Below are 114,402 nucleotides of genomic sequence, written 5' to 3' on the forward strand. Positions count from 1 at the left end.
TCTCAAGGAACGGTCGCTTCCTTTGTACTCACCCTCTCGGGCTTTCCTCCGGGCGCTTCCCTTCGGTCTTGCGTTTCCGACTCTATCAGATCTTTCCGATCCGATTTCCTCGGTGCTTTCCAGGTTCCCGCTTGCGCGTTTCCCTTTCCGGCGGTTCCGACTTTATCAGAAGTTTCGGGGCGGATTAACCGGCCGCTCGTTTCCGATTCATCGGGGGAGGCTTCATTGAAATCAGCGTTTCAAGAAGCAGCTAGATGTTCACTGTGGCTGATCCGGGGCTAGAACCCACGTCCAGGCAACTGTGCAAATCTACCTCCCCACACTTGCCGTGTCAACAGCTCCTGTGGGGCGAAGAGGAGACTAGCAGCTGAACGGAGGTGGTCGCACATCCGGCGTTCGGCGGGACGATCAGGCGGCCGTGGGGACGGTCGCGCTGCGTTCCGCCGCCTCGACGTCGCCGGTCTCTCCCGCACGGGCGGCACGGCCGCCCAGGACGTAGACGTAGGCCAGGAAGGCGGCTTCGGCGGCCACCCCGATGGTGATGCGGGCCCAGGTGGGCAGGCCGGACGGGGTGACGAAGCCTTCGATGGCGCCGGAGACGAAGAGGACGAGGGCGAGGCCGATGGCCATGCCGATGGCGGCTCGGCCTTCCTCCGCGAGAGCCGTACGCCGCGTCCGGGGGCCGGGGTCGATGAGGGTCCAGCCCAGACGCAGGCCGGTGCCGGCTGCGACGAAGACGGCGGTCAGTTCGAGGAGGCCGTGCGGGAGGACCAGGCCGAGGAACGTGTCGAGGCGTCCGGCCGAGGACATCAGGCCTACGCCGACGCCGAGGTTCAGCATGTTCTGGAAGAGGATCCAGAGGACGGGGAGTCCCAGGAAGACCCCCAGGATGAGGCACAGGGCGGCGGCCCAGGCGTTGTTCGTCCAGACCTGGGCGGCGAAGCTCGCTGCCGGGTGGCTGGAGTAGTACGTCTCGTACTGGCCGCCGGGGCGGGTGAGCTCGCGGAGTTCGCCGGGGGCCGCGATGGAGGCCTGGACTTCGGGATGGGTGCCGATCCACCAGCCCAGGAGGGCCGCGACGGCCGTCGACAGGAGCGCGGTGGGTACCCACCAGTGGCGCGACTTGTAGACGGCGGCCGGGAAACCGTGGGCCAGGAATCGCGTGACATCGCGCCAGGAGGCGCGTCGGGTGCCTGTCACGGCGCCACGCGCGCGTGCCACGAGTTGGCTGAGCCGGCCGGTCAGCTGCGGGTCGGGGGCGCTGGACTGGATCAGGGAGAGGTGCGTGGCGGTGCGCTGGTAGAGGGTGACGAGTTCGTCGGCTTCGGCACCGTTGAGGCGGCGCTGGCGGCGGAGCAGGGCTTCGAGGCGGTCCCACTCCGCTCGGTGGGCGGAGACGAAGACGTCGAGGTCCATCGGGGTGCCTGCTCCTCGGCTGGTCGTCAGAGGCTCGTCGTGGATCAGCTTGTCGTACTACGGTGCGATGCGCCCTCAGCTTGGCAGACTGGCCCTGTCGGGGGCAGGGCAGGGAAGGGCGGCGGGCGTGAGTGAGCTGGTGACGGGCGAGGCTGTGGCGTTGGAGCTGCGCCCAGCGAGGCTGCCCAGCAGGGCGCTGGCCGTGCTGCTGGATCTGGTGGTGGCCCTGGCGGTCTACGTCGCCGTGACCATCGCAGTAGTGGTTTCCACTGCCTCGCTCGACGAGGCGGCGCAGACGGCGCTGTCGATCGCCACGTTCGTTCTGGTGCTGGTGGGCGGGCCGATCGCGGTGGAGACGCTCAGTCGCGGGCGGTCGCTCGGGAAGATGGCGTGCGGGCTGCGTGTGGTGCGGGACGACGGGGGCCCGATCCGTTTCCGGCATGCGCTGGTGAGGGGCTTGATCGGTGTGATCGAGATCCTCATGACCTTCGGGATCGTCGCCTGCATCGCCTCGTTCGTGTCGGCGCGTGGGCGGCGGCTGGGGGACGTGTTCGCGGGGACGCTCGTCGTCCGGGAGCGGATACCGGTCGCGCGGACCGGTTTTGTGCCGCCTCCTCCGCCGTGGCTGGCGGGGCGGTTCTCGGAGCTCGATCTGTCCGCGGTGCCCGACGGGCTGTGGCTCGCCGTCCGGCAGTACCTGACGCGCATGCGGCAGCTGGATCCGCAGGTGGGCTGGTCGATGGCGGCGCGGCTGGCGTCGGATCTGTCGGAGCGTACGGGCGCTCCGGTGCCGCAGGGGGTGCCGCCGGCGGCGTATCTGGCGGCGGTCGTGCAGGAACGGCAGGCGCGGGAGGCCCGGCGGGCCTTCGGAAGCGATGCGGGCCAAGGGGCCCCGTCCGCCGCAGTCCCGGTGACGCACGGTCCGGTGGCTACGGGCGCTGCACCGGCCGCGCCCCGGCCGGCGGCGCACGGGCAGTCGGAGTCCCGCCCGCAGGAGGCGGTGTCCGAGCCGTCCGGCGGGGAGCGTCCCGCTGGATCACCGGGGGTTCCGGCGGGCGAGCGGCCCGGCACCGGGTTCGTGCCGCCGGCGTAGGGGAGGGCGAGGCCGGCCGGGCGTGGCTACCTGCTCAGGTGAACGCCGACGGCGGTGATTCCAGGTCTTCGAGCTCGATGCCGGGGGCCGCGAGCACCACGTCTCCGGCGAGGTGCACGGTGTGCTGCTCGCCCGTGTCGAGGGCTGTGACCTGGTATTCGTCCACGGTCAGGGGGCCGTTGTCAGTGGCGTGTGCTTCGCTTTTCAGCAAGGCCCAGGACTGGTCCACGGTGCGCGGGGCGAGGACCGGGTCCGTGAAGGCGACGAGGCGTACGCGGGTAGCGGCTGCGGAGGGGGTGAGGCGCAGGAGGCGGGCGGTGGCGACGAGGAATGCCGGGGAGGTGCCGGTGAAGGCGTGGGCGCGCACATTGCCTTCGGTGGCCTCGGTCCCGGTGGGGTCGGTGCGGACCCAGGTCACACCGTCGAGGGCGGCGCCGCGGACCTGCCAGGCGGCGGCGTGGAGTTCGAGGCGGAGGGGGCGGCCCAGTTCGTCGAGGGTGAGGTCGACGGAGCCGTGGTGATTGCCTGCGGGGGAGGTCAGCTGGGAGACGTAGCGCCAGCCCGAGGGGCCGGGGGCGCACTGGAAGTGTTCTTCTGCGAGGGGGGTGTGATCGTGCGGATCGTGGAGCGAATAGCGGCCGCGGGGCATGGGGGTCCTGGGTCTTGACGGGCTGAGCCGGTCGCCGGTCCGTCAAACGGGGCAGGCCCCCGGCACGGGGGTGCGGGGGCCTGCCTCGGAGATCCGAACCGGCAGCGAACTGGCCGGCAGCGGTGCTGCTCGGGCTCAGTAGCGGTAGTGGTCCGGCTTGAACGGGCCCTCGACCTGCACGCCGATGTACTCGGCCTGCTCGGGGCGCAGCGTCGTCAGCTTCACGCCGAGCGCGTCGAGGTGGAGGCGGGCGACCTTCTCGTCGAGGTGCTTGGGCAGCACGTAGACGCCGGTCGGGTACTCGTCGGGCTTGGTGAACAGCTCGATCTGGGCCAGGGTCTGGTCCGCGAAGGAGTTGGACATCACGAACGACGGGTGGCCGGTGGCGTTGCCCAGGTTCAGCAGGCGGCCCTCGGACAGGACGATGATCACCTTGCCGTCGGGGAAGGTCCAGGTGTGGACCTGCGGCTTGACCTCGTCCTTGACGATGCCGGGGATCTTGGCGAGGCCGGCCATGTCGATCTCGTTGTCGAAGTGGCCGATGTTGCCGACGATGGCCTGGTGCTTCATCTTGGCCATGTCCGAGGCCATGATGATGTCCTTGTTGCCGGTCGTGGTGATAAAGATGTCGGCCGTCTCGACGACGTCGTCGAGAGTCGCGACCTGGTAGCCGTCCATCGCGGCCTGGAGGGCGCAGATCGGGTCGATCTCGGTGACGATCACTCGAGCGCCCTGTCCGCGCAGGGACTCCGCGCAGCCCTTGCCCACGTCGCCGTAGCCGAAGACGACCGCGGTCTTGCCGCCGATGAGGACGTCGGTGGCGCGGTTGATGCCGTCGATGAGCGAGTGGCGGCAGCCGTACTTGTTGTCGAACTTCGACTTGGTGACGGCGTCGTTGACGTTGATCGCCGGGAACAGGAGGTTGCCGTCGCGCTGCATCTCGTACAGGCGGTGGACGCCGGTCGTGGTCTCCTCGGTGACGCCGCGGATCTCGGAGGCCAGCTGGGTCCACTTCTGCGAGCCGTCCGTGATGGTGCGGTTCAGCAGTTCGAGAATGACGCGGTGCTCGTCGGACTCGGCGGTGTCGGGCGAGGGGACCTTGCCGTCCTTCTCGTACTCGACGCCCTTGTGGACGAGGAGGGTGGCGTCGCCGCCGTCGTCCAGGATCATGTTGGGGCCGCCGGTGGGGCTGTCCGGCCAGGTCAGCGCCTGCTCGGTGCACCACCAGTACTCGTCCAGGGTCTCGCCCTTCCAGGCGAAGACCGGGACGCCCTGGGGGTTGTCCACGGTGCCGTTCGGGCCGACGGCGATGGCGGCGGCCGCGTGGTCCTGGGTGGAGAAGATGTTGCAGGAGGCCCAGCGGACCTGCGCGCCGAGGGCGACCAGGGTCTCGATGAGCACGGCGGTCTGCACGGTCATGTGCAGGGAGCCGGTGACACGGGCGCCGGCCAGGGGCTGCGCCTCGGCGTACTCCTTGCGGATCGCCATCAGGCCCGGCATCTCGTGCTCGGCGAGGGTGATCTCCTTGCGGCCGAACTCGGCCAGGGAGAGGTCGGCGACCTTGAAGTCCTGTCGGTTGTCGACAGTCGTCATTGCGAGCTGCTCCTCGGAGTTGGGGCGAGGTGGGTACGGCTGGTCTGCGCGGCGGCGGACACAGGGTGCCCGAAAGAGGACACAGGCATGCCCGCGTACACGCAGCGCAGTCCGTCGGAGGCCCTCTCTCCCTCGGCCGGTCCGCATGGGGACCGCCCGACCGCCATCAGCAGCGACGTCTGGCTTCGTCCCAAGCTACACCGGGGGCGGGGGCGAACCCCAGCCCGCCCGTGAATCCCTCGAGGGGTCGTGCGGCGCACCCCGGGACGGCGACGGGGCCCGCCGGGTGGTCCGGCGGGCCCCGTGGGCGCAAGGAGAGGTCAGTGGGCCGCGGGGGCCGGGCCGCCGGGGGAGGCCTCGGGGTCGGGGCCCTTGGCCGCCTCGGTCTCGCTGTAGATGTCCGGCTCGAGGTAGATCACGCGGGCGATCGGGACGGCGTCGCGGATGCGGGCCTCGGCGGCGTCGATGGCGGCGGCGATCTCGGTCGCCGTGTCGTCGTGCCGGACGGCGATCTTGGCGGCGACGAGGAGCTCCTCGGGGCCGAGGTGGAGCGTGCGCATGTGGATGATGCGGGTGACCGTGTCGCCGTCGACGACGGCGGCCTCGATCTTTCGGGTCTCCTCGGTGCCGGCGGACTCACCGAGCAGCAGCGACTTGGTCTCCGCGGCGAGGACCAGGGCGATCAGGATGAGCAGGACGCCGATGCAGAGGGTGCCGATGCCGTCCCAGACGCTGTCGCCGGTGAGCACGGCGAGGCCGACGCCGCCGAGGGCGAGGATCAGGCCGACGAGGGCGCCGAGGTCCTCCAGGAGGACGACCGGGAGCTCGGGGGCCTTGGCGTGGCGGACGAACTCCTTCCAGGAGCGCTTGCCCCGCAGGACGTTGGACTCCTTGATGGCCGTGCGGAAGGAGAAGGCCTCGGCGATGATCGCGAAGACGAGGACGCCGACCGGCCAGTACCAGTTCGTCAGCTCGTGCGGGTGCTTGATCTTCTCGTAGCCCTCGTAGAGGGCGAACATGCCGCCGACCGAGAAGAGGACGATGGAGACGAGGAAGGCGTAGATGTAGCGCTCGCGGCCGTAGCCGAAGGGGTGCTCCGGGGTGGCTTCGCGCTTCGCCTTCTTGCCGCCCAGCAAGAGCAGCGCCTGGTTGCCGGAGTCGGCGAGCGAGTGCACGGACTCGGCGAGCATCGACGACGAGTTACTGAAGATGAACGCCACGAACTTCGCTACCGCGATCGCGAGGTTCGCGACCAGTGCCGCCACGATCGCCTTGGTGCCGCCTGACGCGCTCATATGTCCGCGTTGTCCCTTCGTACGCCGTTCCAGGGCCCGGGGCGCCGCGTTGGCGCGGCGCCCGTGACTTTGCCCGTGCTTGACGGTGGGCCATTGTTGCAGCCCGCTGCGGCTGCGGTGCTTCAGGTCACCGGCACGGGGGGTTCGAAACGGTCAGGCGACGACGGTGGCCCGGAAGAGCGTTCCCGTTCCGGACACTTCGGCCTTTTCGCCGGCCGGGACGAAGACGGACTCTCCGGGGGTCAGGCCGTGCTCGCCGGCCCGGACGGAACCGGCCGTGCAGAGCAGGATCTGCGGGGTCGGGCGGGTGAGGTCGTGGGCGGCGCCGGCTTCGGGGAGGACGTAACGGGAGAGGCGGAACTCGTCGATGGGGGTCTCGTAGACCTCCTCGCCGTCCGGGGAGGCCTCGGGGCGCAGGACGCCGGGGTCGCTGGGCAGGAAGCGGACGATGCGCAGGAGTTCGGGGACGTCGACGTGCTTGGGGGTCAGACCGCAGCGCAGGACGTTGTCGGAGTTGGCCATGATCTCCACGCCGAGGCCGTCGAGGTAGGCGTGCGGGACGCCGGCGCCGAGGTAGAGGGCCTCGCCGGGCTGGAGCCTGACGTGGTTGAGCAGCATCGCGGCGATGACGCCGGGGTCGCCCGGGTAGTGGTGGGCGATGTCGGCGTAGGGGGCGTAGGCGGCGCCGAGGCGGGTGCAGGCGGCCGCCGTCTCGGCGACCGTGCGGGACATCTCGTCGGGGTCGGCGGTGAGGATCGCCGTGAGGACCTCGCGCAGGGCGGCGTCCTCGGGGTGGGCGTGCAGCAGGTCGACGTAGGGCTTGAGGGAGTCGACTCCGAGGTCGTCGAGCAGGGCCGCCGCCTCCAGCGGGGCGCGGAAGCCGCACAGGCCGTCGAATTCGGTGAGCGCGCAGATCAGTTCGGGCTTGTGGTTGGCGTCCTTGTAGTTGCGGTGCGGGGCGTCCACCGGGATGCCGCGGCGTTCCTCGTCCGCGTAGCCCTCCTTCGCCTGCGCGAGGTCGGGGTGGACCTGGAGGGAGAGCGGGGCGCCCGCGGCGAGGATCTTGAGGAGGAAGGGCAGCCGGGGGCCGAACTTGGCGACGGCGGCGGTTCCGAGTTCCTTCTCGGGGTCGGCGTCGACGACCTCGACGAGCGTGCCCCGGCCGGTGCGCGAGGGTGCGCCGGGGTGGGCGCCCATCCACATCTCCGCCTGCGGCTCGCCGGTCGGTTCGGTGCCGAGCAGCTGCGGGATGGCGGTCGGGGAACCCCAGGCGTAGGGGCGGATGGTGTTGTCGAGGCGGTCCATGGGGTTCTCTCTGGGGGTGCGGGGTGCGGGCGCGTCAGGGTGTCCCGGGCAAGCTCAGGCCCTCGAAGCGAGCGCCAGGTAAACCGCGGCGAAATCCGTGACGGCGATCAGCTCAGCGAGGGTCTCCAGTTCGCCGCCGGCTTCCGGTTCCAGCTCACTGATCGGTGTGTCGTGGCTGAGGGCGAGGTCGCGGGCGCCGGGGGCGGCGGTGAGGCCGCCGATGGGACGGTCGCGCAGCAGCACCACGCGCGCGTGCAGCGCGGGTGGTTCCTCGACGCGGTCGCGGAAGAAGTCCTCGGGGTCGGCGCTGGCGGCCAGCGGGCCGGCGAGCAGGGCGCCGTGGGCGGCGAGGGCCTCGGGGAGTTCGGCGACGACCGCGGGGGTGCCGGACAGTTCGGCGAGGGCGGCGGCGAAGCGGCGGCCGGCCGGGCCGGCCGAGGTGCCCTCGGTCCAGACGACCGGGAGCGCGTCGGCGAGTTCGGCGGCCAGGGTCTTGGCGGCGTTGCTGTACGTGGCGATGGCCGGGCCGCAGCGTTCGGCGACGCGGTCGAGGCGGTCGGCGACCTTGCCGAGGGTGTCCGGCGGGGCGGCGAGTACGCCGGTGCGGTCCAGGAGCGCCAGCAGCGGGGTGAGCAGGGCCCACAGGACGCCGGGGGCGGACGCGGCCAGGGGCTCGTCCTGGTCGTACGGGGCGGTCGCCATGGGCACGAACATGCCGTGCGAGCCCTGGACGGCGTCGGCGAGCGGGGTGCCGGCGGGGGCTACGGCCACGACGGTGCAGCCCCGGCGGTAGGCCTGTTCGGCGAGGAGGGACAGGCCGGGTTCGGTGCCGTCCGGGGTGGTGATCAGCAGGAGGTCGACGGAGCCGACCCAGCCGGGCAGTTCCCAGCGCAGGGCGCCCGCGGCGGGAGCGACGCCGGTGGGGGCGAGGCGGGTGACCGGGCTGCCGGCGCCGGCGAGGGTGCCGATCAGGTCGGCGGCGTGGGTGGCGGCGGCACCCGGGCCGGCGATGAGGACCGCGCGGGGGCGGCCGTCCGGTTTGAGGTCGCCCACGCCCGCCTCGGCGGCATGGCGGGCGGCCGTGCGGACGCGGGCGCCTGCTTCTGCGGCGCCGCGGAGCAGTCCGCGGTGGTCGGCCTCGGCGAGGCCCTCCGGTGAGTCGAGCAGCGATTCGTCGAGCATGGGCGGCAGCTTCCCATCGCCGGGGTCCGTTATGAGGGTGTCCTGATCGTGCCCGCTGTGCCGGGGGCTATGTGCACCTTCAGTGACGCGCGGGTGCGTGTGCCCCCGTCGGTCACGCGGGGCGGCGGGCCTCGTCGACGAGCAGGACGGGGATGCCGTCGCGGACGGGGTAGGCCAGGCCGCAGCCGGTGTCGGTGCAGATCAGTTCGGTGTCCTGCTCGGTGAGGGGGGCGTGGCAGGCCGGGCAGGCGAGGATCTCGAGGAGGCCGGATTCGAGGGGCATAGGGGTTTCCTTCGAGGTGCGGGCGCTTGGGTCGTGCCTGGTCAGGTTACCGCCGGTGGGCGTGGGGCCTCAGCCTCTGATGATCCCCAGCACCTCGTCCCGCACCCTGGCCATCGTCTCGGCGTCCCTCGCCTCGGCGTTCAGGCGCAGCAGCGGCTCCGTGTTGGACGGGCGGACGTTGAACCACCAGTCGGCGGCGGAGACCGTGAGGCCGTCGAGCTCGTCGAGGGTGATGCCCTCGCGGGTCCCGTACGCGGAGCGGATCGCGGCGAGGCTGGCCTGCTGGTCGGCGACCGTGGAGTTGATCTCGCCGGAGCCGGCGTAGCGGTCGTACTGGGCGACGAGCGAGGACAGCGGGCCGTCCTGGCCGCCGAGGGCCGCCAGGACGTGGAGGGCGGCCAGCATGCCCGTGTCGGCGTTCCAGAAGTCGCGGAAGTAGTAGTGCGCGGAGTGCTCGCCGCCGAAGATCGCGCCCGTGCGGGCCATCTCGGCCTTGATGAAGGAGTGGCCCACGCGGGTGCGGACCGGGCTGCCGCCGTTCTCCTCGACGACCTCGGGGACCGACCAGGACGTGATCAGGTTGTGGATGATCATGCCCTTGCCGCCGTGCCGGGCCAGTTCGCGGGAGGCGACCAGGGCGGTGATCGCCGACGGGGAGACCGGCTCGCCGCGCTCGTCGACGACGAAGCAGCGGTCGGCGTCGCCGTCGAAGGCGAGGCCCAGGTCGGCGCCCTCCTCGCGGACCCGCTTCTGCAGGTCGACGAGGTTGGCCGGGTCGAGGGGGTTGGCCTCGTGGTTGGGGAAGGTGCCGTCGAGCTCGAAGTACATCGGGACCAGCGTCAGGGGCAGGCCGGCGAAGACCTCGGGGACCGTGTGCCCGCCCATGCCGTTGCCCGCGTCGACGACGACCTTCAGGGGGCGGATGGAGGTCAGGTCGACCAGGGAGCGCAGATGGGCCGCGTAGTCCGACAACGTGTCGCGGCCGGTGATCGTGCCCGCCTTCGCGGTCGGCTCCGGGGCGCCCGACTCACTCCACTCCTCGACCAGTTCGCGGATCTGAGCGAGGCCGGTGTCCTGCCCGACCGGGGCGGCGCCCGAGCGGCACATCTTGATGCCGTTGTACTGCGCGGGGTTGTGGGAGGCGGTGAACATGGCGCCCGGCAGGTTCAGCGCGCCCGAGGCGTAGTACAGCTGGTCCGTCGAGCAGAGGCCGATCTCCGTCACGTCCGCGCCCAGTGCGGCCGCCCCGCGCGCGAAGGCACGCGACAGGCCCGGTGAGGAGGGCCGCATGTCGTGCCCGGTGGTGATGGCGCTCGCGCCGGTGACCCGTACGAAGGCCGCTCCGAAGAGCTCGGCCAGGGACTCGTCCCACTGGTCGGGGACGACCCCGCGTACGTCGTACGCCTTCACGACCTGCGACAGATCAGCAGCCACGGCCAACCTTCCTGAAAAAGTACTGTCGGTCCGCCCAAACTACCCTCGCCCACCGACGGCGCGCCGGGCGGATGCCAAGAGGACCCCCAGCCGTAACCTCAGGTCAGGGCAGCATCCAGCCCAGGACCGGGGTGCTCTGGCCGACCACGATGAGGCACATCACCAGCAGCAGGCCCAGGCTCCACGGCAGCACCTTGCGCAGCAAGTCGCCCTCGCGGCCCGCGAGTCCGACGGCCGCGCAGGCGATGGTGAGGTTCTGCGGGGAGATCATCTTGCCGAGGACGCCGCCGGAGCTGTTGGCGGCGGCCAGGAGGTCGGGTGAGAGTCCGGACTCGCGGGCGGCGGTCACCTGGAGAGCGCCGAAGAGGGCGTTGGCGGAGGTGTCCGAGCCGGTCACGGCGACGCCGAACCAGCCGAGGACGGGTGACAGGAAGGCGAGTCCGGCTCCGGCCGCCGCCACGAAGTGGCCGATGGTCGCCGCCTGCCCGGAGAGGTTCATGACGTACGCGAGTGCGAGGACGGAGGTCACGGTCAGGATCGCGAAGCGCAGCTCACGGACGGTCGCGAGCCATTCCTCGGCCGCCACGCGCGCGTGCACCCCGATGATGACGGCCGTGCAGATCCCGGCGAGCAGGACGAGAGTGCCGCCGGTCGAGACGACGGGCCAGCTGAAGACGTTGCCGCCGACCGGTTCGCCGTCGGGCCCCGCGACGTTCAGGAAGGGCCAGTCGTAGGTCTGGGTGGTCTTGGCGAGCCGGTCCTTGACGGCCGGGATCTGCGCGACGGAGAAGATCAGGACGATCAGCGCGTAGGGGGCGTACGCGCGCAGGATCTCGCGGGGCGGGTCCTGCTCGTCCAGTTCCTCGCTGCGGGCGCCGGTCAGCACGGAGGCGCGTACGGACTCCGCGGCGGGCACGCGCGCGCGTGGTACGGCGGCCAGGGCGCCCGCACCCGCCAGGGCGGCGCCGATGTCGGCGAGTTGGGCTGACACATAGTTGGAGGCGGCGAACTGGGCGACGGCGAAGGCGACTCCGCACGCCAGGGCGGGCACCCAGGTCTCGCGCAGGCCGCGCCGGCCGTCCACGAGCCAGACCAGCACCAGGGGCACCACGAGGGCCAGCAGCGGTGTCTGACGGCCCACCACGGACGCCACGGAGTCCAGCGGCAGCCCGGTCACCTGGGCGAGTGTGACGACCGGTGTGCCCATCGCGCCGAAGGCCACGGGCGCGGTGTTCGCGACCAGGGCGACGACGGCGGCGCGCACCGGTTCGAAGCCGAGGGCGACCAGCATGACCGCGCTGATCGCGACGGGCGCCCCGAAGCCGGCGAGTGCCTCCAGCAGCGCCCCGAAGCAGAAGGCGATGACGAGGGCCTGGATGCGCGGGTCGTCGGAGAGCCTCCCGAAGGAGCGGCGCAGGATGCCGAAGTGCCGGGTGCGGACGGTCATCCGGTACACCCACAGGGCGTTGACGACGATCCACAGGATGGGGAAGAGGCCGAAGACGGCGCCCTGGACACCGCTGGAGAGCGTCTGGCCGAGCGGCATGCCGTAGGCGAGCCTGGCGACCAGGACGGCGGCGAGGAGGCCGGTCAGGCCCGCCAGGTGCGCCTTCATGCGGACGCCGCCGAGCAGGACCAGGACGATCACCAGGGGCAGGGCCGCCACCAGGGCGGACAGGCCGAGTGAGCCGGCGACGGGTTCCAGTTCCTGGACGTACACGGGCGCCTCCCCGGTTTCCGTCATGCGAAAGCGATTTCTCGCAGCCTCACAGCGGAATGGTCATGTCCGCGCCAAGCGCGCGTCAATGGTGCGCGTGTGGAGAAACCGGGGGTGGGGTCAGTTGTCGGGCGAGCGCAGGACCCGCAGGTGGCCGCGGCGCGCGACCTCTCTCGGGTCGGCCCCACGACCTCCGCCGCCGGCCCCGGCCGCCCGCTCCTGGGGGCGGGCCGCCTCACGCACGGCGTTCGCAAGCGCTTCCAGGTCATCGCCGCTGGGGCGGGCCGGGGCCGAAGCGTCGAGGAGCCGGACGACCTCCCAGCCGCGCGGGGCGGTGAGGCGCTCGGAGTGCTCGGCGCACAGGTCGTAGCAGTGGGGTTCGGCGTAGGTGGCGAGCGGGCCGAGGACCGCGGTCGAGTCGGCGTAGACGTACGTCAGCGTCGCGACGGCGGGACGGCCGCAGGCGGTGCGCGAACAGCGACGTACAGGGCTCACGACGTTGGACGGTACCGCACTCTTGAGCGGGCCGCGACGACTCTCCACCGGGTCACCCCACCGTGTCGTGCTGTGAAACGCCCCACACACCCCTTGGGGCACACCTTGCTGACCTGCCGGGACAGCGCCGTCCGGAGGGCCGGACGGTCCCGCAAGCGGTCGAGAGTCATCACAAAACCCTCAATTGCCGTGAGGTCGCCGGTCTCGGCGAGATACGGATTCGAGCCCAACCTTGGCTTGAATGGTCATGTAACGACATGCCGTGCGGTGCGGCCGGAAGCCGCCCGTGCCGCCGTGCGGTGCCGGGCACAGGGGCGCGGCGGGGACTACCCTTCACCAGTGATGGACAAGCCCGTAACGCCCCGTGCCGCCGCCCCCGGGCCCCGCCGTCGTGATCGCCACGGACGGGGCATGCGCGGCCCGATCGCACCGCCGCAGGTGCCGCTCGCCGCGAGCCGCGCGGAGGCGTTCGCGGATCTGGTGCAGGACTCCGTGGAGCGCCTGGAGCGGCGGTGGCCGCAGCTCGCCGACATCGACTTCCTCGTCCTGGAGGTGCCGCGGCTCGACGGCCCCGGCCAGGCCTGGAACGACGAGGCGGTTCCGCTCGGCGGCACGATCAGCGCGCGCGAGGACGGCCCCGCGCGTGTGGTCGTCTACCGGCGGCCGGTCGAGATCCGCACCAAGGGGCGCGACGAGCGGGCGGCGCTGGTGCACGAGGTCGTCGTCGAGCAGGTCGCCGAGCTTCTCGGGCTGACGCCGGAGACGGTTGATCCGCGGTACGGCGAGGACCAGGGCTGAGCCGGACGCCGTCCGGCAGACCTACTTCTGGAGCACCGACAGGTCCTCGTCCGCGTCCGGCACGGCCACCGTCCCCCGGTCGTCCGGCAGTGTCTGCACGGTGAAGGCGGGGACCCCGCCTTCACTCGCCGTCAGGGTGCGGGCCCCGTAGACCGGGCCGCCGGAGACCGGCTCGACCGTGAGCGCGTACGTGCCCTTCAGGCCGCCGGGGACCGGGGGCTCGATGTCCTGGGTCGTGCCGGCCTTGATCGTGTACGTCTTCGACATTGGTGTGCCGCCCTCGCTGCCGGCCGAGGCGGTGACCTTGACCGTGGCGGCGGCGCCGGGGGCCGTCAGGGACAGGGTGCTGCCCTTGCCGCTGTTGTCCGCGGACGTCGCGCGCGTGCCGACGGGGCGGGCGGCCGGGATGAACGCCGTCTCCTGCTTGCCGCCCTTGCCGCGGACGACCCGCAGGGCAGCCACGACCGGCACTGACCGGTCCGTCGGGGACAGCACCAGGGAGCCCGCCTCGCCGCGGGTGACGTCGCCCAGGTCGACGGCGGTCGTCATGCCGCCCTTGACGTGCACCGTCTCGTGACCGGCCGGGGTGATCAGACCGGAGGGGGAGGCGAGGCGCACCTTCAGGTCCGCGTCGGCGTCGCCGGGGGTGAAGGCGACCAGGCGCACGGAGGTGGCGTCCTTGGGGATGCCGGGCAGGACGAGGCTGCCGGACGGGTCCGTGGACGCGGCCAGCCAGTCGCCGCCGAGCTTGTCGTCCAGGGCCTGCACGGCGGCGCCGACGCGTCCGCTGCGGACGTTGACGTGCACGGTGAGGTCGGTCTGCCGCTCGTCGGTGAGGGTGGACAGCAGGACCGGCTCGCTGGAGTGCGGCTGGACCGTGATGCCCTCCCCCACCGCGGACTTCAGGGCGCCGTCCTTGCCGTAGAGCTCGATGTCGACCACGGCGGCCGAGTCGTCGGGGTTGGTCAGGTGGACGTAGTCGGTGCGGTCGGCGTCCGTGCTGACTCCGGGGAACCAGAAGTCGGTGTCCGGGGCGGTGCAGTTGACGCCCTGGAGGCCGCGTCCGGTCCCCGCGGCGACCTCGGTCGTCTCCTGGACGGTCCAGCCGGGCGCGAACCTGCCGTCGGCCGTCCCGACGAAGGCGGGCGCGTCGCCGCCGGAGCTGTCGCCGGTGACCGGCTTGCCGGGCTCCTCCGGAGTCAGCACGGGCTTGGCGGGCTTGTCCTTGCCGGACTTCCCGCCGTCCTTGCCGGTGCCCTCGTCCTTGCCGTCGGCCGAGGGGTCCGCCGACTCCCCGGTGGCCGCCCGGAGTTCGGCCTTGCCGCCGCTCCCGGTGCCCTTCGTGACCGGCGTGAAGGAGGTGTAGGACGTCTCGGCGAGGTCGGACGTGCTGGGCGCCGGGCACAGCAGGCTCGTGCGCTCCACGGGCAGTTGGGCGGCCGCCTTCGCGGCGGTGTCCGTGGACGGGGTGTCCGGCTGGGACAGTGCGGCGAAGCCGGAGACGGCGGCGAGCGCGGTCGTGCCGGCGATCAGGGACAGGGTGGTGCGGTTCACTGCTGGCTCCCGTCGGGACGCTCACTGCCCGTGCCGTGGGGGTGGTGCTGCTGCGCCGGGTCGTACGGCGTGCCGTAGCCCTGCTGGTAGGTCTGGTCGTAGCCCGTCTGGTCGTAGGACGGGGTCTGGGGCTCACCCTGGCCGCCGTAGGCGTACGGGTCGTACTGGCCGCCCTGGTAGGGGTCCGCCGGGTACTGCTGCCCGTAGGCGTCCGCCGGGTACGGGGCGTTCTGGTACTGGTCGCCGTAGCCGGCGTACTCGCCGCCCTGGTAGCCGGCGTTGTCCCACTGACCGTAGTTCTGCTGCTGCGGCACGGGAGCCGGCGGCTGCTCGGGCTGTAGGGGCGGGAACTCCTCGGGGGCGGCGGCCTCTTCCGTCCCGGCCTCGGCCTGGGCGCGCAGGCGGCGGGCGCGGCGGCCCTCGCCGGCGACGGGCTCGGCCACTACGGCCGGCTCGTCGGGGAGGTCGTCGTCGACGTCGCGGCGCCGGCCGGGCAGGGCCAGCACCACGAGGACGACGGCGAGGAGGCCCTGGGCCCACAGCCAGGCCGTGTGGCCGATCGGGTCGTCGTAGGTGACGTCCAGCCTGCCGCCGGCGGCGGGGAGTTCGAAGCCCTGGGCCCAGCCGTCGACCGTGGTACGGGTCAGCGGCTCGCCGTCGAGCGTGGCGGACCAGCCGTCGGAGGCGGAGTCGGCGAGGCGCAGCACGCGTCCGCCGGCGCCGGCCGGGACCGTGGTGTGGATGTCGACCGGCCCGGCGGCGACGGGCTGCGGAGTGCCGGATCCGGAGGCGGGGACGATGGTGGCGCGCGCGACCTCCCGGTTGACGCGCCACAGCGCGCCGCCGTCCTGCTGGCTCAGCCGGGTCAGACCGGGCGTGGCGTCCAGGACGCGGGTGACCTCGCGGGGCGCGCCCTGGTGGACGAGGACGTAGCGCACGGCGAAGCCGCCGAGCTGGTCGGCCTGGTCGGCGCCGGAGCCCGCGACCAGGTTGGCGACGACCTTGTCGAGCCTGCCGTTCTCGCCGTCGGCCGCGGCGATCTCGCCGTCACCGAGGCGGGCGCCCGAGCCACGGACCAGCATGTAGCCGACGCGGGCGCCGGAGTCGCTGTCGAGGACGAGGGTGCGGGCCTGGTCGCGGGTGCCGCTCTCCTCGGCGACGAACGCGGGGACCTGGGTGGCATCGCGCCGCTCCAGGGGGCCGTCGGCGCCGCGGATCATCCAGCCGGCGGCGATGAGCAGCGGGCCCGCGGCCGAGGCGAAGGCGATCAGCACGGCGACCGGCTGGCGCCAGCCGAAGCTCTGCTCGGCCACGCGCGCGCGTGCCCCGTCGGCGCCGAGCGCGGCGGCCGCCAGGAGGGCGATGCCGTAGACGAGGGTCGCCGGGCCGGCCCAGGTGGAGCTGTTGGACAGGACCGCGAAGACGAAGCCGACCAGGGCGACCGCCCAGGCCGTCCAGATGCCCGACTGGCGCTCCGAGCGCACCAGGGCGGCGAGTGCGGCCAGCACGATACCGATGAGCATGAGGCCGCTGACGGTGCCGGGGCCGCCCGGGCTGGCGCCGAGCAGGTCGAGGGCGGAGGCGGCCGAGGGGCCGTACTCGAGGCCTGCTTCCCGGAAGAAGCCGAACGGCAGCAGCGTCAGCGACCAGGGCGCGAGCAGCAGCAGGGGCGTGCCGAGCTGGGCGAGGAACCGCAGCCCGTAGGCCGTGATGTCGGTCCGGCGCAGCACCAGCAGTCCGACGCCGAGGAGCAGCGCGATGGGCCACACGATCGGCGTGAAGGCGGTGGTGATGGTCAGCAGCAGCGCGTACGCCCAGGTGGCGCGCCAGCTGCCGCGGGCTCCGGCGGCCTTCGTCAGGCCGCCGGCCGCGATGCCCGCGCGCGCGATGAGCGGCAGCAGCGCGGCCAGGACGGCGGTGCCGATGCGCCCGCCGGCGAGGGCGCCGGTGGCGGCGGGCAGGAAGGCGTAGACGACGGCCGCCCAGGCGCGCAGCAGCCGGGACTCGACGAGCGGCCGGGAGGCGAAGTAGGCGGTGACGCCGGCCAAGGGCACCGAGCCGACCAGCAGGAATGTGACGGCGAGGCCGGTCGAGCCGAACAGCAGGGAGGCCAGCATCGCCACGAGCGCGACGTACGGCGGCGCGGACGAGGTGCCTCCGGCGCCGACCGGGTGCCAGGCGTCGAGGTAGCGCGACCACAGCTCGGCGGAGTCGGCCGGGGCGGGCAGCAGGGCGCCGCCCGCGAGCGCGCCGCCGCCGAGGAGCTGGCGGCAGGCTGCCAGGGAGACGAGCAGCAGCACCAGGAAGAGCACCGGGCCGGGCTTGCGCGCGATGCGCTTGAGCCGGGCGAACTGCTCGATCTCCAGGAAGTCGGCGTCGTCGCCGCCGGGGCCCGACTCGACGGCGCTGCCGTGCCTGCCCGCGCCGGCGGCGACTTCCGGGTCGGAGCGGCCGACGAGGCTGCTCGCGACCTGCTCGACGGTGACGCGGACGGTCGCGCCGGGCGGCGGGAACAGCGCCCGCAGCTCGGTCTTGTCGATCCGGGGCGCGCCTCTGCCGCGCCGCCCGGCGAGGATCCGCTCCGGCCTGAGCAACGTGCCCATCAGGCCGCGGATCTCGTCGACGGCCTGTCCGGGGACCTTGCCCACGAGGTAGGCGACGGTCCGCACCAGGGTGCCGAGCACGATCCGCAGCATCACCCAGGGGAGTACGGCCGTACGCGAGTTGACGAGCAGGGTGTAGACGGCGCCGGCCTTGTCGACCTTGTGCGGGGAGGCCGCCGTACGGCCCATGCAGTCGACGGTGCGGCGCTCGCGGCTGGACGCCTCGGCGTGGCGGACGACCGCCTCGGGGGCGACCAGGACGCGGTAGCCGGCCGCGTGCGCGCGCCAGCACAGGTCGACGTCGTCGCGCATGAGGGGCAGGTGGCGGTCGAAGCCGCCGAGCTGCTCGAAGACGTCGCGGCGGACGAGCATGCCGGCGGTGGACACCGACAGCACGGTCCGGACGTGGTCGTGCTGGCCCTGGTCCTGCTCGCGGCGGTCCAGGCCGGTCCAGCGGCGGCCGGAGTTGGCGATGGAGACGCCGACCTCCAGCAGCTGCCGCCGGTCGTACCAGCCGCGGAGCTTGGGGCCCACGACGGCCACGTCCTCGCGGCCCAGCTCGTACTCGTTGTCCACGACCCGCAGCAGCTGGGCCAGGGCGTCCGGATCCGGGGCACAGTCGTCGTGCAGCAGCCACAGCCACTGCACCGGCTCGCCGTGCGGGAGCTCGGGCAGGTCGTAGGCGTCGTCGCGCCACGAGCGCGTGACCGGGTCCCAGCCGCTGGGGCGCTTCAGGTACGGCAGCTCGTCCGGGGTGAGGACCGGGGCGGTGCGGCCGCACTCCTCGACTGCCTGGCCGAAGCCGGTGCGGCGGGCGAGGTGCAGCACACGGTCGGCGCCGAGGGCGTCGGTGACCAGCTGGGCGGAGGCGTCCGCGCTGCCGGTGTCGGCACCCATCGCGTACTGGACGGGCCGCTCCTGGCCGAGCAGCCCGGCGAGCGCGTCGGGCAGCCAGCGGGCGCCGTCGTGGGAGACGAGGACCGCGGTCACCACATGACGCGGGAACTCAGGTGCGGCAGCGGTGTCGTGATGGGCTGCCGGGTGGCTGTGCACGGACATCGAGGTACGGGCCCCGGTTCGGTGGACTGCGGTGGACGCCTGCGCCCGGTGGGGGCGGCGGGGCGTCTCGGACGAGCGACCACACTATCGGCTGCGCAGCAAGGCGGCCCGCCGCCTGTGGATGACCCACGGGCGACGGGCCGTTCACGAAGAGGGGTGGGTCAGACGGCCGCCTTCTTCAGCCGGCGGCGCTCCCGCTCGGACAGGCCGCCCCAGATGCCGAATCGCTCGTCGTTGGCGAGGGCGTACTCGAGGCACTCGGAGCGGACCTCGCAGGCGAGGCAGACCTTCTTGGCCTCCCTGGTCGAGCCGCCCTTCTCGGGGAAGAAGGACTCGGGGTCGGTCTGGGCGCACAGCGCGCGCTCCTGCCAGCCGAGTTCTTCGTCCGCGTCGTCGACCAGCAGTTGCTGCACCGTCTCGGTCATGTGCGCCCCTCGTCTGTCTTCGCGTCCCCGTGATCTAGCCGTTACCGATTCCGGCTGAACGACACGAGTGAAATTACAAGTGTGCTGCTCCGGGCGAGTCAAGCCGAGATCTGCTATTGAGCCCCTTATTCACTCTGCGGAACCAAGCCCAAGCGGAAAGTGTTCAAATCACCTTAAAACCTGACACACGGGCGGAGCCCGCGAGGGCTCACACCTTCCGCCGGACCCCTCGCAGACCTCTGAGGAGGAGGACGCCCAGGAGTTCGATCTCGTTCCGGCACGCACGTCGAAGCGAAACGGATCACAGTCGGATCACGACTACGCAACGGGGTTTTGTGCACCCGGTTGGACGCCATGTGTCCCGGGCGGGCCAAGAACAAACCTTTCATCTGAGCGATCGACCGGATGAGGTGAACCACATCCCACATGCCGGGTGCCGAGTTGACAGTGAAGGTGTGAACCGGTGTCCTTGTGGGCATGCTCGCGAACTTGGCATCCACCTCGACCCGCACCGCCGGGTCCCACGGTGCTGCCCGCGCTCGCTGTAGCTGTTGCTGTCCCAGCTGTTGAGCCACACCCGCTCCAGCTGAAGGCCGAGCCACCCGAGTCTCGGCTCCCGTTCCCTCTGACCTTCTTTCACTGAGGAACCACACCCCATGAACAGCGACAGCGACCTTCAGATCGCCGGCGACATCCTCGAAGTCACGCACCTCCTCCAGACCCCGCGCGAGCACCCGGCCACCGTCGCCGAGTTCGTCGGGCTGGCCCGCTCCCTCGCCGAGGACCGCTCCCAGTGGGAGCACCTCGTGCGCTACGACACCGCCAGCCGCTGGTACCACCGGCTGCGCAGCGGCCCGGGCTACGAGGTGTGGCTGCTGTCCTGGGTGCCCGGGCAGGGCAGCGGGCTGCACGACCACGGCCGCTCCTCCGGTGTGCTGACCGTGCTGGACGGCACACTGACCGAGCGCACGGAGCGGGGCACACGCGCCTTGCGGGCGGGCGCGCAGCGCGTGTTCGCGCCGGGGTACGTGCACGAAGTCGTCAACGACGCGCTGGAGCCGGCGGTGAGCCTGCACGTGTACTACCCGGGCCTCACCGAGATGCCGATGCACACGGCCCCGCACTGCGAGGCCCGGGGCGTTCCCGGTGCCGTGACCGCCTGACCGGTTGCCGTAGCCGTTGAACGGTTGTCCGAGGCGCCTGCAAGACTGGCCCCCATGCGCATTGTGGTTCTGGCAGGCGGCATCGGCGGTGCCCGGTTCCTGCGTGGTCTGAAGCGGGCCGCGCCGGACGCGGACGTCACGGTCATCGGCAACACCGGGGACGACATCCACCTCTTCGGGCTGAAGGTCTGCCCCGACCTCGACACGGTGATGTACACGCTCGGCGGCGGCATCAACGAGGAGCAGGGCTGGGGTCGCGCCGACGAGACCTTCCACCTCAAGGAGGAGCTCGCGGCGTACGGCGTCGGGCCCGAATGGTTCGGCCTCGGCGACCGGGACTTCGCCACACACATCGTGCGGACGCAGATGATCGGCGCCGGGTACCCGCTGAGCGCGGTGACGGAGGCACTGTGCGACCGCTGGAAGCCGGGTGTGCGGCTGATCCCCATGTCCGACGACCGCATCGAGACGCATGTGGCCGTCGAGATCGACGGCGAGACCAAGGCGATCCACTTCCAGGAGTACTGGGTGCGGCTGCGCGCCTCGGTGCCCGCCCGGGCGATCGTGCCGGTGGGCGCCGACCAGGCGAAGCCCGCGCCGGGCGTCCTGGAGGCCATCGCCGAGGCTGACGTGATCCTCTTCCCGCCGTCCAACCCGGTCGTGTCGATCGGCACGATCCTCGCCGTGCCCGGCATCCGGGAGGCGATCGCCGACGCCGGGGTGCCGGTCGTCGGCCTCTCCCCCATCGTCGGTGACGCGCCCGTGCGGGGCATGGCCGACAAGGTGCTCGCAGCGGTGGGCGTCGAGTCGACCGCGACGGCGGTGGCCGAGCACTACGGCTCGGGCCTGCTGGACGGCTGGCTCGTGGACTCGGTGGACGCCGGCGCGGTGGAGCAGGTCGAGGCGGCCGGGATCCGCTGCCGGGCCGTGCCGCTGATGATGAGCGACACGGACGCGACCGCGCGGATGGCCCAGGAGGCACTGGCGCTGGCCGAGGAGGTGCGGGGGGCGTGAGCGGCGCGCGGCAGGGTGCCGCCGGGTACCGGGTGTGGGCCCCGGGCGGGCTGCCCGAGGTCACGGCCGGGGACGACCTGGCCAAGCTGATCGCGGCCGCCGAGCCCGGCCTGGCCGACGGGGACGTGCTGCTCGTCACCTCGAAGATCGTGTCCAAGGCGGAGGGCCGGCTCGTCCGCGCCGCCGACCGGGAGGCCGCGATCGACGCGGAGACGGTCCGGGTGGTGGCCCGGCGCGGTGCCCTGCGCATCGTCGAGAACCGGCAGGGCCTCGTCATGGCCGCGGCCGGGGTCGACGCGTCCAACACACCGTCCGGGACGGTGCTGTTGCTGCCCGAGGACCCGGACGCGTCCGCCCGCGCCATCCGCGACGGACTGCGCGACGCCCTCGGCGTCGACGTCGGGGTCGTGGTCACCGACACGTTCGGGCGGCCCTGGCGGGCCGGGCTCACGGACGTCGCCATCGGCGCCGCCGGAGTGCGCGTGCTCGACGATCTGCGCGGGGGCACCGATGCCCACGGCAATCCGCTCAGCGCCACCGTCGTCGCCACGGCCGACGAGCTGGCCGCCGCGGGCGACCTGGTCAAGGGCAAGGCCGAGGGGCTGCCCGTCGCCGTGGTGCGCGGGCTCCCGCACCTGGTGGCGGAGGGCGAGGACGGCGAGGGAGCGCGGGCCATGGTCCGCGGCGCGCGTGACGACATGTTCCGCCTCGGCACCTCGGAGGCGGTGCGGCTGGCCGTGACCCAGCGGCGTACGGTCCGGTCCTTCACGGACGAGCCCGTCGACGCGGGTGCCGTACGGCGCGCCGTCGCCGCGGCCGTGACGGCGCCGGCGCCGCACCACACGACGCCCTGGCGGTTCGTGCTGCTGGAGTCGGAGGAGTCGCGGACGCGGCTGCTCGACGCCATGCGGGACGCGTGGATCGCCGACCTGCGGCGGGACGGCAAGACGGAGGAGTCCATCGCCAAGCGGGTGCGGCGCGGGGACGTCCTGCGCAACGCGCCCTACCTCGTCGTCCCCTGCCTGGTCATGGACGGCTCGCACACCTACGGCGACATACGGCGGGACGGTGCCGAGCGGGAGATGTTCGTGGTCGCCGCCGGTGCCGGCGTGCAGAACTTCCTGGTCGCGCTGGCCGGGGAACGGCTGGGCTCGGCATGGGTGTCGTCGACGATGTTCTGCCGGGACGTGGTCCGCGAGGTGCTGGACCTGCCCGCGGACTGGGACCCGATGGGGGCGGTGGCGGTCGGGCATCCGGCGGAGGAACCGCGGGCGCGGCCCGAGCGGGACGCGGGGGCGTTCATCGAGGTGCGGTGACAGGTGCCGGGCGGCGCCTACGCTCGTAGGGCTGCTCCTTACGGATCCCAGGGACGTCATTCATGGCAGGACGGTTCGCTCCGCGACCCACGCTCCCCCACAGCCCGAAAGGCGTGGGAGGTACCCCCATGCCGGTGCGCGATGGGCAGGCCGCCGTGCCCTCGGGTGTGCCTCGGCAGGCGACGGGGCCGGGGCGGGTGCGCGCCTGGGTGCCGGACGGGCCGCTGGATCTCGGCCTGGTGCTCGGGCCGCTGCGGCGCGGGCCCGGCGATCCGACGTTCCGGGTGACGCCGGACGGGTCCGTGTGGCGGACCAGTCTCACGCCGGCCGGGCCCGGGACGCTACGGGTGTGCGCGTACGGCGGTGAGGTGCGCGGGGAGGCCTGGGGGCCCGGGGCCCAGTGGCTGCTGGAGCGGTTGCCGGAGTTGCTCGGGGCGGCGGACGATCCGTCGGCGTTCGTGCCGCGGCACCGGCTGCTGGCGTCGGCCCGGCATCGGCGGCCGGGGTTGCGGCTGACGCGGAGCGGGCTCGTGCTGGAGTCGCTGATCCCGTCGATCCTGGAGCAGAAGGTCACGACCGACGAGGCGTACCGGGCGTGGCGGCTGCTGGTGCGGAAGTTCGGGGAGCCGGCGCCGGGCCCCGCGCCCGCGCGGATGTACGTGATGCCGACGCCGCGGACGTGGGCGCTGATTCCGTCGTGGGAGTGGCATCGGGCCGGGGTCGACAACAAGCGGGCGTCGACGATTCTGCGTGCCGTGCGGGTCGCTGCGCGGCTGGAGCAGGCGGTGGGGATGGAGCCGGCGGCTGCTCGGGCTCGGCTCGAGCTCGTGCCCGGGGTCGGGCCCTGGACTTCCGCGGAGACGGTGCAGCGCAGTCATGGGGCGGCGGACGAGGTGACGGTGGGGGACCTGCATCTGCCCGGGATCGTGGGGTGGGCGCTGGCCGGGGACCGGGACGCGGATGATGCCGTGATGCTGGAGCTGCTGGAGCCGTATGCGGGGCAGCGGCATCGGGCGGCTCGGCTGATTCTGCTGAGCGGGAGGGTGCCGGCGCGGCGGGCGCCGAAGATGCCTCGCTGGGATATCGGGCAGTTGTGAACTGTCGGGTGTGAGGCGCTCGGCGTTGGTGCCGGGGGCGGGATGTCGCGCAGCCCGGTGTAACGGGGTGCGGCTGCGCCCACCCTCCCCCGAGCTCTCGGCTCCGCTCCAGCAGGGGGGACCCCCGTCGCCGTCAGCGGCACGCATGCCCGCAGTCGGGGCCACCCCCGCCACCGCGCGCGTTACTGGTCCGACGAGAAGCGGACCGCTCCTGCCGGGATGCGGGCGTCGCACCATATGCGGGCGCCCTCCAGGAGTTCGTTGTCGGGGCCGATCACCGCGCCGTCGCCTATGACCGTGCCGGTGAGGACCGAGCGCCGGCCCACGCGGGCCCGGGTGCCGATCAGGGAGTCGGTGATGACCGCACCCGGCTCGATGACCGCGCCCGGCAGGATCGTGCTGCCGAAGATCCGCGCGCCCTCCGCGACGAAGGCGCCCTCGCCCACCACCGTGCCCCCCGACAGCTTCGCGTCGGACGCGACCCGAGCCGTGGGCAGGACCAGGCGGTCGCCGCAGCGGCCGGGGACGGCGGGCGACGGGGCCCTGCCGAGGACCAGGTCGGCGGAGCCCCGGACGAAGGCGGCCGGTGTGCCCAGGTCGAGCCAGTACGTCGAGTCGACCATGCCCTGGAGGTGCGCGCCGGCCGAGAGGAGACCGGGGAAGGTCTCCCGTTCCACCGACACCGGCCTGTCCAGCGGGATCGAGTCGATGACCGAGCGGCGGAAGACGTACGCCCCCGCGTTGATCTGGTCGGTGACGATCTCCTCGGGGGTCTGCGGCTTCTCCAGGAACGCCAGGACCCTGCCCGTGGCGTCGGTGGGGACCAGGCCGTAGGCGCGCGGATCCGTGACCTTGGTGAGGTGCAGGGAGACGTCCGCGCCCGTCGTCTCGTGGGTGTCGACCAGGGCCCGGATGTCCAGGCCCGTCAGGATGTCGCCGTTGAAGATCAGGACCGGGTCGTCGGGACCGGAGTGCAGCCGGGAGGCCACGTTGCGGATGGCGCCGCCCGTACCGAGCGGCTCCTCCTCGGTGACGTACTCCAGGTGGAGTCCCAGCGCGGAGCCGTCACCGAAGTACGGCTCGAAGACCTCCGCCAGATAGGACGTGGCCAGGACGATGTGCTCGACACCCGCCGCTCTCGCTCTCGCCAGCTGGTGCGTGAGGAAGGGCACCCCGGCCGCCGGGACCATGGGCTTGGGCGTGTGCACCGTGAGCGGGCGCAGTCGGGTGCCCTTGCCGCCGACCAGGAGGATGGCTTCTGTCACGTGTCGTCTCTGCTTCCTGCCGGGACCGGCCGAACTGTCTTTCGGCCGGTCAGTGTATGCAGACCGTTCCGTGGCGCCTTCGTTGGCCGTGCGGCATTCCGCCCCTGCCCCCCGATGGCGGTGAACGTGTGCTCAGCGGCCCTGGTAGCGGGCCGCCTTGGAGCGGGCCGAGCCGAGCTTGCCGTAGAGCTTGCGTCCCGGGCACGCGGTCTTGAAGCCGTCCCGGTGCCCCGAGATCACGTTCAGTCGTACCTTCTTGCCTTTTCGGTAGAGATTGCCTCCGGCCGACTTCAGGTAGGTCTTTCCCTTCGGATTCATCCGGTACAGCCCCAGCTTCCACGCGCTCAGCCGGGCGATGGCCTTGACCGAGGCTTTCGACGGCTTCGTGGCGCCGTACGACCCGAGGACGGCGATCCCCATGCTGTTGCTGTTGAAACCAAGCGTGTGCGCGCCGAGGACCGGCTTCGCCACGCCCCCGGCGCGGCCCTCGTAGATCTTTCCGCACTTGTCGATGAGGAAGTTGTAGCCGATGTCCCGCCAGCCCATGCTCTTGACGTGGTAGCGGTAGATACTGCGGATGAGTGAGGGAACCTGTGAGCAGCGGTACCTGTTGCCGCTGGCCGTGTGGTGCACGAAAGCCGCCCGGACCTTCTTGGTGTACCGGAAGCCGCTCTCCCGCAACCCCTCGTTCGCGCCCCAGCCGCGCCGCGTGACGATAGCCGGGCGCGGGCCGACGTGCGGCTTCGCCTGCCGCTGCTGCTCCGTCAGCTCGCCGGCGTAGAGGGCGAGGGACTCCCGCTCGGTCTCCGCGCGGCTCAGTGCCGTGATCTCGGTGGCGCCGAGGGGGGCGAGGTCGGCGTTGGCGGCGGAGGCGTCCGTGAGAGCGGAGGTCTCGGAGTTCGAGCCACCGGTGCGGGGGACGTCAACGGCAGCGCCGGAGGGCGGGGCCTCGTCCTCGCCGGGGTCGATGAGTTCGAGGCGGAGGCCGGACGGCAGCGGGGGCACGGCGGCCAGTTTGCGGGCGCCCGAGGCGTTCTCGGCGGAGTGGGCCGCCGCACCGCCGGACTCGGAGCGGACCCTCAGTTCCACGCCGTCGGAGTCGCCCACCCACAGCGCGGCCGTGGCACCGCGGACGCGGCCCGAGGCTCTCTCGGGGGTGTCCGGGTCGGCGGCGTGTTCGCCGTTGTGGGTGTCCACGTCCTGCCAACCCGACCAGGTACCGGTGGCGGCGGCGCGGGTACGGACCCGGACGCGACCGTGCAGTTCGGCGTCGGGGTCGTCCCAGATGACGCCGAGGAGGGAGAAGTGGCGTACGGCCCGGCGGGGCAGGCCCAGCTCGGTGGAGGGGCCTGAGGGGGTGACGCGGTCGCGGGTGAGGGGTTCGAGGGAGAGGGACTGGGTGCTGCCGGCGGCGTACGGTTCGGCCGCGCGCCGGTCGGCCGTGGTCGTGGCCGGGGTCCCCGCGCGGAGCGCGGGTCTCGCCGGCGAGACGGCTTCGGTGGCCGGCACCGGTCCCGCCGTCGCCGCGAGGGCGGGTGGGGTGAGGGGAAGGGCCAGAGCGGCCGCACAGGTGACACCGATTGAGGAGGCAAGGAATCCACGCATGCTCCTGATCTTTGACATAGTCATACAAGTCTGTCCATTTGGGATTTGACGGGCCGTCGGCCGGGTTCGGCCGAACCGGTGGCGGATCAGCGGCGGGGCGGTGGCCGGGCCGTTGGGCGGAGGGTCGTGCGCCGCGTACGCTTGCGCGGGTGAACGCCACCGATCGCACCCCCGCCGACCTGCTGGGTTCCGCGCTCGCCGCGGATCCGGGACGCCCCCTGGTGACCTTCTACGACGACGCCACGGGTGAACGTGTCGAACTGTCCGTGGCCACCTTCGCCAATTGGGTGGCCAAGACCGCGAACCTCCTCCAGGACGAGCTGTCCGTCGAGCCCGGGGACCGGGTGGCGCTGCTGCTGCCCGCGCACTGGCAGACGGCGGTGTGGCTGCTGGCGTGTGCGTCGGTGGGAGTCGTCGCGGACGTGTCCGGGGATGCCCGGACGGCGGACGTCGTGGTGAGCGGACCGGACCGGCTGGAGGAGGCACGGGCCTGCTCCGGCGCTCGGATCGCGATGGCGCTGCGGCCGCTCGGCGGACGGTTTCCGCAGGTCCCCGAGGGGTTCACCGACTACGCGGTGGAAGTCCCGGGCCAGGGTGACCGGTTCGTGCCGTACGCACCCGTGGATCCGGAGGGGCCCGCGCTGATCGTGGCCGGGCGGGAGTTCAGCGGGGCCGAGGTGGTCGAGCGGGCCCGGGCCGAGGCGACGGCGCTGGGTCTGACCGGGCCGGGGTCGCGGATCCTGTCGGGGCTGCCGTACGACACGTGGGAAGGGCTGAACGCGGGGTTGTACGGGCCGCTGGCCACCGGGGGTTCCGTGGTGCTGTGCCGGCATCCGGAGCAGGCCGGGGACGGGGTGCTGGACAAGCGGGTGGAGAGCGAGCGGGTCACGACGATCGCCCACGGCACCGCGGGCCGGTAGCCGAGCCCCTCCCCCGTTCGGCCCATCCCCACCCACCCCCCACCCTTCATCCGCGCCATGGTCGTAGGAGCAGTGCGCGCGGGGCGTTCCTACGTCAGGAGGGGTGGTTGCTGCCGTGGGCTACAGGGTCGGTCCGGGCGCGGGGGCGTCCGCCAGCGGGCGGGGGCTCGTGCGGCGGCACCGGCGGCGGTGGGCGCGGATCACGGCGTTCGGGGTCACGGCTCTCCTCGTCGCGGCCGGCGGAATCGGCTGGGCCGTGTACGCGAAGCTCAGCGGGAACATCACACCCGACGAGGCGGCCGCCGCCGAACTCGCGCGGTACGAAAAGGAGCGGCCCACGTCCCTGGTCAAGGACGCGCGGAACATCCTGCTGATCGGGTCGGACTCGCGTGAGGGGAGCGACAACGCGCGCTACGGGCGGGACTCCGGCACCGAGCGATCCGACACCACGATCCTGCTGCACCTGTCCGCCGGCCGGGACAGCGCCACCGCCGTCTCCCTCCCCCGGGACCTGATGGTGGACCTGCCGGGCTGCCGGCGTCCGGACGGGTCCCGCAGCTCCCCCCGGTTCGCCATGTTCAACCAGGCCTTCCAGCTCGGCGGTTCGGCCTGCACCATCCGGACCGTGGAAAAGCTGACCGACATCCGCGTCGACCATCACGTCGTCGTCGACTTCCACGGCTTCAAGGCAATGGTCGACGCGGTCGACGGCGTCGAGGTGTGCCTGCGGGAGCCGATCGACGACCGGGCCGCCAAGCTGCGGCTGCCCGCCGGGCGCGTGACGCTCGACGGCGAGGAGGCCCTCGGTTACGTGCGCGCCCGCAAGACCCTCGGCGACGGCAGCGACACCGAGCGGATGGAGCGGCAGCAGCGTTTTCTCGGGGCACTGGTCAACGAGGTGCGCAGCAATGACGTCCTGCTGAACCCGGCGAAGTTGTATCCCGTGCTGGACGCCGCCACGTCGTCCCTCACCACCGACCCGGAACTGGCGAGCTTGCGTGGTTTGTACGAGCTCGTTCGCGGCCTGCGCGACATCCCCATGGAACAAGTGCAATTCCTGACCGTGCCCCGGGAGTCGTATGTGTACGACGCCAATCGCGACCAACTCGTGGAGCCCGCGGCGGAGCGGCTGTTCGAGCGGCTGCGTACGGACACACCGGTGGTCGTGGAGGGGAACGGCCCACTTCAGGGGTCGTACGGGGATTCGTATCCGGGACCTTATCGGGATCCCGCCGTCACCGTTTCTCCTCCACCGACGTTTCGGGGGAACACGGCAGCCGAGGACACCTGCGTGTAAAGCGGGCACCAAGGCCACTCCAAGGCAATGAACTCTTCACCCAGGAAATGGGCGAATTGCCCAGGTGTAGGGACGTGGAATGGGTCACCGTCGTCGCCCGGCGCCGAAAGGGGCGGTTAGTGTGAGCGATCCGGTGCGCCCGGCTCTGAGGGACGGTCCTGAGGTCGCGCACTGTGTGACCGAGACCCGAGCGCCTTGGAGGGGAAGGCGCCGCGTGCCCCGACGGAGGAATCAGGCAACCGTGGACGCGCAAGGCCGTGGGCGGGCGGACGACATCGATCCCGCAGATCAGTGGGTGCTCAACCCGGACACCGGCGAATACGAACTGCGCCTGGGGGCTTCCGCCCCACAGTCGGGCGTCCCCGGTCCTCGCAGGCCCCGGTCCTCGGAGGCGGCCCCGCCGCCGCGCGGCCGTACGGAGGCGCACGGCCGGTCGCGGCCCGAGACGCCCGGGCGTGCGGTGCCGCCGCGCAGGCGCCGCGGGGCGCCGGAGGAGCCGCTGCCCGGACGGCGCGGACGGCGCCCCGCCAAGAAGGCCTCCAAGAGCCGGAAGATCCTGCTGTGGACCGGCGGCACGATGGCGTTCGTGCTGGTCGCCGGCGCGGGTGCCGCGTACTTCTACATCGAGCACCTGAACAACAACATCGCGTCCGTCTCCGACGACGGCGCGAGCACCGGTGGCTTCCAGAAGGACAAGGCGATCAACATCCTGCTGATCGGCACCGACAAGCGCACCGGCAAGGGCAACGAGGACTACGGCGACGCGGGCAGTGTCGGGCACGCCGACACCACGATCCTGCTGCACGTCTCCAAGGACCGTACGAACGCGACCGCTCTCAGCATCCCGCGTGACCTGATCGTCGACGTGCCGGACTGCCCGACGACCCAGGAGGACGGCACCCAGAAGATCATCCCCGGCACGCAGCAGGCCCGTTTCAACACGAGCCTCGGCCAGGACGGCCGTACGCCCAGCTGCACGATGCGGACCGTGACCGAGCTGACCGGGGTCAAGCCGGACAACTTCATGGTCGCGGACTTCAACGCCGTGAAGACGCTGACCAGCGCGGTCGGCGGGGTCGAGGTCTGCGTGGGCAAGGACCTCGACGACCCGGACTCGCACCTCAAGCTGTCCAAGGGCACGCACACCATCGAGGGCGAGCAGGCGCTGGCGTTCGTGCGCACCCGGCATGCCGTCGGCTTCGGCGGGGACCTGAGCCGGATCGGGCTGCAACAGCAGTTCCTGAGCGCGTTGATGCGCAAGCTGAAGTCCAACGACACCCTCACCAGCCCGTCGAAGATGCTCGACCTGGCCGAGGCGGGCACCAAGGCGCTGACCGTCGACTCGCAGCTGGACAGCATCGGCAAGCTGAAGGACCTGGGTCTGGAGCTGGGCAAGCTCAACACCAAGAACCTGACGTTCACCACCATACCGGTCATCGACAACCCGGCCGAGAAGGTCAAGGCAACGGTCGTACTGAACGAGTCGACGGCCCCGCAGGTCTTCGAGATGATCAAGAACGATGTCTCCTTCACCGCCGTCAAGGAGCAGAAGAAAAAGGAGGCGGCCGCGGTCGCCGCCCGGCTGAAGGGCAGCAAGGCCCCGGCCTCCGAGGTGCGGGTGCGGATCCTCAACGGCGGTGCCGTCGCCGGCAGCGCGCAGGAGACGCTGAGCTGGCTGCAGAACGAGGAGGGCGTGACCAAGTCGGAGAACGCCGGCAACGCGCCCGCCCCGCTGGCGAAGACCACCCTCGAGTACGCCCCCGATCAGGCGGCCCAGGCGCGCCGCCTCGCCGGCATCATGGGCCTGCCGGGGGCCGCGATGAAGCCGGGCGAGAGCGTGACCAACTCCCAGGGGGTGCCCGCCATGACGCTGACCCTCGGCAAGGACTTCGAGGGGGCGGGGGTCTCCCTCACCGCGCCCTCAAAGGCACCGGAGGGGGTACAGAAGTCCACCGCCGACAAGGTGGAGTGCGCCAAGTGACGCGAATTTCCTTCGCGTTCGCCGAACTTCCTTCAAACAAATGGGCGGGATTGCCCAGTTGTGAGAGCGTGGAATTTGTCACCCACGTCGCTTGACGCCGAAGTGTGCGGATAGTGTGTGCGATCCAGTGCTCTCACCCATGAGGTCCGTCCTGGGGGCGTGCACTGCTTGACCAGCACCGTGCGCCTTCCGGGGGAGGGCGCCGCGTGGCCCGACGGAGGAATCAGGCAACCGTGGACGCGCAAGGCCGTGGGCGGGCGGACGACATCGATCCCGCAGACCAGTGGGTACTCAACCCGGACACCGGCGAATACGAACTGCGACTGGCCCCTTCCGCAGCGCAGTCGTCCGTTCCCGGGCAGCGCGGTTCCGGTAGCCGTGGCACGACCGGAACAGGCGGTGCGGCACGTGCCCGCAAGACCGCCCCCGCCCGTCGTTCGGGGGCGGCCGCACCCGGCGGCGAGGCTCCCTCCCCGCGCAGACGCACCGGTGTCCCGGCCGAGGCGGCCGCGGGACGGCGCGGGCGCCGTCCGGTGCAGAAGAAGGCGAAGGGCAAGAAGGTCCTGGTGTGGACCGGCGCCTCGCTGGCCTTCGTGCTGGTCGGCGCGAGCGGTGCCGCGTACCTCTACTACGAGCACCTCAACAGCAACATCACGTCCGTCTCCGACGACGGCGCCGGCACCGGCGGGTTCAGCAAGGACCGCGCGATCAACATCCTGCTGGTCGGCACCGACAAGCGCACCGGCAAGGGCAACGAGGGCTACGGCGACAGCGGCAGCTCCGGGCACGCGGACACCACGCTGGTGCTGCACGTCTCCAAGGACCGTACGAACGCGACGGTGCTGAGCATCCCGCGCGACCTGATCACCGACATCCCGGACTGTCCGACGACACAGGAGGACGGCTCGGAGAAGGTCATCCCGGGCAAGCAGCGCACCCGCTTCAACAACAGCCTCGGGCAGGAGGACCGGACGCCGAGCTGCACCATGCGCACGATCACCGAGCTCACCGGGCTGAAGATGGACCACTTCATGGTGGCCGACTTCAACGCGGTCAAGACGCTGACCAGCGCGGTGGGCGGGGTCGACGTCTGTCTGGCCAAGGACATCAAGGACCCCGACTCCAAGCTCGACCTGCCCAAGGGCGAGCACACCATCGAGGGCGAGGAGGCTCTGGCCTTCGTCCGCACACGGCACTCCGTGGGCTTCGGCGGTGACCTCAGCCGGATCGAGCTGCAACAGCAGTTCCTGGGCTCGATGATGCGCAAGCTGAAGTCCAACGACACCCTCACCAGCCCGTCGAAGATGATCAAGCTGGCGGAGGCGGGCACCAAGGCGCTGACCGTCGACTCCCAGATCAGCACGATCAAGAAGCTGGCCGATCTCGGGGCCGAGCTGGGCAAGTTCGACACCAAGAACCTCACGTTCGCCACCGTGCCCGTCGTCGACAACCCGGCGGAGAAGGTCAAGGCCACGGTGGTCCTGAAGGAGCCGCAGGCCCAGCAGCTGTTCGCGATGGTCCGGGAGGACGTGTCGCTGAGCGACGTGAAGCAGCAGAAGAAGAAGGAGAAGGCCGCCGAGGCCGCCCGGCTGAAGGGCACCAAGGCGCCGGCCTCCGAGGTCCGGGTGCGGATCCTCAACGGCGGTGCCGTCACCGGCAGCGCCCAGGAGACCCTCAGCTGGCTGCAGGTCCAGGAGGGTGTGACCAAGTCCGAGAACGCGGGCAACGCCGAGCAGCCGCTGGCGAAGACCACGCTGGAGTACGCGCCCGATCAGGCGGCCCAGGCGCGCCGGCTCGCCGGCATCATGGGCCTGTCGGGGGCCGCGATGAAGCCGGGCGAGAGCGTGACCAACTCCCAGGGGGTGCCCGCTATGACGCTGACCCTCGGCAAGGACTTCGAGCGGGCGGGGGTGCCCCTCACCACTCCGGAGAAGGTGCCGGACGACGTGCAGAAGGCCACGGCCGACAAGGTCGAGTGCGCGAAGTGACCTGACCGTCCCTTCCTGCGTCTAACAGGCGGACGGAGCATGCCCGGACGAATCGGCCGGGCGTACATCCGACCGGGTGTGTCAGTGGTCCAACCAGAAGCGGGGACGACCGTGCTCCGGTGGAGCAGCGGGGGAACCCGTGGTCCGGACGGACACGGGTCGCCCGCGATCCGAACACGACGCGGGGCGGACCCGTGGGTCGGCCGTAGGGGTGGGGAGGCAGGGGTATGGCGCAGAGTGACGTGCGCGGAGGCGGCACACGGCACGATTCGGGCGGCCTGGCCCAGGACGAGCGTCCGGGGACGGCGGCGCCCGCCACGGGCGGGGGCGAGGGGGGCAGAGGCGGCCACGGGCGGCGGCGCGGCCGGCGGCGCGGCGGCAGCCGCCGGATATTGCGCTGGTCCGCGATCGTGCTGTCGCTGCTGATACTCGGGACGGCCGGCGCCGGATACCTCTACTACCGCCATCTCAACGGCAACATCGACAAGGGCAAACGCAACAGCGGCGAGTCCGACGTCAAGAAGACCGGGCCCAACGCGGCGGGCCAGACCCCGCTCAACATCCTGCTGATCGGTTCCGACAGCCGGAACTCCGCGGAGAACGTCAAGCTCGGCGGCAGCAGGGACAACGTCGGCAGCAAACCCCTGGCGGATGTGCAGATGCTCCTGCACGTCTCGGCGGACCGCGAGAGCGCGTCCGTGGTGAGCATCCCGCGGGACACCCGGGTGGACATCCCGAAGTGCGTCGACCCCGACACCGGGGAGACCTACCCGGCCAAGAACACGATCATCAACGAGACGCTCCAGCGCGGCGGTCCCGGCTGCACCCTCGCCACCTGGCAGAACCTGACCGGCGTGTACATCGACCACTGGATGATGGTCGACTTCGCCGGAGTGGTGGACATGGCGGACGCCGTCGGCGGCGTCCCGGTCTGCGTCAACCAGAACGTGTGGGACCGGCCGCTGTCCGGCCAGCGCGGCGGCTCCGGACTGAAGCTGAAGGCCGGCACGCACAAGGTGCAGGGCAAGCAGGCGCTGCAGTGGCTGCGCACCCGCCATGCCTGGGGCAGTGACCCGCTGCGCGCCAAGGCGCAGCACATGTACATGAACGCGATGATCCGGACGCTGAAGCAGCAGAACGTCTTCACCGACACCGGCCGCCTGATGGGCCTGGCCGAGTCGGGCACGAAGGCGCTGAAGGTGTCCGAGGAGATCGGCACCGTCAAGGAGCTGTACGACGTGGGCATGCAGCTCAAGTCGGTCCCGACGAACCGCATCACGATGACGACGATGCCGTGGATCGAGGACCCACTGGACCGCAACCACCTCGTGCCCAAGCCCGAGGACGCCGACAAGATGTGGGCGATGCTCCGCGACGACGTCTCCTTCGACAAGTCCGGGAAAGCGCGGGCGGCCACGTCCTCGGGGCCGTCCCCGGCGTCGGTGAAGGCCACGGGGCCCGCCGCCGCGCCGGCCGCGGGGCTGTCGGTCTCCGTCGTCAACGGGACGGCGAGCGAGGAGCTGGCCGCCGTTCCCCGGCGGGCCGCCGCGATCGTGGCGGCGCTGCAGCAGGAGGGCTTCACCCGGGCCGTCGCCTCGGGCCGGCAGGATCCGCACGCCCGGACCCAGGTGACGTACCCGAAGAGCACGGGGGAGCAGGGCCGGGCCAACGCGCTGTCGGTGGCGAAGGCGGTCGGCATCCCGGCCGGCCAGGTACGGGCCACGGATGACGTCACCACCACGCTGACCATCGGCAGCGACTGGCGGGAGGGCACGGCCTACCCGAAGCAGAAGGCTCCCCAGGCGGGCGATCTGCCCGACTCCGCGGACGCGCTGACCGCGGACAAGAAGGAGTGCATGGACGTGTACAAGCCCTATCAGTGGTGAACACGTCCGCGGCATGAGAAAGCGGGGCCCGCCGCCGGGAGGACGGCGGGCCCCGCCGCTCTCACCGATTCGTGGAACGCTCAGCGGCGCAGGGCCTCCGCCGGCTGGATGCGGCTGGCACGCCAGGCCGGGTAGAGACCCGCGAGCACGCCGGTGGCCAGACCGGCCAGCGGGGCGGTCACGACCGTCGCCGGGTGGATGACGGGCGTCCACTCACGGTGGACGGCCATGGCGACGACGGTGACCGTGCCGAGGCTCGTGCCGACCAGACCGCCGAGGGCGCCGAGCGCGCCCGACTCGGCCAGGAACTGGACCGTGATGTGCCGGCCCCGGGCGCCGAGCGCGCGGCGCAGGCCGATCTCCCCGGTGCGTTCCAGCACGGCGACGAGCGTGGTGTTGGCGATGCCGACCGCTCCGATGACCAGGCAGATCCCGGCCAGCAGCATGAAGAGCTGGTTCAGGTCGGACGTGACGCTGCCGCGCAGGGTCTTCGGCTCGGGCGGCGGTACGACCTTGAAGTGCTCGGGGTGGGCCGGGTCGAGGGCGAGTGCCGCCTCGGAGGCGATCTGCCGGGCGGCGCCGAGCTCCGTGGAGATGAGCATCCTGGCCCGCTCGCCGCTCTGCGGTCCGCCCCAGATCTCCTCGGCGGTGGTGCGCGGCACCACGACCGAGAGCAGCAGGTCGGCCTTGCGCTCCACGTCCTCGACGATGCCGATGACGGTGAAGGCCCGGTCGCCGACGAACACCGCCGGGGCGGTCTCCAGGGTGGAGATGCCCAGCCGGGACGCGAGCCCCGAGCCGATCAGGGCGACGTTCTCCCCGTGCCGGTCGTGGTAGGTGTCGAAGGTCCGGCCCTGTGCCAGCCTCGGCTCGGCCGCCGCGAGGACTCCGGGCGAGGCGGCGACGACCTGCGCCTCCTCCCCCGTCGCGCCGGCGGTCGGGGGCGCGGCGCCGACGGTGGTGCCCGGCTCCAGCTGTACGGGCCAGTACACCCCGGCCTCGCGGACGCCGCCCAGCGCCTCGATGCGGCGGTCGGCGTCCGCCGGGAAGGCGTTGGCGAGGAACTCGGGCTGGTCACCGCCGGTGTCCTCGACGGTCACCTCGGTGGCGGTCAGTTCGTTGAAGCGGGAGTCGATCTGCGAGGACGTGGTCGCGGTCAGTCCGAGGACCGCGACGAACGTGCCGACGCCGAGCACCGTGCCGAGCGCCGTCAGCGCGGACCGGGCGGGCCGCTGGAGGATGCCGGCGACGGACTCCGCCAGCAGGTCCTGGGGGCTGAACCGGGAGCGCTCGCCCGCGGGTGAGCGCCGCGCGGCCTTGCCGAGGCCCGGCACCCGGAGGTTTCTGAGGCCCGGCATCAGACACTCACCTGCTCCGTCAGCACCCCGTCCCGGATGGCGACGGTCCGCCTGCCGCGGGCCGCGACGTCCGGGGCGTGCGTGATCACGACGAGGGTGATGCCGTCCGCGTGCAGTTCGTCGAGGAGGGCGAGGACCGACTCGGCCGTCTGCGTGTCGAGGTTGCCGGTCGGTTCGTCGCACAGCAGCAGGGACGGCCGGGCGACCAGGGCCCGGGCGATGGCGACGCGCTGGCGCTCACCGCCGGACAGCCGGGTGGGCAGCGCCTCGGTGCGGTGGCCGAGGCCCACCCGGCGCAGGGCCTCGCGGGCGCGTTCCCCGCGGCCGCGGCGGGCGCCGCCGTTGTAGACCATGGCCAGCTCGACGTTCTCCAGCGCGGAGCGGTGCGGCAGCAGATGGAAACTCTGGAACACGAACCCGATGCGCCGCCCGCGCAGTCCGGTGCGCTCGGCGTCGGCGAGGGGGCCGGTGTCGATGCCGTCGAGGAGGTAGCGGCCCTCGGTGGGCGCGTCGAGCAGCCCGGCGATGTTGAGGAACGTCGACTTGCCCGATCCGGACGGGCCCACGACCGTGACGTAGTCGCCCTGCCGCACCGTCAGGTCGCAGGGTTTGAGGGCCGGTACGGGCGGTGGCCCGGGATAGGTCAGCCCCACCCCGCGGAACTCGATGACCGGCGGCGTGCCGGCCGCGCTCACCTGGCGGTCCCGTCGCCCGCGGCGGGCCGGACACCCACGACGACCTTGTCGCCGGCCGCGAGCCGGGCGCCGCCCACCGGGGTCACCGCGGTGTAGCCGTCGCCGGAGGTGCCGGGCCGTACCTCCACGCGCCGCCGCTCGCCCGTGGCGTCCAGCACGGTGACGGTGGTGCGCGCGTCGGCGCCTGCGGACAGTGCGGAGACCGGGACGACGAGCACCTTGCCGTCGGAGGAGCCGGCCTCGACGGTGAGCCGTACGTCCTGGCCGGCCAGGCGGGCCGGGAGGGCCGAGTCGGGCTTGACGGTGATCGCGTAGCCCTGCCCCGCGGGTGCCGCGGCGGCCGCGGTGTCGTCGGCGTCCGCCTCGGGGACGGTGGGTGTGTCGGCGACCGTGCCGACGGTGCCGGTGAGTTCCTGGCCGTAGACCTCGGAGAGCACCTTGACCTTCTGGCCGGGGCGGACGAGGTCCTTCTCCTGGGCGCCGAGGAAGCCGGTGACGACGAGCCGGCCGGCGGAGACGGTGGCGAGTTTCTCGCCCGCGACCGTGCCGACCTTGGCCGTCATGCTGTCGACCCGGGCCGGGAAGCCGGAGAGGAAGACGACCTCGGAGGCGGGCACCATCGGGCCCGACACGGCTTCGGCCTCGGCCAGTGCGGCCTTCGCCTCGGTGAGGTCCTCGCGGGCGTAGCGGATCTCGTCGGCGTCGGCCTTGTCGCCGAGCAGTCCGTCGAGGACGCGCTGGGCGCTCTTCACCTCGTCGCGGGCGCTTTCCAGCGGGTCGGCGCCGTCCTTGCCGCCGCCCGCCGTGACGGGTTCGTAGCCGATGGCGGCGTACAGCGCGGCGACGGCCTGCTTGGTGCCGGGGCCGTAGGTGCCGGGGGTGTCGGCGCCGGTGCCGTGGCCGCGATCGCGCAGGGCCTTCTGCAGTTGCCGGACGTCGTCGCCCCGGGAGCCGGGCTTGAGGTCGCGGTACACGGGGAGTTCGCCGCGCAGGGCGAAGACCGGGCGGCCGGAGACCTCGACGAGGACGCGGCCGCCGCGGAAGGTCTGGCCGGAGCGCACCATGACCTTGGTGACGACGGGCCGGGCGACGTCCTCGGCGGCGGTGCCGGCGGGGGCGATGTCCACCGTCTGGGAGGCGGAGACCGTGCCCCGGGTGACGACGGTATCGGCGAGGACGCGGTGCTCGACGGGTGCGGTGAGGACGTCGGGGGCGGGCGGCCGGGCCTCGGCCGCGGCCTGCGCGGGCGACTTCACGTAGGCCGACGTCCACAGTGCGGCACCGACGAGCACGACCGATCCCACGGCCAGCGCGGTCAGCGACCACCTGCGCCGGGTCAGGCCGGAGCTCTCCCCCTGCTTGGACAACTGACACTCCCCCAACAGCGAACGACATGGGCCGGGTTGATGCCTTCACACGGCCCGACCAGCACCTTCACATCGTCATGGTCACGCGAGATGACCATTTTCGCTCGACAGAAGTCAAGTTACTTATTTCAAAAGTCACCTGCCGACCGAATATTTACGGCCGTGATGATCATTTTCAGGCCACAAGCGACACCTGCCTTTCACCTAGGTGCACAACTCATGCAAAGATCCTGCGCCGTTGGGCACACAACCCTCACAGGAAACGGGGAGAAACTGATGAGAGGTCGTTCCTGCTTCGCCGCGGCCGCGCTCGCACTCGGCACGCTCGCGCTGAGCACGGCCCCGGCCCAGGCCGGCTACAACGACGGCCGCTGCGACAGCGGCGAGCTGTGCATGTACTACCACTCGACCCAGTACGGCGCGTCGTCCTCCGTCGACTACTACGACGAGGAGCCGAGCCACCACGACGACGTGTTCCGCTCCAGCGGCGCCGGCAAGGGTCAGGTCGTGGGCAACAACGCGTCGTCCGCGAAGTGCGAGGGCACCCGCTACAACTACGCGATCTTCTTCAACTCCAACTTCAACGGGCAGCGGCACAACCACACCTGCGACGGTGTGCGCCGCAACACGCCGGGCTGGCTGCAGAACAACAACGCCTCCAGCTACGAGCCCTTCTAGGACGCGGACGATCCCATGCCGCGCAGTACCACCGCACGACGGCTCGGGGCGGCGCTGGTGTGCGCCGCCCTCGGGCTGACCGCCTGCTCCTCGGGCTCCGGGGACGACGGCACGCCGGGCTCCCGCTCCAGCGCGGCCCCGCCGGTCGACTTCAAGAACCCTCCGGAGGTCAGCGCCACGCCGAGCATGGCCGCCTCGGTCAACCTCGAACTGCCGCTGGAGGCGTACGCCTGGACCGACGCCGAGTTGCGCACCAGACGGCAGGGCGAGGACCTGCTCGCCGCCGCGTGCATGCGCAACTACGGCTTCGCCCTGGAACCCCGGCCGCCGTACCGGGGCGACAAGGCCCTGCGTGACGCCAACCGGTACGGGGCGTCCGACCCGGACAAGGCCTCCCGCTTCGGCTACCACCTGGACCCCGGCGCGCGCGGGCCCAAGCCGCCGAAGGAGAACTACTCCAGCGCCGAGTCGCTCGTGCTGTTCGGTCCGCGGGAGGGGCAGTCCGCCCGGGCGAAGCAGAACGGCAAGGCCGTCCCCAAGGGAGGTTGCTGGGGCAGATCCCTGCGCGACCTCGCGTCCAAGGGGCCCGAGGTCCACCCGGACCAGGAGGAGTTCGCCGACCAGCTCGCCGGCTTCACCTACCAGGAGTCCCAGAAGGACTCCCGGGTGAAGAAGGCGTTCACCGCCTGGTCCGCCTGTATGAAGGAGCGGGGCTACTCCTACTCCTCCCCCATGGCCGCCGTGGAGGACAAGCGGTTCACCAGGTCGGCCACCGCCTCGGCCGAGGAGATCCGCGTCGCCGAGGCCGATGTCGCCTGCAAACGCGAGAACAACGTGATCGGCGTCTGGTACGCCGTCGAGGTCGCGTACCAGGAGCGGGCCATCGAGAAGAACGAGCAGTTGCTGAACACGCTCAAGGAACGCAAGAGCTCCATCCTGAAGGCCGCGGCCGCCGCCGGCGCCCGCTGACCCGACGGTACCCCGCGAGTCCTGCGGCTCCGGCGGCCGCAGCGGCCCGGGCCGCTGACCACCGCAGACCGGCGCCCGCGCACACCAGGGGCCCCCTCCCCGGACGGGAAGGGGGCCCCTGGTCACATCAGGTCAGGTCAGCTCGCGGCGGCGTCCGCGCGCACCGCGGGGCGCCGGGAGGCGATGACCTTCTTCGCCAGCGCCCGCGGGCTGGTCAGGAAGCCCCAGCCCCACGACATGTGCATCGTGGCCAGCGCCACGGGGATCTGCAGCCGCGCCTTCAGCGGCAGCCCCTTGCCCGCCGGCACCGAGCCGAGCAGGATCGCCGCGAGGTAGCCGCCGGGCACCACGAAGCCCCAGGGCGTCAGCAGCGCGCCCACCACGGCACCTGCCGCGATCGCGCACACGGCGGTCGGCGGGGCGAGGTAGCGCAGGTTGATGGAGCCCTCGTGGTAGCGGGCGACCACATGCCGCCAGCGGCCGTAGTCCTTGTACTGCTTGGCGAGCGCCCTCACGCTCGGCCGCGGCCGGTACGACACCTTCAGCTCGGGTGAGAACCAGATCAGCCCGCCGGCCTCACGGATGCGGAAGTTCAGCTCCCAGTCCTGGGCGCGGATGAACTCCACGTTGTAGCCGCCCTGCTGCTCCAGCGCCTCGCGCCGGAACACCCCCAGATAGACGGTCTCGGCCGGGCCCGCCTGACCGCCGGTGTGGAACGCGGCGTTGCCGACCCCGATCTTCGAGGTCATCGCGGCGGCGACCGCGTGCTCCCAGTCGTTCTCGCCCTCGGCGTGCATGAGGCCGCCGACGTTCTGCGCGCCGGTCTCCTCCAGGAGCCGTACGGCGGTGGCGATGTAGTTCGGCGAGAGCATGCCGTGCCCGTCGACGCGGACGACGATCGGATGCCGGGAGGCGTTGATCGCCGCGTTCAGCGCCGCGGGCGTACGGCCGGTGGGGTTCGGGACGGTGTGAACACGCGCGTCTTCTGCCACGAGCTCGGCGGCGATCTCGTCCGTGCGGTCCGTGGACGGACCGAGGGCGATCACGACCTCCATCTCGCCGGCGTACTCCTGCGCGAGGATCGCTTGGACTGCTCCCCGCAGATGCCGCTCCTCGTTGAGGACGGGCATGATCACGGAAACGGCGGGGAGCCGCACGTCGGGATTGGCGTTCATAGGGGGCTCACGTTACCGCGAACGAGGGACACCGGTGCGCGCCGCCGGGGCGGTACCGCAGGCCGCAGATCGTATCGGCCTACGGTTTCACAGATCCCACGTACGGCCGTCGTCCGGAGGTGTCCCCATGCCCACGCCGCCGCGGTCCCCTCGGTCCACCGCCGCCCCCCGGCACCGCCCGCAGCCCCCCTCCCCCCGCCGCGCTCAGCGCAGGCCCGCACCGCCCGCGCGCAAGCCGCGCTGGGGCCTGCGGGCGATCACCACGCTGTCCGTGGTGGTCCTCGCCTCCGCCGGCATCGGGCATGCGGTGATGACCAGCCTGGACGCGGACATCGCCCGGGTCGACCCCTTCAAGGACATGAAGAACCGCCCGCAGGCGGGCCACGGCATGAACGTCCTGCTGGTCGGCACCGACGGCCGCGACAAGATCAGCGAGGAGGAGCGCCGCAAGTACCGGCTGGGCGGCGCCCCCTGCCACTGCACCGACACGATCATGATCGTGCACATCTCCGAGGACCGGGACCGGGCCAGCGTGGTGAGCCTGCCGCGCGATTCGTACGCGGTGACTCCGTCGCACGTCGACCGGGTGTCGGGCAAGCGGCACCAGGGGCACCCCGTCAAGCTGAACGCGGCGTACGCCGAGGGCGGGCCACAGCTGACCGTGCGCACCGTCGAGAACATGACGAAAGTGAAGATCGACCACTACCTGGAGGTCGACTTCACCAGCTTCATGAAGACGGTGGACGTGGTCGGGGGCGTGCAGATCTGCACTGCCGACCCCCTCAAGGACAACTACACCGGCCTCGACCTCCCGGCCGGGCGGCACACGCTCGGAGGCGGGCAGGCGCTGCAGTTCGTCCGCGCCCGCCACGTCGACGGGGCCTCCGACCTGGGCCGTATGAAGCGGCAGCAGCGCTTCATGGCGGCGCTCGTGGAACGGCTCACCTCGTCCGGGGTCCTCCTCAACCCCATGAAGTTCCGGGACGTGACGCGGGCGGTGCTCGGCTCGGTACGGGCCGACAAGGGCTTCGGCACGGACCAGATGCTGGACCTGGGCCGCGCCATGCGGAACTTCTCGCCCTCCTCCTCCGAGTTCACGACCGTCCCGATCGGGCGGATGGCGTACGCCGTGAAGGGCGTCGGCTCCACGCTGAAGTGGGACCCCGTGAAGGCGGAGCGCCTGTTCCACGCCCTGCGCCAGGACCAGCCGCTGTCGGCGCACCGGCCGGGCGGCGCGGCCCGGATCGTCCCGGTCGCCCCGCAGCAGATCCGCGTCCAGGTGGAGAACGGCACCCGCACGCCCGGCCTCGGCCGCCGCGTGGACGCGGCCCTGGCGTCGACGGGCTTCCGCACGACCAAGGCGCCGGTGAACGCCGCCGCCCGTGACGTCAAGCGCACGATCGTCGCTCACGACCCCCGCTGGGACCGCTCCGCCAAGTCCCTCGCGGCGGCCCTGCCGGGCAGCGAACTCCGGGCGGTCCAGGGCCTGGGCCCGACGCTGAAGGTGATCGCGGGCCCGGACTTCGAACGCGTCCGCAAGGTGCGGGCCGAGGACCCCGGTCAGGGCGAGTTCGGGGTGGTGCGGGGGGACGAGGCGGCGTGCACGTAGGAGTCCGGGCGGCCCGGGTCAGTCCTCGAACCCCTCGGCCGCCCGCTTCTCCCGCAGGTCCATGATCGCCCGGCGGCGGGCCAGGCGGTGGGTGCGGCGGATCTGGGCCTCCTGGTAGCGGCGCTTGTCGCGTTCGCTCTCCGGGAGGACCGGGGGGACCCGGCGGGGCTTGCCGTCGGCGTCGACCGCGGCGAAGACGAGGTAGGCGGAGCCGACCTGCGTGGGCGGGGCGGACTCGTTCCAGCGTTCGGCCAGGACCCGGACGCCGACCTCCATGGACGTCCGGCCGGTCCAGTTCACCTGGGCCTTGACGTGCACCAGGTCACCGACGCGGACCGGCTCCAGGAACGCCATCTCGTCCATGGACGCGGTGACCGCCGGTCCGCCGGAATGCCGCCCGGCCACGGCCCCCGCCGCGTCGTCGACCAGCTTCATGATCACCCCGCCGTGCACGGTCCCCAGAAGGTTCGTGTCGTTGTGGGTCATGATGTGGCTGAGGGTGGTGCGGGACGCCGAAGTCGGCTTGCCCGGGATATCCGGACCGCCGGAATCCGCAGCTGGGGCCTGGTCTGTCATGGCCCCTACCTTATGCCGAGGGCGCATGAGGGGGTTTTGTGTCAGCTTCGCCACAGCCGTGCTCTGATTTTCCGACGACTCTTGTATGGCGCACTACCCGGACCTGCACACTGGGGCGCATGAATGATTGGCCCGAGGGATTCTCCGCCGACAACCGCGGCAACCGCTACGGACGCGGCAGCTCGAGCTCACAGCCCGAGAGCGCCCGTGTCATGCGGCAGGTCCGCCGCGGTCCGGCGGCATCGCCCGGGCAGGCGGGATACGGCGGCGCCCCGCCGTACAGCGGCGGAGTGCCGCAGCAGCCGTCCTACGTCGACGGTGGTGGCCGCGGCCCCGGCGACAGTTACGACAGCGGCTACAACACCGGCCAGGTCTACGGCTCCCCCGGCGGCGGAGGCCCCGGCGGTCCGGGGGACGGCTTCTACGAGCCGCGCCCCGCGCCGAACTGGCGCCGCCGCATCAAGGTGACCGCCATCACCGTGGTGACGCTGTTGGTCGTGACGAGCGTCGGCACGTACTTCTGGGCCGACTCCAAGCTCAACCGCGACGTCGACCTGTCGAAGGTCATCGACCGTCCGGAGGCGGGCGAGGGCACGAACTACCTGATCGTCGGCTCCGACAGCCGCAAGGGCATGTCGGCCGAGGAGAAGAAGAAGCTGCACACCGGGTCCGCCGAGGGCAAGCGCACGGACTCGATGATGATCCTGCACACCGGCGGCGGCGCCCCGACACTGATCTCGCTGCCGCGTGACTCGAACGTCACGATCCCGTCCTTCAAGGGCTCCGACTCCGGCAAGCTCTACCCGGCCACGGGCCGCCAGACGAAGCTGAACGCGGCCTACGCCGAGGACGGCCCGGAGCTGCTGGTGCGCACCGTGGAGGCCAACACGGGCCTGCACATCGACCACTACGTGGAGATCGGCTTCGCCGGCTTCGCGAACATCGTGGACGCGGTCGGCGGCGTCGAGATGAACATCCCGCAGGACATCAAGGACACCAAGTCCGGCGCGGACCTGAAGAAGGGCACGCAGACCCTCAACGGCGAGCAGGCCCTCGCCTTCGTCCGTACCCGCTACGCCCTCAGGGGCTCCGACCTGGACCGCACGAAGAACCAGCAGAAGTTCCTGTCGGCCCTGGCCAACCAGGTCGCCACTCCGGGCACGGTCCTCAACCCCTTCAAGCTGTACCCGACCATGAGCGCCGGCCTGGACACCCTCGTGGTCGACAAGGACATGAGCCTGTTCGACCTGGCATCCATGTTCTGGGCGATGAAGGGCGTCAGCGGCGGCGAGGGCAAGTCGATGAACATGCCGATCGCGGGCAACAGCCCCAACGGCAACCTCCAGTGGAACACCGCGAAGGTGAAGACCCTGGTGAACGAGCTGAAGAACGACGACCCGGTCACCGTCTCGGGCAACTGAGCGGGCAGGCAGCGCGAAGGGGGCACCCGGGCGGGTGCCCCCTTCGTCATGAGGCGGTGCTCACATCGAGGCGGCCGACATCGAGCGGCACATCTCGGCGCAGCGGCGGCAGGCCTCGGCACAGCGCATCATCTGCGCGTCCTCCGGCATGGACATACACGCCTCGGCGCACATGTCACAGGCCCGGGCGCACATCGCGCACATCTCGGCCATGAGGGGCGAGCGGCGCATCATCATGTCGGCGCACATGCGCGTCATCTCGGCGCAGTCCATGACCGCGCGCATGATCTGCATCTGGGCGGGGCCGCCCATCTGCAGGCACGAGCTCATGGTCTCCTCGCACACGCTGTGGCAGGTCATGCAGGCCTGGACGCAGTCCTGCATCTCCTTGCTCAGCGGGGTGGTGGTGGCGGGCTGCTGGGTCATGACGTCCTCCCGGGGAGCGGCGGGAGCCGCGGATCGGCGCCCGCTCCTCTCGTCCTACGCCTTCGGCCCCATGAGCACCACAGGGCTGACCCGCCCGTGTGCGGTCCTCTCCGTTTGTGAGGCACGACTCGCCGGGCTCTGCGTGAAACCCCCGGCAGCGGCAAGGAGGGGTTGCAGGCGCCCGGGGGGCCGGTGTCGCACCGGCTGGGGCGGCGAGCAACCCGTGCAGGGGGGAGACCCACACATGACACAGCAGACCTATGACGAACGGCGGGCCGCGGAGCCGAGAGGGCCCGAGGCCCAGAAGCAGCGGCTGCGCAGGCGGCTGGAGCGGCTGATCGGCATCGCCGCGACCGAGGGCAACGAGCTCGTGCCGCTGCGCAACGGCGACGAGATCTTCCCCGCGATGCTGGCCGCCATCCGTGCCGCGGAGCACACCGTCGACATGATGACGTTCGTGTACTGGCGCGGCGAGATCGCCCACGAGTTCGCCGCCGCCCTGGCCGAGCGGGCCCGTGCGGGTGTCCGGGTGCGGCTGCTGCTGGACGGCTTCGGGGCCAAGGAGATAGAGCGGGGCCTGCTGGACGCCATGGACGAGGCCGGCGTCCAGGTGGCCTGGTTCCGCAGGCCCACACGCCTGTCGCCGATGCGGCAGAACCACCGCTGCCACCGCAAGGTGCTGGTCACCGACGAGCACACGGCCTTCACGGGAGGCGTGGGCATCGCGCAGGAGTGGTGCGGCGCCGCCCGGAACCCGGACGAGTGGCGCGACACCCATGTACAGGTCCGCGGCCCCGCCGTGGACGGCATCGCCGCGGCGTTCGCCCAGAACTGGGCCGAGTGTCACGACGACCTGTACGACGACCACGACCGTTTCTCCGCCCAGGAGCAGCCGGGCCGGGCCACGGTCCAGGTCGTGCGGGGTTCGGCCGCCTTCGGCTGGCAGGACATGCAGACGGTCCTGCGGGTCCTGATCACCTCGGCGCAGGAGCGCCTGCGGCTGGCCACGGCCTACTTCGCCCCCGACAGCTACTTCATCGACCTACTGGCCGCGGCGGCGCGCCGCGGGGTCCTGGTCGAGATCCTGCTGCCCGGCCCGTACACCGACCAGCGGGCGTGCCTGCTGGCCGGGCGGCAGCACTACCAGTCGCTCGTCGACGCCGGCGTGGACGTGCGGGAGTACCAGCCGACCATGCTCCACACCAAGATCATCACGGTGGACGGGGTCTGCTCCCTCATCGGCTCCACCAACTTCAACCGCCGCTCCATGGAGCACGACGAGGAGGTCGTCCTGGCCGTCCTGGACGAGGACTTCACCGCGGAGCTCGACGCCGACTTCGACGTCGACCGCGAGCGGAGCGAGCCGATCGACCCCTCCCGCTGGAAGCGGCGGCCCCTCCCCCTGCGCCTCGCCGAGGCAGCGGTGACCCCGATCCGGCGCTTCCTGTGAGACACGTCGGCCCCCGGCACGAGCCGGAGGCCGAGGTGTGTCCGCGAGGCAGGGCTACGGCAGGTTGCGCGCCATGACGATGCGCTGGACCTGGTTCGTGCCTTCGTAGATCTGGGTGATCTTGGCGTCGCGCATCATGCGCTCCACCGGGTAGTCGCGCGTGTAGCCGTACCCGCCGAGAAGCTGGACCGCGTCCGTCGTGACCTCCATCGCCACGTCCGAGGCGAAGCACTTGGCGGCGGCGCCGAGGTAGGTGAGGTCGGCGTCGACGCGCTGGGAGGCGGCGGCGGCCTGGTAGGTCAGGGCGCGGGCGGCCGAGATCTTCATGGACATGTCGGCGAGCATGAACTGGATGCCCTGGAAGTCGGCGATCGCCTTGCCGAACTGCTTGCGCTCCTGGACGTAGCCCTTGGCGTAGTCGAGGGCACCCTGGGCGATGCCGAGGGCCTGGGCGGCGATGGTGATGCGGGTGTGGTCGAGGGTCTTCATCGCCGTGGCGAAGCCGGTGCCCTCCTCGCCGATCATGCGGTCGGCGGGGATGCGGACGTTGTCGAGGTAGACCTCGCGGGTCGGGGAGCCCTTGATGCCGAGCTTCTTCTCGGGGGCGCCGAAGGAGACGCCCTCGTCCGACTTCTCGACGACGAACGCGGAGATGCCCTTGGAGCGCTTGGCCGGGTCGGTGACGGCCATCACCGTGTAGTACTCGGACTCGCCGGCGTTGGTGATCCAGCGCTTCACGCCGTTGAGGACGTAGTGGTCGCCGTCGCGGACGGCCTTGGTCTTCATGCCGGCGGCGTCGGAGCCGGCGTCCGGCTCGGAGAGGCAGTACGAGAACATGCCGTCGCCCTTGGCGAGCGGGGTCATGTACCGCTTCTTCAGGTCCTCGGAGCCGGAGAGGATCACCGGGAGCGAGCCCAGCTTGTTCACCGCGGGGATGAGGGAGGACGAGGCGCAGACGCGCGCGACCTCCTCGATCACTATGACGGTCGCCAGCGCGTCCGCGCCCGACCCGCCGTACTCCTCGGGTACGTGCACGGCGTGGAGGTCGTTGCCGACCAGCGCCTCGAGCGCCTCCTGCGGGAAGCGGGCCTCCTCGTCCACCGCGGCGGCGTGCGGCGCGATCTTCGCCTCGGCCAGGGAGCGGACGGCGTCACGGAGCATGTCGTGCTCCTCGGACGGGCGGTACAGGTCGAAGTCAGCCGATCCGGCCAAGGTCTCTCACGCTCCAAAACGCTGCGATGCTGACGCTAACTACCGTTAAGTAATCAAAAGTTTATGGGGTCGCCCACGGGAGTGATACGTGAGCTAGGCGACAGCGAAGAAGTTGCCCAGTGAAGCGCGCCGCCACGCCCCGGCTATGCTCGGGCGCGCACCACATGCCGTAGACCTCTGGAGCACCCATGGCCCTGAAGATCACCGTGATCGGCACCGGTTATCTCGGCGCGACACACGCGGCGGCCATGGCCGAGCTGGGCTTCGAGGTGCTCGCCCTCGACGTCGTGCCCGAGAAGATCGAGAAGCTGGAGCGCGCCGAGGCCCCGATGTACGAGCCGGGGCTGGAGGAGCTGCTGCGCAGGCACGTCGCCGGCATCGAAGGCTCCAGCGGCCGACTGCGCTTCACACAGGACTGGGCCGAGATCGGTGCCTTCGGCGATGTGCACTTCGTCTGTGTGAACACCCCGCAGCGGCACGGCGAGTACGCCTGCGACATGAGCTACGTCGACTCCGCGATCGCCTCGCTGGCCCCGCATCTGCACGGTCCGGCACTGGTGGTCGGCAAGTCGACCGTGCCGGTGGGGTCCGCGGACCGTCTCGCCGCCTACCTGGCCGCGCACGCGCCCGCCGGGGAGGATGCCGAGCTGGCGTGGAATCCGGAGTTCCTGCGCGAGGGCTTCGCCGTGGACGACACGCTGCATCCCGACCGTCTCGTGGTGGGTGTGCGCAGCGAGCGGGCCGAGAAGCTGCTGCGGGAGGTGTACGCGACACCGATCGCCGAGGGTTCGCCGTTCGTGGTCACCGACTTCCCGACCTCGGAGCTGGTGAAGACCTCCGCGAACTCCTTCCTCGCCACGAAGATCTCGTTCATCAACGCGATGGCGGAGGTGTGCGAGGCCGCGGGCGGGGACGTCGCCAAGCTGGCGGAGGCCATCGGGTACGACGACCGGATCGGGAAGAAGTTCCTGCGGGCCGGGATCGGCTTCGGCGGCGGGTGTCTGCCGAAGGACATCCGGGCGTTCATGGCGCGCGCCGGTGAACTGGGCGCGGACCAGGCGCTGACGTTCCTGCGGGAGATCGACTCGATCAACATGCGCCAGCGCGGGCAGATGGTGGAGCTGGCCCGGCAGGCGCTGGGCGGCGGGCCGTTCCTGGGCAAGCGGGTGGCGGTGCTGGGCGCGACCTTCAAGCCCGACTCCGACGACGTACGGGACTCCCCCGCGCTGAACGTCGCCGGGCAGATCCACCTCCAGGGCGGGCAGGTCACGGTCTACGACCCCAAGGGCATGGACAACGCCCGCCGTGTGTTCCCGACGCTCGGCTACGCCGACTCGGCACTGGACGCCGTACGCGGCGCCGACATCGTGCTGCATCTGACGGAGTGGCGGGAGTTCCGCGAGCTGGACGAGGGGGCTCTCGGCGAGGTCGCCGCGGCCCGGGTCATCCTGGACGGCCGCAACGCGCTCGACCCGGAGCGCTGGCGCAAGGCCGGCTGGACGTACCGGGCGATGGGCCGCCCGAAGGCCTGAGCGCGCGGCGCACGAGACAGGTGACGCCGGTTCGGCCGAGGCTCAGTCGGCCGAACCGGCGTCTTCGTGCATTCTGCACCAGCCGGCCCAGTGGCGGGTCCCCTACACCTCCTTGGCGCGGTAGCGGCGCATCTTCGCGCGGGCCCCGCAGACCTGCATGGAGCACCAGCGGCCGCGGCCGGCCGGGCTGCGGTCGTAGTAGGCCCAGTGGCAGTCGGCGGCCTCGCAGGCCTTGAGCCGGATCCAGGTGCCGGCGACCAGGGCCTCGGCGACTGCGGCCGCCACGCGTGCGTGCAGGGAGCGGCCGTCCGCGGGGGCGAGGGCGGCCGAGCCGTCCGCCGCGTCGACCGTGACGAGCAGCGGGGCTTCGGCCAGGAGTGCGCCGAGGGGGGCGACCTCGCGGTGCGGCGGGTGGCCCGCGTGGGCGAGGAGGGTCGCACGCAGGGACTCGCGCAGGGTGCGGGCCCGGTCCGTCTCGTCCGCGGCGATGCCGAGGCGCTCTCGGCCCTCGGGCGTGTCCAGCGCGTCGGCGCCGGACTCGATGTCCAGCGTGTTCACCAGGGCCTCGACCAGGGCCAGGCCGCCGGGCGCGGGCGATCTCTCCGTCATGGCTGGACCGTACCTCTCGCGATTCCCCTTGCGAGGTTACCGCCCATGCGGGAGCATGCAGTAACGGTTACTGGTTACCCGCCTCTGCAGGTAACGCCGACTTCGAGGAGGAAGTCATGGCTCTCGCCAAGCTGGGTGTCGTCGTCCTGGACTGTCCCGACCCGCGCGCCCTGGCCGGTTTCTACGCCGAGGTGCTGGGCGGCACGCCGACGGTGGAGACCGACGGGGAGGACGAGTGGGTCGACCTGAAGGTGCCGGACGGCACACCGCTCGCCTTCCAGGCATCCCCCGGGTACGTACCGCCGAAGTGGCCCTCGCCCGACGGCTCGCAGCAGTTCCACCTCGACCTCGTGGTGGACGACCTGGACGCGGCCGAGAAGGGCGTACTGGCGCTCGGGGCGAAGCCGCTGGACGCGGAGGACCGGGAGCGGACCTTCCGGGTTTACGCCGACCCGGCCGGGCACCCGTTCTGCCTCTGCGCCTGCTGACCCCCGGAGGCCTCATGTCCGCAGTGGCACGTTTTCGTTCCGTGGTCGTCGACTGCCCCGACCCCCGCGAGCTGGCCCGCTTCTATGCGCGGGTCGGCGGCGGAACACCGGAGGACGACGACCCCGACTGGGTGGTGCTGCGCGTCCCCGGCGGGCCCCGGCTCGCCTTCCAGCGCTCCCCCGGCCACACCCCGCCGGAGTGGCCGCGGGCCGACCGCAACGCCCAGCAGTTCCACCTGGACTTCGACGCCGGGTCGACCTGGGAGGAGATCGACGCGGCGGAGGAGCGGGTGCTGGCACTGGGCGCGCGGGTGCTGGACAAGGAGGACGACGTGAAGAAGGACTTCCGCGTCTACGCCGACCCGGCGGGGCATCCGTTCTGCCTGTGCCGGATCGAGTCCGGCTGATCCGGCCCGGCCGGCAGGCTAGGCGTCCAGTTCCGAGATCGTCGCCGTCGACGGTTCGCGGCGTTGCTGTGCGGCGCGGGCCGTGAAGTCGGCGCCGCGCAGGACGCGCTGGACGTTGCCCCAGGTCAGCAGGGCCACATCGGCCTCCGCCCAGCCGCGCCGCAGCAGCTCGGCGATCAGCCGCGGATAGCAGGAGGTGTCGCCGAGCTCCTGCGGGTGGGCGGCTCCGGAGTCGTACGTACCGGACAGTCCGACGCAGTGCGCTCCGGCCACGGCACGGATGTGGTCGAGATGGTCGGCGACATCGCGGACGGTCGGGCCGGTCTGCTCGGCGGTCAGCGGCACCAGGCACAGCCCCTTGGCCGCGCCCAGCTCCGCCAGCAGGTCGTCCGGGAGGTTGACCGGGTGGGGGCGCAGTGCCCGTGCAGCGGAACGGCTGCACAGCACGGGTGCCCGGGACAGGCTCAGGACACGGCGGACGGTCTGGGCGGAGGCACCGGAGAGGTCGGCGATCACACCGAGGCGATTCATCTCGCGTACGACCTCCTCGCCGAACCGGGTCAGCCCCGCGTCGCTGGCCCAGGACACCCCGGTCAGTGTGAGGACGCGCAGACCGAGCAGGTGCAGCTGGCGCAGGATGCCCAGCGAGTCGCCCAGGGCCGGTGCGCCGGCGGGGCCGAGGAGCACGGCGACGCGGCCGCAGTTGCGGGCGTCCGCGACCTGCCCGGCCGTGCAGGCCGGCCGCAGGCCCTGGTCGCAGGTCCGGACGACGGTCTTCGCCAGGTCCAGTTGCTCCAGGGTGGCACCGACGGCCCGGTCGCCGTCGAGGCCCTCGGGCAGGTGCAACGACCAGAACAGGGCGCCCACATGGCCGCTGCGCAGCCGGGGCACATCCGTGTCGACGGTGCTCTCTCCGTCCTCCAGGTCGTACCAGGACAGCCGCTTGAGCGCCCAGGGCAGCCCGTTGTAGCCGTCGGCGACGGGGTGAGCGGCGAGGATGGCGTGGGCCCTGGTCATGGGCGCGTCGTCCGGGTCGGAGACGGGCTCGTAGGGCTCCGCCGTGACGACGCCCTCGTCGGGGTACGGCTCGGCCAGCTCGTCGATCTCGCCGGAGGCCACGACGTTGGGGCGCAGGTCGTCCTGGAGGTCTGCCATGGCGGCTCCGTACGGTCGTTCGTGAGGTACGGTCACCGTCGCACGGAGAGGGGAGCGGTTCCTGATGGGCGGGGCGTTCGGAGTACGGCGCCCTCGCGGGTGCCCTCAGGGCAGCCGGGCCGCCTCGATCACCTCGTCCAGGGTGTCCCGGGAGCGGACCAGGTCGGCGATCATCCGGTCGATGCGGGCGCGCTCGGCGGACAGGTCGGCGACCAGCTTCGGCGTCGCCACGACGGAGGGGCCGCCGTCGGTGTCCCGCATGCAGGGCAGCAGCTGGACGATCTTCTCACTGCACAGCCCCGCCGCGAACAGCTCCTGGATCCGGATGACCCGGTCCACGGCGGCCTCCGGGTACTCCCGGTGCCCGCCCGGGGTCCGCTCGGCCAAGAGCATCCCCTGCTTCTCGTAGTAGCGCAGCGACCGCTCGCTCACGTTGGTACGCCGGGCCAGTTCACCGATCCGCACGTGCCACCCCCGGACTTGAATCTGACATGAGTGTCAGGTTCTAGCTTAAGGGCATGACGCAGCACACGACAGCACTCTTCGCACCGGCTCGTCTCCCCGGGCTGGAGCTGCCCAACCGTCTGGTGATGGCGCCCCTGACCCGCAACAGGGCCGAGGCCGACGGCACGCCGACTCCCCTCATGGCCACCTACTACGCCCAGCGCGCCTCGGCCGGGCTGATCATCGCCGAGGCGGCGACGCCGAACGCGGTCGGGCAGACGTATCCGAACATCACCGCCGTCCACAGCCCGGCGCACGTGGCCGGCTGGCGGCAGGTCACGGACGCGGTGCGGGGCGCGGGCGGCCGGATGTTCCTCCAGCTCCAGCACGGCGGCCGGGTCGGCCACCCGGCGACCAGCGGGCTGACACCGGTCGCGCCCTCGCCCGTCCCGCTTCCCGAGACGATCTTCACACCGGAGGGTCACCGGCCGGCCGTGGTGCCGAGGGAGATGACCGCCGAGGACATCCGCGCCACCCTCGCCGACTTCGCGAAGGCCGCCCGGAACGCGATCGACGCCGGATTCGAGGGGGTGGAGGTGCACTCCGCCAACGGCCACCTCCTGCACCAGTTCCTGGCCGCGAACACGAATCTCCGCACCGACGGTTACGGCGGATCGATCGCCGCCCGGATCCGGTTCACGGCCGAGGTGACCGAGGCCGTGGCCGCCAGGATCGGCGCCGGGCGCGTCGGCCTCAGGATCTCCCCCGGGAACACCGTCAACGGCATCGCGGAGGGCGAGACGCAGGAGCTCTACCCGGCGCTCGCCGAGCGGCTCGGCGGTCTGGGCCTCGCCTATCTGCACCTGGGCTACGCCGACCCGGAAACCCCGGTGTTCCGAAGGGTGCGCGCCGCGTGGCCCGGGGTGATCGTCGCCAACCCCGTGCTGCGGGAGATCTCCACCGAAGGCGTGCACCGGGCCTCCGAGGCTCTGCTGGCGGCCGGGGCCGATCTGATCGCGCTCGGCCGGCCCTTCCTCGCCAATCCCGACCTGGTGACACGGCTGCGGCTCGGGGCGCCCCTGAACGAGATGCGCGACCGGTACTTCATGTACGTGGGCGGGGCGACCGGCTACACCGACTACCCCGCCCTCGGCGCTCAGCCGGCGGACGCGTCCAGCGACTCGATCGTGGCGTTGGACGGCGGCCGCGTCGCCTGAAGCCCGCGGGCGACGTCCTCCGCCGCGTCCAGGACCCGGACCGCGTTCTTCCAGGTCAGCTTGGCCAGGTCGGCCTTCGACCAGCCGCGCTCCAGCAGCTCCGCGAGGAGGTTCGGGTAGCCGGAGACGTCGGCGAGGCCGTCCGGGGTGAAGGCCGTGCCGTCGTAGTCGCCGCCGATGCCGAGGTGGTCGATGCCGGCCGCCCCACGCATGTGGTCCAGGTGGTCGGCGACCGTCGACGCCGTGGCGACGGGGCGCGGCCGGCGCTCCTCGAAGGCGCGGTGGACCTTCATGGCCGGCGCGGTGGTGTCGAGAGGGTGGAAGCCGTGGGCGCGCATGTTCTCGTCGGCCGCGGCCGTCCAGTCCACGGCCGCCTGGAGCACGAACTTCGGCACGAACGTCACCATCGCGACTCCGCCGTTGGCGGGCAGCCGTTCCAGGACGTCGTCCGGGATGTTGCGCGGGTGGTCGCACACGGCCCGTGCGGAGGAGTGGGAGAAGATCACCGGGGCCGAGCTCGCGTCGAGCGCGTCCCGCATGGTCGTCGCCGCCACGTGCGAGAGGTCGACGAGCATGCCGAGCCGGTTCATCTCCCGGACGACCTCACGGCCGAACGCGGTGAGGCCACCGGCCTTCGGCTCGTCGGTCGCGGAGTCCGCCCAGTCGACGTTGTCGTTGTGGGTGAGCGTGAGGTAGCGCACGCCCAGCCCGTACAGGCCGCGCAGGGTGCCCAGGGAGTTGGCGATGGAATGGCCGCCCTCCGCGCCCATGAGGGAGGCGATACGGCCCTCACCGCGTGCGGCCTCCATGTCGGCGGCGGTGAGCGCGGGGCGCAGGTCCTCGGGGTGACGGGCCAGCAACTGCCGTACGCAGTCGATCTGTTCGAGCGTGGCGGCGACCGGGTCGGGCGAGTCCGTGCGGACGTACACCGACCAGTACTGCGCGCCGACCCCGCCCGCGCGCAGCCGGGGGATGTCGGTGTGCAGATGGGCGCTCTGGTCGGCGGCGATGTCCCGCGCGTCGAGGTCGTAGCGGACCTGTTCGCGCAGGGCCCAGGGCAGGTCGTTGTGGCCGTCGACGAGCGGGAACTCGCGCAGGAGTTCCCGGGCCGCCTCCAGGGAGGTCATCGTCGTCACTTCCCGGCGCCGAAGCCGAAGCCGCCCGAGCCCTCGACCTTGGAGCGCAGGCGCTTGCCCTTCTCGGTGGCCTGGTCGTTGAGCTCCTGCTGGAACTCGCGCATCCGGCCGCGCAGTTCCTCGTCGTGCGCGGCGAGGATGCGGGCCGCGAGCAGACCGGCGTTGCGGGCACCGGCGACGGAGACCGTGGCGACGGGGACACCGGCGGGCATCTGCACGATGGACAGGAGGCTGTCCATGCCGTCGAGGTACTTCAGCGGCACGGGCACGCCGATGACCGGCAGCGGGGTCACGGAGGCGAGCATGCCGGGCAGGTGGGCCGCCCCGCCCGCCCCGGCGATGATCACCTTGAGCCCTCGGCCGTCGGCCTGCTCGCCGTAGGCGACCATCTCGCGCGGCATGCGGTGCGCGGAGACGACGTCGACCTCGTAGGCGATCTCGAACTCGTCGAGGGCCTTGGCCGCGGCCTCCATGACGGGCCAGTCGGAGTCCGACCCCATGACGATGCCAACAACAGGGCTCATTCGGTGATGGTGCCTCTCAGGTAGCCGGCTGCGTGACGGGCGCGCTCCAGCACGTCGTCCAGGTCGTCGCCGTAGGTGTTGACGTGACCGACCTTGCGGCCGGGCTTCACGTCCTTGCCGTACATGTGGATCTTGAGCTGGGGGTCGCGGGCCATGCAGTGCAGGTACGCGGAGTACATGTCCGGGTAGTCGCCGCCGAGGACGTTGACCATGACCGTCCACTCGGCCCGCGGGCGCGGGTCGCCGAGGGGCAGGTCCAGGACCGCGCGGACGTGGTTGGCGAACTGGCTGGTGACGGCGCCGTCCATCGACCAGTGGCCGGAGTTGTGCGGGCGCATGGCGAGTTCGTTGACGAGGATGCGGCCGTCGCGGGTCTGGAACAGCTCCACGGCGAGGTGCCCGACGACGCCGAGCTCCTTGGCGATGTTCAGGGCCATCTCCGAGGCGCGCACCGCGAGGCCCTCGTCGAGGCCGGGGGCCGGGGCGATGACCGTGTCGCAGACACCGCCGACCTGCCGGGACTCCACGACCGGGTAGGCGACGGCCTGGCCGTGCGGGGAGCGTACGACGTTGGCGGCGAGCTCGCGGAGGAAGTCGACCTTCTCCTCGGCGAGCACGGGGACACCGGCCTTGAACGGGTCGGCGGCCTCCTCGACGGAGTCGACGACCCACACGCCCTTGCCGTCGTAACCGCCGCGGACGGTCTTGAGGACGACGGGGAATCCCTCGCCCTCGGCGGCGAAGGCCGCCACGTCCTGCGGATCGGAGACGATCCTGTGCCGGGGGCAGGGCACGCCGATCGCGTCGAGCTTCGCGCGCATCACGCCCTTGTCCTGGGCGTGCACGAGCGCGTCAGGGCCGGGGCGCACGGGGATGCCGTCCGCCTCCAGGGCTCTGAGGTGCTCGGTGGGTACGTGTTCGTGATCGAAGGTGATCACATCGCACCCGCGGGCGAACTCGCGCAGCGTGTCGAGGTCGCGATAGTCGCCGACGACGACATCGCTCACGACCTGCGCAGCGGAGTCCTGCGGGGTGTCACTGAGGAGCTTGAACCTGATGCCCAGCGGGATGCCCGCCTCGTGTGTCATACGAGCGAGCTGGCCACCGCCGACCATGCCGACTACGGGGAACGTCACTCCCCCAGGGTATCGGCCGCGCCACAGTGGCCGGTTTCCTGCCCCACCCCTGGCCCGCCCGGACCTTCTCCGGCCGTCCACCGGTATCGGCAGGAAGATCGCGTGGGAGGGTGGTTAGCATGGCTGGATTGACGCCGATACCCGGACGGGGGCCTGCACGACCATGGGACATGGTGCCTCTCGGTTCCGGCGGCTCGTCCGCGAAGTCGCCAAATTCGGCGCGGTGGGCGGTGCCGGGGTGCTGGTCAACCTCGTCGTCTTCAACCTGGTACGGCACACCACCGACCTCCAGGTGGTGCGCGCGAGCGTCATCGCGACCGTCGTCGCGATCGTCTTCAACTACGTCGGCTTCCGCTACTTCACGTACCGCGACCGCGACAAGAGCCGCCGCACCCGTGAGATGACCCTGTTCCTGTTCTTCAGCGCGATCGGCCTGGTCATCGAGAACGGCGTCCTGTACGCGGCCACGTACGGCTTCGGCTGGGACACCCCGCTCCAGAACAACGTCTTCAAGTTCGTCGGCATCGGCATCGCGACCCTGTTCCGCTTCTGGTCCTACCGCTCGTGGGTCTTCCGCGCGCTCCCCGCCCGGGAAACGCCGGCGGCCTCGGGCCCGCGGAACGGGCCGGCCGGCCCTCCGAAGACCAAGCAGCAGGTGCCGTAGCCCTGCACGGAACGCACACCCCTAGCGGACCATCGGCTCCTCGTCCTGGGGCTCGGGCAGGGGGGTGCGGGACAGGAACAGGCCGAAGACCGGGGGCTTGGTCTGGAGCATCTCCAGACGGCCGCCGTCGGCCTCCGCCAGGTCGCGGGCCACCGCCAGGCCGATGCCTGTGGAGTTGCGGCCGCTGATCGCCCGTTCGAAGATGCGGGCGCCCAGGTCGGCGGGGACGCCGGAGCCCTCGTCCGTGATCTCGATGACCGCCTGGTTGCCGATGACCCGGGTGCGCAGGGCCACCGTGCCGCCGCCGTGCATGAGGGAGTTCTCGATCAGCGCGGCCAGGACCTGCGCGACCGCGCCGGGCGTGCCCACCGCGCGCAGATGCCGTTTGCCGGAGCTGACGATCGCCCGCCCCGCGCTGCGGTACGCCGGCCGCCACTCGGCGAGCTGCTGCTGGATGACCTCGTCGAGGTCGAAGGAGACGGCGGAGCCGGTACGCGGATCGCGGGAGTTCGTCAGCAGTCGCTCCACGACGTCCGTCAGCCGCTCGACCTGCGTCAGCGCGATCGTCGCCTCCTCCTTCACCGTGTCCGGGTCGTCGGTGAGGGTGATCTCCTCCAGCCGCATCGACAGCGCCGTCAGCGGGGTGCGCAGCTGGTGGGAGGCGTCCGCGGCCAGCCGGCGTTCGGCGGTCAGCATGCGGGCGATGCGCTCGGCGGAGCCGTCCAGCACGTCCGCCACCCGGTCCAGCTCGGGCACCCCGTAGCGCTTGTGCCGGGGCCGCGGATCGCCCGAGCCGAGCCGCTCGGCCGTCTCCGCCAGGTCGGTCAGCGGTGACGCCAGCCGGTTCGCCTGGCGGACGGCCAGCAGCACCGCGGCCACCACCGCCAGCAGCGCGACCAGCGCGATGATCAGCAGTGTCCGGCCGACCTCACGGGTCACCGAGGAGCGCGGCTCCTGGACGGTGACCGTCTCGCCCTCCTCGCCGGACGCCGTCGCACTGATGACGTCCCCGGCGGGCTTCGTGCCGACCTCGATGGGCGCCTCCCCGGGGAGGCGGATCACCGCGTAGTAGCGGTCCTGCGTGACCTGGTCGCGCAGCACCTCCGCGTCGACCTGCTGCGCCCCGAAGAGCCGGCTGTCGACGATGCTGGCCAGCCGCACCGCCTCGGACTCCACCCGCTCCTGGGCGCTGCTGCTGATCGTCCGCGTCTCGACGATGACGAGGGAGACGCCGAAGACGGCGATCACGACCAGCACCACGGCGAGCGTGGACTGGATCAGTCGGCGGCGCATGTCCTGTTACCCGATCGCCCGTGCCTGCCTCGCGGCTCAGCTCTTCTCGAAACGGAAACCCACACCGCGCACGGTGGCGATGTAGCGGGGGTTGGCCGCGTCGTCACCGAGCTTCTTGCGCAGCCAGGAGATGTGCATGTCGAGGGTCTTGGTCGACGACCACCAGGTCGTGTCCCAGACCTCGCGCATCAGCTGGTCGCGGGTGACGACCCGGCCCGCGTCGCGCACCAGCACCCGCAGCAGGTCGAACTCCTTGGCGGTGAGCTGGAGCTCCTCCTCGCCCATCCAGGCGCGGTGGGACTCGACGTCGATGCGCACGCCGTGCGTGGCGGGCGGCTGCTGCGGCTCGGTGGCGCCGCGCCGGAGCAGGGCCCGCACTCGCGCGAGCAGCTCGGCGAGCCGGAACGGCTTGGTGACGTAGTCGTCGGCGCCCGCGTCGAGCCCGACGACGGTGTCCACCTCGTCGGCGCGCGCGGTGAGGATGAGGATCGGGATGGCGTGGCCTTCGCCACGCAGGCGGCGGGCCACCTCCAGACCGTCCATGCCGGGCAGGCCGAGGTCGAGCACGACCAGGTCGACGCCCCCCTGCAGTCCGGCGTCGAGAGCGGTGGGTCCGTCCTCGCGGACCTCGACCTCGTAGCCCTCCCGGCGCAGAGCGCGGGCCAGCGGCTCCGAGATGGACGCATCGTCCTCGGCGAGCAGTACACGGGTCATGAGGTGATGGTAGACCTGCGACGCCCTGACCCGGGGTGTGACCGGAAGCCTTGATTCTTACCGTCGTCACACCCGGTTCTTACCCGCCGGGGGTAGGTGTACGAACCTCTGCCTGTGGGGTGCGATCCTGGTAAGGACCTTGGAAACGGGGCGTGCGGTTCCCCCGACACCTGTGATCCGTGTCTCAAGCTCTTCCATATGCGGCGGTGTCCTGCCGTATGGTGATTCAACGCCTGTAGCACCACGGCGACCTTCGGAGGCCGTTTGCCCTGAAGGTCTCTTTTGTGTGCGGGCCGGTTCCCGCCGGCCCCCCGAGAGAAACGACCTGTGGCCGGGCCTCGTAGTGCGGCGACGCGCGTAGAGGCGTGGATCCCGGTGGCGACCGCCCACCGCTCCGTGACCCGGAGCGGACTCCCGTAGGCGTCGGGCGGACGGCCGTACCCACCGGTGCCGGCAGCCCCCACCGGGCGCGCCACCGCTGCCGCGGGGCGCGTCCCGAGCAGCAAGGAACGACCATGGCGTCCAGCCTGACGAAGGACTCGGCCCGACCGGGCACCCCCGGTTCCGAGAAGACCTTCTTCGGCCACCCCCGCGGACTGGCCACTCTGTTCATGACCGAGATGTGGGAGCGTTTCTCCTACTACGGCATGAGGGCCCTGCTCCCGCTGTACCTGGTGGCCCCGGGTGGCCTGCACCTGAGCGCGGGCGCGGCGACGGCGATCTACTCCGTGTACCTGTCGCTCGTGTACCTGCTCACCCTGCCCGGCGGCTGGTTCGCCGACCGTGTGCTCGGCCCCCGCAAGACGGTCGCCGTCGCCGGTGTCGTCATCATGCTCGGCCACCTGTGCCTGGCCCTGCCCGCCGCCGCGAGCTTCTACGTCGGCCTGGCCCTCGTCGCCATCGGTTCCGGACTGCTGAAGGCCAACATCTCCACGATGGTCGGCCACCTCTACGACGGCCCGGAGGACCCGCGCCGCGACGGCGGTTTCACGGTCTTCTACATCGGCATCAACCTCGGCGCCTTCATCGCGCCGCTGGTCATCGGCACCGTCGGTGAGAACGTCAACTGGCACCTGGGCTTCGCGCTGGCCGCGCTCGGCATGGCGCTGGGCCTCGTGCAGTTCCTGCTCGGCAGCCGCCACCTGAACGCCAGGAGCAGCGAGGTCCCGACCCCGCTGTCGCCCGCCGAGAAGGCGTCCACCCTGCGCAAGGGCCTGATCTGGCTGGCCGTCGCCGTGGTCTTCTACGGTCTCGTCGGCGGCACCGGCCACTTCACCCTGAACTGGGCGCTGATCCCGCTCACGCTGCTCGGCCTGATCGTGCCGATCCTGGTCATCACCCGCATCCTGCGCGACAAGGACCTGGATTCCGGTGAGCGCTCGAAGGTGTCGGCCTACGTCTGGTTCTTCGTCGCCGCCGCCGTGTTCTGGATGATCTACGACCAGGGCGGCTCGACCCTGTCGCTGTTCGCCGAGAAGAGCGCCGACAACACCGTCTTCGGCTGGGAGTTCCCGGTCTCCTGGTACCAGTCGGTCAACCCGGTCCTGATCATGGCGCTTGCGCCCGTCTTCGCCTGGCTGTGGCTGTGGCTGAACCGGCGCGGCCAGGAGCCGAGCACCATCGTGAAGTTCGCCTCCGGCCTGGTGCTGGTGGGCGCATCCTTCTTCCTCTTCCTCGCCCCGCTGTCGATCGCCGAGGGCGGTCACAAGGCCGCGGCGATGTGGCTGGTCGCGATCTACTTCGTGCAGACCGTCGGTGAGCTGACGCTGTCGCCGGTGGGTCTGTCCGTGACGACGAAGATGGCGCCGGCGAAGTACGCCTCGCAGATGATGGGCGTCTGGTTCCTCGCGGTCACCGCGGGCGACTCCGTCACCGCGCTGCTGTCCAACCCGGCCGTCGGCGGGGTCAACCTCGACCGGACGGGCTTCGTGGCACTGGAGGCCGCGCTGGCCGTGGTCGCCGGCTTCGCCGTGTACATGTACCGCAGGAAGGTCAAGGCCATGATGGGCGACGTCCGCTGATCACTGCGGCCGGACGCTGAGCGAAGGGCCGTCGCATCCCCGGGGTGCGGCGGCCCTTCCTCATGTCCTGGTGGAACTCGGAGGGTCGGCGTCCGGAGCGAACCAGGGCGACGCCGAGGCCCGGCGGGGGGCGGGCATCCGCAGACGGCGGGCCGGGCGGGCCGCGTGGCCGGGGCGGCGGGGCCGCACGTGGTCGATCACCGCCAGTCCCGCGCGGAACAGGGCCGCCGGGACGACGAGCAGGACGAGGACCCAGAACAGGGTCACACCCCAGGGGCGGCCCACGCCCCAGGGGTGTTCGGCGAGCACCTTGCCGCCGTACTTCAGCGACACGGTGTAGTCGCCGTGCGCCCCGGACCCGAGCTCCACGGGCAGCTCGATGCGGGCCTTGCCGCCGGGCCGGATCGTGCCTCGCCACCGCTGGTCCTGCCACTCGGGGGCGAACACGCCGTGCGAGGTGCCGACCTGGAAGACGGGGTTCCGCACGGGGGACGTGCCGACGTTGCCGACGGTGACCACCAGGGTCCGGGACGGCGGGGAGCCGAACCAGGTGAGCAGACCGCCGGAGCCCCGCAGCCGGGTGTCCGCGAGCAGGGACAGCCGTCCGCCGGCCGCTTCCGCGGGCAGCGGCTCGACGGCGTGCCCGGCGACCTTGAGGGCCGCGTCGGCCTCGGCGCCGGCTCCCGTCACGGTCGCCACGTGCACCACGCAGGGGCACGGCACCGGCGGTTCCACGACGGGCAGTGCACGGCGGAAGCGCCCGTCGGCGTCGGTGGTGACGGCCCGGCCGTCGGCGTTGGCGCAGGAGTTGGTGCCGCCGGTCACGCCCCGCTTCGGCTCGGCCTGCCCGCACACGAGCAGCGTCAGCAGGGCACGGGGCCGCCAGCCGCTGCCGCTGACGGTGACCGAACCGCCCGTGCCCGCCTGGGACTCGGACAACTCGATCACGGGCCGGTCCACCGCCCCGGCGGGCCCGGCGCCCGCCAGGGCCAGCAGCAGCGCGAGCAGCACCGGCAGTGACACGTACGGAAGACGGACGGCGGGCGGCATCGGCGGCTCCAGCGGTCGTGCGCTCAGCGGTGCACCTGCCAGGAGGGACGGACGGTCAGCGGCCCGCCCGCGCCCCCTGGTGACGCCGGGTCAGCCACAAGGCGCCTGCGGCTCCGGCGAGCAGGACCGTGCCGCCGAGGGTGCCGAGGGCGACGGCCGAGTCCTCGGGCCCGGTCTGCGGAAGCCCGGCTCCGGTGTCGGAACCGGAACCGGAGCCCTGGGCGGAGCCGGTGGTGCCGCCGCCGCTCGCGGCCGTGACGTCGAGAGTGAGGGAGGGGCCCGGGTCGTCCGTCGGGGTGCACGTGGTGGTCGTACCGAGCGCCTTGATGGTGAGCACACCGGCGGTGAAGGTGACCTCGCCGCTCTTCTTCGGCGTGTACGTGCCGCTCAGGTCACTGATCTTGATGGGGGTGTTGGCCGGGATCGCGGCATCGTTGGCGGGGCCGCTCACCGACAGGGTGCCGCTGCCGGCGCCGCCCAGGGCGATGGTGGCGCTCGGCGTCATCGCGCCCTTGCCCAGTTCGACCGGGCTGGAGGAGACACCCTTCTGCCAGGACATGGTGATGCGGTAGCCGCTGCCGCTCCTGACGCCCTTGATGTCGATGGGCGAGACGGCACTTTTGTCGCCGATCGGCGTCTTGCACTGGTAGTTGACGTCGACGACCTCGGCCCGGGCGACGGGGGCGGCCATCCACACCGCCGAGCCGGCCAGGGCCGCGGCGGACGCGAGCGCGGCGGTTCGTTTCCGGTACGACACGGTGCCGCTCCCCTTCCTGTTCCTGACGGCGTATCAGATAGGGCCGTCAAGGTACGCCCGGGACCTCGAGGAAGGAAGACACAGTGCGCGCCGGATCCGCGCCGGGACCGTCACCCGTTCGGACGCACCACGGGCTCCCGCAGGACCGGGAACCCGACAGCTACCCCCAGGGCCGGACAGATACACCCAGAGTCACTCATGGATGCCGATATCGGGTCTGCATGCCCGAGTCGGTCGGGTGTCCGAAAGCAGGCAGGTGCGCCCGGAGGTCAGGCGAGTGCGCCCGGGGGCCGGGACGGTTACCCCCAGGACTCGGGCGGATACGCCCGGGCGTCAGGCGGGTGCGCCCAGTTCCGCCCAGACCGTCTTGCCGGAGACCCCCGGCGTGCGGACGACGCCCCAGTCCAGGCACAGGCGCTGGACGATGAACATGCCGTGGCCGCCCGGGCGTCCCGCGCGGTGCGGGGTGCGGGGAGCCGGCTGGCCGGTGCCCCGGTCCGCGACCTCGACGCGGATCACCTTGTTGTCGCAGGTGATCCTCAGCTGGTCGGGCCCCTCGGCGTGCAGGCAGGCGTTGGTGACCAGTTCGGAGACGACCAGCAGCACATCCTCGGCGGCGGCCCGCTGGTCGGCGGAGGCGGCGGGCAGCCAGCCCCACGCGAACAGCGCCTGGCGGGTGAAATCGCGGGCCAGCGGAACCACGCCGCTCTCGTCGTCGAAGCTCAGCCGGCGCACCTGCGGGCCCCCCGCAGGTGCCGCCGCTTCGGACGGCGCACCCACGCCCACACCCTCGCCGGCCTCACCGGCCGCCGCTACGCCACCCTCGGACGCCCCGGAAGCGCCGCTGGGCTCCGGCCCGCGGTCGCCCGGCGGGTAAGGCCGGGTGGTGCTCATCAGCGCTTCACCTCACCGATTCACCAGTTCACAATTCAAAAAATTCACTACACCGTCAGTCACGCAGTGCGGGGCACGTCGGTTTCGCGGCGCCCCCGCCACCCTGGTGACCGACAGGTTCAGGATGTCTCCTGCCCGGGCGGACCGACGGAACACCCATGTATTCGGCACGAAAGACGTGACGGGGCTGGGACACCGGTCACAGAGGGATGGCCGAGGCGCCGCGCACCGACACACCGCCGGTCAGCCCGACTCGTCGGCCAGGGCCGCCTCGAGCGAGTCATGGACGCTGAAGACCGCATCCGCACCCGTGATCTCGAAGACGCGCGCCACCACCGGCTGCATGCCGGCGAGCGAGACGCCGCCACCGGCGGCCTCCGCCTTCAGCCGCGCCCCGAGGAGCACGTTGAGCCCCGTGGAGTCGCAGAACTCCAGGCGCGCGCAGTCGATGACCAGGCGCTTGAATCCCTTGGCGAGGCAGTCTTCGAGTGGCTCACGCAACAGATCGGCGGTGTGGTGATCCAACTCACCCGCCGGGGTCACGACGGCACTAGAGCCCTCTTCCCGCACCTCCACCAGAAGCCGGCCAGACTGTGCGCTGCCGACCGTCCCGCGGTCCATGCCGTCTCTCTCTCCCGACGTCGAGGCTGATACTGATGCCCTCGAACACTACGCCTTCTCCCCACAGTCCGACACCCGAACAACTACACACAAACGGACATATGCCCACAGAACGCACTTGCGGTGGGCTCGGGAAAGCGGGTAGGCCTAGTAAGGACACGTACCCGACCACGGCCGGCTTTGGAGGCGCCGCACACCGCAGTGCACCTAACGGCTCCGGCAGCCATATGCCGAGAACGATGGAGGACATCATGTCACCCCGGCTCGACGGATCGCGTACCCAGAAAGCGACGTCGACACCCCCTCCGGAACATCTGGATCCCATCGAGCAGGTCGAGATGCTCGTCACACAGGACGGCCTTCTCGCCGGACTTCCGGACATCCCCCCGTACGAGGAAGTCGGCGCGGTCGACGCCCGGGCCCTGTCCAAGACCCTCTTCGAGCGTCTGGAGACGCTGGAGGAAGGGACCCACCAGTACTCGTACGTCCGCAACACGCTCGTCGAACTGAACCTCGCGCTGGTCAAGTTCGCCGCCTCCCGGTTCCGCTCCCGCAGCGAGCCGATGGAGGACATCATCCAGGTCGGCACCATCGGCCTGATCAAGGCGATCGACCGCTTCGAGCTGTCCCGCGGTGTGGAGTTCCCCACGTTCGCGATGCCAACCATCGTCGGCGAGATCAAGCGCTTCTTCCGCGACACCTCGTGGTCCGTGCGCGTTCCGCGGCGGCTCCAGGAGCTGCGGCTCGACCTGGCCAAGGCCGGTGACGAGCTGGCCCAGAAGCTCGACCGCGCCCCGACGGTGGCCGAGCTGGCCGAGCGCCTCGGCCTCTCCAACGACGAGGTCGTCGAGGGCATGGCCGCGTCCAACGCGTACACCGCCTCCTCGCTGGACGCCCAGCCGGAGGAGGACGACTCCGAGGGCGCGCTCGCGGACCGCATCGGCTACGAGGACCACGGGCTCGAAGGCATCGAGTACGTCGAGTCGCTGAAGCCGCTGATCGCGGAACTCCCGCCGCGCGACCGGAAGATCCTGTCCCTGCGCTTCGTCGCGGGCATGACCCAGTCGGAGATCGGCGAAGAACTTGGCATCTCGCAGATGCACGTCTCGCGTCTGCTGTCGCGGACGCTGGTGCGGCTGCGCAAGGGCCTGACCGTCGAGGAGTGATCCTCGACGCGGGTGAACGTGTCCTCGGGGGGGCGGGCCGACGGCCCGCCCCCGGGCGCGTGCCACCGGCGGTCTCCTGCCGTCTTTCAGGAGTTGAGGAACAGCGCGCCCGTCGGCAGCAGCGGAGCCGTCAGGCTCAGCAGCCAGTAGGTGTGCGGAGCGAGTGCCGTCCTGCGCCGGAGCGGCATGTTGGCGAGCCACCAGATCAGGCCGTACAGCGTGACGACGGGGACGACGATCACGAGCCAGAGCGCCATGCCGTCGTTCTCGGTGGGCTCCCGCACGGTCCAGCCGAGCTCGGCGAGCGGCCAGTTCGCCACCAGGTACCACAGCAGCCAGAAGGGCACCACGCCCGGTATCCCGAGCAGCACGTTCACCACGAGTGGTACCGACCAGTGCTTCGCCATCCGCCCCCGCCCTCCGGTGATGCCGGTCGTCCGCCGGCGCGACACCCCATTGTCGCGGGGCCGGTGATCACACCACCCGCTCTCCGCGCCGCCACACCCCGCTGACCAGCGGGACGCCGGGGCGGTAGGCCAGGTGGACGTGGCTCGGGGCGTCGAGGAGCGTCAGGTCCGCGTACGCGCCCGGGACGAGGCGGCCGATGTCGGTGCGCCGCAGGGCCGCCGCGCCGCCCGCCGTGGCCGACCACACGGCCTCGTCCGGGGTCATCCCCATGTCCCGCACGGCCAGCGCGACGCAGAACGGGACGGACGAGGTGAAGGACGACCCGGGGTTGCAGTCCGTGGACAGCGCGACCGTGACGCCGGCGTCCAGCAGCCGCCGCGCGTCCGGCCACGCGGCCCGCGTGGAGAACTCGGCGCCGGGCAGCAGGGTGGCGACCGTACGGCTGCCGGCCAGGGCGTCCACGTCCGCGTCCGTGAGGTGGGTGCAGTGGTCGGCGCTGGCGGCGTCGAGCTCGACCGCGAGCTGCACGCCGGGTCCGTACGACAGCTGGTTGGCGTGGATGCGGGGGTGCAGGCCCCTGGCCCTGCCGGCGGTGAGGATCGCGCGGGCCTGGTCGCCGTCGAAGGCGCCCTTCTCGCAGAAGACGTCGATCCAGCGGGCGTACGGGGCGCAGGCGTCGAGCATCTCGCCGGTGACGAGGGCGACGTAGGACGCCGGGTCCTCCGCGTGGTCCGGCGAGACGATGTGGGCGCCGAGGAAGGTGACCTCGTCGGTGTGGGCGGCGGCGATGCGCAGGGCGCGGGCCTCGTCCTCGACGGTCAGGCCGTAGCCGGACTTGGTCTCGAAGGTGGTGGTGCCCTGGCGCAGGGCCTCGCGGAGGTAACGGGTGAGGTTGGCCTCGAGTTCCTCGTCGCTCGCCGCCCGCGTGGCCGCGACCGTGGTGCGGATGCCGCCCGCGCTGTACGGCCGCCCGGACATCCTGGCGTTGAACTCCTGCGTCCGGTCGCCCGCGAAGACGAGGTGGGAGTGGGAGTCGACGAAGCCGGGGAGGACCGCCCGGCCGCCCGCGTCGACCCGGTTGTCAGTGGCGGGTGCTTTGCTTTGATCACCGGTCCACACGACGCGGTCGCCTTCGATGACGACGGCCGCGTCCTGGACCAGTCCCAGGGGGGAACCGTCACCGAGGGAGGGGTCGTTGGTGACCAGGCTGGCGATGTTCGTGATGAGCGTGCTTGCGGTGCTCGCGGAGTGGGCGGGGCTGACGGTCGTCGCGTTGCTCATGGCGTCCTTGGTGGCCTGGTCGGCGGTGGGGTCGGGTTCGGGGACGGAGCCGGGCCGCGCGGGCGGGCGGCCCGGGATCATCCGCGCAGGGCTTCGACGGCGTCCGCGAGGGCTTTCGGCACATCCGGTACGAAGCAGTGCACCCCGTCCCGTACGACGTGCCGCCCTGCCACGACCGTATGCGACACATCTGCTGCCGACGCGGCGAATACGGCCGTCTCGGCCCCGAGTCGCGGAAGCGGCCCTGCCGTCCTGACCGAGTCGAGCGCGAGGGTGGTGAAGTCGGCGAGCGCGCCGGTCTCCAGGGCGCCCGCCTCGTCCCAGCCGAGGGCCGCGTGGCCGTCGGCGGAGGCCGCCCGCAGGAGGGCCGTCGCCGTCCAGTGACCTCGGGTTCGGGTACGCAGCCGCTCGTTGAGCTCCATGGCCCGTGCCTCCTCGAGCAGGTCGATCACGGCGTGGCTGTCGGAGCCGAGGCTGAGCGGCGAGCCGGCCCGCTGGAGGGCGACGGCGGGTCCGATGCCGTCGGCGAGGTCCCGCTCGGTGGTCGGGCACATGCAGGTGCCGGTGCCGCTGCCGCCGAGGAGGGCGATGTCCTCGTCGGTGAGGTGGGTGTTGTGGACGCCGGTGGTGCGCGGCCCGAGCACACCGTGGTCGGCGAGCAGCCGCGTCGGGGTGCGGCCGTGGGCCTCCCGGCAGGCGTCGTTCTCCGCCGTCTGCTCCGACAGGTGCACGTGGAGCGGGGCCCGCCGCTCCTCGGCCCACCGGGCGACGGTCGCCAACTGGTCGGCGGGCACGGCCCGTACGGAGTGGATCGCCGCCCCGATCCGTGCGTGATCCCGTTCCTTGAGAACGGAACAGCGTTCGGCCCAGGCGTCCGCGGTGCCGTCGGAGAAGCGGAGCTGTGGGTCGGTGGGCGGCTGCCCGAAGCCGGAGGAGAGGTAGGCGGTGTCGAGGAGGGTGATGCGGATCCCGGCTTCGGCGGCGGCCGCGACGAGGGCCTCGCCCATCGCGTTGGGGTCGGCGTAGGGGACGCCGCCGGGGGCGTGGTGGACGTAGTGGAACTCGCCGACGGCCGTGATGCCGGCCAGGGCCATCTCGGCGTACACGGCGCGGGCGAGGGCGTGGTAGCTGTCCGGGGTGAGCCGGGCGGCTGTGGCGTACATGACCTCGCGCCAGGTCCAGAAGGTGCCCGAGCCGACCTGGACGGTGCCGCGCAGGGCGCGGTGGAAGGCGTGGCTGTGGGCGTTGGCCAGGCCGGGGAGGGTGAGCCCGCGCAGGATCTCGGCGCCGGGGGGCGGGGCGGCCGTGCCGGGGCGGACGGCGGTGATGCGGCCGTCCCGCACGTCGAGGGCCACGCCCGGCTCGATGGGGGTCCCCCCTGCTCGGGCGGAGCCGAGAGCTTGGGGGAGAGTGCCGAGCCAGGCGTGCTCCAGCCAGTACGTGCGCGTGGCTGCTGTGGTCACCTGCACGCCAGTCCTTCCAGTACGTCGGCGAGTGCGAGTACCCCGGCCACGCAGTCGTCCTCGGTGGCGGACTCGGCCGGGGAGTGGGAGACGCCGGTGGGGTTGCGCACGAACAGCATGGCGGTCGGGATGTTCCCGGACAGGATCCCGGCGTCGTGTCCGGCGCTGGTGCCGAGGACGGGGACCGTGAGGTCGCTGTCCGTGCCGAGGATGCGGGCGAGTTCGTCGCGCAGGGCGTGGTCGAACTCGACGACGGGGGTGAAGGACTCGCGCACGACGGCGAGATCGACGCCGTGGGCGGCGGCGTACTCCCCGGCCGCCTTCTCGACACCGGCCACCACGGCGTCCAGGCTGTCCTGGTCGGCGGCGCGGGAGTCGAGCCAGCCGCGCACGAGGGAGGGGATGGCGTTGACGCCGTTGGGCTCCACGGCGATCTTGCCGAAGGTGGCGACGGCCCCGGCGAGTTCGGCCTCGCGCCGGGCGGCGAGGACGGTCTCGGCGTAGGACAGCATGGGGTCGCGCCGGTCGGCGAGCCGGGTGGTGCCCGCGTGGTTGGCCTCGCCGCGGAAGTCGAACCGCCACCGGCCGTGCGGCCAGATCGCGCTGGCGATGCCGACCGGGTCGCCCGACAGGTCGAGGGCCCGGCCCTGCTCGACGTGCAGCTCGACGAAGGCGCCGATGCGGGCGAGCCGGTCGGGGTCGGCGCCGATAGCGTCGGGGTCGTGACCGGCGGCCTCCATGGCGCGCGGCAGGGTCACTCCCTCGCCGTCGGTGAGCCGGTGCGCCTGCTCGCGGGTGAGCTGCCCGGCGGTGAGCCGGGACCCCACGCAGGCGAGCCCGAACCGGGCGCCCTCCTCGTCGCCGAAGTTCACGATGCCGACGGGCCGGGTGAAGCGGGCGTGCCTGCCGCGCAGTTCGTCCAGCGCGGCGAAGGCGGACACCACTCCGAGGGGCCCGTCGAAGGCCCCGCCGTCCGGCACGGAGTCGAGGTGCGACCCGGTGACGACGGCGTCCCCTTCGGCGGGGTCCCCGAGCCAGGCCCACTGGTTGCCGTTCCGGTCGACCTCGTGGCGCAGCCCACGGGCAACGGCTTGTTCCTCGAACCAGGCCCGGCATTCACCGTCGAGACCGGTCCAGGCGAACCGGCGGTAGCCGCCGGAGGCGGGGTGACGCCCGAGGGGGAGCAGGTCGCGCCACATCTGGTGGAAGGAGGCGCCACCGGGGCCAGGGTCAGGCTGCGAGCCGGCAGCCGGTACAGGCTGTGGGCAGTCGTTCCGCAGGCCGGGCACAGCCGAACCCGCGGACGGCGACGAGGCACCAGCCCCCACCGGAGGGTTGCCGTCCCGAGTCACGCCGAGTCACCTTCACGCATCGGAACACGGACGCCCTTCTCCTGCGCCACCGACTCCGCGATGTCGTACCCGGCGTCGACATGCCGGATGACCCCCATGCCGGGGTCGTTCGTCAGCACCCGCCGGATCTTCTCGCCGGCCAGTCTCGTACCGTCGGCCACCGTCACCTGCCCCGCGTGGATCGACCGCCCCATACCGACACCGCCCCCGTGGTGAAGGGACACCCAGGACGCCCCGGACGCCACGTTCACCATGGCGTTCAGCAGCGGCCAGTCGGCGATCGCGTCGGATCCGTCGAGCATGGCCTCGGTCTCCCGGTAGGGGGACGCGACGGAACCGCAGTCGAGGTGGTCGCGGCCGATGACGACCGGGGCGGCCAGCTCCCCGCTCGCGACCATGTCGTTGAACCGCTCGCCGGCCTTGTCCCGCTCGCCGTAACCGAGCCAGCAGATCCGGGCGGGCAGTCCCTGGAAGTGGACGCGTTCGCCGGCCATCTTGATCCAGCGGGCGAGGGACTCGTTCTCCGGGAAGAGGTCGAGGATCGCCTTGTCGGTCTTGGCGATGTCGGAGGCCTCGCCGGACAGGGCGGCCCAGCGGAAGGGGCCCTTGCCCTCGCAGAACAGCGGGCGGATGTAGGCCGGGACGAAGCCGGGGAAGGCGAAGGCCCGGTCGTATCCGGCGAGTCGGGCCTCGCCGCGGATGGAGTTGCCGTAGTCGAAGACCTCGGCGCCGGCGTCCATGAAGCCGACCATGGCCTCGACGTGCCGGGCCATGGACTCGCGGGCCCGGGTGGTGAAGCCGGCCGGGTCCTTGGCGGCGGCGTCGGCCATGTCCTCGAAGGCGGTGCCCAGCGGCAGGTAGGCCAGCGGGTCGTGGGCGGAGGTCTGGTCGGTCACGATGTCGATGGGTGCGCCCATGGCGAGAAGCTGCGGGAGGAGTTCCGCGGCGTTGCCGAGGACGCCGATGGACAGCGGGCGGCGGGCGTCCCGGGCTTCCGTGGCCAGCCGGAGGGCGTGGTCCACCGAGTCGGCCTTCACGTCGAGGTACCGGTGTTCGATGCGCCGCTCGATGGCGCGCGGGTCGCAGTCGATGCAGATCGCCACACCGTCGTTCATGGTCACGGCGAGCGGCTGGGCGCCGCCCATCCCGCCGAGGCCGGCGGTCAGTGTGATCGTCCCGGCGAGGGTGCCGGCGAACTTCTTCGCGGCGACGGCGGCGAAGGTCTCGTAGGTGCCCTGGAGGATGCCCTGGGTGCCGATGTAGATCCAGGAGCCGGCGGTCATCTGCCCGTACATGGTCAGGCCCAGCTGTTCGAGGCGGCGGAACTCCTCCCAGTTGGCCCAGTCGCCGACGAGGTTGGAGTTGGCGATGAGGACGCGCGGGGCCCATTCGTGGGTCTGCATGACGCCGACGGGCCGGCCGGACTGGACCAGCATGGTCTCGTCCTGTTTCAGCCCCTGGAGCGTGCGCACCATCGCGTCGAAGGAGCGCCAGTCGCGCGCCGCCTTGCCGGTGCCGCCGTAGACGACGAGCTTGTCGGGGTGCTCGGCGACCTCCGGGTCGAGGTTGTTCTGCAGCATCCGCAGGGCGGCTTCCTGCTGCCATCCCAGGGCGCTCGGTTCCGTGCCGCGCGACGCTCGGACGGGACGGGGTCCTGACATGGTCTGCCTCCTGGTGGGTGCTCCCGGCGGAATGTTGCTGCTTCTATTCACATCCTGGCCTCATGAATAGGGCTAGTCAATACGTCGGGGTGTCGGCGCGGCGGTGCCGCGGATGTTTGGCTGGACGCATGGGCGCACACAGCGAGGCGGAAGAGACGGACGACACCGGGGCCGGGCGGGCGGCCCGGCGGGACGAGGCGGTGCGGGCCGCCGTGGAGCAAGGGCTGCTCGGGCCCGACAGCCCCATCGTCGGGCTGCTGGACGTCACCGGCATCCGGGAGTCGGCGGCGGAGCTGCGGGCGGCGTTCGAGGCGGTGGTGGCGCCGGGCACACCCGTGCTGCACGCCTTCGCGGTGAAGGCGACCCCGCTGGTGCCGGTCCTGCGGCTGCTGCGGGAGGAGGGCGTCGGCGCGGAGGTCGCGAGCCCGGGTGAGCTGGCCCTGGCGCGGGCGGCGGGCATGCCGGCGGAGACGACGGTGCTCGACTCGCCCGCGAAGACACCGGCCGAGTTGCGCGAGGCGCTGTCCCTGGGCATCGCCGTCAACGCGGACAACCCGCAGGAGCTGGCCCGCATCGACGCCCTGATGCAGGCGACGGTGAGCCGCTCCCCCGTCGGGATCCGGGTGAATCCGCAGGTCGGCGGCGGCTCCATCGAGGCGTTGTCCACGGCGACGGCCACCTCGAAGTTCGGGGTGGCGCTGCGCGACGAGGGGGCCCGGGAGTGGGTCGTCCAGGCGTATCTCGACCGGCCGTGGCTGACCCGGCTGCACGCGCACACCGGCTCCCAGGGCATCCCGCTGGCCCTGATGGCACGGGGCGTGGCGGAGACGTACGCGCTGGCGGAGGAGATCAACCGGCGGGCCGGGCGGCGCCAGGTCGACACGCTCGACATCGGCGGCGGCCTGCCGGTGAACTTCGCGTCGGACGCGACGAGCCCGACGTTCGCGCAGTACGCGCGGCTGCTCGCCGAGGAGGTCCCGGGGCTGCTCGACGGGCGGTACGGGCTGGTCACCGAGTTCGGGCGGTCGCTGCTGGCCAAGCACGGGACGGTGGTGGCGCGGGTCGAGTACGCGAAGGTCTCCGGCCGGCGGGCGGTGGCGGTGACGCATGCCGGGGTACAGGTGGCCGCGCGGACCGTTTACGCGCCGGGGAGCTGGCCGTTGCGGATCTCCGCGTACGACGCGAAGGGGCGGCCGAAGGACGGGCCGGTGGTGGTGCAGGACGTCGCCGGGCCGGCCTGTTTCGCGGGGGATCTGCTGGCGCAGGGCCGGTCCATGCCGTTGCTGGAACAAGGCGACTACGCGGCGGCTCTGGACACGGGGGCGTACTACTTCGCGCACCACTACGGGTACAACTCGCTGGTGCGGCCCGGCGTTTACGGGTTCGGGCCGGGTGGGCGCTTCGCGGAGGTGCGCAAGGCCCAGACCGTGCAGGAGGTGGTCGCCGAGTCCGGCGGGGCGCAGGTGGACGCGTTGACGCGGCCGCCGTTCGGGCGCGCGTAGTCCCGGACCGCGGGCGCGGTGGCTGCTCGCGCACACGTGCCGGAGCCGCCTGCCGGTCCAGCCCCGCGCCCCGAGGGCTCACACCAGCGCGGGCGACTTCCTTCGTGCGCCTCCCGGGGCCGCGTAGCGCTTGCGGCGGCCGTAAGCCACGGCGGCCGTCGCCAGGACGAAGAGGGCCGCCCCGGTCAGAACGCCGATGCGGCGGCCGGTCAGGCCGGGTGCGAACAGGCCGATGCCCGCCGCGAAGACGCCCAGCCACCACAGCGGGGCCGCTCCCGCCCGTACGACGACGGCCACCCGGGCCAGTCCCTGTCCTCCACGTGTCACGTCCAGCCTCCGTCCGGTTTCCGAAGCCTCTGGGAGGCACACGGTAGCGACGCAACGTGAGACGAATATGAGAAGACACCGCGTGCCGTCAGTCGACGAACAGGCCCCGCGCCGCCGCTTTCGTGTCGAACTCCTCCAGGCGGGACTGGGCCTGGGGCAGGTCGTCGCACATGGCCTCCAGCAGGACCCGGCCGAGCAGCATCGGCGCACAGGCCGTGTCGAAGGCCAGGCCGGTGCCGACGGCGGCGGGGAGCAGCAGGTCGGACACCTTGGCGACGGGTGCGAAGGCGGAGTCGGCGACCGTGACGACGGTCAGCCCGGCCTCCTTGGCGTAGGCGAGGGTGCCGACGACCTCGCGGGGGTGCCGGGGCAGCGCGAAACAGAGCAGTGCGCTCGCGCCGGCCCGGACGGCGGCGTCGATGCGGTCCTGGAGCATCGTGCCGCCCTCACCGAGCAGCCGTACGTCGGGGTGGACCTTGGCGGCGAAGTAGGCGAAGCCGTGCGCCTGGGCGGCAGCCGCCCGCAGGCCGAGGACGAGCAGCGGGCGGGAGCCGGCGAGGATGCCCCCCGCCCGCTGCACGGGAGCGGGGTCGGCCAGTGCCTCCGCCAGGTGCCGCAGGTTCTCGATCTCGGCCTCGACGGCCTGCTGGTACTCGTTGTGGGCCCCGGCCTCCGCGGCGGGTTCGGCGGGGGCGACCTCGCGCAGATGGCGGCGCAGGGCGGGGTAGCCGTCGAAGCCGAGGGCGACGGCGAAACGGGTCACGGACGGCTGGCTGACCCCGGCCAGCTCGGCGAGTTCCACGCTCGACAGGAACGGCACGTCGGCGGCGCGCCGCACCATGCTGTGCGCGATGCGCCGCTGGGTCGGCGTCAGCCGGTGGCCCTCGAAGAGCGCCTGCAGCCGCGCGGCAGGGCTGTCGGTCACGCTCATGACGTGCTCCCCCTCGCCTATTCAGTAGCTGAGGATTCTGCATGAGCATATGCAGAGCGGCAAGCCGGACCGCAGGACGGCGGCCGTACGTCCGGAAACCCCCTGCCCGACACGGGGGCTAACCCCAGTGCGGCCGGCGGCGGCGCTTCCTACCGTGGACGGCATGACGGGAATGGACGCGCGGGACGCCGACCTGAAGAGGGAACTCGACGCCACCCTGCACGCGCGCAGGGATCTGGGCGAGGAGTACGAGTCGGCGCTGGTCGACTCGTTCTTGGAGAAGGTCGACCAGCGGATCGACGGCGCGGTGGAGCGCCGGGTGCGCCGGCAGCTCGCCGAGCAGCAGATGCAGACGGCCCGGGACTCCCGGGCGCCGAGGGTCACGGATTCCTGGGGTGAGCGGTTCGGCTTCGGAATCGTCTCCCTGGTCCTCGCGGTGCCGCTGTCCGCGATCGGCGGGGGCGTGGCGCGCCTGCCCGGCCTCCTCATCGCCTGGGCGGGCATCGTCGGCGTCAACGTCGTCCAGGCGGTCCGCACCGACCCGAACCTCTTCGGCCGCCGCCGCAAGTCCTCCCAGGACAGTCGCTGGGAGGACTGAGCGCTCCCGTCCGGGGATCAGGCCTGGCGCGTCGGCAGCGCGATGATCTGCCGCAGATTGACCCGGCGCGGCCGGCTCGCCGCGTAGGCCACCAGGTCGGCCAGTTCCTCGGCGGACAGTGCGCCCACCGCTTCGACGATGCCCTCCACCTGCCGGGCCAGTTCCGCGTCGGAGATGTGGGTGCGCAACTCGCTCTCGACGATCCCGGGCTCGATGTTGGTGACCCGGACGTCCCGGGGCCCGAACTCCGTGCGCAGGGCTTCCGACAGGTAGGTGACGGCCGCCTTGGTCGCGCCGTACACCGCGTAGTTCGGGAAGCTGACGTGCGCGGCGATGGACGAGATGTTGACGATGTCGGCCGTACGGCCGTCCGCGGCGGCGCCCACCAGGTCGCCGGTGAAGACGCCGATCATCCGCAGCACCCCGGTGACGTTGGTGTCGAGCATCCGCTGCCACTCGTCGGCGCGCCGGGCGTCGACGGGGTGGGGCAGCATCACGCCGGCGCTGTTCACCACCAGGTCGACGGTCCCGAACTCCGCGTGGACGCGGTCGGCGGCGTCCGCCACGGACCTCTCGTCGGTGACGTCCGCGACGACGGCCAGGGCCTGCCCGCCGTCGGCCCGGATCTTCCCCGCGAGCGCCGTCAGCCGTTCCGCACGCCGGGCCAGCAGCGCCACCCGGGCGCCCCGGGCGGCCAGCAGCACGGCGACGGCCTCGCCGATCCCGCTCGCGGCTCCGGTGACGACGGCGGTACGGCCGGCCAGGTTGTCGTACGACATGGGATACCCCCTCGGTGCCGGCCGGGGCGTCTCCCCGGCCTCGGACACCACCCTCGGCGGCTTCGGCCGCCCTACCCAGGGCTGCGCTCTTCCTGGGTCCGCCAGTACCAGGTTCACCGGGCCCGGGCGGCCTAGGCTCGGATCCATGGACGGTGAACTGGGAGACTTCCTGCGCTCGCGCCGCGCCCGGATCCGGCCCGAGGAGGTGGGGCTGCCGTCGTACGGCCGCCGCCGCGTCCCGGGTCTGCGCCGCGAGGAGGTGGCGCAGCTGGCCGGGGTGAGCGTCGACTACTACGTCCGCCTCGAGCAGGGCAGGGGACCCGGCGATCCCGGCCGGACCAAGTCCGGGGGTGTCTCGGACGCCGTGCTGGACGCGATCGCCCGGGTGCTGCGGCTGGACGAGGCCGAGCACGCGTACCTGCGGGCGGTGGCCCGGCCGCGCCGGCAGGACGGGCACGGGCCCGCCGCGTCCCGGGTGCGCCCGGGTGTCCGGCTGCTCCTGGACGGCATGGACCGCAACCCCGCCTACGTCCTGGACCACCGCATGGAGGTCCTCGCCTGGAACGCGCTCGCCGACGCCGTCCTCGACTTCAGCGGCCCGGGCGACGTCAGCCTGCCGCGCCGTCTCTTCCTCGACCCCGCCTCGCGCGAGCTCTATCCGGACTGGGCGGAGGTCGCCGCCCAGACGGTCGCGCATCTGCGCCTGCAGGCGGGCCACCATCCCGGCGACCCTGCCACGGGGGAACTCGTCGCCGGACTCACCCGGGCCAGCGACGAGTTCCGTCGTCTGTGGGCCGACCATCTGGTCAAGCCCTGCGATCACGGCGTGAAGCTCCTCCGGCACCCGGTCGCGGGCCTGCTGACCCTCCCGTACGAGACCCTCACGATCCCGGCGGCCCCCGACCAGACGATCGTGGCCTACACACCCGAACCGGGCTCGGAAACGGCGGAGCGCCTGGCGCTGCTCGGGAGCTGGTCCTCAGCCGCCCCCGAAGCCCCGGAACGTGCCTGAGGGGTCCGCGGCGTCGGCGTACCCGGCGAGCGGTGCCCGAACGCCGGCGCCGACGAAACGGGGATCGCTGACGCGGGTCGCGCACGCAGACGCGTCGGCCCAGTCGAGAGCGGCGCACAGCGCCTCCCGGGCCGCGTCGTCGGCGAAGCCGGTGCACAGGACGAACGTGGTCAGGCCGTCGGGCAGCGGCCGAGGCGGGCGGGAATCCTGGCACCCGCCCCTGACGATCCCGCGCCACGAGCACCCGGAAGGAAGTTGCGCGGGGACCGCCGCACCCCCGTGAACGGGGGGCGGGACGACGGCGGTCCCCGCGAAGGACGCGGGCCCGGTCAGGCCGGGCTTGCGCGTCCGTGGCGTCCGTGGAGGTCCGGGAGCCGCTCCGGAGGTCCTGTGACGCCGTTCGGCGCCGGCCCGGACGGGGAGCCGCTCCCGCCCTTGCCGACACCCACCAATGTGCAGGACGTGTGTTAAGCGGGTGCTGCGCGGACGTGACACCCGCGTACCGGTTCCGCGAAGTCCGCGAAGATCACGGATGCCGCAAGTTCACCCGGTTCACGGGCAGTTCACCGGGGGTTCGCCGTCACTTCCCCGTGCGGGCGAGGAAGGACAGGAGGTCCTGCCGGCTGACCACACCGGTCGGCTTGCCCTCGACGAGGACGATCGCCGCGTCCGCCTTGCCGAGGACGGCCATCAGGTCGGCGACGGGTTCGCCGGAGCCGACCTGGGGCAGCGGGCCGGACATGTGCTTCTCCAGCGGGTCCTCGAGGGAGGCGCTCTTGCTGAACAGCGCGTCCAGCAGCTCGCGTTCCACGACCGAGCCGACGACCTCGGCCGCCATCACGTCGGGGTGGCCGGCGCCAGGCTTGACGACCGGCATCTGCGAGACGCCGTACTCGCGCAGCACCTCGATGGCCTGACCGACCGTCTCCTCCGGGTGCATGTGGACGAGGGAGGGCATGCGGTCGCCCTCCTTGTCGTTCAGGACGTCGGCGACGCGCGCGCTGGGGCCCGCGTCCTCCAGAAAGCCGTAGTCGGCCATCCACTCGTCGTTGAAGATCTTGCTGAGGTAGCCGCGGCCGCTGTCCGGCAGCAGGACGACCACGACGTCGTCCGGACCGAGCCGTTCGGCGACCTCCAGCGCGGCCACGACCGCCATGCCACAGGAGCCGCCGACGAGCAGGCCCTCCTCCTTGGCGAGGCGGCGGGTCATCTGGAAGGAGTCCTTGTCGGACACGGCGACGATCTCGTCCGCGACGGTCCGGTCGTAGGCGGTCGGCCAGAAGTCCTCACCGACACCCTCGACGAGGTACGGCCGGCCGGAGCCGCCGGAGTAGACGGAGCCCTCGGGGTCCGCGCCGACGACCTTCACCGAGCCGTCGCTGATCTCCTTCAGATAGCGGCCGGTCCCGGAGATGGTGCCGCCGGTGCCCACGCCCGCCACGAAGTGGGTGATCCTCCCCTCCGTCTGCTCCCACAGCTCGGGGCCGGTCGAGTGGTAGTGGGAGAGCGGGTTGTGGGGGTTGGAGTACTGGTCGGGCTTCCAGGCTCCGGGCGTCTCACGGACCAGCCGGTCGGAGACGTTGTAGTACGAGTCCGGGTGCTCGGGGTCGACGGCCGTCGGGCAGACGACGACCTCGGCGCCGTACGCGCGCAGTACGTTGATCTTGTCGGTGCTCACCTTGTCGGGGCACACGAAGATGCACTTGTACCCCTTCTGCTGGGCGACGATGGCGAGCCCGACGCCGGTGTTGCCGCTGGTCGGCTCGACGATCGTGCCGCCGGGCTTGAGCGCGCCGCTCTCCTCCGCCGCCTCGATCATGCGCAGGGCGATGCGGTCCTTCACCGAGCCGCCGGGGTTGAAGTACTCCACCTTGGCCAGGACGGTCGCCCTGATGCCTTTGGTCACGCTGTTGAGCTTCACCAGCGGGGTGTTGCCGACGAGGCTGATCATCGAGTCGTGGAACTGCACCGTTGTCTCCGGATGCCGCAGAAGTGGTCTGTGTGGTGCCGCCAGCCTATGACCTCGCGGTGGTCCGTGACGGTCGTTCACTCCCTGTTGAGATTGGGCGACGTGCTGTACGGGGCAAGCACTGGGTGTACGGGTTCGAGGAGGTGGCGGCGACGCATGACGAGCATGTCGAGGGCAAGGGTGGCCCGGCGGATCGCGGCCGGCGCGGCTTATGGCGGCGGCGGGATCGGTCTGGCCGGTGCGGCCACCGTGGGGCTGGTGCTGGCGGAGGTGCAGCTGGCGCGGCGCCGGGTGGGCAACGGCACGTCACCGCACGTGCCGCACGCGGACGGGCTGTACGGCCGCGGCCGTATGTACGCCGGTACGGCCGGGGTACCGCTGAGGCTGACGATGCTGGGTGACTCCACGGCCGCGGGCCAGGGCGTGCACCGGGGCGGTCAGACCCCCGGGGCCCTTCTGGCGTCGGGGCTCGCCGCGCTGGCGGAACGCCCGGTGGAGCTGCGCACGGTGGCGACCCCCGGGGCCTGCTCGGACGACCTGGACCGCCAGGTGGCCCTGGTGCTGGCCGCTCCCGGCCCCGTGCCCGACATCTGCGTGATCATGGTCGGCGCCAACGACGTCACCCACCGCATGCCCGCGACGCGCTCGGTCCGCCATCTGTCCTCGGCGGTCCGCCGGCTGCGCACGGCCGGAGCGGAGGTCGTCGTCGGGACCTGCCCCGACCTCGGCACGATCGAGCCGGTCCGGCAGCCCTTGCGCTGGCTGGCCCGGCGGGCCTCACGCCAGCTGGCCGCCGCCCAGACGATCGGAGTCGTCGAGCAGGGCGGCCGCACCGTGTCGCTGGGGGATCTGCTGGGCCCCGAGTTCGCCGAGAACCCGAGGGAGCTGTTCGGCCCGGACAGCTACCACCCCTCCGCCGAGGGCTACGCGACGGCGGCGATGGCGCTCCTGCCGACCGTCTGCGCCTCCCTGGGCCTGTGGCCCGCCGAGGAGGAGCGCCCGGACGCCTCCCGCCGCGAGGGCTTCCTGCCGGTGGCGCGGGCGGCCGCGGAGGCCGCCTCGGAGGCGGGCACGGAGGTCGCGGCGGCCATGCCGAGCGGCCCGCGCGGGCCGTGGGCCCTGCTGAAGCGCAGGCGGCGCCGGCGGGTACCCGAGCAGGAACCGGCACCCGCGGCTCCGTCGAACTGAGGAGGGCCACAAAGCAAGCGCTTGGAAACTGCGGTCAGGGTCACACCGCGACACCCGTGACCCAGGCCATACGTACGGGTAACTTCCCAGTCAGCCCTGCCAGACCACCCGGTACGCCAATGGAGCCGTGATGCCCGAAGCCGTGATCGTCTCAGCCGCCCGCTCCCCCATCGGCCGCGCCGTCAAGGGCTCCCTCAAGGACCTCCGCCCGGACGACCTGGCCGCCACGATCGTCCAGGCCGCCCTGGCCAAGGTCCCCGAGCTGGACCCGAAGGACATCGACGACCTGATGCTCGGCTGCGGCCTGCCCGGCGGCGAGCAGGGCCACAACCTCGGCCGGATCGTCGCCGTGCAGATGGGGATGGACCACCTGCCGGGCTGCACCGTCACCCGGTACTGCTCCTCCTCCCTGCAGACCTCCCGCATGGCCCTGCACGCCATCAAGGCCGGTGAGGGCGACGTCTTCATCTCGGCGGGTGTGGAGACGGTCTCCCGCTACGCGAAGGGCAGCTCCGACGGCCTGCCCGACACGCACAACCCGCTCTTCGCCGACGCCGAGGCCCGCACCGTCGCCACCGCCCAGTCCGAGGGCTCGACCTGGCACGACCCGCGCGAGGACGGCCTGCTGCCCGACCCGTACATCGCGATGGGCCAGACCGCCGAGAACCTGGCCCGCGCCAAGGGCGTCACCCGCCAGGACATGGACGAGTTCGGCGTCCGCTCGCAGAACCTCGCCGAAGAGGCCATCAAGAACGGCTTCTGGGAGCGGGAGATCACCCCGGTCACCCTCCCCGACGGCACGGTCGTCTCCACGGACGACGGCCCCCGCGCCGGCGTCACCCTGGAGGGCGTGCAGGGCCTGAAGCCGGTCTTCCGCCCCGACGGCATGGTCACGGCCGCCAACTGCTGCCCGCTGAACGACGGTGCCGCGGCCCTCGTGATCATGTCCGACACCAAGGCCCGCGAGCTCGGCCTCACCCCGCTCGCCCGGATCGTGTCGACCGGCGTCTCCGGCCTCTCGCCCGAGATCATGGGCCTCGGCCCGGTGGAGGCCAGCAAGCAGGCCCTGCGGCGCGCCGGGCTGACCATCGACGACATCGACCTGGCCGAGATCAACGAGGCGTTCGCCGCCCAGGTGATCCCCTCCTACCGCGACCTGGGCATCCCGCTGGAAAAGCTGAACGTCAACGGCGGCGCCATCGCCGTCGGCCACCCCTTCGGCATGACCGGTGCCCGCATCACCACCACGCTCATCAACTCCCTGCAGTTCCACGACAAGCAGTTCGGTCTGGAGACGATGTGCGTCGGCGGCGGCCAGGGCATGGCCATGGTCATCGAGCGCCTCAGCTGACCGCCGCACGGTAGCCGCCATAGCACGCGCTGTGAGGCCTTGGCCCAGAACCCCGGAAACTCCGGGGTTCTGGGCTGTTTTGTGATCCAATCTCCCCCAGGATGTGACCTATCTCCCTCCACCAGGGGAGAACCGCAGGTCACAGCAGGCACACCCCCTCCCCCGACACCAAAGCCCTGTCCGTTTCGTGACATTACGCACTGACAGCTGGTTAGTCCGCCCTTCAAGCTGATGTAGGAAGTCGGGGGTCGACTTTGAACCGGGAGTACGTCAGTGAGCGCCATGCCGATCGCGTTGCTGGTCACCACGGCCGCCACGGGCGCCGTGGGCGTCGCCGTCCTGCGCACCGTCCTGCAGCTGCGCCGACAGGTCGCGGCCCTGCACACCGCGCTGGCCGAGAGCCGCGCCGCCACCACCCGTGCCCTGCTGCCCGCCGCTCGTACCGCTGCCGACACCGATGAGATACGTGCCGCCGTGGCCGCCGCGCTCGCCGAGGAGCGGGAGCGGGAACTCGCCGAGGCGCGGGCCTTCTGGGCCGCCCAGGAGTCCCGTGACGCCTCCGACGCACCCTCTCTGCTGGGCCTGCCCGAGACCGATCTGTTCCTGCCCCGCCAGGCCGACTTCGCGGGTCTGGAGCCGGTGTCCGAGCCCGGCGCGGACACCGAGGAGCCGGCCGGCGAGTCGCCGGAGCTGGCCGCGGCCCGCCGCCGCCACCCCTCCCACCCGGACTTCGTGCCGACGCAGTCGCCGGTCGTGAACGACCACGAGCGCACCGTCGCCACCCTGGAGGAGCTGGCCTCCTCCCGCGTCGAGCTGACGGACGTCCGTCCCGGCCCGCTGGGCACGCTGGACGTCTACGTCTTCGCCGACGGCACGACCCTGTGCATGACCCCGGGCCACCGCGAGACGGCGGAGCACCTCGCCGCGGCGCTGCGCGCCGGCCGGACCCCGGTCCTGCTGGGCGGCTCCGGCATCTCGGGCGCCTACACCCTCACGTTCGAGTGCGGCGAGGAGAACGTCTACATCCTGGCGGACCGGGTCATCGCGTCCCTTTAGGGACGCGCCCCGATGGGGCGCGGGGAACTGCGCGAGCGACCACGGGAAGCCCGCACCCGCAAACGCCGCTCAGACCCCCGCCCGCTTCTGCGCCGCCTGCACCCACGTCAACGCGTCATCGACGTCGGCATCGCTGCGAAGCACAACGGCCAGATCATGCCCGGCCACGGTGATCTGATCCGCCGCCGCGAACATCCCCGCGTCCGGCATCTCCCGAGGCTCCACGCCCGGTTCCTCCAGTTCCTGGGCCCACCGGGCGAGCTGTCGGGCCAGCGCCAGCGCTTCCGCGGCAGCACCTCGCTGCAACCGGCTCTGGGGCGCAGCCCTCAAACGATCGGCGAAGTGATCCACCGCACGGGTCAGAGGCGTCGTATCAACCACGCCGCGAGCGTACGCGTCGCACCGGGACTGTTGCCAACGGGCGAACACTCAGGCACGGTGACCTGAAGGACCGGCTTACATCCCAGCGTCCGGAGGCGCCGATGTCCCAAGTCTTCTCCGAAGAGACCCATCGCAACATGCTCGCCCGCATTCCGCACTGCACCGGTCGTGAGATCTCCGACTGGTTGCGCACCGTCGAAGAAGGCCCGGCACTCTTCCGCTTCGAGGAAAAGGTCAGCTGGCTCCGGCACGAACACAACCTCGCGTACGGCCACGCCAAGGCGATCATCCACGAGTACGACCTGAGGAGGGCCGCGCGCAAGCTGCGCTAGGCGCGCGCACCGTCCCCTCGACGACGAAGGGCCCCGGCCGGAGCCGGGGCCCTTCGCGCTACGACCGTCGAGGACTAGTCGTTGCTGTTGAGGATCGAGATGATCCTCAGGAACTCCATGTAGATCCACACCAGTGTCAGCGTGAGGCCGAAGGCCGCGAACCACGCCTCCTCGCGCGGGGCACCGTAGGCGATGCCGTCCTCGACCTGCTTGAAGTCCAGGGCGAGGAAGCAGGCGCCGAGGATGATGCCGACGATGCCGAAGATGACACCCATGGCACCGCTGCGGAAGCCGAGGCCGTCACCGCCGCCGAACACCGCGAACAGCAGGTTCACGGTCATCAGCAGGATGAAGCCGAGCGCGGCCGCCATCACGAAGCCGTAGAAACGGCGGTTGACGCGGATCCAGCCGGCCTTGTAGGCGATCAGCACACCGGTGAAGACCGCCATGGTGCCGATCACGGCCTGCATGGCCGCACCGTCGGCGATGCGGTTGTCGACGATGTTGGAGACGACGCCGAGGAAGACACCCTCGAAGGCGGCGTACGTCAGGATCAGCGCGGGCGAGGCCTTGCGCTTGAAGGACTGTACGAACGCCAGGACCATGCCGATCAGCGCGGCGCCGATGCCGATGCCGTAGCTACGGCTGATGTTGGCGTCGTCGATCGGCAGCAGGGCCCAGGAGAGCGCCGCGGTGAGGATGAGCACGCCGAGCGTGCTCGCCGTGCGCAGGACGACGTCGTCGATGGTCATCCGGCCGGTGGTGGCCGGGGCCTGCGGCGGCGCGCCGTACTGCAGGTCCTGCTGGGCGTAAGGGTTCTGCGCGTACGGGTTCTGCGCGTACTGGTCGCCCGTCGGCTGCGCGTACGGGTTGCCCTGGGTGGCGACAGCGGGACCCCCGGCCTGCGGCGCGGTGTTGAAGCCCGCGTAGCCGTTGTCGCGGCTGAACCCCCGTCGCGAGAAGACCGGGTTTCTGCTCCTCATTTCACTCCTCCATGGCCAAACGTCGTGGCCTTGGCTCAAGAGTAATAGGTAGGCAAAGGAATGACCCTACTGCTTGGGGAGGATCTTTCCCTCACTGTGCAGCGCAACACGCTACGCCGCTTCCTGATTCCCCTGACCGGCGGGGGTCATTCATCCGGTCCGACCGTTCTCACCCGAGCGGGAAGCCGGTGTACCCCTCCGCGAGGTCCGTCTCGGCGGCGCGGGAGGAGGCGATCCGCTCCAGCCGGGCGAGCTGGAGGCGGTCGTCGAACGGCGTCGCCCCGGGAGCCCGGTGCAGCAGGGTCGTCATGTCGTAGGAGAACCGCTCGGCCTGCCAGACGCGGCGCAGGCAGGTCTGCGAGTAGGCGTCGAGCAGCTCGGGTGATCCGGTGTCCTGCTGGTGGATCAGGGCCCGGGCGAAGGTGACGACGTCACCGGCGGCGAGGTTCAGGCCCTTCGCGCCGGTCGGCGGGACGATGTGGGCGGCGTCGCCCGCGAGGAAGAGGCGGCCGTGGCGCATCGGCTCGTGGACCCAGGAACGCATGGGCGTGACCGACTTCTGCGTGATGGGGCCGCGCACGAGGCGCCAGTCGTCGGCGGTCTCGAAGCGACGCTCCAGCTCGTCCCAGATCGCCTCGTCGTCCCACTGCGCGGCGTCCGTGCCGTCGGGCACCTGGAGGTACAGGCGGGAGACGGCCGGCGAGCGCATGGAGAGCAGGGCGAAGCCCCGGTCGTGGCGGGCGTAGACCAGCTCGTCGTGCGAGGGCGGCACGTCGGCGAGGATGCCGAGCCAGCCGAAGGGGTACGTCCGCTCGAAGACCCGGGTGAGTCCGGCGGGGATCGCCTTGCGGGCCACGCCCCAGAACCCGTCGCAGCCGACGACGTAGGCGCACTCCAGGACGTCCTCGCGGCCCTCGTGCCGGAAGCGGATCCGCGGGGCGTCGGTGTCGGCGCCCTCCACGGCCAGCGCCTCCGCCTCGAAGAGCAGAGGTCCGCCCTCCTGGAGCTGGAGGGCGATGAGGTCCTTGCACATCTCGGTCTGGGCGTAGACCATCACGGACCGGCCGCCGGTGAGGGCGGGGAAGTCGACGCGGTGGCGCCTGCGGTCGAAGCGCAGCTCGATGCCGTCGTGACGCAGCCCCTCGCGGTCCATGCGCTCCCCGGCGCCGGCCGCGCGCAGGGCGTCCGCCGTGTCCTGCTCCAGGATCCCGGCGCGCTGCCGCCGCTCGACGTAGGCGCGGTCGCGGCTCTCCAGGACGACCGCGTCGATGCCGGCGCGGTGCAGCAGCCGGGCGAGGAGGAGGCCGGCGGGGCCCGCTCCGATGATGCCGACGGTGGTGCGCATCGGACGACCTCTTCCCATCCACGTTCGTCTGGTGAAAATTCTTTCACCACGTGCATGTGAGTCTCCGACGGCATGAGGTCGCTGTCAACGGGCACGCCGTGAACTCTTCAATGGACCACGCAGGGATCGGAAGGTGCCCGGAGCCGGACTCGAACCGGCACGCCCGCGAAGGGGCAGCGAGGTTTAAGCTCGCCGTGTCTGCATTCCACCATCCGGGCAGGCCGTGGGCTCCGCATCGAGGTTCCGAGACTATCCGGACGGGTCCCCCGAACAGCGGAAGCGTGGACCGATGTTGTCTTATTTTATTGACGTCTGAGGGTGCATCAGCACACGGAACACGCCATCCGCACTTGCCAACAGCCTTGCGTGCGGCGGTCGGCCGCGTATGCGGAATGACGGAATTTCACCGCTTGAACGAGGGCACTCCACCTGTTCTCGACACCTCGGACGCATCCGTTCCGGACACCGGGGCCTCTCAGGGGCGTTCGTCATCCCCAGGTATGACACCGCACCGCGCGGTCAGACCGCAGTCGGCCTTCGGAACCAGAACAACGGGTGACTACACGGCGGCGTGGGACCCGGACGATGGAACACGTCCTTCCCCGTACAGCCGTCCGACAGGAGACCCATCCCGTGACCACCGCTTCCCTCGCCGACCGGGCCACCACCGCGGCCGCGCGCGCCACGGATCTGTCGAAGATCTACGGACAGGGTGAGACCCAGGTGGTCGCTCTGGACCGCGTCTCCGTCGACTTCCGGCAGGCCGAGTTCACCGCGATCATGGGCCCCTCCGGCTCCGGCAAGTCCACCCTGATGCACTGCGTGGCCGGTCTCGACTCCTTCTCCTCCGGGTCGGTGCGCATCGGCGACACCGAGCTCGGCTCACTGAAGGACAAGCAGCTGACCAAGCTGCGCCGGGACAAGATCGGCTTCATCTTCCAGGCGTTCAACCTGCTGCCGACCCTGACGGCCCTGGAGAACATCACCCTTCCGATGGACATCGCGGGCCGCAAGCCGGACAAGGAGTGGCTGGACTCCGTCATCCGGATGATCGGCCTGGCGGACCGGCTCGGCCACCGGCCGTCCCAGCTGTCCGGCGGCCAGCAGCAGCGCGTCGCCGTGGCCCGGGCGCTGGCCTCCCGGCCGGAGATCATCTTCGGCGACGAGCCCACCGGAAACCTCGACTCGCGCGCCGGCGCCGAGGTGCTGGGCTTCCTGCGCAACTCCGTGCGGGAGCTGGGCCAGACGGTGGTGATGGTGACCCACGACCCGGTGGCCGCGGCCTACGCGGACCGGGTCGTCTTCCTCGCGGACGGCCGGATCGTCGACGAGTTGTACGGGCCGACGGCCGAATCCGTGCTCGACCGCATGAAGGCGTTCGACGCCAAGGGCCGCACCAGCTGATCCCCGTCAGGACCGACAGGACTGAGAAGAAGAACCCATGTTCCGTACCGCCTTGCGCAACGTACTCGCGCACAAGGCCCGGCTCCTGATGACCGTACTCGCCGTGATGCTCGGCGTGGCCTTCGTGTCGGGGACCCTGGTCTTCACCAACACCATCTCCGACGCCTACCAGAAGAGTTCGGCGAAGGGCTTCGACCAGGTAGACGTCGCCATGACGGCGGACTACAAGGATGCCGAGGGCGACCAGGTCGGGAAACTCCACGAACTGACCCAGTCCGTGCTCGACAAGACCGAGCGGGTACCCGGGGCCGCTTCCGCCATCGGCGTCGTGCAGAACTTCACCGCCCTCGCCGACAAGGACGGCAAGCTGATCGGCGAGGGCTTCCAGTCGCAGGGCGGCAACTACTGGGGCACCAAGGACCCGCGTTACCCCCTCGTCAGCGGGCACGCCCCGAAGGGCCCCGGTGAGATCCTCATCGACTCCGCGACGGCGAAGCGCGCCGGCTACACGGTCGGCGACACCGTACGCATGTCCGTCGACGGGCCGGTCCTGACCCCGAGGATCACCGGGATCTTCACCACCGACGACGGCAACGTCGCGGCCGGCGGCAGCCTCACCCTGTTCGACACCCCCACCGCCCAGAAGCTGCTGGGCAAGCCGGGCGTGTACGACCAGATCGACGTCAAGGCCAAGCCGGGCGTCACGCAGGCGGCCCTGAAGGCGGAGCTGGACAAGGCGCTGCCCGAGGGCACCGTCTCCACCACCACCGGCAAGCAGCTCGCCGACGACCAGGCGGACATGATCGCCCGGTCGATGAGCGGCATGCAGACGGCCCTGCTGGTCTTCGCCGGCATCGCCCTGTTCGTCGGCACGTTCATCATCGCCAACACCTTCACCATGCTGGTCGCCCAGCGCACCAGGGAGCTGGCCCTGATGCGCGCGGTCGGCGCCTCGCGCCGGCAGGTGACCCGGTCGGTGCTCATCGAGGCGTTCGTGGTCGGCACGGTCGCCGCCGTGACCGGGCTGGTCGCGGGCATCGGCATCGGGGCCGGACTGCGCTCCCTGATGGGCACGTTCGACGCGACCGTGCCCGACGGGCCGCTGGTCGTCACGTCCGGCACGATCATCGCCGCGCTCGCGGTCGGCATCCTGGTGACCATGCTGGCGGCGTGGCTGCCGGGCCGCCGGGCCGCGAAGATCCCGCCGGTGGCGGCCATGAGCAGCGTGCACGCCAAGGCCACGACCAAGTCGCTGGTGCTGCGCAACACGCTGGGCGCACTGGTCTCGGCTGCGGGCGTCGCGGTGGTCCTCGTGGCCACGACCATGGACGGCTCGGACGGCCAGGTGCCCATGGGCTTCGGCGCGGTGCTGCTGATCATCGGCGTCTTCATCCTGACCCCTCTGCTGTCCCGCCCGCTGATCGCCGCCGCCGCGCCGGTGCTGCGCGCCTTCGGCATCTCCGGCAAGCTGGCCCGGCAGAACTCGGTGCGCAACCCGCGCCGTACGGCTGCCACCGCCTCCGCGCTGATGATCGGCCTGACCCTGATCACCGGCATGACGGTGATGGCGGGCAGTCTGCAGCAGGCCATCGAGAAGATGGCGTCGGCGTCGATCAAGGCCGACTACGTGGTGTCCATGGCGAACGGCAACCCGCTGTCGCCGGACGTCGAGAAGAAGCTGAAGCAGGCCGGTGACGTCACCGCCACCAGCCCGATGCTCAACGCCGAGACCCGGATCGACGGGCAGAGCGAGTACGTGACCGGCGTCAACGGCGCCGCGATCGGCGACCTGGTCGGCCCGAAGGTCGACCAGGGGTCCTTCAAGGTCGGCGGCGCCCAGGTCGTGGTGGACAGTGAGACCGCCAAGTCCTACGGCTGGAAGACCGGTTCCGCCTTCACCGCCTCCTTCGGGGACGGCAAGAAGGAGAAGCTCACGGTCGCCGGCACCTACGAGAGCAACGACTTCCTCAGCGGCATCCTGCTCGACGAGAAGACCCTCTCCCCGCACGAGTCGGACCCGTACAACATGAAGGTCATGGTGAAGACCGCGGACGGCACGTCCGGCGCGGTGCAGGACCAGCTGGAGAAGGCCCTCGGCACCAACCCGGCCGTCAAGGTCCAGTCCAAGGACGACATCTCCAACGAGATCGCGCAGATGTTCACGCTGATGCTGAACATGGTCTACGGCCTGCTCGCGATGGCGGTGATCGTGGCGGTCCTCGGCGTCATCAACACCCTGGCCATGTCGGTCTTCGAGCGTTCGCAGGAGATCGGCATGCTCCGCGCGATCGGCCTGGACCGCAAGGGCATCAAGCGGATGGTCCGCCTGGAGTCCCTGGTGATCTCCCTGTTCGGCGCGGTGCTGGGCATCGGCCTGGGCGTGTTCTTCGGCTGGGCGGCCGGTGAGCTGCTGGCCTCGAAGATGGCGACGTACGAACTGGTCCTGCCGTGGGCGCGGATGGGTGTCTTCCTGCTGCTGGCCGCGACGGTGGGCGTCCTCGCGGCGCTGTGGCCGGCCCGGCGTGCGGCACGGCTGAACATGCTGGATGCCATCAAGGCGGAGTGACGGATGCGCGAAGGGCCCCTTTCCCCGAGAGGAAAGGGGCCCTTCGCCGTTCTCAGTTCCAGGTGCGGGCGCGCAGCGGCATGTCCGACGTCCCGGACTCGGGGGTGCGGACGGCCAGGACCTGGTTGACGCCGATGCGGTTGTGTTCGAAGGCCAGCGCCGACGCCGCCATGTACAGGCGCCAGACGCGGGCGCGGCCGGGGCCGGCCAGCTGGACGGCACGCTCCCACTCGGCTTCCAGGCGGGCGACCCACTGGCGCAGGGTGAGGGCGTAGTGCTCGCGGATCGCCTCGACGTCGCGCACCTCGAAGCCGGCGCGCTCCAGCTGGGCGACGGTGATGCCGATCGGCTGGAGCTCGCCGTCGGGGAAGACGTAGGAGTCGATGAACGCGTCGACGCTGTACGTCGTCTCGTCCCGCTGCGGGCGGCGGGCGATCTGGTGGTTCAGGAGCCGCCCGCCGGGCTTGAGCAGGCCGTACAGGTCGGCGGCGTACTCCAGGTACTGCTCGGCGCCGACGTGTTCGGCCATGCCGATGGAGGAGACGGCGTCGTAGGGCGCGTCGCGGACGTCGCGGTAGTCCTGGACTCGGATCTCGACCTTGTCGGTGAGGCCCTCGTCGGCGACGCGCTTGCGGGCGTAGGCGGCCTGTTCCTGGGAGAGCGTGACGCCGACGACGCTCACGCCGTGCTCGCGGGCGGCGTGGATGGCCATGGAGCCCCAGCCGCAGCCGACGTCGAGCAGCCGCCGCCCCGGTTCCAGGCCGAGCTTGCGGCAGACGAGTTCCAGCTTGTCCCGCTGGGCCTGTTCGAGGGTGCTGTCCGGGGTGGGCCAGTAGGCGCAGGAGTACACCATGGACGGGCCGAGGACGATCTCGTAGAAGTCGTTGCCGACGTCGTAGTGGTGGCTGATGGCGCGTCGGTCGGTGCGCTTGGTGTGCAGGTGGCGGCGGGGGCTGCGGGTCTCCTCGCGGGGCGGGGCGGGCGGCAGCGGGACTCCGGCGAGGGTGATCAGGCCGCGGACGGCGGCGCGGGCCTCGGGGTCGCGCAGGGTCTGGGCGAGGGTGCGGGCGTCCTCGTCGCGCTCCCAGATGAGACCGGCCAGCAGATCGAGGGTCGCGTAGAGGTCGCCCTCGATGTCGAGGTCCCCCGCCACCCAGGCGCGGGCCAGGCCCAGTTCGCCCGGCTTCCACAGCAGGCGGCGCAACGCGCGGCGGTTGCGTACGACCAGGGTCGGCGCGCCCGGCGGGCCCGCCTGCGAACCGTCCCAGGCGCGGATGCGCACCGGGAGCGGTGCTCCCAGCAACTGTGTGAAGAGGCCCTGCAGCCGCTGCGCGGCGTCTGCCATGGTGTACACCTCCGATAGGGGTATCCCCTGCTCGAACGGAGTCGAGAGCTTGGGGAGGGGAATCCCGGAATGTCCGACACCACGTAAACACCTGCGGGGCTTCGGCGCAGTCCCCGGCACGCGTCATGTCTGGGCAAAGGCCCCTCTTCGCCCGCCCGGACGCAGCTCCCTGACAGGCCGAAGGGCCTCCCGCACCACGGATGGCGGGAGGCCCTTCGTCAGACGGACGACAGACCGGAGGTCAGGAGGCCTTGGCCTTCTCCTCGGTCTTCTCCTTCGGCGCGGCGGCGACCGGGGCCGGCTTGGCGGCCTCGTAGAACTCCTCGCGCGGCGTCTCGATGGCGCCGAGCGAGACGACCTCGCGCTTGAGGAACATGCCGAGGGTCCAGTCGGCGAAGACGCGGATCTTGCGGTTCCAGGTCGGCATCGCCATACCGTGGTAGCCACGGTGCATGTACCAGGCGAGACGGCCCTTGAGCTTGATCTTCATCTTGCCCATGACGATCATCGCGACGCCCTTGTGGAGGCCGAGACCTGCCACCGCGCCCTTGTTGGCGTGGGCGTAGTCCTTCTGCGGGAAGCCCCGCATGCCGGACACCACGTTGTCGCCGAGGACCCGGGCCTGACGCAGCGCGTGCTGGGCGTTCGGCGGGCACCAGGCGTTCTCGTTGCCCGCCTTGCGGCCGACGAGGTCCGGGACCTGGGCGTTGTCGCCGGCGGCCCAGATGTAGTCGGTGCCCTTGACCTGGAGGGTCGGCTCGCAGTCGACGTGACCGCGGGGACCGAGGGGCAGGCCGTAGCGGGACAGGGCGGGGTTGGGCTTGACGCCGGCGGTCCAGACGATGGTGCTGGAGTCGACCTCGAGGCCGTTCTTCAGCACCACGTGGCCGTCGACGCAGGAGTCCATGGAGGTGGACAGGTAGACCTCGACGCCGCGGCCCTCGAGGTGCTCCTTGCCGTACTTGCCGAGCTTGGGGCCGACCTCGGGGAGGATCTTGTCGGCGGCGTCGACCAGGATGAAGCGCATGTCCTCACGGGACACGTTCTTGTAGTACTTCGAAGCGTCGCGGGCCATGTCCTCGACCTCGCCGATGGTCTCCGCACCGGCGAAACCGCCGCCCACGAAGACGAAGGTGAGCGCCTTGCGGCGGATCTCCTCGTCGGTGGTGGAGTCGGCCTTGTCGAGCTGCTCGAGGACGTGGTTGCGCAGGCCGATGGCCTCCTCGACGCCCTTCATGCCGATGCCCTGCTCGGCGAGGCCGGGGATCGGGAAGGTGCGGGAGACCGCGCCGAGCGCGATCACCAGGTAGTCGAAGGGCAGCTCGTAGGCCTCGCCGACCAGCGGGGAGACCGTGGCGACCTTGCGGTCCTGGTCGATGGTGGTGACCCGGCCGGTGAGGACCTCCGCCTTGGGCAGCACGCGTCGCAGCGGGACGACGACGTGGCGCGGGGAGATGTTGCCGGCGGCGGCTTCGGGGAGGAAGGGCTGGTAGGTCATGTACGACCGGGGGTCGACGACCGTGACGGTCGCCTCGCCGTAGCGCATCTTCTTCTGGATGCGCCGAGCTGCGTACAGGCCTACGTACCCACCGCCTACTACGAGGATCCTGGGACGCTCCGTGGTGCTCATGCCATCGAGTATCCACCCGTCTCAGGGGGGTGGCTCGTGCGCCCCTTCACAAGCTCGGGTGGGGTGTGTGTTATCCTCCGCGGCCCGCGTGATCCACGTCATGGTGACAACCGGGCTCCTTTGTGCACCCCGAGCCGTTGTCAATGCCGCGTGAGCTGCCTCTCTGTGCCCGAGGAGCCCCCGTGAGGCACCCCCTGACTGCCGCTCCGAGCGCTTCCGCGGACACCCCCATACCATGCTTCTGAACATGTTCAAAGGCCAGTTCAGCCCCCGGACGGGTCAACGGGGCCCCTCCCGTCGCCCGGGAGGGCCGAATTCCTTGTGAAGAACTTCACGAACTTTTCCGACGGGCTGTCGCCCGGGGGTTCCCCCGAGCCCCCAGGACGCGCTCATTCGTGATCCATGCCTGCTCAGAAGCGGGCTACGCGACCGACCACGCGATGCCGTCGAGGATGTCGTGCTCGCTCACGACGACCTCCCGCGCGCCGATCCGCTCCATGATCGACAGGAGCACGAGGGCACCCGCCCCGATCACGTCGACCCGGCCCGGGTGCATGGAGGGCACGGCCGCGCGCTCGGCGTGGGTGGAGCGCAGCAGCCACTCGGTGATCTCGCGGACCCGGTCGTGGGAGACGCGGGAATGGTGGATGGCCTCGGAGTCGTACTCGGGCAGGTCCTGCGCGATCGCCGACACGGTCGTCACGGAGCCGGCCAGGCCGACCAGGGTGCGCGCCTCGCGCAGCGGAACCGTCTGCTCGGCGAGGTCGAGCGCGGCCTCGATGTCGGCCCGCATCGCCGCGATCTGCTCCGCGGACGGCGGGTCGCTCACCACCCCGTCCCGGACCAGGTGCCGCTCGGTCATGCGGACACAGCCGATGTCCACCGAGCGGGCCGCCCGGACCCGGTCGTCGCCCACGACGAACTCGGTCGAACCGCCGCCGATGTCCACGACGAGGTAGGGCTTCGGCAGGTGGTCGCCCCCGGCCAGCTCCTTGGTGGCGCCGGTGAAGGAGAACGCGGCCTCCTGGTCCCCGGAGATCACCTCGGGCTCGACGCCCAGGATGTCCAGCACACCGCGCACGAACTCGTCCCGGTTCTCGGCGTCCCGGGAGGCGGAGGTGGCCACGAACCGCAGCCGCTCCGCCCCGTGCTCCTTGATGATCGCGGCGTACTCGCGGCACGCCGCGAAGGTCCGCTGCAGCGCCTCGGGGGCGAGCCGGCCGGTGCGGTCGACGCCCTGCCCGAGCCGCACGATCGTCATCCGGCGGTCCAGGTCGACGAGCTCGCCGGTGCTCGGATCGGCGTCGGCGACCAGCAACCGGATGGAGTTCGTACCGCAGTCCACGGCGGCGACACGGGTCACTGGGCCTCCTCCTCGACAGCCGTCACGCACGGGCCCTTGCGCCACCACTCGGGCAGCATCGCGATCGCCTCGTCGCCGAGCGGGTTCACCCCGGGGCCCGCGGCCAGCGAGTGGCCCACCAGCACGTGCAGGCACTTCACCCGGTCCGGCATGCCGCCCGCGCTCGGGAAGTTCTTCAGCTCCTCGATCTCGTCACGGCGCCGGATGTAGTCCTCGTGCGCGGCCCGGTAAGCGGCCGCCAGCTCCGGGTCCGAGGCCAGCCGCTCGGTCATCTCCTTCATCACGCCGTTGGCCTCCAGCGTGCCGATCGCCGAGGCGGCGCGCGGGCACGTCAGGTAGTACAGCGTGGGGAACGGTGTCCCGTCCGGCAGCCGCGGGGCCGTCTCGACGACGTCCGGCTGTCCGCACGGGCAACGGTGCGCGATCGCGCGCAGACCGCGCGGGGGCCGACCGAGCTGCTGCTTGAAGGCCTCGACGTCTGCGTCGGTGGGCTCGGTGCGCGAAGTGGTCGGCGGGGGCGTTTCCATGACTGTCTTCAGGCTGTCTTTCTCTGGGTTCGGGTGACTGGGTGCTCGGGTCACTGGCCGGAGGCGTCGGCCTTGTCGACCCCGTCCCAGACGTTCGAGTACCAGGGGCGGTCCGCCGCCCCCAGGTCGGTGCGCGACTGCTTCGCCGCGTGCGGGTCGACGACGATGAACCCCGTCTCCCCCGGCATGACGTAGTGCAACCGCTTCCGGATCTGCTGCTCGGCGTACGCGTCGTCCTGCCAGCGCGCCTTCTGATCGCGCAGCCGTTCGACGCGCTGCCGGGCCTGCTGCTGCTCGCGCTGGAGGTCGTCGACCTCGGCGCGCTGCGAGACGTACTCCCGCATCGGGTAGGCCAGGGCCACGATCAGCGAGCACATCACCAGGGCGAGCAGCGCGGCCCGGCCGGTCAGCCGGGAGCGGCGCGCCTGGCGCTTGGTCTGGGAGCGGTAGACCCGGGCCGCGGTCTGCTCGCCGAGCAACCGGATCCTGGTCGCGGTGGAGAACCGGTCCCGGTCCTTCACGGCCATCTGTCCGCCTCCCGCTCCACCGTCCTACGCGCGTACGTCCCCGGACACGGTACGGGACCGAGTACGGGGACGTACGTACGACGCTGCTACTTACGGGACGGGTCAGCCCTTGCTGTGCTTAATAGTTCGCAGAGCGAAACCGCGGGAAGGCGCTGCGGCCGGCGTACACCGCGGCGTCGTCGAGGATCTCCTCGATGCGCAGCAGCTGGTTGTACTTGGCGACGCGCTCGGAGCGGGCCGGGGCGCCGGTCTTGATCTGGCCGCAGTTGGTGGCGACGGCCAGGTCGGCGATGGTGACGTCCTCGGTCTCGCCGGAGCGGTGGGACATCATGCACTTGAAGCCGTTGCGCTGGGCCAGCTCCACGGCGTCCAGGGTCTCGGTGAGCGAACCGATCTGGTTGACCTTGACCAGGAGCGCGTTGGCCGCGCCCTCCTCGATACCGCGGGCGAGGCGCTCGGGGTTGGTGACGAACAGGTCGTCGCCGACGAGCTGGACCTTGTCACCGAGCTTGGCGGTGATGGTCTTCCAGCCCTCCCAGTCGTCCTCGAACAGCGGGTCCTCGATGGAGACGAGCGGGTACGCGTCGACGAGCTCCGCGTAGTACTCGGTCATCTCGGCCGCCGAGCGCTCCTTGCCCTCGAAGGTGTAGACCCCGTCCTTGTAGAACTCGGACGCGGCGACGTCGAGCGCCAGGGCGATCTGCTCGCCGGGGGTGTAGCCGGCTTCCTTGACGGCCTCGAGGATGAGGTCGAGGGCCTCGCGGTTGGAGCCGAGGTTCGGGGCGAAGCCGCCCTCGTCGCCGAGGCCGGTGGCCAGGCCCTTGCTCTTCAGGACCTTCTTCAGCGTGTGGTAGACCTCGGCGCCCCAGCGCAGGGCCTCGGAGAAGGACTCCGCGCCGATCGGGGCGATCATGAACTCCTGGATGTCCACGTTGGAGTCGGCGTGCGAGCCGCCGTTCAGGATGTTCATCATCGGCACCGGCAGCAGGTGCGCGTTGGGGCCGCCCAGGTAGCGGAACAGCGGCAGGTCGCTGGCCTCGGAGGCGGCGTGGGCGACGGCGAGGGAGACGCCGAGGATGGCGTTGGCGCCGAGCGAGCCCTTGTTGTCGGTGGCGTCCAGGTCGAACATGGCCTGGTCGATCAGGCGCTGCTCGGTGGCGTCGTAGCCGACCAGCTCCGGGCCGATCTGCTCGATGACCGCGAGGACGGCCTTCTCCACACCCTTGCCGAGGTAGCGGTTCGAGTCGCCGTCGCGGAGCTCGATGGCCTCGAAGGCGCCCGTGGAGGCGCCGGACGGGACGGCGGCACGACCGGTGCTGCCGTCGTCGAGGCCGACCTCGACCTCGACCGTGGGGTTGCCTCGGGAGTCCAGGATTTCCCGGGCTACGACGACGTCGATGGACGGCACGAGCATCTCCTTCTTATGTGACGCGGGTACGCGGGCCGCGTGGACCCGGCGAGGTGCGGGCCGTGGTGGCTCGCGACATGAGCCTAACCGGCTCCGGGCGATCGGCCACCGGGTCGCCCACCTCATGGACAGAACCGAGAGTAAATTGTTTCCGAACGGAACAAAGCCGGGTTGCGAAGACCGGCAGAAAAAAACCCGCCCCGGTGCGCACGGGGGTGACGCACCGGGGCGGGAGCCTGCGGGACCTGAGCGGGCCGCTGCTTACTTCAGGTGCAGCTGCTGGCCCGGGTAGATGAGGTTGGCGTCCTCGACGATGTCCTTGTTCAGCTGGAACAGCTTCTCCCAGCCGCCCTTGACCTTCTCGTCCGCCGCGATCGAGCTGAGGGTCTCGCCCTTGACGACCTTGTACTCGCCGTCGCCCTTCTTGACCTTCTTGCCGGTCGGGGTGGTGACGGTCTTCTTGGCGGCCGGGCGCTCGTCGGAGCGGGAGGCCGGCTGCTGCTGGGTCTCGCGGGACTCGGAGCTCTGCTGGCTCTCCTGCGAGGAGCTGCCGGAGTCGCTCGAGGAGCCGCCGCCGGTGTAGCCGGCGCTCGACAGGCCCTTGCCGCAGACCGGCCAGGCGCCCTTGCCCTGGCCCGCCAGGACCTTCTCGGCGATCTCGATCTGCTGGTCCTTGGTGGCCTGGTCGGCGGTGGAGGCGTACTTGGTGCCGCCGTAGCCGGACCAGGTGGAGGCGGAGAACTGCAGACCGCCGTAGTAGCCGTTGCCGGTGTTGATGGACCAGTTGCCGCCGGACTCGCACTGGGCGACGGCGTCCCACTCGGAGGCGGTGGCTGCGGAGGCGTTGCCGGCCGCCATCAGCGGGGCGGCGACGGCGGCGCCGGTGACACCGGCGATGGCGATGACCCGAGAGGCCTTGGACGGACGGCGGTGCGTGCCCTTGCCGGAAAACAGCATGGAGAGATCCCCTCACCGACGCCTGCGAGGTGAGCTGTCGGGTTCGGGCCGGTTGAGTTGCCCGGCCGCGTCCCTCCCGGGACACGGCTTCACCCCAAGCCCTTCCGGTCAACTGACCGGTCGGGCACCTACCTTGGGTCCCCCGCTCCTGCCTACGGCGCTTGACGCGACGACTGTTCCCGTACGGCCGCTGGCAGGATTCGGCGTTGCGGCAGCCGGGGCTCGTGGTGACGAGCGGTCACGACCGTAGACACGCGGTCCGCGGAATTTCAAAGACGATCAGGGCTTCTGAGATCTATCTCTCACGGGCCCCAAACGGGACATTCATCGCGAATGATGACGCGAACTCGTGCGGTTTGGGGGCGACTTCCGCCCCCGTTTCCGCACTGCCCGAACCGCTACTTCTCGTCCGCTTCGCCCGTCACCGTGAGCGTCTGACCGGGGTGGATGAGGTCCGGGTCGGAGCCGACGGCCTTCTCGTTGCCGTCGTAGAGCGCGTGCCATCCGCCGCTGATCCGAAGGGCGTCGGCGATGGACCAGAGGCTGTCACCGACCCCCACGATGTAGTCGCCTTCGGACGCGTCCGGGGAGGCCTCGTCGCCGCGCGAGGAGTGGCGCCCCGTGGACCCGTCCGCACCGCCGCTCTCGGGCGGGCGGGTTTCGTCGGCACTGGGACCGCGATGGCGACCGGAGCCGGCGTCGGCCGCCGAGGAGTCGTCGCTCTGCCGCGAGTTGCCGGACCGGCCGCTCTCGGGGGTGGCCGACGGAGAAGCGTCGGACCGAGGGTCCTTCGACGAGTCGGAGGATTCAGGCGACTTGTCCGGCTTGGTGGTTTCGTCCTCCGAAGTCGACGATGCGTCGGGCGACGACGGGGACGGGGAGGGGCTCGCGGAAGGGGACGAACCCAGCGAGTCGAGCAGGCCGGGCGAGTCCTCCGAACCGGATGACCCGGAAGAGCCGGACGAGGCCGACCCCTTGTCCTGCTCGAGGCCGGAGAGCAGTCCGCAAGTGCGCCACGCGCCGACCCCCTGGTCGGCGAGGATTCTCTCGGCCACGGCTATCTGTTGGGAGCGACTGGCCAGATCGGCACTCGCGGCGTAGTCGAGACCGCCGTGGCTCTCCCAGTCCTCCTGGGACAACTGCAGGCCGCCGTAGTAGCCGTTGCCGCTGTTCTGGCTCCAGGCGCCGCCGGTCTCGCAGTCCGCGACCCGGTCCCAGGTCGTGCCGTCGGCCGCGCTGGCACCGGAGGCCCCGAGGAGCGGGATCGCGATGGCGGAGCCGGTCACTCCGGCCGCCAGGAGGAGAGCCGGAGCCTGGCGGGGGCGACGGTGCCGACCGTTCCCGGAGAGCATACGGAGACCTTTCGCGAGACAGCAGTGAACAACGCGGCCTGAATCCCGGGCCGTGTTGATGGGTGAACGTATCGGCAGTCGATCACTTGTCACAAGTTCATGCCGCGTAGATCACGTGAAGATCACAGGTCTGATGTTTCGTCACTTTCCTGCCGGTGCGAACTCCACCGGCAGGGTGCGCAGCCCGCGCATGATGAGGCCGCCGCGCCATCTCAGCTCGGCCGGATCCGCAGCGAGCCGGAGGTCCGGGAGGCGGGTGAGGAGGGTGGCGAGCGCGGTCTGGCCCTCCAGGCGGGCGAGCGGGGCACCGAGGCAGTAGTGGATGCCGTGGCCGTACCCGAGGTGCTGGTTGTCGCGGCGGGCGAGGTCCAGCACGTCCGGATCAGCGAACCGCTCCGGGTCCCGGTCCGCGGCGGCCAGTACGACGAGAACGGGGTCGCCCGCCTCGATGCGCTGCCCGCCGAGAGTGAGCGGCTGCGTGGCGAAGCGCCAGGTGGCGAGTTCGACGGGGCCGTCGTAGCGCAGCAGTTCCTCCACGCCGGTCTCCAGGAGGCCGGTCTCGCCGGCGGCGAGGGACGCCTGGAGCCGTGCGCGCTGCCCGGGGTGGGTGAGCAGGGCGTAGGTGCCGTTGCCGATCAGGTTCACGGTCGTCTCGAAACCGGCGAACAGCAGGATGAAGGCCATGGCCGCCGCCTCGTTCTCGGTGAGGTGCTCGCCGTGGTCGGAGGCGCGGATGAGCCCCGAGATGAGGTCCTCGCCGGGGGCGGGCTCGGCGGGCAGCGCCTCGCGCTTGCGGTGGATGAGGTCCGCGAGGTAGCCGCGCATCCTCTTCACGGACCGTGCCACGCCGCCCCTGGGCCCGCCCTGGTGGCGGATCATCATGCCCGCCCACTCGCGGAAGTCGTCCTGGTCCTCGCGCGGGACGCCGAGCAGGTCGCAGATGGCGTAGATGGGCAGCGGGAAGGCGAACTCGTGGATCAGGTCGGCGGACCCCTTCCGCGCGAACCCGTCGATGAGAGTGTCGGTGAGCTCCTGCACCCGCGGGGCGAACTCGGCGACCCGGCGCGGTGTGAACGCCTTGGACACCAGCCGCCGCAGCCGGGTGTGGTCCGGCGGGTCGATGTTCAGCAGATGCGTCATCAGATCGGCCTTGCGCTCACCGGGGATCCCGGTCTTGCCCTTGGCGTGCGCCGGTTCGTCGTGGTGCGCCGGATTCTTGGAGAGCCGGTTGTCGGCGAGCGTCTGCTTGGCGTCGGCGTACCGCGTGACCAGCCAGGCCTCCACACCGCTGGGGAGCCGCGTCTTGTGAACGGGGCTGTGCTCACGGAGCCAGGCGTAGGCGGGGTAGGGGTTGCCGGCGAACTCCCACGAAAACAGTTCGGGCATCCCGGGCACGTCATGTCGCATGCCATGACCCTACGCAGCGCCCGCGGCGGCACCGGCCGGCACTGTCCTGGGTCAACCACTGCGACCGCGTCCAGGATCTGCCGCTGTCCACGCCGGCAGGCGGAGGGGCGCCGGCCGGCGCAGCGCAACGCCCGCTGTCCCGGATCTTCGAAGCGCGGCTGGACCGGGCGGACCGACCCGGCGGGCTCAGCTCTCCGCCTCCCTGATCGCGTCCCGGTACGCGCGGGCCGCGGCTCTCAGGGCCGCTTCCGGGTCGACGCCCTCCGACTCGGCGCGGACGGCCAGGGCCAGGAGGTCGTAGCCGACGCCCTCGACGGGTGGGAGCGGTATGTCCAGGCCCGCTGTGCGGGCGCGGGAGGCCAGCTTGGCGGCGAGGGCCAGGCCGGGCTGGCCGAGGGGGATGCCCTCGGTGATCGAGGTGCGCTGCTTCTCGGCCGCCTTGGTGCGCAGCCAGTGCTCCTTGACCTCCTCGGGGGTGTCGGCCGTCGCGTCGCCGAAGACATGCGGATGGCGGTGGATCAGCTTGGCGACGATGCCGCCGGCCACGTCGTCGATGGAGAAGGGGGTCTCCCCTTCTTCCGGGCGGGCCTCTTCGGCGATGCGAGCGTGGAACACGACCTGGAGCAGGACGTCGCCGAGCTCCTCGCGCAGTTCGTCGCGGTCGCCCTCCTCGATCGCCTCGACGAGTTCGTACGCCTCCTCGATGCCGTACTTGGCCAGGCCCTTGTGGGTCTGCTGGGAGGACCAGGGGCATTCGGCACGGATGCGGTCCATGACCTGGACGAGGTCGAGGAGCCGGGCGCCGGGGAGGTCGTAGGAGGCGGGCAGCAGCTCCAGCTCGGGCATGGCGATCCGGCCGGTGCCGGCGAGGCGGGCCAGGCCGTCCGTCAGGACCGGTTCGCCCTCGCCGGTCGCCACCACGACCACCGTGTGCCCGCCGGCGCAGCTGTCGACCAGCTCCTGGGCGGTCGGGGACGCCTCGGCGACGGTGATTCCCGCCTCGCGCAGATACGGCAGCTGCGGGTGCGTGCCGTCCGCGCACAGCACCCGGTCGGCCGCGTGCAGTGCCTGCCAGGCGGGCCAGGAGAGCAGGCCGGGGGCGACGCGGTGGCTGGTGGTGAGCAGGACGATGCGGCCGGGGGCGGCGGCCGCGTCGGGAGCGGTCCGCTCGGGGCCCGGGGTGGCTTCGGGGCTGTTGGCGTTCACGCTTCGAAGCTATCCCACGCCGCCGGCGGTCCCGGAAGTTGTCCACAGGGCCCGAGTGGGGCGGGTGTCCTACATGCCCTGCTGGGTCTGCGCCGCCGTGACGTCCCGCAGCCACGGCGTCTTGGCGTCCGCGCGGCTGCTCTTCTGCACGTCCCAGGTGCCGTAGCGCGGGTTGAGGTCGACGTTCAGGTCCTTCGACGCGTCGGAGAGGGCCTTCCAGAACTCGGGGCGGCCGGTGTCCGTGCCGAGCTTCTCGGCGAGCTTCTGGGCCTCCAGCTGGAGGCGGAGGTTCTCGTCGAGGTGCTGCGGCGGGATGCCGTACTGCTGGAGCCAGGTCGTCTCCAGCGCCTTGGCGCCGCCGGCCTGCTGTTCCAGGCCGGAGCGCATCGCCTGGATCTCCTTGCGGGAGACGGTCACTCCGGCGTCCTGGGCGGCGCGGTGCAGCACCCGGTCCAGGACCATGGTCTGCAGGGTGTCGCGGGTGAGGGTGCCGGTTCTGGCGATGGCCTGCTGGTACTGGGCCTCGTCCTGCACGGCCGCCCGCTGGGCCTCGCGTACCTCGCCGACCCGCTCGTCCAGCTGGGAGACGGTGATGCGCTGGCCGCCCACCACGGCTGCCGCGCCGGGATGCGCGTCGTTGCCGCAGGCGGTGAGAAGGGGCGCCGCTGCGGCGATCGCGGCGGTGAGGACGAGCGCGGTGCGACTGCGGCGGTGCAAGGAAACCTCCCGAGGAGATTGTGCGACGGTGCACAAAGTCTTGCGATGATCGATGGTAGGCAGTGGCCGAGCTCTGGCCAACCCATTCGACCAACGATTCACCGGGACTTCCGGCACCGCCGCGCCACCCGGGGCGGTCGTCAGCCGCGGACCTGCCCCAGCCACTGCAGTGTCCTGCGGATCTCCGCGCCGAGCGGATGCCCGGGGCCATGGGTGTGCTCCACGTCGTGCAGCAGCCGGGCGAGGGTGTCGTGAGCGGCGCCTCGGTCGCCGAGGGCGAGCAGGAGATGTCCGATGCGGCGGCGGACGTCGTGCGCCAGTTCGGGTCCGCCGGCGGCGACGTACTGGTTCTCGTAGTACGGCAGCACCGCCCGGTACTCGGCGAGCGCCGCGGCCGGTTCGCCCAGCTGTTCGAGGCACTGGGCGGCCTCGTAGCGGTGACGCAGGGCCTGCGGGTCGGCCTGGCCCGCCTCGGCGGCGCGTTCGTCGGCGAGGCGGCGCAGTTCGGGCAGGGCGCGGCGGTACTGGCCGTCGTCCAGGAGGGTCGCCGCGTACTGCTTGCGCAGGGTGCGGACGACCGGGGAGTGCGCGCCGTGCTGTTCGGCCGCGGCGGGCAGGAGCGCGCCGAGGATGTCGACGGCCTGCGTGACGCGGCCCTCGCCGAGGAGCCGTTTGACCTCGTCGACGGCGCGGGCGATGCCCGTCTGCCCCGGTGTCCCGGTGACGGGCGTGGCGGGCGTGGGCTGGGGCGCGGGGGTGCGCGCACGATCCGGCCAGGGGGCGTGCGGGCGCAGGAACGGGCGGGCGGGATCGAGGGCCGCCCCGCTGGGCGTCCCGCGCGCCGGCAGCAGCGGCTCCAGGTGCTCGTAGACCTCCTGCGCGGAGGCGGGCCGGTGCTGCGGGTCCTTGGCGAGGAGGCGCAGGACGAGCGCTTCCAGGGCCTCCGGGACCTCCGGGCGGATGCGGCGCACGGGCAGCGGGGGCTCGTACAGGTGCCGGTGCAGGACACCGAGGGCCGTGGAGCCGGAGAAGGGCACGTCGCCGCTGAGCAGTTCGTGCAGGACCACGCCGAGCGCGTACAGGTCGGTGTAGGGGCCGACCGCGCCGCCCATCGCCTGCTCCGGGGCCATGTAGGCGGGCGAGCCGATGGGGGTGCCGGTGTGGGTGAGGCGGGTGGTGTCCGCGTCCATGACGGAGGCGACGCCGAGGTCGAGGACGGTGACCGCGCCGTCCTGCTTCACCATCACGTTGCGCGGCTTGAGGTCGCGGTGGACGATCGGCACGGCGTGCACGGCGCTCAGCACGGCGCACAGCTGCGCGGCGACCGCGACCGCCCACTGCCAGGGGTACGGGTCGTGCCCGGCGAGGTGGCCGGCGAGGTCGGCGCCGTCGATGTACTGCATGACGAGGAACAGTTCCTCGCCCTCACTGCCCGCGTCGTGCACGGTGACCAGGCCGGGGTGGTCGACCTGCGCGGTCACCCGGCACTCGCGCACGAAGCGGCGGCGCAGTTCCTCCGCGTCCTGGCCGGCCACCTTGTCGGGGCGCAGCAGCTTCACCGCCACGCGCCGGTCGAGCCGCTGATCGTAGGCCGTCCACACCTGGCCCATGCCGCCCTGCCCGAGGACGGTGGACAGTTCGTAGCGGCCGGCGACGACCCGCCCTGCCGCCGCGGTCACCGTCCGCCCTCGTGGGTGCCGTCCCGGTGGCCTTCGCTTTCGTGCCGGCGCAGGTAGTCGCTGAGCTCGTCGAGTTCGGCGCGGACCTGGTCGATGCGGGCCGGGGCGGGGCGCTGAAGGGGCGGGGGCGGCTGGATCGGGCCCGGGGCCTGGGGTGTGGCGTCCTGGGATGCCGGTGTGTGGGGGGCCGGGGACTGCGGTACGGGCGTGGACGCCGGAGCGTAGGGCGGCGCGGGGTGCGGATAGCCGTACGGGGTGTGCACGACGGTCGGTGCGTGGGGCGACGCGTAACCGGCGAACTTCCGCTGCTCGCCGTGGTGGTGGATGTCCACGACGAGGAAGTGGACGGCGGCGCCCACCCCGAGCAGCAGGATCATGGCCAGCGCGATGTCGGTCCGGTAGTCGTCCTCCGGCAGCGCGCCGATCACGCCGAAGCAGGCGAGGGACAGCGGCAGGCTCGACCAGGCCAGCACCCAGTCGAGGGCCCGTCCGCGCAGGACGGCCACCCGGAACAGCGGTACGCAGGCCAGCACGCCGCACGTGAGGAAACCGGCTGCGGCGAACAGCACACGCAGGGAGATGACCGTTGCCGCGCTGCGGGGAGGCGGCGCCGCGCCGTGGCCGTACATGACTGCTCCTGGACCGGTGTGACCGATGGGGACGGACGTGCGAGTGACAGACCCTGTTGGGGGATCCGAGCGTATAGCCCGACACGGACAACCGGTCACGGGTTGTACCGAACCGTTGTCATGCTGATCACTTCGTGTGAACGGCCCACCCCCGAGCCGATCGTGGGCCGTACGGTCCGTCACGCCCTACAGGGGGTGCCGCATCCACACGTTGGGCTCGACGTACACCGCGTACCCGCGCGCCGGCTCGCAGCGCACCGGCACCAGACCGCCCGGCACCTCGACGTCGCCGTCGGTGTCGAAGGGCAGGCCCGTCCAGCGGCGCCAGTCCGCGAGAGGTGCGGCCACCGTCATGGACGCCGGTGCCACCGAGTCGATGGTGGCTCCGGCCCGGGCATGGACACGCAGCCACGGGTCCTGGGGCAGGCCGTCGGGGCGCACACGGTGGGCGTACTCCTCCATCGGCGTGTGCGGTTCCAGGTGCTTGGCGTTGGGGCGGACCGGGGCGACGACCTCACGGAAGCCACGGGCACGGGCGTTGTCGCGCATGGCCGAGAGCATCACCCCGGACAGGCCGCGGCCCTGAGCCCGCGGGGCGACGGAGACCGAGATCGCGCTGACGGTGTCGGGCCGGACTCCCCGCCGCAGATCGGAGAAGGCCCATATCAGCACCGCGTCCCAGCCGTTGGCCGGCAGCCGGCCGCGGTGCTCGGTACCGAGGGCGAACGGCACGCTGAACGCGTTCGCCACGACCTCGCCCTGCTCGTCCTCGGCGAACAGGACGTACTCCGGGAGTTCGGTGGCGATCCTCGGGAAGTGGGCGGCGCCCACGAGATCCTGGATCACGAACTCCGGCCAGCTGTCCGCCATCCCGACGACCCGCTCCAGCATGTCCGGGCGGTCGGCGAGGCTCGATATCTTCGGCTGCATGTGATCACCGTAGGCACCGGGGCGGACGCCCGGAACCGAATTACCGAGCGGGCACCCGGTCCGCCGAGTGCCAGGGCGACGAGTGCACTCGGCATCCGTCACTCTCCGATCCACACCACCTGGCCGCCGGGCAGGGGTGTCCTACCCGCCGCACTGCTTCAGCATCATGTCCTTGTCGGCCGCCGTCACGGGCAGTTCGTACTTCAGCGACACCTGGGCGAAGCGCACCGAGTAGGCGCAGCGGATCTGCTTGTTCGGGGGCAGCCAGGACGCCGGACCGGAGTCTCCCTTCGAGCCGTTGGTCGGCCCGTCCACCGGGACGAGGTTGAGCGGGTCGTTGGCGATGGACTCCCGCTTGTCCTCCGTCCAGCGCGAAGCGCCCATCTGCCAGTCGTACGACAGCGGCATGACGTGGTCTATCTGGACCTTGATCGCATGGGACTTGGTCCACTCGATGGACTTCCCGGTGTACGGGTCGTGCAGCGTCAGCGAGGTGACGACACAGTCCGAGCCCGACCGGAAGCGCAGCTCCTCGCCGTCTCGCTTCAGGAGGTCGTTCCGCGTGTCGCAGCCGTTGCGGGAGAAGGGGACGTCGCGCGGTGCCGAGTCCATCCAGGCATAGCCGAACTTGTCCCGTTCGTAGCCCGTCCTGGGGCCGCGGCCCTTCGTCGCCACCTTGTCGATCAGGGCACGCGCCCTCTCCCTGTCCGCGCGGGAAGTGATCGCCGCCATCCCCGGCTTCGTGCCGTCCGGGTTGTCCAGCGGGTTCACGGCCCGGCCGTCGCCGACGGCCGGGGCGCCGGAGCCGGAGGGCCCGCCGCCGTCCGCGGGCGGGGCCAGGCCCTCGCAGCCGGCCAGTGCCGAACCGGTGATCACCATCGCGACAGCCAGTGCCGTCCTGCCCCTCAGACGCGTCACCGTGCGCCCCTCCCCTGTCTGCCTGTTCCGCTCCGGCACGGGCGGCCCGTGCCGGAGCCCACGGTAGCGAGGAAGAGGTTCAGACCACATCGGGCCTCAATGCGCATACTTCGCATCTCGCGCGTATCGTCGGTTCTGAGTCACCTCCGGAGGGATGTTTGCATGGGCATCTTCGACAAGTTCAAGAGCCAGGCGCGGAACAAGGGCAAGCAAGGCTCTGACACCGCGGAACAGCGGATGAACGAGAGGACCGGCGGCAAGTACGAAGACCAGGTCGACTCCGGCCAGCAGCGCGCCGAGGACTCGCTGGGCATGGACCGCGACCGCGACCGCAACCGGCCCGAACAGCAGTAACGCCTTCGACTCCAGGCCGTCCGCGGAGATCCGGACGCATCTCCCGCGGGCGGCTTGCCCTGTCCGGAGCCCGGCCGCCCCCTTCGGTCGCCCCGCATGGCATCCCCGTACGACATCCCCGTGTCCAAGGACCGGGCGGCGGCACGCACTGCCCGGGACGAGACCGCCGGTACGCGCGTACCACCAGCCGTGGCCCGGCGTGAGACCACCCGCACCCGCAGGGTGCCGTACAGCGTCTGGCCACCGGCGCGCACGTACGGCCGGTGGCCAGACGGGGCTTCGGCGGATCCGGCGTCAGGACCCCAGCACCGAGGTGAGGAACTCCCCGACCCACGCCAGCAACTCCCGCCCGACCAGTGGCTTCCCGCCCACCTTCGCGGTCTTCGGGCGCGGCACCAGCACCTGGTGCGCCGCAGGCTTGATGACGACCCCGGGGTACAGCCGCTTGACGCGCAGCTCCTGGGACTCGCGCAACTCCACCGGGGCGAACCGGATGTTGTTGCCCTGCAGCACGATCTCGCCGACGCCGCACGCGCGCGCGAACATGCGCAGGCCCGCGACGAGCAGCAGGTTCTCCACCGGTTCGGGCAGCTTGCCGTAGCGGTCGACGAGTTCCTCGCGGACCGCCTTGATGTCCTCCTCCGAGTTGGCGGAGGCGATGGCGCGGTACGCCTGGAGCCTGAGGCGCTCGCCGGGGGCGTAGTCGTGCGGGACGTGCGCGTCGACGGGCAGCTCGATCTTGACCTCGAGCGGCGGCTCCTCCTCGATCGCGCCGGTCTCCAGCTGGCGCCGGTAGTCGGCGACGGCCTCGCCGACCATCCGCACGTACAGGTCGAAGCCGACGCCCGCGATGTGGCCGGACTGCTCGCCGCCGAGGAGGTTGCCCGCGCCGCGGATCTCCAGGTCCTTCATGGCCACGTACATACCGGCTCCCATCTCCGTGTGCTGGGCGATGGTCGCGAGCCGCTCGTGCGCGGTCTCGGTCAGTGGCTTCTCCGGCGGGTAGAGGAAGTAGGCGTAGCCGCGCTCGCGGCTCCGGCCCACCCGGCCGCGCAGCTGGTGGAGCTGGGACAGGCCGAAGTTGTCGCCGCGCTCCACGATCAGGGTGTTGGCGTTGGAGATGTCGATGCCGGACTCCACGATCGTCGTGGACACCAGCACGTCGAACTTCTTCTCCCAGAAGTCGACGACGACCTGCTCCAGTGCCGACTCCGACATCTGGCCGTGCGCGGTGGCGATGCGCGCCTCGGGGACGATCTCGCGCAGCCGGGCCGCCGCGCGGTCGATCGACTCGACGCGGTTGTGGATGTAGAAGACCTGGCCCTCGCGCAGCAGCTCACGGCGGATCGCGGCGCCGATCTGCTTCTCCTCGTAGGGGCCGACGAAGGTGAGCACCGGGTGGCGCTCCTCCGGCGGGGTGGTGATCGTCGACATCTCGCGGATGCCCGTGACCGCCATCTCCAGCGTCCTGGGGATCGGGGTCGCGGACATGGTCAGCACGTCGACGTTGGCCCGGAGCTTCTTCAGCTGCTCCTTGTGCTCGACACCGAAGCGCTGCTCCTCGTCGACGATGACCAGGCCCAGGTCCTTGAACTTCGTCTCGGACGAGAACAGCCGGTGCGTGCCGATGACGATGTCGACCGAGCCCTCGCGCAGGCCCTCCAGGACCGCCTTGGCCTCGGTGTCGGTCTGGAAGCGGGACAGGGCCTTCACGCTCACCGGGAACTGCGCGTACCGCTCGCTGAACGTCCCGAAATGCTGCTGCACCAGCAGGGTGGTGGGCACCAGGACGGCCACCTGCTTGCCGTCCTGGACGGCCTTGAAGGCGGCGCGGACCGCGATCTCGGTCTTGCCGTAGCCGACGTCGCCGCAGATCAGACGGTCCATCGGGACCGTCTTCTCCATGTCCTCCTTGACCTCGGCGATGGTGGTGAGCTGGTCGGGCGTCTCCGCGTAGGGGAAGGCGTCCTCCAGTTCGCGCTGCCAGGGGGTGTCCGCGCCGAAGGCGTGTCCGGGGGCGGCCATGCGCGCGCTGTACAGCTTGATGAGGTCGGCGGCGATCTCCTTGACGGCCTTCTTCGCGCGGGCCTTCGTCTTGGTCCAGTCGGCGCCGCCGAGGCGGTGCAGCGTGGGCGCCTCGCCGCCGACGTACTTGGTGATCTGCTCCAGCTGGTCGGTCGGGATGTAGAGGCGGTCGCCGGGCTGGCCGCGCTTGGCGGGGGCGTACTCGACGACCAGGTACTCGCGGGTGGCGCCCTGCACGGTGCGCTGCACCATCTCGATGTAGCGGCCCACGCCGTGCTGCTCGTGGACGATGTAGTCACCCGGCTCCAGGGTGAGCGGGTCGATGGTCTTGCGGCGGCGGGCCGGCATCCGAACGCCCTCGCGGCCGGAAGCCTTCTGGCCCGACAGGTCCGTCTCGGTGAGGACGGCGAGTCTGAGGACCGCGTCGACGAAGCCGTGCTCGATGGAGCCGCACGCCACGTGCACGACGGACGGGGAGATCTCGGCGAGGTCGGAGTCGAGGCGGGCCGCGATGCCCTCGCCGCCCAGCACCTCGACCGTACGGGCCGCCGGGCCGTGGCCTTCGGTGACGAACACCGTGCGCCAGCCGTCGGCGAGCCAGCCCTTGGTGTCGGCGAGAGCTTTGGCGGTGTCCCCGCGGTAGGTCTCCGGGGCGTGCATGCCGAACTTGAGCGTGTCCGCGTCGCCCGTCGCGTCAGCGGCGGATGTGAGCGTCTCGTCCGCGGCGAACGGCGACACCGACCACCACATCATGTCCAGCTCGCGGGCCCGCTCCCGGACGTCCGCGATGGACCACAGGGAGGCCGCGCCGACGTCGATGGGCGCCTCGCCGCCGCCTGCGGTGGCCGCCCAGGAGGCCTGCAGGAACTCCTGCGAGGTGGCCACGAGGTCCGACGCGCGCGTGCGCACCCGCTCCGGGTCGCACACCACGGCCATGGCGCCCTTGGGCAGCACGTCCAGCAGCAGCTCCATGTCGTCGACCAGGACCGGGGCGAGGGACTCCATGCCCTCCACGGCGATGCCCTCGGCGATCTTGCCGAGGAGCTCGCCGAGCTCGGGGTGCTGTTCGGCCAGGGCACGCGCGCGCGTGCGGACGTCCTCGGTGAGCAGCAGCTCGCGGCACGGCGGCGCCCACAGGCCGTGGTCGGCGACTTCGAGGGAGCGCTGGTCGGCGACCTTGAAGTAGCGGATCTCCTCGACGTCGTCACCCCAGAACTCGACGCGCAGGGGGTGCTCCTCGGTGGGCGGGAACACGTCGAGGATGCCGCCGCGCACGGCGAACTCGCCGCGCTTCTCGACGAGCTCCACGCGCGCGTAGGCGGCTGCCGCGAGGGCTTCGACGATCTCGTTGAGGTCGGTGCTCTGCCCGGTCCGCAGTGCGACCGGTTCCAGGTCGCCGAGACCCTTGACCTGCGGCTGGAGCACGGACCGGACGGGCGCGACGACGACCGAGACCGGGCCGGTCTCCGGGTCGTCGGGGCGGGGGTGGGCCAGGCGGCGCAGCACGGCCAGGCGACGGCCCACGGTGTCACTGCGGGGGCTGAGCCGCTCGTGCGGGAGCGTCTCCCAGGACGGGTACTCCACGACCTCCTCGGCCGGGAGGAGGGAGCGCAGGGCGGCGGCCAGGTCCTCCGCCTCACGGCCGGTCGCCGTGACCGCCAGCACCGGGCGGCCCGTGTCACGGGCCAGGGCGGCGACCGCGAAGGGGCGGGCCGCAGGGGGGCCGACCAGGTCGACATGCATGCGGTTGCCGTCTTCGGCCGCCTTGATCGCTTCCGCGAGCGCGGCGTCCTTGACTACGGCGTCGAGCAGACCGTGCAGGCTCATGGGGGCTTTTTCCGTCCAGAGGTGGGCAACACGACGGGCCCGACGCGCGCCGCGGGCCGGGGGGTCTCCAGCGTACGACGATGCGCGCCCGCGCGGCGGGCCTGTGGATATCGCCCGTTCTCCCCGGGGCGAACATGCGCTCGCACCGCCGGCTCCCGGGAGGCGCGCCGGGCTTGTGGCACGTGGTCCCACGGTACGCAGTCGGCCAAGTGGGGATTCGGCCGCCCAACCTTCACAACATCACCTCCACCCGCTGTTTTCGCCCCGGCATGATCGGCCGGACGCCGCTTCCGGCCACTCACCGCACCCCTAAGGCACGGCATGCCTGCCCCCACCCTCCAGGTCTCACCACCCTCCATACCGACCCCGGTCACCCATCCCCCGGGGGGCCGGCGCCCCGGCCGCGCGCGGGGTGAGCCGTGGATCCTCGCGGCAGCCCTCTTCGCCGCCTACACGGTCGTCTCCGTCGGCCGCTACCGGCACATGACCACCCTGTCGTGGGACCTGGGCATCTTCGAGCAGGTCGTGCGCGCCTACGCGCGGTTGCGGGCGCCGGTGGCCGACCTCAAGGGGCCGGGGTTCGTCATCCTCGGTGACCACTTCAGCCCGGTGACCGCCCTGCTCGCGCCGCTGTACCGGCTGTTCCCCTCGCCGGTCACGCTGCTGGCCGCGCAGGCCGCGCTCTTCGCGCTCTCCGCTGTTCCGGTCACGCGGGCCGCCACCCGGCTCCTGGGCCGCCGCCGCGGGCTCGCGCTCGGTCTCGCGTACGGGCTGTCGTGGGGGATGCAGCGGGCCGTCGACTTCGACTTCCACGAGATCTGTTTCGCCGTTCCGCTGATCGCGTTCTCCCTGGAGGCCCTCCTCGCGCGGCGCCCGCGCGCGGCCCTGTGGTGGGCGCTGCCTCTGGTGCTGGTGAAGGAGGACCTGGGGCTGACGCTGGCCGCGATCGCCTTCGCCGTCGCCTGGCGGGTGCGCGGTTCGTCGCCGCGGACGGTTCGGTACGCGCTCGGCGTGGCGGTGTTCGGCGTGGCGGCGACGGTGCTCGTCCTGACACTGGTCATCCCCTCGTTCAACACCTCGGGCGGCTACGACTACTGGACCAAGGTCAGTGATGCGGGCGGTCCCTTCGACGGCGCCGGCACCAAGCTGCGCACGCTCGCCTGGCTGCTGGTCCCGACCTCGGGCCTGCTGGCCCTGCGCTCGCCGCTGCTGCTGGTCGCGCTGCCGACGCTCGGCTGGCGGTTCCTCTCCGGCGACGCGCACTACTGGGGCACCGACTGGCACTACAGCGCGGTTCTGATGCCGGTCGTCTTCCTCGCCCTCGCCGACGCGCTCCCGGCCGTTCGCCGCAGCACGCGCGCGTGGCTTGCTTCCTACGCCGCTCAGCTGCCGGCCGCGGTCGCCGCGGCGGCACTGGCGCTGACCACGTCGCTGCCGCTGGCGCAGCTCACCGAGGCCGAGGTCTACCGCAAGCCCGCCGCGGTGTCCGGCGTGGAACGGCTGCTCGCGCGGATCCCCGACGACGCCACCGTCGAGGCCGACATCGGCCCGATCAGCCGCCTCACCTCGCGCTGCCGGGTCTTCTGGCTCGGCGGCACGCAGGGCGTCACCCCGGAGTACATCGCCCTGGAGAACATCGGCGACAAGTACCGCGACCCCGTGGGCTACGCCCGGAAGCTGCACCCGCTCGCCGAGTACGCCGTCGCGGGCGAGGCGGGCGGGTACGTGGTCCTCCAGCGGGTGCCGGCGGCCGGGGGCTGACGCGCGCAGGGCCCTTCGGCCCGGCCGCAAGGGGCCCGAACGGGCGCAGGGCCCTCCGGCCCGAACCCGCAAGAAACCCGGCGGCGTCCGGCGCAGCCCGCTGTACACACGTCCCGTCCGACACGCCGCCGGGCCCGCCCCGGAGGTGATGACCTCCGGGGCGGGCCCGTCCTCCGCAACCCCCGTGTGCGGTGGTTCTCGGGCGGCAGGGGCCGGCTACTCCGTCGCGATCGCGTTCAGGACGTTCATCCGGCCCGCCCGGAACGCCGGGATGAGTGCCGCGAACAGGCCCACGAACGCCGAGCTGATGAAGACGCCGATGATCGTCGGCCAGGGGATCTCCAGGACCATCAGGCCCTCCAGGGCGAGCAGCTGCTGCGCCGTGGCGCCCCAGCCCATGCCCAGTCCGAGGCCCAGCAGGGCGCCGAAGAGGGCGATGACGACCGACTCCATGCGGATCATGCGGCGCAGCTGGCGGCGGGAGAGGCCGATCGCCCGCATCAGGCCGATCTCCCGGGTGCGCTCCACCACCGACAGGGCCAGGGTGTTCACCACGCCCAGGATGGCGACGATGATCGCCAGGGCCAGCAGGCCGTAGATCATGTTGAGCAGCTGGCCGATCTGGTCCTTGAGGGCGTCCTTGTAGTCGGTCTGGTCGCGCACGGTGTACTGCGGGTAGTCGTGCAGCGCCGACTTCAGGGACTTGTAGGCGGCGTCCTGCTGCCCTTCCTTGGCGCTGGCGAAGACCAGCGAGTCCAGCGGCATCTTGTCGGCGGGGACGTACTTGGCCATCGTCGAGATGGACATGTACATCGCGCCGGCGTCGATCACGACATCGCTGCTGGTGATCGCCCGGACCGTCAGGTCGGCGGCGGAGCCGTCCTTGAAGGCGACCTTGATCTTGGAGCCGAGGCTGATGCCGTGGTCCTTGGCGAACTTCTCGTGGACCGACATCGAGTCGGGCTTGTAGGCGTCGGGGAGCTTGCCTGCGACCGTCTCGGTGCGCAGGTCGGTCGCGTACGACGGGTCGGCCGCCGTGATCGCGGTGTCCTTGAGCGTCTTGCCGTCAGGGGTGGTGAAGTCGGCCTTGGTCCACTTGTACTCGGTGACCCGCGCCAGGTCCGGCGACGACTTCACCGCCTTGACCGCCTGCGGGGTGACCAGCTGGCCGCTGTCGGACTGGATGATGAAGTCGGTGCCGACGGTCTTGTCGAGCTGGTCGGTGGCGGAGGCCACCATGGAGGAGCCGACCACGGACAGGCACGCCACCAGGGCCAGGCCGATCATCAGCGCGGCGCCCGTCGCGCCGGTGCGGCGCGGGTTGCGCAGGGCGTTGCGCTCGGCCATGCGGCCCACGGGGCCGAACATCCGCAGCAGGACGGCGCCCAGGACGCGGACCACGGCGCCGGCGAGCAGCGGTCCGATGACGACGAAGCCGATCAGCGACAGCACCACACCGAGGCCGAGCCAGAGCGAGCCCTCGGTGGCCTTGTCGGCCTCCGCGGTCAGGTACAGGGCGACGACGCCGGCACCGGTGAGGACTGTGCCGATCACACCGCGGATCCAGCCGGCCCTGGCGTCGGCGGGGGCTCCCGCGTCGCGCAGTGCGGCCATCGGGGAGATCTTGCCGGCGCGCCGGGCGGGCAGGTAGGCGGCCAGCACGGTGACGATCACGCCGAGGACGAGGCCGACCACGGGGGTCGTCCAGGCCACTGTGAGGTCGTCGGTGGACAGTTCCATGCCCATCTGGCCCATGAGTTTCATCAGGCCGACGGCGAGGCCGACGCCCGCGGCGACGCCGAGCACCGAGCCGACGACTCCGAGCAGCAGCGCCTCGGCCAGCACGGAGCGGTTGACCTGTTTGCGGGAGGAGCCGATGGCCCGCATCAGGCCGATCTCCCGGGTGCGCTGGGCGACCAGCATGGAGAAGGTGTTGATGATCAGGAAGATGCCGACGAGGAAGGCGATCCCGGCGAAGCCGAGCATCGCGTACTTCATGACGTTCATGAAGCCCGCGACGTCCTTCTGGTTGGCGTCGGCGGTCTCCTTGGCCGTCTTCACCTGGAAGTCGCCGCCGAGTTCGGCTGTGACGTTCTTCTTCAGCTGCGCGTCGCTGACGCCGGCGGCCGCGGTGACGTTGACGTTGGTGTAGACGTTGCTCTCGCCGACCAGGGTCTGCTGGGCGGTCTTGGTGTCGAGGTAGAAGATCGCGGCGCCGGGGTTGGTGACGGTGAAGTCGGCGATGCCGGAGATCTTCGTGGTGTGGGTGCCGACGGCGCTGATCACGCCGATCTCGTCACCGAGCTTCAGGTCGTGCTTGTCGGCGGTGTCGGCGTCGACCATGATCTGGTCGGCGCTCTCGGGCGCCGCACCTGAGGTGATCTTCATGGTGCGGGCCTCGTTGGCGTTCCAGCTGCCGACGATGGTCGGGCCACCGCTGGTGGGCGACAGACTGTCCTTGTCGGCGTCGACGACGGTCACCGAGGTGGAGAACACGGTGCCTTCGGCGGACTTCACGCCCTGCGCCTTGCGGACCTCGCCGAGCACGGAGGCCGGCATGACCGGCGGCTTGCCGTTGTCGGCGGTCGTCTCACCGCTGTCGGAGGCGCCCTTGGCGCTCACCGTCACGTCGGAGGAGGTGGCCGCGAAGAGCTTGTCGAACGTCGTCGACATGGTGTCCGTGAAGACGAGCGTGCCGCAGACGAAGGCGACCGACAGCAGGACGGCGATCGCGGAGAGCGCCATCCGCCCCTT

The 114,402-nt window shown here is 71.5% G+C and carries 96 protein-coding genes, 1 tRNA gene, 1 pseudogene and 1 riboswitch (1 of these 99 only partly in view); of the genes and pseudogenes, 34 read left to right on the top strand and 64 right to left on the bottom strand.

Annotated elements, in window-relative coordinates:
• Positions 1-408: 408 nt before the first annotated feature.
• Positions 409-1,416, bottom strand: a complete 1,008-nt coding sequence (locus IO24_RS0123270) for a stage II sporulation protein M (protein WP_031138417.1) — start codon at positions 1,414-1,416, stop codon at positions 409-411.
• Between the two features lie 127 nt (positions 1,417-1,543).
• Here IO24_RS0123270 and IO24_RS0123275 point away from each other — a divergent pair, with 127 nt between their 5' ends.
• Positions 1,544-2,509 carry an RDD family protein gene (locus tag IO24_RS0123275; RefSeq protein ID WP_031138419.1) on the top strand — a complete coding sequence of 322 codons (966 nt, stop codon included), beginning with the start codon at positions 1,544-1,546 and terminating at the stop codon, positions 2,507-2,509.
• Positions 2,510-2,543: 34 nt separating this feature from the next.
• Here the strand turns inward: IO24_RS0123275 and IO24_RS0123280 are convergent, their stop codons facing one another.
• From IO24_RS0123280 to IO24_RS0123320, 9 genes are all read right to left on the bottom strand, one after another.
• A complete protein-coding gene (locus IO24_RS0123280) occupies positions 2,544-3,158 on the bottom strand; it encodes a hypothetical protein (protein ID WP_031138421.1) in 615 nt (204 codons plus the stop codon).
• Positions 3,159-3,293: 135 nt separating this feature from the next.
• Positions 3,294-4,751 carry an adenosylhomocysteinase gene (gene ahcY / locus IO24_RS0123285; protein WP_031138423.1) on the bottom strand — a complete coding sequence of 486 codons (1,458 nt, stop codon included), beginning with the start codon at positions 4,749-4,751 and terminating at the stop codon, positions 3,294-3,296.
• Between the two features lie 320 nt (positions 4,752-5,071).
• Positions 5,072-6,046 carry a cation diffusion facilitator family transporter gene (locus IO24_RS0123290; RefSeq protein ID WP_031138425.1) on the bottom strand — a complete coding sequence of 325 codons (975 nt, stop codon included), beginning with the start codon at positions 6,044-6,046 and terminating at the stop codon, positions 5,072-5,074.
• A gap of 153 nt (positions 6,047-6,199) precedes the next feature.
• Positions 6,200-7,351: a mannose-6-phosphate isomerase, class I gene (gene manA, locus IO24_RS0123295; RefSeq protein WP_031138427.1), complete on the bottom strand. Its 1,152-nt coding sequence runs from the start codon at positions 7,349-7,351 to the stop codon at positions 6,200-6,202.
• Positions 7,352-7,405: 54 nt separating this feature from the next.
• Entirely contained in the window at positions 7,406-8,533 is a 1,128-nt protein-coding gene (locus tag IO24_RS0123300) for an SIS domain-containing protein (protein WP_031138429.1), read from the bottom strand.
• Between the two features lie 112 nt (positions 8,534-8,645).
• Positions 8,646-8,816 (bottom strand): Trm112 family protein, encoded by a 171-nt coding sequence (locus IO24_RS43315; RefSeq protein ID WP_078899330.1) that lies wholly within the window; start codon positions 8,814-8,816, stop codon positions 8,646-8,648.
• Positions 8,817-8,885: 69 nt separating this feature from the next.
• Positions 8,886-10,250, bottom strand: coding sequence for a phosphomannomutase/phosphoglucomutase (locus tag IO24_RS0123310; protein WP_031138431.1), 1,365 nt, complete (start codon positions 10,248-10,250; stop codon positions 8,886-8,888).
• Between the two features lie 103 nt (positions 10,251-10,353).
• A complete protein-coding gene (locus IO24_RS0123315; protein WP_031138433.1) occupies positions 10,354-11,970 on the bottom strand; it encodes an L-lactate permease in 1,617 nt (538 codons plus the stop codon).
• 117 nt (positions 11,971-12,087) lie between these two features.
• The gene (locus tag IO24_RS0123320; protein ID WP_031138434.1) at positions 12,088-12,510 is read right to left on the bottom strand and encodes a DUF3499 domain-containing protein; all 423 of its coding nucleotides are present in this window, start codon (positions 12,508-12,510) and stop codon (positions 12,088-12,090) included.
• Between the two features lie 294 nt (positions 12,511-12,804).
• Between IO24_RS0123320 and IO24_RS0123325 the strand changes: the two genes are divergently transcribed.
• Positions 12,805-13,260 carry a metallopeptidase family protein gene (locus tag IO24_RS0123325; protein WP_078899329.1) on the top strand — a complete coding sequence of 152 codons (456 nt, stop codon included), beginning with the start codon at positions 12,805-12,807 and terminating at the stop codon, positions 13,258-13,260.
• A gap of 21 nt (positions 13,261-13,281) precedes the next feature.
• Here the strand turns inward: IO24_RS0123325 and IO24_RS0123330 are convergent, their stop codons facing one another.
• The 3 genes from IO24_RS0123330 to IO24_RS0123340 form a co-directional block, all read right to left on the bottom strand.
• Entirely contained in the window at positions 13,282-14,814 is a 1,533-nt protein-coding gene (locus IO24_RS0123330) for a DUF5719 family protein (protein ID WP_031138438.1), read from the bottom strand.
• Positions 14,811-18,476: a glycosyltransferase gene (locus IO24_RS0123335; RefSeq protein WP_078899328.1), complete on the bottom strand. Its 3,666-nt coding sequence runs from the start codon at positions 18,474-18,476 to the stop codon at positions 14,811-14,813. The genes IO24_RS0123330 and IO24_RS0123335 overlap by 4 nt, the downstream gene beginning before the upstream one ends.
• A gap of 161 nt (positions 18,477-18,637) precedes the next feature.
• A complete protein-coding gene (locus IO24_RS0123340) occupies positions 18,638-18,901 on the bottom strand; it encodes a WhiB family transcriptional regulator (protein WP_010034659.1) in 264 nt (87 codons plus the stop codon).
• A 656-nt stretch (positions 18,902-19,557) separates the two neighbouring features.
• Between IO24_RS0123340 and IO24_RS0123345 the strand changes: the two genes are divergently transcribed.
• The 4 genes from IO24_RS0123345 (at position 19,558) to IO24_RS0123360 (ending at position 23,491) form a co-directional block, all read left to right on the top strand.
• Entirely contained in the window at positions 19,558-20,064 is a 507-nt protein-coding gene (locus IO24_RS0123345) for a cysteine dioxygenase (protein WP_031138443.1), read from the top strand.
• Between the two features lie 54 nt (positions 20,065-20,118).
• Entirely contained in the window at positions 20,119-21,078 is a 960-nt protein-coding gene (cofD, locus tag IO24_RS0123350) for a 2-phospho-L-lactate transferase (RefSeq protein WP_031138445.1), read from the top strand.
• On the top strand, positions 21,075-22,394 hold the full coding sequence (locus tag IO24_RS0123355) for a coenzyme F420-0:L-glutamate ligase (protein ID WP_031138447.1): 1,320 nt from the start codon (positions 21,075-21,077) through the stop codon (positions 22,392-22,394). Before cofD ends, IO24_RS0123355 begins: the two co-directional genes overlap by 4 nt.
• A 62-nt stretch (positions 22,395-22,456) precedes the next feature.
• Entirely contained in the window at positions 22,457-23,491 is a 1,035-nt protein-coding gene (locus IO24_RS0123360; protein WP_031138449.1) for a DNA-3-methyladenine glycosylase family protein, read from the top strand.
• A 182-nt stretch (positions 23,492-23,673) separates the two neighbouring features.
• Here the strand turns inward: IO24_RS0123360 and manB are convergent, their stop codons facing one another.
• Positions 23,674-24,756, bottom strand: coding sequence for a mannose-1-phosphate guanylyltransferase (gene manB / locus IO24_RS0123365; protein ID WP_031138451.1), 1,083 nt, complete (start codon positions 24,754-24,756; stop codon positions 23,674-23,676).
• A gap of 132 nt (positions 24,757-24,888) precedes the next feature.
• Positions 24,889-26,361, bottom strand: a complete 1,473-nt coding sequence (locus IO24_RS0123370) for an N-acetylmuramoyl-L-alanine amidase (RefSeq protein WP_078899327.1) — start codon at positions 26,359-26,361, stop codon at positions 24,889-24,891.
• A gap of 149 nt (positions 26,362-26,510) precedes the next feature.
• Between IO24_RS0123370 and IO24_RS0123375 the strand changes: the two genes are divergently transcribed.
• From IO24_RS0123375 to IO24_RS0123395, 5 genes are all read left to right on the top strand, one after another.
• Positions 26,511-27,281, top strand: coding sequence for a TIGR03089 family protein (locus IO24_RS0123375; protein ID WP_031138456.1), 771 nt, complete (start codon positions 26,511-26,513; stop codon positions 27,279-27,281).
• A 115-nt stretch (positions 27,282-27,396) separates the two neighbouring features.
• On the top strand, positions 27,397-28,578 hold the full coding sequence (locus IO24_RS0123380; RefSeq protein WP_031138458.1) for an LCP family protein: 1,182 nt from the start codon (positions 27,397-27,399) through the stop codon (positions 28,576-28,578).
• A gap of 241 nt (positions 28,579-28,819) precedes the next feature.
• Positions 28,820-30,559, top strand: coding sequence for an LCP family protein (locus IO24_RS0123385; protein WP_031138460.1), 1,740 nt, complete (start codon positions 28,820-28,822; stop codon positions 30,557-30,559).
• 233 nt (positions 30,560-30,792) lie between these two features.
• Positions 30,793-32,547, top strand: a complete 1,755-nt coding sequence (locus IO24_RS0123390; RefSeq protein ID WP_031138462.1) for an LCP family protein — start codon at positions 30,793-30,795, stop codon at positions 32,545-32,547.
• A 227-nt stretch (positions 32,548-32,774) separates the two neighbouring features.
• Entirely contained in the window at positions 32,775-34,433 is a 1,659-nt protein-coding gene (locus tag IO24_RS0123395) for an LCP family protein (protein WP_031138464.1), read from the top strand.
• 80 nt (positions 34,434-34,513) lie between these two features.
• Here the strand turns inward: IO24_RS0123395 and IO24_RS0123400 are convergent, their stop codons facing one another.
• From IO24_RS0123400 to IO24_RS0123410, 3 genes are read right to left on the bottom strand one after another with little or no spacing between them, the layout of a single operon-like run.
• Positions 34,514-35,791, bottom strand: a complete 1,278-nt coding sequence (locus IO24_RS0123400) for an ABC transporter permease (protein WP_045296341.1) — start codon at positions 35,789-35,791, stop codon at positions 34,514-34,516.
• Positions 35,791-36,486 (bottom strand): ABC transporter ATP-binding protein, encoded by a 696-nt coding sequence (locus IO24_RS0123405; RefSeq protein ID WP_031138468.1) that lies wholly within the window; start codon positions 36,484-36,486, stop codon positions 35,791-35,793. Before IO24_RS0123405 ends, IO24_RS0123400 begins: the two co-directional genes overlap by 1 nt.
• On the bottom strand, positions 36,483-37,853 hold the full coding sequence (locus IO24_RS0123410; protein WP_031138470.1) for a peptidoglycan-binding protein: 1,371 nt from the start codon (positions 37,851-37,853) through the stop codon (positions 36,483-36,485). The genes IO24_RS0123405 and IO24_RS0123410 overlap by 4 nt, the downstream gene beginning before the upstream one ends.
• A gap of 276 nt (positions 37,854-38,129) precedes the next feature.
• Between IO24_RS0123410 and IO24_RS42165 the strand changes: the two genes are divergently transcribed.
• Together IO24_RS42165 and IO24_RS42170 are read left to right on the top strand one after the other, a co-directional pair.
• Positions 38,130-38,531 carry a hypothetical protein gene (locus IO24_RS42165; protein ID WP_031138472.1) on the top strand — a complete coding sequence of 134 codons (402 nt, stop codon included), beginning with the start codon at positions 38,130-38,132 and terminating at the stop codon, positions 38,529-38,531.
• Between the two features lie 15 nt (positions 38,532-38,546).
• Positions 38,547-39,500, top strand: a complete 954-nt coding sequence (locus tag IO24_RS42170; RefSeq protein WP_051905969.1) for a hypothetical protein — start codon at positions 38,547-38,549, stop codon at positions 39,498-39,500.
• 137 nt (positions 39,501-39,637) lie between these two features.
• On the opposite strand, the gene IO24_RS0123430 is transcribed toward IO24_RS42170, so the two are convergent.
• Positions 39,638-40,675, bottom strand: coding sequence for a glycosyltransferase family 2 protein (locus tag IO24_RS0123430; protein WP_031138476.1), 1,038 nt, complete (start codon positions 40,673-40,675; stop codon positions 39,638-39,640).
• Positions 40,676-40,802: 127 nt separating this feature from the next.
• Here IO24_RS0123430 and IO24_RS0123435 point away from each other — a divergent pair, with 127 nt between their 5' ends.
• Complete coding sequence (locus IO24_RS0123435; RefSeq protein ID WP_031138478.1) at positions 40,803-42,284, top strand: LCP family protein; 1,482 nt, start codon at positions 40,803-40,805, stop codon at positions 42,282-42,284.
• An 18-nt stretch (positions 42,285-42,302) separates the two neighbouring features.
• Here the strand turns inward: IO24_RS0123435 and IO24_RS0123440 are convergent, their stop codons facing one another.
• Positions 42,303-42,887, bottom strand: a complete 585-nt coding sequence (locus IO24_RS0123440; protein ID WP_078899326.1) for an acyl-CoA thioesterase — start codon at positions 42,885-42,887, stop codon at positions 42,303-42,305.
• Between the two features lie 92 nt (positions 42,888-42,979).
• Here IO24_RS0123440 and IO24_RS0123445 point away from each other — a divergent pair, with 92 nt between their 5' ends.
• A complete protein-coding gene (locus tag IO24_RS0123445; RefSeq protein WP_078899325.1) occupies positions 42,980-44,281 on the top strand; it encodes an LCP family protein in 1,302 nt (433 codons plus the stop codon).
• Positions 44,282-44,341: 60 nt separating this feature from the next.
• Here IO24_RS0123445 and IO24_RS0123450 read toward each other — a convergent pair whose 3' ends face one another.
• Entirely contained in the window at positions 44,342-44,707 is a 366-nt protein-coding gene (locus tag IO24_RS0123450) for a four-helix bundle copper-binding protein (protein WP_031138484.1), read from the bottom strand.
• A gap of 244 nt (positions 44,708-44,951) precedes the next feature.
• Between IO24_RS0123450 and IO24_RS0123455 the strand changes: the two genes are divergently transcribed.
• On the top strand, positions 44,952-46,157 hold the full coding sequence (locus IO24_RS0123455) for a phospholipase D-like domain-containing protein (RefSeq protein ID WP_031138486.1): 1,206 nt from the start codon (positions 44,952-44,954) through the stop codon (positions 46,155-46,157).
• Between the two features lie 54 nt (positions 46,158-46,211).
• On the opposite strand, the gene IO24_RS0123460 is transcribed toward IO24_RS0123455, so the two are convergent.
• A complete protein-coding gene (locus tag IO24_RS0123460; protein WP_031138488.1) occupies positions 46,212-47,369 on the bottom strand; it encodes an acyl-CoA dehydrogenase family protein in 1,158 nt (385 codons plus the stop codon).
• 188 nt (positions 47,370-47,557) lie between these two features.
• On the opposite strand from IO24_RS0123460, the gene IO24_RS0123465 reads away from it, so the two are divergent.
• The gene (locus tag IO24_RS0123465; protein ID WP_031138489.1) at positions 47,558-48,901 is read left to right on the top strand and encodes a UDP-glucose dehydrogenase family protein; all 1,344 of its coding nucleotides are present in this window, start codon (positions 47,558-47,560) and stop codon (positions 48,899-48,901) included.
• 102 nt (positions 48,902-49,003) lie between these two features.
• Here the strand turns inward: IO24_RS0123465 and IO24_RS0123470 are convergent, their stop codons facing one another.
• The gene (locus IO24_RS0123470; RefSeq protein WP_031138491.1) at positions 49,004-49,510 is read right to left on the bottom strand and encodes a CGNR zinc finger domain-containing protein; all 507 of its coding nucleotides are present in this window, start codon (positions 49,508-49,510) and stop codon (positions 49,004-49,006) included.
• A 116-nt stretch (positions 49,511-49,626) separates the two neighbouring features.
• Between IO24_RS0123470 and IO24_RS0123475 the strand changes: the two genes are divergently transcribed.
• Positions 49,627-49,998 carry a VOC family protein gene (locus tag IO24_RS0123475; RefSeq protein ID WP_031138493.1) on the top strand — a complete coding sequence of 124 codons (372 nt, stop codon included), beginning with the start codon at positions 49,627-49,629 and terminating at the stop codon, positions 49,996-49,998.
• A 14-nt stretch (positions 49,999-50,012) separates the two neighbouring features.
• Complete coding sequence (locus IO24_RS0123480) at positions 50,013-50,405, top strand: VOC family protein (RefSeq protein WP_031138495.1); 393 nt, start codon at positions 50,013-50,015, stop codon at positions 50,403-50,405.
• 18 nt (positions 50,406-50,423) lie between these two features.
• Here IO24_RS0123480 and IO24_RS0123485 read toward each other — a convergent pair whose 3' ends face one another.
• Both IO24_RS0123485 and IO24_RS0123490 read right to left on the bottom strand, forming a co-directional pair.
• Complete coding sequence (locus tag IO24_RS0123485; protein ID WP_031138497.1) at positions 50,424-51,560, bottom strand: dipeptidase; 1,137 nt, start codon at positions 51,558-51,560, stop codon at positions 50,424-50,426.
• 105 nt (positions 51,561-51,665) lie between these two features.
• Complete coding sequence (locus IO24_RS0123490) at positions 51,666-52,025, bottom strand: MerR family transcriptional regulator (RefSeq protein ID WP_031138499.1); 360 nt, start codon at positions 52,023-52,025, stop codon at positions 51,666-51,668.
• A 53-nt stretch (positions 52,026-52,078) separates the two neighbouring features.
• Between IO24_RS0123490 and IO24_RS0123495 the strand changes: the two genes are divergently transcribed.
• Entirely contained in the window at positions 52,079-53,221 is a 1,143-nt protein-coding gene (locus IO24_RS0123495) for an alkene reductase (protein ID WP_031138501.1), read from the top strand.
• Here the strand turns inward: IO24_RS0123495 and IO24_RS0123500 are convergent.
• Genes IO24_RS0123500 through IO24_RS0123510 form a run of 3 tightly spaced genes read right to left on the bottom strand, consistent with a single transcriptional unit; the run spans position 53,161 to position 56,017 of the window.
• Positions 53,161-54,348, bottom strand: a complete 1,188-nt coding sequence (locus tag IO24_RS0123500) for a dipeptidase (RefSeq protein WP_031138503.1) — start codon at positions 54,346-54,348, stop codon at positions 53,161-53,163. The genes IO24_RS0123495 and IO24_RS0123500 overlap by 61 nt on opposite strands.
• Positions 54,349-54,353: 5 nt before the next feature.
• On the bottom strand, positions 54,354-54,881 hold the full coding sequence (gene purE / locus IO24_RS0123505) for a 5-(carboxyamino)imidazole ribonucleotide mutase (protein WP_078899324.1): 528 nt from the start codon (positions 54,879-54,881) through the stop codon (positions 54,354-54,356).
• Positions 54,878-56,017, bottom strand: coding sequence for a 5-(carboxyamino)imidazole ribonucleotide synthase (locus IO24_RS0123510; RefSeq protein ID WP_031138507.1), 1,140 nt, complete (start codon positions 56,015-56,017; stop codon positions 54,878-54,880). The genes purE and IO24_RS0123510 overlap by 4 nt, the downstream gene beginning before the upstream one ends.
• 163 nt (positions 56,018-56,180) lie before the next feature.
• Here IO24_RS0123510 and IO24_RS0123515 point away from each other — a divergent pair, with 163 nt between their 5' ends.
• A complete protein-coding gene (locus IO24_RS0123515) occupies positions 56,181-56,681 on the top strand; it encodes a GtrA family protein (protein WP_031138509.1) in 501 nt (166 codons plus the stop codon).
• A gap of 21 nt (positions 56,682-56,702) precedes the next feature.
• Here IO24_RS0123515 and IO24_RS0123520 read toward each other — a convergent pair whose 3' ends face one another.
• The gene (locus IO24_RS0123520; protein WP_031138511.1) at positions 56,703-57,974 is read right to left on the bottom strand and encodes an ATP-binding protein; all 1,272 of its coding nucleotides are present in this window, start codon (positions 57,972-57,974) and stop codon (positions 56,703-56,705) included.
• A 36-nt stretch (positions 57,975-58,010) separates the two neighbouring features.
• On the bottom strand, positions 58,011-58,688 hold the full coding sequence (locus IO24_RS0123525) for a response regulator transcription factor (RefSeq protein ID WP_031138513.1): 678 nt from the start codon (positions 58,686-58,688) through the stop codon (positions 58,011-58,013).
• Between the two features lie 515 nt (positions 58,689-59,203).
• Here IO24_RS0123525 and IO24_RS0123530 point away from each other — a divergent pair.
• Positions 59,204-60,709, top strand: a complete 1,506-nt coding sequence (locus IO24_RS0123530) for a peptide MFS transporter (protein WP_031138515.1) — start codon at positions 59,204-59,206, stop codon at positions 60,707-60,709.
• Between the two features lie 60 nt (positions 60,710-60,769).
• Here IO24_RS0123530 and IO24_RS0123535 read toward each other — a convergent pair whose 3' ends face one another.
• From IO24_RS0123535 to IO24_RS0123550, 4 genes are all read right to left on the bottom strand, one after another.
• Positions 60,770-61,759 (bottom strand): hypothetical protein, encoded by a 990-nt coding sequence (locus IO24_RS0123535; protein WP_031138517.1) that lies wholly within the window; start codon positions 61,757-61,759, stop codon positions 60,770-60,772.
• Positions 61,760-61,814: 55 nt separating this feature from the next.
• Positions 61,815-62,516 carry an LPXTG cell wall anchor domain-containing protein gene (locus tag IO24_RS0123540; RefSeq protein ID WP_031138519.1) on the bottom strand — a complete coding sequence of 234 codons (702 nt, stop codon included), beginning with the start codon at positions 62,514-62,516 and terminating at the stop codon, positions 61,815-61,817.
• Positions 62,517-62,849: 333 nt separating this feature from the next.
• Complete coding sequence (locus IO24_RS0123545; protein WP_031138521.1) at positions 62,850-63,410, bottom strand: ATP-binding protein; 561 nt, start codon at positions 63,408-63,410, stop codon at positions 62,850-62,852.
• Between the two features lie 243 nt (positions 63,411-63,653).
• Entirely contained in the window at positions 63,654-64,031 is a 378-nt protein-coding gene (locus IO24_RS0123550) for an STAS domain-containing protein (protein ID WP_031102780.1), read from the bottom strand.
• A gap of 251 nt (positions 64,032-64,282) precedes the next feature.
• On the opposite strand from IO24_RS0123550, the gene IO24_RS0123555 reads away from it, so the two are divergent.
• Positions 64,283-65,197 carry an RNA polymerase sigma factor SigF gene (locus IO24_RS0123555; RefSeq protein WP_107063007.1) on the top strand — a complete coding sequence of 305 codons (915 nt, stop codon included), beginning with the start codon at positions 64,283-64,285 and terminating at the stop codon, positions 65,195-65,197.
• An 86-nt stretch (positions 65,198-65,283) separates the two neighbouring features.
• Here the strand turns inward: IO24_RS0123555 and IO24_RS0123560 are convergent, their stop codons facing one another.
• From IO24_RS0123560 to hutU, 5 genes are all read right to left on the bottom strand, one after another.
• Positions 65,284-65,604: a hypothetical protein gene (locus IO24_RS0123560; RefSeq protein ID WP_031138526.1), complete on the bottom strand. Its 321-nt coding sequence runs from the start codon at positions 65,602-65,604 to the stop codon at positions 65,284-65,286.
• A 67-nt stretch (positions 65,605-65,671) separates the two neighbouring features.
• The gene (gene hutI, locus IO24_RS0123565; RefSeq protein WP_031138528.1) at positions 65,672-66,967 is read right to left on the bottom strand and encodes an imidazolonepropionase; all 1,296 of its coding nucleotides are present in this window, start codon (positions 66,965-66,967) and stop codon (positions 65,672-65,674) included.
• Positions 66,964-68,349 carry a formimidoylglutamate deiminase gene (locus IO24_RS0123570; protein WP_037668319.1) on the bottom strand — a complete coding sequence of 462 codons (1,386 nt, stop codon included), beginning with the start codon at positions 68,347-68,349 and terminating at the stop codon, positions 66,964-66,966. Before IO24_RS0123570 ends, hutI begins: the two co-directional genes overlap by 4 nt.
• Positions 68,346-69,548, bottom strand: a complete 1,203-nt coding sequence (locus IO24_RS0123575; protein WP_031138531.1) for an allantoate amidohydrolase — start codon at positions 69,546-69,548, stop codon at positions 68,346-68,348. Before IO24_RS0123575 ends, IO24_RS0123570 begins: the two co-directional genes overlap by 4 nt.
• A gap of 149 nt (positions 69,549-69,697) precedes the next feature.
• Entirely contained in the window at positions 69,698-71,362 is a 1,665-nt protein-coding gene (gene hutU / locus IO24_RS0123580) for a urocanate hydratase (protein ID WP_031138533.1), read from the bottom strand.
• 128 nt (positions 71,363-71,490) lie between these two features.
• Here hutU and IO24_RS0123585 point away from each other — a divergent pair, with 128 nt between their 5' ends.
• Entirely contained in the window at positions 71,491-72,864 is a 1,374-nt protein-coding gene (locus IO24_RS0123585) for a type III PLP-dependent enzyme domain-containing protein (RefSeq protein WP_037668296.1), read from the top strand.
• Between the two features lie 93 nt (positions 72,865-72,957).
• Here the strand turns inward: IO24_RS0123585 and IO24_RS40960 are convergent.
• Together IO24_RS40960 and IO24_RS0123595 are read right to left on the bottom strand one after the other, a co-directional pair.
• Positions 72,958-73,191, bottom strand: a pseudogene (locus IO24_RS40960) (hypothetical protein); the annotation flags it as partial.
• Between the two features lie 88 nt (positions 73,192-73,279).
• Positions 73,280-74,122, bottom strand: a complete 843-nt coding sequence (locus IO24_RS0123595) for a MurR/RpiR family transcriptional regulator (RefSeq protein WP_031138540.1) — start codon at positions 74,120-74,122, stop codon at positions 73,280-73,282.
• A gap of 172 nt (positions 74,123-74,294) precedes the next feature.
• Between IO24_RS0123595 and IO24_RS0123600 the strand changes: the two genes are divergently transcribed.
• Positions 74,295-74,720 (top strand): hypothetical protein, encoded by a 426-nt coding sequence (locus tag IO24_RS0123600; protein ID WP_031138541.1) that lies wholly within the window; start codon positions 74,295-74,297, stop codon positions 74,718-74,720.
• 17 nt (positions 74,721-74,737) lie between these two features.
• Here the strand turns inward: IO24_RS0123600 and IO24_RS0123605 are convergent, their stop codons facing one another.
• The gene (locus IO24_RS0123605) at positions 74,738-75,499 is read right to left on the bottom strand and encodes an SDR family oxidoreductase (protein WP_031138543.1); all 762 of its coding nucleotides are present in this window, start codon (positions 75,497-75,499) and stop codon (positions 74,738-74,740) included.
• Between the two features lie 145 nt (positions 75,500-75,644).
• Here IO24_RS0123605 and IO24_RS0123610 point away from each other — a divergent pair, with 145 nt between their 5' ends.
• Positions 75,645-76,511: a helix-turn-helix transcriptional regulator gene (locus tag IO24_RS0123610; protein WP_031138545.1), complete on the top strand. Its 867-nt coding sequence runs from the start codon at positions 75,645-75,647 to the stop codon at positions 76,509-76,511.
• Between the two features lie 580 nt (positions 76,512-77,091).
• Here IO24_RS0123610 and IO24_RS0123615 read toward each other — a convergent pair.
• A complete protein-coding gene (locus IO24_RS0123615; protein WP_031138547.1) occupies positions 77,092-78,480 on the bottom strand; it encodes a cystathionine beta-synthase in 1,389 nt (462 codons plus the stop codon).
• A 156-nt stretch (positions 78,481-78,636) separates the two neighbouring features.
• On the opposite strand from IO24_RS0123615, the gene IO24_RS0123620 reads away from it, so the two are divergent.
• The 3 genes from IO24_RS0123620 (at position 78,637) to IO24_RS0123630 (ending at position 82,075) form a co-directional block, all read left to right on the top strand.
• Positions 78,637-79,668, top strand: a complete 1,032-nt coding sequence (locus IO24_RS0123620) for an SGNH/GDSL hydrolase family protein (protein WP_031138549.1) — start codon at positions 78,637-78,639, stop codon at positions 79,666-79,668.
• A 130-nt stretch (positions 79,669-79,798) separates the two neighbouring features.
• On the top strand, positions 79,799-81,019 hold the full coding sequence (locus IO24_RS0123625; protein WP_031138551.1) for an acetyl-CoA C-acetyltransferase: 1,221 nt from the start codon (positions 79,799-79,801) through the stop codon (positions 81,017-81,019).
• Between the two features lie 273 nt (positions 81,020-81,292).
• Entirely contained in the window at positions 81,293-82,075 is a 783-nt protein-coding gene (locus IO24_RS0123630; RefSeq protein ID WP_031138553.1) for a hypothetical protein, read from the top strand.
• A gap of 69 nt (positions 82,076-82,144) precedes the next feature.
• Here the strand turns inward: IO24_RS0123630 and IO24_RS0123635 are convergent, their stop codons facing one another.
• A complete protein-coding gene (locus IO24_RS0123635; protein ID WP_031138555.1) occupies positions 82,145-82,456 on the bottom strand; it encodes a hypothetical protein in 312 nt (103 codons plus the stop codon).
• A 101-nt stretch (positions 82,457-82,557) separates the two neighbouring features.
• Here IO24_RS0123635 and IO24_RS0123640 point away from each other — a divergent pair, with 101 nt between their 5' ends.
• Positions 82,558-82,788 (top strand): DUF4287 domain-containing protein, encoded by a 231-nt coding sequence (locus tag IO24_RS0123640; RefSeq protein ID WP_031138557.1) that lies wholly within the window; start codon positions 82,558-82,560, stop codon positions 82,786-82,788.
• 74 nt (positions 82,789-82,862) lie between these two features.
• Here the strand turns inward: IO24_RS0123640 and IO24_RS0123645 are convergent, their stop codons facing one another.
• The 3 genes from IO24_RS0123645 to IO24_RS0123655 form a co-directional block, all read right to left on the bottom strand.
• On the bottom strand, positions 82,863-83,771 hold the full coding sequence (locus IO24_RS0123645; RefSeq protein WP_031138559.1) for a Bax inhibitor-1/YccA family protein: 909 nt from the start codon (positions 83,769-83,771) through the stop codon (positions 82,863-82,865).
• A 169-nt stretch (positions 83,772-83,940) separates the two neighbouring features.
• Complete coding sequence (locus IO24_RS0123650) at positions 83,941-85,116, bottom strand: 4-hydroxybenzoate 3-monooxygenase (RefSeq protein WP_031138561.1); 1,176 nt, start codon at positions 85,114-85,116, stop codon at positions 83,941-83,943.
• Positions 85,117-85,250: 134 nt separating this feature from the next.
• A tRNA-Leu gene (locus IO24_RS0123655) sits at positions 85,251-85,334 on the bottom strand.
• A 415-nt stretch (positions 85,335-85,749) separates the two neighbouring features.
• Between IO24_RS0123655 and IO24_RS0123660 the strand changes: the two genes are divergently transcribed.
• Together IO24_RS0123660 and IO24_RS0123665 are read left to right on the top strand one after the other, a co-directional pair.
• On the top strand, positions 85,750-86,520 hold the full coding sequence (locus IO24_RS0123660) for an ABC transporter ATP-binding protein (protein ID WP_031138563.1): 771 nt from the start codon (positions 85,750-85,752) through the stop codon (positions 86,518-86,520).
• Between the two features lie 37 nt (positions 86,521-86,557).
• Positions 86,558-89,086, top strand: a complete 2,529-nt coding sequence (locus IO24_RS0123665) for an ABC transporter permease (RefSeq protein WP_031138565.1) — start codon at positions 86,558-86,560, stop codon at positions 89,084-89,086.
• A gap of 52 nt (positions 89,087-89,138) precedes the next feature.
• Here IO24_RS0123665 and IO24_RS0123670 read toward each other — a convergent pair whose 3' ends face one another.
• The 15 genes from IO24_RS0123670 to IO24_RS0123740 all read right to left on the bottom strand — a co-directional run bounded on the left by IO24_RS0123670 (position 89,139) and on the right by IO24_RS0123740 (position 105,681).
• Positions 89,139-90,431 (bottom strand): SAM-dependent methyltransferase, encoded by a 1,293-nt coding sequence (locus IO24_RS0123670; protein WP_031138567.1) that lies wholly within the window; start codon positions 90,429-90,431, stop codon positions 89,139-89,141.
• A gap of 241 nt (positions 90,432-90,672) precedes the next feature.
• Positions 90,673-92,061 carry an NAD(P)/FAD-dependent oxidoreductase gene (locus IO24_RS0123675; RefSeq protein ID WP_078899322.1) on the bottom strand — a complete coding sequence of 463 codons (1,389 nt, stop codon included), beginning with the start codon at positions 92,059-92,061 and terminating at the stop codon, positions 90,673-90,675.
• Between the two features lie 421 nt (positions 92,062-92,482).
• Positions 92,483-93,424, bottom strand: a complete 942-nt coding sequence (locus tag IO24_RS0123680) for a Ppx/GppA phosphatase family protein (RefSeq protein WP_031138570.1) — start codon at positions 93,422-93,424, stop codon at positions 92,483-92,485.
• On the bottom strand, positions 93,421-93,951 hold the full coding sequence (locus tag IO24_RS0123685; protein WP_031138572.1) for a DUF501 domain-containing protein: 531 nt from the start codon (positions 93,949-93,951) through the stop codon (positions 93,421-93,423). The genes IO24_RS0123680 and IO24_RS0123685 overlap by 4 nt, the downstream gene beginning before the upstream one ends.
• A gap of 50 nt (positions 93,952-94,001) precedes the next feature.
• Positions 94,002-94,478: an FtsB family cell division protein gene (locus tag IO24_RS0123690; RefSeq protein ID WP_031138574.1), complete on the bottom strand. Its 477-nt coding sequence runs from the start codon at positions 94,476-94,478 to the stop codon at positions 94,002-94,004.
• A gap of 118 nt (positions 94,479-94,596) precedes the next feature.
• Positions 94,597-95,886, bottom strand: a complete 1,290-nt coding sequence (gene eno / locus IO24_RS0123695) for a phosphopyruvate hydratase (RefSeq protein ID WP_031138576.1) — start codon at positions 95,884-95,886, stop codon at positions 94,597-94,599.
• Positions 95,887-96,147: 261 nt separating this feature from the next.
• Positions 96,148-96,843, bottom strand: coding sequence for a LysM peptidoglycan-binding domain-containing protein (locus IO24_RS0123700; RefSeq protein WP_031138578.1), 696 nt, complete (start codon positions 96,841-96,843; stop codon positions 96,148-96,150).
• A 4-nt stretch (positions 96,844-96,847) separates the two neighbouring features.
• A riboswitch (cyclic di-AMP (ydaO/yuaA leader) is annotated at positions 96,848-97,013 on the bottom strand.
• Positions 97,014-97,241: 228 nt separating this feature from the next.
• On the bottom strand, positions 97,242-98,195 hold the full coding sequence (locus IO24_RS0123705) for a LysM peptidoglycan-binding domain-containing protein (protein ID WP_031138580.1): 954 nt from the start codon (positions 98,193-98,195) through the stop codon (positions 97,242-97,244).
• A 141-nt stretch (positions 98,196-98,336) separates the two neighbouring features.
• The gene (locus tag IO24_RS0123710) at positions 98,337-99,602 is read right to left on the bottom strand and encodes a cytochrome P450 family protein (protein WP_031138582.1); all 1,266 of its coding nucleotides are present in this window, start codon (positions 99,600-99,602) and stop codon (positions 98,337-98,339) included.
• Positions 99,603-99,788: 186 nt separating this feature from the next.
• Positions 99,789-100,808, bottom strand: a complete 1,020-nt coding sequence (locus IO24_RS0123715; protein ID WP_031138584.1) for a nucleoside triphosphate pyrophosphohydrolase — start codon at positions 100,806-100,808, stop codon at positions 99,789-99,791.
• 69 nt (positions 100,809-100,877) lie between these two features.
• Positions 100,878-101,525, bottom strand: coding sequence for a SurA N-terminal domain-containing protein (locus IO24_RS0123720; RefSeq protein WP_031138586.1), 648 nt, complete (start codon positions 101,523-101,525; stop codon positions 100,878-100,880).
• Positions 101,526-101,665: 140 nt separating this feature from the next.
• Complete coding sequence (locus IO24_RS0123725) at positions 101,666-103,162, bottom strand: serine/threonine-protein kinase (RefSeq protein WP_267886821.1); 1,497 nt, start codon at positions 103,160-103,162, stop codon at positions 101,666-101,668.
• Positions 103,163-103,200: 38 nt separating this feature from the next.
• Entirely contained in the window at positions 103,201-103,833 is a 633-nt protein-coding gene (locus IO24_RS0123730; RefSeq protein WP_031138591.1) for a hypothetical protein, read from the bottom strand.
• A gap of 186 nt (positions 103,834-104,019) precedes the next feature.
• Positions 104,020-104,763, bottom strand: coding sequence for a GNAT family N-acetyltransferase (locus IO24_RS0123735; protein WP_031138592.1), 744 nt, complete (start codon positions 104,761-104,763; stop codon positions 104,020-104,022).
• 141 nt (positions 104,764-104,904) lie between these two features.
• Positions 104,905-105,681 (bottom strand): HNH endonuclease family protein, encoded by a 777-nt coding sequence (locus IO24_RS0123740; protein WP_031138594.1) that lies wholly within the window; start codon positions 105,679-105,681, stop codon positions 104,905-104,907.
• 162 nt (positions 105,682-105,843) lie between these two features.
• Between IO24_RS0123740 and IO24_RS0123745 the strand changes: the two genes are divergently transcribed.
• On the top strand, positions 105,844-106,035 hold the full coding sequence (locus tag IO24_RS0123745; RefSeq protein ID WP_031138596.1) for an antitoxin: 192 nt from the start codon (positions 105,844-105,846) through the stop codon (positions 106,033-106,035).
• Between the two features lie 294 nt (positions 106,036-106,329).
• Here the strand turns inward: IO24_RS0123745 and mfd are convergent, their stop codons facing one another.
• Entirely contained in the window at positions 106,330-109,887 is a 3,558-nt protein-coding gene (mfd, locus tag IO24_RS0123750; RefSeq protein ID WP_031138598.1) for a transcription-repair coupling factor, read from the bottom strand.
• 321 nt (positions 109,888-110,208) lie between these two features.
• On the opposite strand from mfd, the gene IO24_RS0123755 reads away from it, so the two are divergent.
• Complete coding sequence (locus tag IO24_RS0123755; RefSeq protein ID WP_031138600.1) at positions 110,209-111,648, top strand: DUF2079 domain-containing protein; 1,440 nt, start codon at positions 110,209-110,211, stop codon at positions 111,646-111,648.
• Positions 111,649-111,864: 216 nt separating this feature from the next.
• Here the strand turns inward: IO24_RS0123755 and IO24_RS0123760 are convergent, their stop codons facing one another.
• Positions 111,865-114,402 carry the 3' portion of an ABC transporter permease gene (locus IO24_RS0123760; RefSeq protein ID WP_031138603.1) on the bottom strand. The gene runs 42 nt beyond the window's last position, so only the last 2,538 of its 2,580 coding nucleotides appear in the window; its start codon lies off the right edge, out of view; it ends in the stop codon at positions 111,865-111,867.

The sequence above is a fragment of the Streptomyces flavovariabilis genome, assembly GCF_000725785.1.
GTDB lineage: Bacteria > Actinomycetota > Actinomycetes > Streptomycetales > Streptomycetaceae > Streptomyces > Streptomyces hawaiiensis.

Bases quoted from the DNA above. Each gene is read 5' to 3' on its own strand.
- IO24_RS0123270 (WP_031138417.1), bottom strand. From the start codon at position 1,416: ATGGACCTCGACGTCTTCGTCTCCGCCCACCGAGCGGAGTGGGACCGC.
- IO24_RS0123280 (WP_031138421.1), bottom strand. From the start codon at position 3,158: ATGCCCCGCGGCCGCTATTCGCTCCACGATCCGCACGATCACACCCCC.
- ahcY (WP_031138423.1), bottom strand. From the start codon at position 4,751: ATGACGACTGTCGACAACCGACAGGACTTCAAGGTCGCCGACCTCTCC.
- IO24_RS0123290 (WP_031138425.1), bottom strand. From the start codon at position 6,046: ATGAGCGCGTCAGGCGGCACCAAGGCGATCGTGGCGGCACTGGTCGCG.
- manA (WP_031138427.1), bottom strand. From the start codon at position 7,351: ATGGACCGCCTCGACAACACCATCCGCCCCTACGCCTGGGGTTCCCCG.
- IO24_RS0123300 (WP_031138429.1), bottom strand. From the start codon at position 8,533: ATGCTCGACGAATCGCTGCTCGACTCACCGGAGGGCCTCGCCGAGGCC.
- IO24_RS43315 (WP_078899330.1), bottom strand. From the start codon at position 8,816: ATGCCCCTCGAATCCGGCCTCCTCGAGATCCTCGCCTGCCCGGCCTGC.
- IO24_RS0123325 (WP_078899329.1), top strand. From the start codon at position 12,805: ATGGACAAGCCCGTAACGCCCCGTGCCGCCGCCCCCGGGCCCCGCCGT.
- IO24_RS0123335 (WP_078899328.1), bottom strand. From the start codon at position 18,476: ATGTCCGTGCACAGCCACCCGGCAGCCCATCACGACACCGCTGCCGCA.
- IO24_RS0123340 (WP_010034659.1), bottom strand. From the start codon at position 18,901: ATGACCGAGACGGTGCAGCAACTGCTGGTCGACGACGCGGACGAAGAA.
- IO24_RS0123345 (WP_031138443.1), top strand. From the start codon at position 19,558: ATGAACAGCGACAGCGACCTTCAGATCGCCGGCGACATCCTCGAAGTC.
- cofD (WP_031138445.1), top strand. From the start codon at position 20,119: ATGCGCATTGTGGTTCTGGCAGGCGGCATCGGCGGTGCCCGGTTCCTG.
- IO24_RS0123360 (WP_031138449.1), top strand. From the start codon at position 22,457: ATGGCAGGACGGTTCGCTCCGCGACCCACGCTCCCCCACAGCCCGAAA.
- IO24_RS0123370 (WP_078899327.1), bottom strand. From the start codon at position 26,361: ATGCGTGGATTCCTTGCCTCCTCAATCGGTGTCACCTGTGCGGCCGCT.
- IO24_RS0123395 (WP_031138464.1), top strand. From the start codon at position 32,775: ATGGCGCAGAGTGACGTGCGCGGAGGCGGCACACGGCACGATTCGGGC.
- IO24_RS0123400 (WP_045296341.1), bottom strand. From the start codon at position 35,791: ATGCCGGGCCTCAGAAACCTCCGGGTGCCGGGCCTCGGCAAGGCCGCG.
- IO24_RS42165 (WP_031138472.1), top strand. From the start codon at position 38,130: ATGAGAGGTCGTTCCTGCTTCGCCGCGGCCGCGCTCGCACTCGGCACG.
- IO24_RS42170 (WP_051905969.1), top strand. From the start codon at position 38,547: ATGCCGCGCAGTACCACCGCACGACGGCTCGGGGCGGCGCTGGTGTGC.
- IO24_RS0123430 (WP_031138476.1), bottom strand. From the start codon at position 40,675: ATGAACGCCAATCCCGACGTGCGGCTCCCCGCCGTTTCCGTGATCATG.
- IO24_RS0123435 (WP_031138478.1), top strand. From the start codon at position 40,803: ATGCCCACGCCGCCGCGGTCCCCTCGGTCCACCGCCGCCCCCCGGCAC.
- IO24_RS0123440 (WP_078899326.1), bottom strand. From the start codon at position 42,887: ATGCGCCCTCGGCATAAGGTAGGGGCCATGACAGACCAGGCCCCAGCT.
- IO24_RS0123445 (WP_078899325.1), top strand. From the start codon at position 42,980: ATGAATGATTGGCCCGAGGGATTCTCCGCCGACAACCGCGGCAACCGC.
- IO24_RS0123450 (WP_031138484.1), bottom strand. From the start codon at position 44,707: ATGACCCAGCAGCCCGCCACCACCACCCCGCTGAGCAAGGAGATGCAG.
- IO24_RS0123455 (WP_031138486.1), top strand. From the start codon at position 44,952: ATGACACAGCAGACCTATGACGAACGGCGGGCCGCGGAGCCGAGAGGG.
- IO24_RS0123465 (WP_031138489.1), top strand. From the start codon at position 47,558: ATGGCCCTGAAGATCACCGTGATCGGCACCGGTTATCTCGGCGCGACA.
- IO24_RS0123470 (WP_031138491.1), bottom strand. From the start codon at position 49,510: ATGACGGAGAGATCGCCCGCGCCCGGCGGCCTGGCCCTGGTCGAGGCC.
- IO24_RS0123475 (WP_031138493.1), top strand. From the start codon at position 49,627: ATGGCTCTCGCCAAGCTGGGTGTCGTCGTCCTGGACTGTCCCGACCCG.
- IO24_RS0123480 (WP_031138495.1), top strand. From the start codon at position 50,013: ATGTCCGCAGTGGCACGTTTTCGTTCCGTGGTCGTCGACTGCCCCGAC.
- IO24_RS0123485 (WP_031138497.1), bottom strand. From the start codon at position 51,560: ATGGCAGACCTCCAGGACGACCTGCGCCCCAACGTCGTGGCCTCCGGC.
- IO24_RS0123495 (WP_031138501.1), top strand. From the start codon at position 52,079: ATGACGCAGCACACGACAGCACTCTTCGCACCGGCTCGTCTCCCCGGG.
- IO24_RS0123500 (WP_031138503.1), bottom strand. From the start codon at position 54,348: ATGACCTCCCTGGAGGCGGCCCGGGAACTCCTGCGCGAGTTCCCGCTC.
- purE (WP_078899324.1), bottom strand. From the start codon at position 54,881: ATGAGCCCTGTTGTTGGCATCGTCATGGGGTCGGACTCCGACTGGCCC.
- IO24_RS0123515 (WP_031138509.1), top strand. From the start codon at position 56,181: ATGGGACATGGTGCCTCTCGGTTCCGGCGGCTCGTCCGCGAAGTCGCC.
- IO24_RS0123520 (WP_031138511.1), bottom strand. From the start codon at position 57,974: ATGCGCCGCCGACTGATCCAGTCCACGCTCGCCGTGGTGCTGGTCGTG.
- IO24_RS0123525 (WP_031138513.1), bottom strand. From the start codon at position 58,688: ATGACCCGTGTACTGCTCGCCGAGGACGATGCGTCCATCTCGGAGCCG.
- IO24_RS0123530 (WP_031138515.1), top strand. From the start codon at position 59,204: ATGGCGTCCAGCCTGACGAAGGACTCGGCCCGACCGGGCACCCCCGGT.
- IO24_RS0123535 (WP_031138517.1), bottom strand. From the start codon at position 61,759: ATGCCGCCCGCCGTCCGTCTTCCGTACGTGTCACTGCCGGTGCTGCTC.
- IO24_RS0123545 (WP_031138521.1), bottom strand. From the start codon at position 63,410: ATGAGCACCACCCGGCCTTACCCGCCGGGCGACCGCGGGCCGGAGCCC.
- IO24_RS0123550 (WP_031102780.1), bottom strand. From the start codon at position 64,031: ATGGACCGCGGGACGGTCGGCAGCGCACAGTCTGGCCGGCTTCTGGTG.
- IO24_RS0123555 (WP_107063007.1), top strand. From the start codon at position 64,283: ATGTCACCCCGGCTCGACGGATCGCGTACCCAGAAAGCGACGTCGACA.
- IO24_RS0123560 (WP_031138526.1), bottom strand. From the start codon at position 65,604: ATGGCGAAGCACTGGTCGGTACCACTCGTGGTGAACGTGCTGCTCGGG.
- hutI (WP_031138528.1), bottom strand. From the start codon at position 66,967: ATGATCCCGGGCCGCCCGCCCGCGCGGCCCGGCTCCGTCCCCGAACCC.
- IO24_RS0123575 (WP_031138531.1), bottom strand. From the start codon at position 69,548: ATGTGGCGCGACCTGCTCCCCCTCGGGCGTCACCCCGCCTCCGGCGGC.
- hutU (WP_031138533.1), bottom strand. From the start codon at position 71,362: ATGTCAGGACCCCGTCCCGTCCGAGCGTCGCGCGGCACGGAACCGAGC.
- IO24_RS0123585 (WP_037668296.1), top strand. From the start codon at position 71,491: ATGGGCGCACACAGCGAGGCGGAAGAGACGGACGACACCGGGGCCGGG.
- IO24_RS0123595 (WP_031138540.1), bottom strand. From the start codon at position 74,122: ATGAGCGTGACCGACAGCCCTGCCGCGCGGCTGCAGGCGCTCTTCGAG.
- IO24_RS0123600 (WP_031138541.1), top strand. From the start codon at position 74,295: ATGGACGCGCGGGACGCCGACCTGAAGAGGGAACTCGACGCCACCCTG.
- IO24_RS0123605 (WP_031138543.1), bottom strand. From the start codon at position 75,499: ATGTCGTACGACAACCTGGCCGGCCGTACCGCCGTCGTCACCGGAGCC.
- IO24_RS0123610 (WP_031138545.1), top strand. From the start codon at position 75,645: ATGGACGGTGAACTGGGAGACTTCCTGCGCTCGCGCCGCGCCCGGATC.
- IO24_RS0123620 (WP_031138549.1), top strand. From the start codon at position 78,637: ATGACGAGCATGTCGAGGGCAAGGGTGGCCCGGCGGATCGCGGCCGGC.
- IO24_RS0123625 (WP_031138551.1), top strand. From the start codon at position 79,799: ATGCCCGAAGCCGTGATCGTCTCAGCCGCCCGCTCCCCCATCGGCCGC.
- IO24_RS0123640 (WP_031138557.1), top strand. From the start codon at position 82,558: ATGTCCCAAGTCTTCTCCGAAGAGACCCATCGCAACATGCTCGCCCGC.
- IO24_RS0123645 (WP_031138559.1), bottom strand. From the start codon at position 83,771: ATGAGGAGCAGAAACCCGGTCTTCTCGCGACGGGGGTTCAGCCGCGAC.
- IO24_RS0123650 (WP_031138561.1), bottom strand. From the start codon at position 85,116: ATGCGCACCACCGTCGGCATCATCGGAGCGGGCCCCGCCGGCCTCCTC.
- IO24_RS0123665 (WP_031138565.1), top strand. From the start codon at position 86,558: ATGTTCCGTACCGCCTTGCGCAACGTACTCGCGCACAAGGCCCGGCTC.
- IO24_RS0123670 (WP_031138567.1), bottom strand. From the start codon at position 90,431: ATGGCAGACGCCGCGCAGCGGCTGCAGGGCCTCTTCACACAGTTGCTG.
- IO24_RS0123675 (WP_078899322.1), bottom strand. From the start codon at position 92,061: ATGAGCACCACGGAGCGTCCCAGGATCCTCGTAGTAGGCGGTGGGTAC.
- IO24_RS0123685 (WP_031138572.1), bottom strand. From the start codon at position 93,951: ATGGAAACGCCCCCGCCGACCACTTCGCGCACCGAGCCCACCGACGCA.
- IO24_RS0123690 (WP_031138574.1), bottom strand. From the start codon at position 94,478: ATGGCCGTGAAGGACCGGGACCGGTTCTCCACCGCGACCAGGATCCGG.
- IO24_RS0123700 (WP_031138578.1), bottom strand. From the start codon at position 96,843: ATGCTGTTTTCCGGCAAGGGCACGCACCGCCGTCCGTCCAAGGCCTCT.
- IO24_RS0123705 (WP_031138580.1), bottom strand. From the start codon at position 98,195: ATGCTCTCCGGGAACGGTCGGCACCGTCGCCCCCGCCAGGCTCCGGCT.
- IO24_RS0123710 (WP_031138582.1), bottom strand. From the start codon at position 99,602: ATGCGACATGACGTGCCCGGGATGCCCGAACTGTTTTCGTGGGAGTTC.
- IO24_RS0123730 (WP_031138591.1), bottom strand. From the start codon at position 103,833: ATGTACGGCCACGGCGCGGCGCCGCCTCCCCGCAGCGCGGCAACGGTC.
- IO24_RS0123735 (WP_031138592.1), bottom strand. From the start codon at position 104,763: ATGCAGCCGAAGATATCGAGCCTCGCCGACCGCCCGGACATGCTGGAG.
- IO24_RS0123745 (WP_031138596.1), top strand. From the start codon at position 105,844: ATGGGCATCTTCGACAAGTTCAAGAGCCAGGCGCGGAACAAGGGCAAG.
- mfd (WP_031138598.1), bottom strand. From the start codon at position 109,887: ATGAGCCTGCACGGTCTGCTCGACGCCGTAGTCAAGGACGCCGCGCTC.
- IO24_RS0123755 (WP_031138600.1), top strand. From the start codon at position 110,209: ATGCCTGCCCCCACCCTCCAGGTCTCACCACCCTCCATACCGACCCCG.